Origin of the sequence: Streptomyces fructofermentans (assembly GCF_014651055.1) — a bacterium.
GTDB classification, from domain to species: domain Bacteria; phylum Actinomycetota; class Actinomycetes; order Streptomycetales; family Streptomycetaceae; genus Streptomyces; species Streptomyces fructofermentans.
The window spans coordinates 204,716-319,703 of sequence record NZ_BMWD01000005.1 but is presented as its reverse complement, the minus strand read 5'-3'; the positions used below and the strand labels follow the sequence as shown (position 1 = coordinate 319,703).

The window sequence follows — 114,988 nt, the reverse complement described above, 5'->3', positions numbered from 1 at the left end:
GGCCCGCGACGCCGGCTTCGAGGTGGTCTACCAGGGCATCCGGCTCACGCCCGAGCAGATCGTGGACGCGGCCGTGGCCGAGGACGTGCACGCCGTCGGCCTGTCCATCCTGTCCGGCTCGCACGCGCAACTGGTGCCGGACGTGCTGGTGCGGCTGCGCGAGGCCGGTGCGCCCGACATCCCGGTGATCGCCGGCGGGATCATCCCGAACGCCGACGCCGAACAGCTGCGGGCCGCGGGAGTGGCCGCGGTCTTCACCCCGAAGGACTTCGACATCACCGGAATCATCGGCCGTATCGTCGACGAGATCCGGAAAGCGAACAAGCTCGACCCCCTGGAGGTCCCCGCATGACCAGCCCTGTTCCCCAGGTCAACCGCCTTCGTCCGCGGCGCTCCTGCCTGGCCGTCCCGGGAAGCAACCCCCGGTTCCTGGAGAAGGCCCAGGGCCTCCCCGCGGACCAGGTCTTCCTGGACCTGGAGGACGCCTGCGCCCCGCTGGCCAAGCCGGACGCACGGCACACCATCGTCAAGTTCCTCAACGAGGGCGACTGGACCGGCAAGACGCGGGTCGTGCGCGTCAACGACTGGACGACCGAGTGGACGTACCGCGACGTCGTCACCGTCGTCGAGGGCGCGGGGCAGAACCTCGACTGCATCATGCTGCCGAAGGTCCAGGACGCCCAGCAGGTGGTGGCGCTCGACCTGCTGCTGACGCAGATCGAGAAGACGATGGGCTTCGAGGTCGGCAAGATCGGCATCGAGGCGCAGATCGAGAACGCCCAGGGCCTGAACAACGTCAACGAGATCGCCACGGCGTCCCAGCGCGTCGAGACGATCATCTTCGGCCCGGCCGACTTCATGGCGTCGATCAACATGAAGTCGCTGGTCGTGGGCGAGCAGCCGCCCGGCTACCCGGCGGACGCCTACCACTACATCCTGATGAAGATCCTGATGGCCGCCCGCGCCAACAACCTCCAGGCGATCGACGGCCCGTACCTCCAGATCCGCAACATCGACGGCTACCGCGCGGTCGCGCAGCGCGCCGCGGCCCTCGGCTTCGACGGCAAGTGGGTGCTCCACCCGGGCCAGGTCGAGGCGTCCAACGAGATCTTCTCGCCCTCCCAGGAGGACTACGACCACGCCGAGCTGATCCTGGACGCGTACGACTACTACACGTCCGAGGCGGGCGGCAAGAAGGGCTCGGCGATGCTCGGCGACGAGATGATCGACGAGGCCAGCCGCAAGATGGCGCTCGTCATCTCGGGCAAGGGCCGGGCCGCCGGCATGCAGCGCACCAGCTCGTTCGAAGCCCCGGAGGCCTGAGCACCATGCAGTTCGGACGCACCTACGAGGAGTTCGAGGTCGGCGCTGTCTACAAGCACTGGCCCGGCAAGACCGTCACGGAGTACGACGACCACCTGTTCTGTCTCCTGACGATGAACCACCACCCCCTCCACATGGACACCAACTATGCGGAGAACACGACGGACTTCGGCAAGAACGTCGTCGTGGGCAACTACATCTACTCGCTGCTCCTCGGCATGTCGGTGCCGGACGTCTCCGGCAAGGCCATCGCCAACCTGGAGATCGAGTCGCTGCGGCACGTGGCGCCGACCTTCCACGGCGACACGATCTACGGCGAGACCACGGTCCTCGACAAGACGCCCTCCCGGTCGAAGAACGACCGCGGCATCGTGTACGTCGAGACCAAGGGGTACAAGCAGGACGGCACGCTGGTCTGCGTGTTCCGCCGCAAGGTGATGGTCCCCACCGAGACGTACATCAAGGAGCGCGGCGGCGAGCAGCCCGGCCGCCCCCGGCTCAAGGAGCAGGAGAAGTAGCCATGGCGCGACTCGCCCAGACCGCCGGTCTCACCGACATCCAGCGGGAGATCCTGTCCACCGTGCGGGACTTCGTGGACAAGGAGATCATTCCGGTCGCCACCGAGCTGGAGCACCGCGACGAGTACCCGCAGGCGATCGTCGACGGTCTCAAGGAGTTGGGCCTCTTCGGCCTGATGATCCCCGAGGAGTACGGGGGTCTGGGCGAGTCCCTCCTCACCTACGCGCTGTGCGTGGAGGAGATCGCCCGCGGCTGGATGTCCGTCTCGGGCATCATCAACACCCACTTCATCGTGGCGTACATGCTCAAGCAGCACGGCACGCAGGAGCAGAAGGACCACTTCCTGCCGCGCATGGCGGCCGGCGAGGTCCGCGGCGCGTTCTCGATGTCCGAGCCCGGACTCGGCTCGGACGTGTCGGCCATCACGTCGAAGGCGGTGAAGGACGGCGACGAGTACGTCCTCAACGGCCAGAAGATGTGGCTGACGAACGGCGGCACGTCGACCCTGGTGGCCGTTCTCGTCCGAAGTGACGAAGGACACCCCGAGGGCACGGCCCCCCACAAGTCGATGACGACCTTCCTGGTCGAGAAGGAGCCCGGCTTCGGCGAGGTCCGCCCGGGCCTGACGATCCCCGGGAAGATCGACAAGATGGGCTACAAGGGCGTCGACACGACCGAGCTCATCATGGACGGACTGCGCATTCCGGCCAATCGTGTCCTCGGCGGGGTCACCGGCCGAGGGTTTTACCAAATGATGGACGGCGTCGAGGTCGGGCGCGTGAATGTGGCGGCGCGTGGTTGCGGCGTCGCTCAGCGTGCGTTCGAACTGGGTGTCTCGTATGCCCAGCAGCGTCACACTTTCGGCAAGGCCATCGCTCAGCACCAGGCGATTCAGTTCAAGCTGGCCGAGATGGCTACCAAGGTCGAGGCCGCTCATGCGATGATGGTGAACGCAGCACGCAAAAAGGACTCCGGGGAGCGAAACGACCTCGAAGCAGGGATGGCGAAGTACCTCGCCTCCGAGTACTGCAAGGAGGTCGTCGAGGACGCCTTCCGGATCCACGGCGGCTACGGCTTCTCCAAGGAGTACGAGATCGAGCGCCTCTACCGCGAGGCTCCGATGCTGCTGATCGGCGAGGGTACCGCCGAGATCCAGAAAATGATCATCGGACGCAGGTTGCTCGAAGAGTATCGGTTCCAGGGCTAGATGTTCTGATTCGGGGTGTTTTCATCGAGAAGAAGATCACACCCCGTCAACACTCTTCGGCAGTCGACTCGGCTTCCTGGCTTGCCCAGTTGTGGCCCGCGACCGGTACCATCCCGGGAAAGCCGCCGTCCCCCGTTACAGCGCGGCATCATCCGCTACGAAGGTCATCCATGCCCCACAGCCAAACCTCTGCACCACGCGACAGCCTGGTCGGCGTACGTATTGCGCGCGGAGCATCGCCGTGGCTCCTCCCGACCGTCGCCACCGCAGCCCTCAGCCTGGTACGCGCGCGCCACTCCGGCGCGGCCAAGGCCGTGGCCGTGCCTGCCACCGCTCTGGCGGCGGGCATGCTGTGGTTCTTCCGCGACCCCGAGCGCGAGATCGCCCAGGGCCGGGTCATCTCCCCGGCCGACGGCGTGGTGCAGAGCATCATGCCGTGGAAGGACGGGCGCACCCGCGTCGCGATCTTCATGAGCCCGCTGAACGTCCACGTCAACCGCGCGCCCCTTTCCGGCACGGTGACGTCGGTCGAGCACATCCCCGGCGGGTTCGTACCGGCGTTCAACAAGGAGAGCGAGAACAACGAGCGCGTTGTCTGGCACTTCGACACAGAACTCGGCGACATCGAGATGATCCAGATCGCCGGAGCCGTGGCGCGGCGCATCGTCCCCTACATCCCTCAGGGCACGAAGGTCGAGCAGGGTGACCGGATCGGACTGATCCGCTTCGGGTCGCGCGTCGACATCTACCTCCCCGAGGGTGTCGAGGTCGACGTGGAGGTGGGTCAGAAGACCGTGGCTGGGGTGACTCGAATTGACCGTGATTGATCCCGAGACCCAGGCCGGCTGGGTGCCGGAGGCCGACGAGGCGGACGAAGAGGAGGAGATGCCCCTCTCGCTCCGCCTCTCGATAGCGGACACCCTCACCCTCGGCAACGCGACGTGCGGCTTCATGGCGGTGTACTTCACCACCACGGGCATTCTGATCCCGCACCTCACGGGCAGCCAGGAGACGGGCATGGCGCGCCACAGCGCCGCCACCGCCGTGATCCTGATGCTGTGCGCCGCGGTCTTCGACCTGTTCGACGGACTGGTGGCCCGCAAGCTGCGCTCCTCCCCGATGGGCGCGGAGCTGGACAACCTGTCCGACCTGATCAGCTTCGGTCTGGCACCCGCCTACTTCGTGCTGGTCTACGGCATGGTCGCGGACGACGCGCACCAGCGGGTCGCCGCGGTCGGGGCGATCGTGGTCCTGCTCGCCGTGGTCCTCCGGCTCGCCAGATTCTCGTGCGTGACGGTGAAGGACGGCACGTTCCAGGGCATGCCGTCGCCGTTCGGGGCGCTGACCGTGGTCTCGATCGTCCTGCTGGAGCTGCCGTTCGTCGCCACGCTCATGGCGATCCTCGGCACCGCCTGGCTGATGGTGAGCCGGGTCGAGTACCCGAAGCCCCGGGGCCGCCTCGCGGTCGCGATGCTCTCCTGGATCGTGCTCAGCATGGCCCTGCTGGCGGCCTGGGCGTTCGACGCCCCCGGCGGTCAGCTGCTGCTCCAGACCGGCTGCGCGCTGCAGCTCGTGATGGGCGCGGTGATCCCGTTGTTCGCCACGGCCCGCCGGGTGAACAACTTCCGCGACAACCGCCGTGAGGCGCGGGCGGCGCAGCTTCCGTAGCGTCCGCCGTACGACCTGTGAAGGGCCCCGAACCAGCCGGTTCGGGGCCCTTCCCGTTTCCGGGGACGCCACGCGGTGGGACCGCTGACGGGTTCGGCTCGGGCGCGCCGCTCCCCGGGGCCGCGTCCCCCGGGGAGCGGCGGAGGACCGCCGTCCCCCGGGGAGCGGCGGAGGACCGCGGAAGGGCGTGTTCGCGCCACGGACGTCCAGCCGGGCGGACGAACGGGGAAAAGCGGGTGCCGGACGGCCACAGGGCGCCCACAGGGGCCCCACAGGGCCGCCACGGGGGTCCGGGCGTCCACGGCGGGGCCCCGGACTCCGCGACGGGCCCCCTGTGCGGGGTCCGGGGCGGGGCGCCGGGCCTGTGAGCGGGGTCCGCGGCGGCCGGCCGAGGCCGTGAGCGCGGTGGCCGGTGACCCGTGGCCGGTGACCCGTGACCCGTGACCCGTGACCCGTGGCCGGTGGCCGGTGGCCCGTGGCCCGTGGCCCGTGGCCCGTGGCCCGTGGCCCGTGGCCCGTGGCCCGTGGCCGGGTGATCGCGGAGGGGGCCGGCGCTGTGGAAGGTGGCCGGTGGTCGTCCGGTCGGGGGCGGACAACCACGCCGGCGGGCGGGCGGTCCGGGTGGCGGGCGCGCGGGGCCGGATGGCGGGCGGGCGGACGCGGGGCCGAGGGCGGGCGGGTCCGGTCGCGGGCGTACGGACCCCGGGGGGGCGGGCGTACACGGACGCGGGGCCCGCGGCGGGCGGGCTGGGCGCGGGCACAGCACCAGGGCGCCCCGGCCGGAGTGTCCGGCCGGGGCGCCCTGTGGTGGTGGCGACGGCTCCGCGGATCGCGCGGGACCGTCGCTTACCGGGCCGTCCACTACTTGGTGTACGCCTCCGCCACCTCCGAGGCCTCGGGCTCGCGCACGACCTTCATGCCTCCGGTGACCGACTTGTCGGGCTGGAGGATGACGCTCTCCTTGGAGGACGCGGCGTTCGGGTCCGTGAAGTCCTGCGCGATGCCGAAGCCCGTGTCCAGGGCGTCGAGGGTGAGCAGGGCCTTGTCGACGCCCTCACGGGTCAGGTCCTTGCTCTCGCAGGCCTTCTTCAGTGCCTGGCCGAACGCGGAGGCCGCGGTCCAGCCCGCGACGATGCCGTTGTCGAGGGAGTCCTTCGGATAGGCCTTCTTGTACTCGGCCACCAGCTTCTTGGCCTCCGGGGTGTCCGCGCCGATGGGCAGGGACGGGGACGCCACGTAGTAGTTCGCCATGAGGGCCGGGCCCGCCTGGGTGCCGAGGAGCTGCGGGGCGAACGCCGAGTTGTTGCCGATGACCGGGACGTTGAACTTGCCGGCCGCCGCGACGCCGACCAGGGAGGCCGCCTGGCGCGGGCCCGCGCTGAGCACGATCGCCTTGACGCCGGCCTTCTTCAGGGCGGCGACCTGCGCGGTCATGTCGTTGTCGGTCGGCTTGATCTTCTGCTCGACGACCGTGAGGCCGGCCTCCTCGGCGATGTGCTTGGAGCCGACCAGGGCGCTCTCGCCGTAGTCGCCCTCGAAGTACACGTGACCGATCTTGTCGCCCTTCTTGACGCCCTTCTCCTTCATCAGGAAGTCGACCGCGTTCATCGTCTCGATGTCGTACGTGGAGCCGATGACCCGGATGTACGGGCTGCCGAGCAGCGAGTCCGACCAGGCCTGCGGGAGCACCAGGCCCTTGTCCTGACCGTCGATGCGCTTCTTGACGGCGGCGACGAACGGCGAACCGATGAACTGGGCGAAGCCGAGCACCTTCGGCTCCAGCTCCGTGTAGCCGGCGACCGCCTTCTGCGGGTCGTAGCCGTGGTCCCGGACGGTCAGCTCGACCTTGTAGCCGCACACGCCGCCGTCGGCGTTGAACTGCTTCACGTAGAGCTGCTGGGCCTGGGTGACGCTCTTGCCGAGCGTCGCGTAGACACCGGTCATGTCGGTGAGGACGCCGAGCGAGATGGTCTTGCCGGAGATGCCGTCCCCGGTCTTCACCTCGCCCGCGGCCGTGCCCTTGTCGCCGCCCTCGTCGTCCTTGGCCTTCGAACTGCATCCGGCCAGCACGAGCAGCGCGGCCAGCGCACCGGCGGCCGCCTTGGCCGCATACGTCGTACTCATCGTTTCTCCCCTTGATCGGTCCTGACGCGACGCCCGGCGGCCATCCTGACCAGGCCGCCGGGCAGGAAGAGCACCACCGCGACAACGGCGGCGCCGTAGAGGTACCGGGATGCCTCGCCCGGTGCGATCCCGCCCGTACCCGGGGCGGAGACCAGGGGCAGCGCATCGCTGTAGCGGGTCAGCAGCTGAGGCAGGAAGGAGACGAACACGGCTCCGACCACCGCCCCCGAGACCGAACCGAGCCCGCCGATGACGATCATGGCGAGGTATTCGAGCGACAGCGTGATGCCGAAGTAGTCCGGCACGGTCCGCTGGAAGACCAGGGCGAGCAGGACGCCCGCCAGGCCCGCGTACATGGAGGACAGGACGAAGACGGCGGCCCGGTAGCGGGCCACCGGTACTCCGATGACCCCGGCCGCGATGCGGTGGTCGCGGATGGCGTTCATGGCCCGCCCCGGGCGGCTGCGCAGCACACCGCGGGCGAACAGCCCGCAGCCGAGCAGCAGCACGAGGCCCGCGTACCAGAGCTTCTCGGCCGAGCCGAACGGCACCGCCGCGACGACGACCTCGCTGTCGTCGAAGGTGAGTCCGAACAGGCTCAGGGGCGGCACGTCCCGGCCGTTGAAACCACCGGTCAGATCACGGGCGTTGAACAGCACGTGCTGCCCGATGAAGATCAGCGCGAGGGTCGCGATGCCGAGGTACGCCCCGCGCAGCCGGCCCGCGATGGGGCTGAACAGACCGCCGGCCAGGCCGGAGACGAGCACGGCGAGGACCGCCGCCAGCCAGGTCGGCAGGCCGAGGCCCGTCAGCCCGTCGCCGCTCTCCGAGGCGAACACGCAGTAGCCGTAGGCGCCGACCGCGAGGAAGAAGGCGTGGCCCATGGAGAGCTGGCCGGTGGAGCCGGTGAGGAGGTTGATCCCGATGGCCCCGATCGCGGCGGCCATCGCGAACAGCCCGGCCTGGAGCCAGAACCGGTCCAGGTAGAAGGGCACGGCGAGCAGGACGATCCCCCCGGCGGCCCAGACGTACGTACGTGTGCGGAGCAGCCGCAGCGGTCCCACGAGGGCTTCAGACACGGGCCAGCTCCTTCGTGCCGAACAGCCCGGCGGGCCGGATGAGCAGGATCGCGGTCATCACGAGGTAGGGGGCCAGATCGCCCAGCCCCCGTCCCAGGAAGGTCAGCTCGCTCTGGTACCCGGTGGCGAGCGACTCGGTGACGCCCACCAGGAGTCCGCCGACGAGCGCCCCGGTCGTGGAGTCCAGACCGCCGAGGATCGCGGCGGGGAACGCCTTGAGCGCGGCGAGCGAGGTGGCTCGCTCCAGCCCGGGGGTGGGGAAGACCGTCAGGAAGAGGGCCGCCACGGCGGCGAGTCCGCCGGCCACGGCCCAGGCGCCCAGCGAGACCCGGCCGAGCCGTACACCCATCAGGGCCGCCGTCTCGGGGCTCTCGGCGGCCGCCCGCATGGCGACGCCCCAGGAGGTGTACCGGAACGCCAGGAGGAACGCGGTGATCAGCAGGGCCGCCGCGACGAAGGCCGCGATGCGGGTGTGGGCGAGGGAGATCGGGCCGATCGTGAGGACGGAGTCGCCCCACGGGTCGCCGAGCGTCAGCACGTCCGTGCCGATGCGGCGGGTCAGTTCGGTGGTGAGCAGGATGTCCACACCGATCGTGACGATGGCGAGGACGCTGTGGTCGGAGCCCCGGTAGCGGCGCATCACGAGGAACTCGACGGCCGCTCCGACGATCGCGGCGCCCGCGATGCCGACGAGGAGCGCGGGCCAGAACCCGAGGTCGTCGTGGAGCGTCGCGGTGACGTAGCCGCCCGCCAGCAGCAGGGAGGCGTGGGCGAAGTTGACGACCTCGGTGGCCCGGAAGATGACCACGAAGCCCAGCGCGATGAGGGCGTAGACGGATCCCATCGAGATGCCGTTGAGGAAGAGTTCGGCGAAGGTGCTCACGAGGCGGTCTCCTCTCCCCGGGGTTCGTCGGGGCGCTCTCCCAGGTAGGCGCGTACGACCGCCGGGTCGTTCTGTACGTCGGCGGGGGCGCCGTCCGCGATGCGGCGCCCGAAGTCCAGTACGGTCACCGCGTCCGCGAGCCGCATCACCACCCCCATGTCGTGTTCCACCAGGACGATCGAAATGCCGAGGCTGTCGCGGACGCCCGCGATGACGGCCGCGGTCCGCCGCCGTTCGTCGGCGGTCATGCCCGCGACGGGCTCGTCGAGCAGCAGCAGGCGGGGCTCCATGCAGAGCGCCCGGGCGAGTTCGGCGAGCTTCTGCTGCCCGTACGCCAACGAGCCCGCCGGGCGGTCCAGATAGGCCGAGATTCCGACGAACTCGGCTATCTCACGCACCCGTTCGCGGTGCGTGCGCTCCTCCCGGGCCGCCGAGGGCAGACGCAGTCCCGCCGACACGAAGCCGGTCCGGGTGAGCCGGTGGCGTCCGAGCAGCAGGCTGTCCTCGACCGTGGCGAGCGGGGGCAGCGCGAGGTTCTGGAAGATGCGGGCGACGCCCAGGTCGGCGATGCGGTGCGGAGGCATGCCGGTCAGTTCGCGCTCGCCGAAGCGGACATGTCCGGAGGTGGCTCGGTAGACGCCGGACAGCACGTTGAAACAGGTGGACTTCCCGGCGCCGTTGGGCCCGATGAGGGCGTGCACGGTACCGGGGCGCACGGTGAAGCTCACGGAGTCCAGGGCCGTCAGTCCGGCGAAGCGGACGGTGAGGTCCTCGACCTGGAGCGCCGGTACGTCCGGGGCCCCGGGGGTCTCGGGGGTCTCGGGGGCGGTGTTCGGCATGGCGGCGCTCATCCCTTCCAGCGCGTCAGCGCCGGGTGGGCGGCGCGGGCCTGCTCGCCGTCGGCCGCCGCGTCCTCGTCGACGACGCCCAGGTAGCGGCGGCGGACCTCGTCCGAGGCGGCCAGTTCGTCCGCGGGGCCGGACAGGGCGACCTCGCCGACCTCCAGGACGTAGGCGCGGGACGCGAGCCGCAGGGCCAGCGCGGCGTTCTGTTCGACGAGCAGCACCGAGGTGCCCTGGGCGTTGATCTCGCCGACGGTGTCGGCGATCCGCTGGGCCATCAGCGGGGCGAGTCCGAGGGAGGGCTCGTCGAGGAGCAGCATCCCGGGAGCGGCCATCAGGGCGCGGCCGACGGCGAGCATCTGCTGCTCACCTCCTGACAGGAGGCCGGCGCGCTGCTGGGCGCGGTCGGCGAGGACGGGGAACAGTTCGTGGACGCGGCGCAGGGCCGCGGCGCGGTCCGTGCGTCCGCCGGTGGCGCCGAGCGCCCCGGCACGGAGGTTGTCGGCGACGGTCATCCGCGCGAACACCTGCCTGCCTTCGGGGATCTGGGACACCCCGGCTGCGACCACCCGGTCAGGCGTCAGTCCGTCGATACGGCGGCCGCCCAGGCTCACCGTGCCGCCCGTGACCGCGCCGCCGTGGAAGGAGAGGGTCCGGCAGATCGCCCTCAGCAGGGTCGACTTGCCGGCGCCGTTGCCGCCGAGGACGGTGACGACGGCCCCTTCCGGTACCTCCAGAGACACCTGGCGCAGTGCGCGTACGGGGCCGTATCCGACCGACAGGTCGTGTACGACCAGCCCCGAACCACCCATGGCATTCCCCCCTGTCCTTGTGCTGTGACGCCTTGTTCTCGCCCGGTGTGGCGCTCACGACAGCACCGGGCGCGGGCGTCCGTCCACGGGGGGCGGGCGAATCGCTGCGGGTGACCAGCGGGCACGGCCACCCGTTGTGCGCGCGCACAACACCGCGTGTCAGGGGCCTGTGCGGGGTCGTTCGCGGGTGGCATCCTCCGGCCATGGGAGCCCGCAAAAGGCGTACCGGTCATGACTGGAAGCTGCTCGCAGAGTCCTGCACGGGACTGCTGGAGCGGCTTCCGGAACTCGTCGACGAGCACATGCGGCAACTTGCCGAGCATTCCCCCGTGTACGGGCAGTTCCTCCCGTACGACCAGCAGTGGCGGGAGGCGGAGGAGGCGATGCGGATCGGCATCCAGACGATCTCCGCGCCCCGGGACTCGCCGCGCCGCGACCTGGAGCACGCGGAGGAGGCCGGGCGGCGGCGGGCCCAGCAGGGTCTGCCGCTGGAGCTGCTGGTCCACGCGTACCGTGCCGCCGGGTACCTGGTGTGGGACGCGCTGCTGGAGGGGGCGTCCGGGCGCGAACCGGAGCGGCTGGGCGTGCTGATGCGCTCGGCGACCATGGTGTGGTCCGCCGTGGACGCGCAGGCCGCCGTGGCGAGCGACGCGTACCGGGCCACGGAGATGGAGCTGCGGCGGCGCACCGACGAGCGGCTCCAGGCGCTGCTGGACGCGCTGCTCGAGGGGCAGGAGGCGCCCGGGCTCGCGGCGCGGGCGGCAGCCGGGCTCGATCTGCCCGAGCGGGGCCCGTACGCGGTGGTCGTGCTGCGTTCCGAGCGGCGCGAGACCTTCCGGCGGCCCGTGCCCGGGGAGGGGTTCAGGTTCATCTGGCGGATGCGGGCGGACTGCGAGGTCGGGGTGGTGGCCCTGGCCGAGGGGCAGGGTCTCGACGGGGTCGCCCGGGCGCTGGACGGGCGCTGTACGGGGCCGGGCGGCATCAGTCCGATCGTCGGCGGGCTCGGGGAGCTGGGGCGGGCCCGGCGGCTCGCGGAACTGGCCCTGCGCACCTGCGCGCCGGACGCGACGGACGTGGTGCGGCTGGACCAGCGGATGCCGACCGCGCTGGTGGTGAGCCAGCCGGAACTCGCGGCGCGGCTGGTGGCGGACGTGTTCGGTTCGGTGCTGGAGCTCGAACCGGGCGACCGGGCCGTCCTGCTGGAGACGCTGGACGTGTGGCTCTCCTGCGAGGGGTCAGCGGGCCGGGCCGCGGGCCGCCTCTACTGCCACCGGAACACGGTGTTCAACCGCCTGCGGCGGCTGGAGCAGCTGACATCCCGGTCACTGGCCCGGCCCCGGGACCTGATCGAGATGACGTTGGCGCTGGACGCGTACCGGCTGGGCTGAGACCGCCGCCCCCTCGGGCGACGCGGTCTCGTGGGCTTGGCCCGGGGCGGGCCGGAGTCTGCGGCCGGGGCGGCGGCGGGGCCGGGGAGCTGCGGTCGGCGGTGGTGCCGGGGGCCCGTTCCGGCGGCCGGGGCCGGCTCCCCGGCCCGGGTTCCGGCAGGGCTCGTGCGGGACGGGCAGGGGGCCGGCTCCGGCGGCCCCTTCCACGGGCCGGGGCAGGCCCTCGGACCCAGGGCGCAGGGGCTCGTGCAGGGCGGGCGCCGCGTGCCCGCCGGGTGTTGCGGGCGGGGCGCGGCACGGCGACGCCGGGGGCGCGTCACGGCTCCCCCGGCAGCGGGCCGCGCACCGGCCGGCGTCGGTGGACGACGCGCGCGCTCCCGGTGCCGGGGCGGGCCGATGACCCCTGCCATGGGACCGGCCCGCGCGTCGGATGGCGGGGGCCCGCCGGGACGGGTCAGGTCAGGTCAGGTCAGGTCAGGTCAGGAAGTCCTGCCCGATGCGCTCCCCCACGTCCTCCAGGATCGGCCCGGCCTCGGCGATGCACCGGGCCACGTCGGGCTCGACGTCCGTGAGCGGGTAGACGCGCCGGATGCCGGCGCGGCCGAGCGCGTCCGGCGCGAGGGCCAGTCGGCCGCAGACCGCGATGACCTCCTTGCCCGCCGCCCGCGCCGCGGCGGCCACCCCGGCGGGTGCCTTGCCGTGCAGGGTCTGCTCGTCGAGCGAGCCCTCGCCCGTGATGACCAGGGTCGCCCGTTCCAGGGCGGGCCCGAAACCCAGCACGTCGAGCATCACCTCGATGCCGGGCCGGAAACCCGCGCCGAGGCCCACGAGGGCCCCGTACCCGATACCGCCCGCGGCGCCCGCGCCGGGCGCCGCGGCGTGCTCCGCCGCCCTGGGCCCGATCGCCTTCTCCAGGATCGCGGCGAAGTGGGCGAGCCCGGCGTCGAGCACCGCCACGTCTTCGGGAGAGGCCCCCTTCTGTGGTCCGTACACCGCCGCCGCGCCCTTCGGACCGGTCAGCGGGTTGTCCACGTCGCTCGCGAGGACGACGTCGACGGAGGAGAGCCGTTCGTCGAGACCGGACAGGTCCGCCGTGGCGAGGCGGTCCAGGGAGCCGCCCCCGGGCGGCACCGGCTCGCCGTCCTCGTCGAGGAACCGCGCCCCGAGCGCCGCCAGCATGCCCGCTCCGCCGTCCGTGGTGGCGCTGCCGCCGACCCCGAACACGATCGTCCGCGCCCCGGCGTCCAGAGCCGCCCGCAGCAGCTCGCCCGACCCGTACGTGGAGGCCGTGAGCGGTGCGAGGACCCCGGCCGGGAGGCGCTGGAGCCCGCTGGCCTCGGCCATCTCCACGACCGCGGTCCCGTCGCGCAGCGCGAACGCGGCGGCGACCTCGTCGCCGAGCGGCCCGGCGACCCGTACCTCCCTGCGCTCGAAACCGGCGGCCACGGCCGCGTCGACCGTGCCGTCACCGCCGTCGGCGACCGGCAGCGCCTCGACCTCGGTCAGCGGCGCGGCCCGGCGCAGTCCCGCCGTCAGCCGTTCGGCCACCTGCACGGCGGTGAGAGAGCCCTTGAACTTGTCCGCGGCGATGAGCACCCTCTGGGACCCGGTCCGATTCACTTCAGCGTCCGCCACCTTGCATTCCCCTTGCTCTCGGCCTTGCACACGTCAAGGCAGTCGCGCGCCGCTGCGACCCTAACCGGCGGAGCGGGCCGCTGCCCAGGGCCGTTCCCACGTGCCGGACAGCACCTCCCGGACAGCACCTCCCGCACAGCGGCCACTGGACAGCGCGACGGCGGACAGTGCGCCCACGGCTCCGGTGGCGGCCCGGACCCGGCGTGCGCCGCGTGCGCCCGGCGTGCGGATGTACGCGCCTCACCACCCCGGGCCGCGGTGCGCACGAGACCTCACGACGTCCGCACGGGGCGACGCGCCCGGCGCGCGCGGCGGCCGGTCCGGCGGGGATTCCGTACGGCGGGAGTACGGGGGCGAGGGACGCGCGCGCCCCAACCGGCCTGGTGGGAGGGCTTCGTGCCGCTCGCTAGGGTGGCGGGATGACGTCTGCTGACTACGCCGCGTACATCGCGGGACTCCCCCGTGTCCTCGTCGGCGCCGCCGTCCTCCTGCGTGACGCCGAGGGCCGGGTACTGCTGGTCGAGCCCAACTACCGCGAGGGCTGGGCGCTGCCCGGCGGCACCGTCGAGTCGGACGCGGGCGAGACCCCGCGGCAGGGCGCCCACCGGGAGACGCTGGAGGAGATCGGCCTGGACCTGCCGGTCGGGCGGCTGCTCGCGGTGGACTGGGTGCCGGGAACGGGCAGGCCGCCGATCGTGGCGTACCTGTACGACGGCGGTGTGCTGCGGGAGGAGCAGTTCAAGGCGATCCGCCTCCAGGAGGAGGAGCTGCTGTCCTGGCGGCTCGTGCCGCGCGACGAGCTGGGCGAGCTTCTGAACGGCGCGCTGGGCCGCCGGGTGGCCGAGGCGCTCGACGTCGTCGCGCGGGACGCGGGAGCGGTGGAGCTGGAGAGCGGGTACCGGGTCGGCTGACCCGGCGATCAACCGCGGCGTCGGTCGGCCCCGCGCGGCGCCGCGGGCCGGGCTCGCGCGCCCCGATATTCCGTGGCCGGCTCCGGGCGGGCCCTCCTACGCTCGGCCCATGACCAAGCCTCTCGTCGCGCTGCTCAGTGGCGCGGGCGTGTCCACCGACTCCGGCATCCCCGACTACCGTGGCCCCAACGGCCTGTGGCAGCGGGACCCGGAGGCCCAGAAGCTCGTCACGTACGAGTTCTACATGAACGACCCGGAGATCCGGCGGCGCGCGTGGCTGATGCGCCACGAGGTCGGCACTCTCCGGGTCCGGCCGAACGCCGCGCATCTGGCGGTGGCCAAACTGGAGCGCGCCGGGGTGCCGGTACGGGTGATCACGCAGAACGTGGACGGACTGCACCAGCTCGCCGGCCTGCCTGCCCGCAAGGTGCTCGAACTGCACGGCACCGCGAGGCGTTTCGTGTGCACCGGGTGCCACGCGCGCGGGCCGATGGAGGACGCGCTCGCCCGGGTCGAGGCGGGTGAGCCGGATCCGCCGTGCCTGGAGTGCGGCGGGATCCTGAAGCCGGCGACCGTGATGTTCGGGGAACGGCTGGACCCCGTGGTGATGGGTGAGGCCGTCGCCGTCACGAAGGCGTGCCAGGTGTTCGTCGCCGTCGGCACCAGCCTCCAGGTGCAGCCCGCCGCGGACCTGGCCGGGGTCGCCGCCGACCACGGGGCGCGGCTGGTCGTCGTCAACGCCGAACCCACCCCGTACGACGACCGTGCCGACGAGGTGATCCGGGAGCCCATCGGCACCGCGCTGCCCGAACTGCTCCGCCGGCTGGGCACGCCGGGCAACGACTGGGCGGCGAACGGGGGCTGAGAGCCGGCTCCGGGAGCGGGGCCGTCAGAACAGGACCGCTCCCCGGTCGCCCGTGTCCCCCAACCCGCCCGGTTCGCCCCGCTCGAAGGCCAGCAGCCGCTGCTTGCGCTCCAGTCCGCCGCCGTAGCCGGTCAGGCTGCCGTCGGCGCCCACCACGCGGTGGCAGGGCACGATGATGCCCAGCGGGTTGCGGCCGTTGGCGAGTCCCACCGCGCGCGAGGCCTTGGGATTGCCCAGCATGTCGGCGAGTTCACCGTACGTGCGGGTCTCGCCGTACGGGATGGCGCGCAGCCGTTCCCAGACGGAGCGCTGGAACGGGGTTCCCTCCAGGCGGAGTTCGACGGTGAACTCCTTGAGCCCGCCCTCGAAGTAGGCCCGCAGTTCCTCGATCGCGGGACCGAACTGGGTGTCGTCGGGGTCGCCGAAACTCTCCTCCGGCGGGCGGTGGCGCTGGTCGGTCATGTAGAGCCCGGACAGGACGCCGTCCGTGGCGACCAGGGTCAGCGGGCCGTACGGGCTGCCGATGACGGTGTGCTGCTTCAACGGGGTTCTCCCGGCAGGTGGTTGATCGGATGGTTGTCGGTCGCCCAGAGGTACTGGACCGCGTAGGCGCGCCAGGGCCGCCACTGGGCGGCGCGGGCCGTGAGCGCGGCGGGCGTGGACGGCAGGCCCAGTTCCCTGGCCGTGCGTCGGACTCCGAGGTCGGTGGGCAGGAAGGCGTCGGGGTCGCCCAGGGCTCGCATGGCGACGGCCTCGACGGTCCAGGGTCCGAACCCGGGCAGTGCGAGCAGCCGGGCCCGGCTCTCCTCCCAGTCGCTCTCGACGCCCAGGTGCAGGGTTCCGTCGGCGAGCCGGCCCACGAGCGTGGTGAGGGTCGCCCGGCGGGTGGCGGGCATCGCCAGCGCCGCGGGGTCGAGCGCGGCGAGCGCCTCGACCGACGGGAAGAGGTGGGTGAGACCGCCCTCGGGGTCGTCGACCGTCTCACCGTGCGCGGTGACCAGGCGGCCGGCGTGCGTACGGGCCGCTGCGGTGGAGACCTGCTGGCCCAGGACGGCCCGTACGGCGAACTCGGCCTCGTCGACCGTGCGCGGCACCCGGCGTCCCGGCGCCCTGTCGACGAGCGGGGCGAGCAGGGGGTCCGTGCGCAGTTGCCCGTCGACCGCCACGGGGTCGGCGTCCAGGTCGAGCATGCGGCGGCAGCGGCTGATGGCCACGGTCAGGTCGCGCATGTCGCTGAGGGTGAGCCGGCAGCCGATGTGGTCGGGCATGGGGGTGAGGGCGACGACTCCGTGGCCGTACGGCAGCCGCAGGGTGCGCCGGTAGGCGCCGTCCCGCCACTCCTCTACGCCGGGCACAGCCGTGGCGGCGAGGTGACCGAAGAGGTTGTCGGGGTTGAGCGGGGCACGGAACGGGAGCCGCAGGGCCAGCACCCCCGGGGTGGCGGTCGGCGCGGACCCGCCGGGCACCCGCGTGCGCAGTTCGCCCGGAGACAGGGCGAAGACCTCGCGGACCGTGTCGTTGAACGTGCGGATGGAGGAGAAGCCCGCCGCGAAGGCGATCTCGGCCATCGGGAGCCGTGTCGTCTCGATGAGCAGGCGGGCGGTCTGGGCCCGCTGGGCACGGGCGAGGGCGAGCGGGCCGGCGCCCAGTTCGGCCAGCAGCTGGCGTTCGATCTGCCGGGTGCTGTAGCCGAGGCGGGAGGCGAGTCCCGGTACGCCCTCGCGGTCCACCACTCCGTCGGCGATCAGCCGCATCGCGCGGGCCACGAGGTCGGCGCGGCGGTTCCACTCGGGCGATCCGGGGCTGGTGTCGGGGCGGCACCGCTTGCAGGCCCGGAAGCCGGCCTGCTGGCAGGCGGCGGCGCTCGGGTGGAAGGTCATGTTCTGCGGCTTGGGCGGCACGACGGGGCAACTGGGACGGCAGTAGATCCGCGTGGTCAGGACCGCCGTGAAGAACCATCCGTCGAAGCGGCCGTCCTTGGACTGGACGGCGCGCACGCAACGCTCGGTGTCGGTGTGCATCCCGTTCTGCATGCCTTCCAGCATCCGCCATGGTCATGGCCTCGGCTGGCGAGAATGCGACATCTGCCTCGGGGAGTCCCGGGGGCGGCCGGTGGGGTGCCGGTGGGGCGGCGGGTGGGGTGCCGGTGGGCGGCCGCACCGCCCCTCGACGACTCCCGGCACGACAGCGGCCCTCGCCGTTGTGCCGCCGCACTGCCGCGCCCCTGCCGTCGGCTGCCGCCACCTGCCGTCGGCTGCCGTCGGGCTGCCGCCACCTGCCGTCGGGCTGCCGGTGGGGGCGACGTGCTCGGGCGCGCAGCGCCGGGGGCCGGTGCGCCGGGGGCCGGGGGCCGGTGCGCCGGGGACGCCGGTGCGCCGAGGGCCGCCGGTGCGCCGAGGGCGCCGAGGGCCGCCGGGGGCGTGCTCCCGAGGCCACCGGACCGCGAGCCGGAAGTGGCAGGTCCGGGTCCGTGCAGCAGCCGACCGGTACGCAGCCGGTGGCGAGGGGGCCGGAGCGGAGGCCGGCCGGAAGCCGACCGGTACGCAGGCGGTGGCGAGGGGGCCAGAGCGGAGGCCGGAGCGGAGGCCGGCCGGAAGCCGACCGGTGCGCAGGCGGTGGTGGCGGGGCCGGAGCGGAGGCCGGGCGCCCCGGGCTCCGGGGCGGGCCCGAGCTCGCGTACCCGCCGGCATCCTCGCGCGCGGCCGTGTTCTCGGCCGCACCGGCCGGACGGCGGCGGGCCCGCGCTCGCGGCGGCGTCAGCCGGCCTGCGCCGCGAACGCCCCGTACGCCGTCTCGTCGAAGAGCACGAACCGCACCACGTCGATCGCGGCCCCCGCGCTCTCCCGCACGGTCCGCACGGCGATACGGGCCCCGTCGTCGAGTGGCCATCCGTAGATGCCCGTGGAGATCGCGGGGAACGCGACGGTCCGCGCGCCGAGTTCGGCGGCGACCCTCAGGGACTGCTCGTAGCAGGAGGCGAGCAGCCCGGAGCGGTCCTCGGTCGCGGACCACACGGGTCCGACCGTGTGGATCACCCAGCGCGCGTCGAGCCGTCCGGCCGTGGTGGCCACGGCCTGCCCGGTGCGCAGCCCCTTGCCGTAGTGCGAGGCCCGCAGGTCCCTGCAGGCGTCGAGGATCTCGGGGCCGCCGCGCCGGTGGATGGCGCCGTCCACGCCCCCGCCGCCCAGCAGCGAGGAGTTGGCGGCGTTCACGACGGCGTCCACGCTCTGCCGTGTGATGTCGCCCTGGACGAGTTCGATGACTGTCATGTCTGGCGGAGCCTCCTCCACACGGCCTTCGCCGCGTTGTGCCCCGACATGCCGTGCACCCCGGGGCCCGGCGGAGTGGCCGAGGAGCAGATGAACACAGCCGGGTGCGGAGTCGTGTACGGCGACAGCGTCAACCTGGGCCGCAGCAGCAGCTGGAGTCCTCTGGTCGCCCCGCAGGCGATGTCCCCGCCCACGTAGTTGGCGTTGCGGACGGCCAGTTCGGGCGGGCCCGCCGTCGCGCGGGCGAGCACCCGGTCCCGGAAGCCGGGCGCGAACCGCTCCAACTGGCGCTCCACGGCGTCCGTGAGGTCTCCCGTCCAGCCGTTCGGCACATGGCCGTAGACCCAGAACACCTGCTTGCCGTCCGGCGCCCTGGAGGGGTCCACGACACCGGGCTGCACGGTGATCAGGAACGGCCGCTCGGGGGCCCGCCCCTCCCTGGCCACGGCGTTCAGGGCGGCCCCGATCTCCGTGCTGTCCGCCCCGATCTGCACGGTGCCCGCGACGCGGGCCTCCTTCGCGGTCCACGGCACGGGACCGTCCAGCGCGTAATCGATCTTGAAGACGCCCGCCCCGTACCGGTACCGCTCGTAGTACCGGCCGAAGCCCGCGATCCGGCTCAGGGCGGTCGGCGAGGTGTCGAAGACGTAGGCGCGCGCCGGCGGCAGGTCGTCGAGGCGCTTGACCTCGTAGTCGGTGTGGACCGCGCCGCCGAGGTCCTTCAGGTACGCCGTGAGCGCGTCGGAGATCGACTGGGAGCCGCCGCGTGCCACTGGCCAGCCGCGCGCGTGGGCCGCGAGCGCGAAGACGAGGCCGACCGCGCCGCTGGCGAGGCCGTCGAGCGGGGAGATGACATGGGCGACGAGCCCCGCGAACAGGGTTTTCGCCCGCTCGTCCCGGAACCGGCGCATCAGCCACGTGGAGGGCGGCAGACCCACCAGGCCGAAGCGGGCGAGGGTGACCGGGTCCCGGGGCAGCGCGGTGCGCGGCAGCGACATGAAGTCCCGCAGCAGGGTGTCCCAGTTGTGCGTGAAGGGTTCGACGAGCCTGCGGTAGGCGCCCGCGTCGCGCGGTCCGAACGAGGCCGCCGTCTCGGCCACGGACCGCGCCAGGACGGCCGCCGTGCCGTCGGGGAACGGGTGCGCCATGGGCAGTTCCGGCTGCAGCCACTCCAGGCCGTACCGATCGAGGGGCATGGACCGGAACGCGGGCGAGTTGACGCCCAGCGGATGGGCCGCCGCGCAGGGGTCGTGACGGAAGCCGGGCAGGGTCAGCTCCTCGGTGCGGGCGCCTCCCCCGACCGTGTCGCGCGCCTCGAAGACGGCCACGGAGAAGCCCCGGCGGGCCAGCTCCACGGCGGCCGTCAGTCCGTTCGGCCCCGCACCCACCACGACGGCATCGAGCATCGACGGCACCTTCGGACTCCTTCGTCAGCCGGCGGCCACTGGGTTCAGGATATGCCGGGCCTCCGGCGGTCCCGGGGGGAGGGCGGCGACCGGTCCCCCCGCACCGACGCCCGCACGACCCGCACGGCCCGCACGGCCCGCACGGACGATCCGGGCGGACGGCCCGATCGCAGGGTCCGGGCGGACGGCCCGAGCGGACCCCGCGCCCCGCGCCGTGCGCCGTGCGCCCCGCCCCGCCGGTGCCGCCCCGCCCCGCCCCGCCCCATGCCGTGCCGTGCCGGAGGGTGGCGCGGTCCGGGCGGGGGCGGGCCCGTCAGCCGGCTCCGGACAGCAGTCCCACCAGGCGGCGGGCAGTGGCCTCGTCCCGGGCGGCCGTGAAGGGAAGCGTGTTGCCGCCGGTTATGCGGAACGGTTCACCGGTGAGCGTCAGGTGCGCGCCACCCGCCTCCTCGACCAGCAGCAACCCCGCCGCGTGGTCCCACGCCGCCTCCCAGGAGAAGGCGGTCGCCGACAACTCGCCGCGCGCGACGGCCAGATACTCCAGTCCGGCCGATCCGCAGGGGCGCGGGGCGACACCCTGCGTCCACAGGCCCAGCAGGGCGCGCTTCTGCTCGTCCGTCGTGTAGTCCGGGTGGGACGTGGCCACGTCGAGCGCGCGGCCCGGATCGGGCGTGCCGGAGCGCAGGGGCTGTCCGTCGAGGGTGGCGCCCCGCCCGCGCACGGCGACGGCGAACTGGTCGCGGGCCGGTGCGTACGTCCAGGAGGCGCGGACGACTCCGCCCTGCGCGAGCGCGACCAGGGTGCAGAAGCCGGAGTCGCCGTGGACGAACTGGCGGGTGCCGTCGACCGGGTCCACGATCCAGACCGGTGCGTCGCCCTTTATCGCCTCGTAGGTGGCGGGGTCCGCGTGGACCGCCTCCTCGCCCACGACGACCGAGCCCGGCAGCAGCTTGCCGAGGGCCTCGGTGAGATACGCCTCGGCATTGCGGTCGGCGTCCGTGACCAGGTCGTGGGGGCCGGACTTCTCGTCGATCTCGTGTGCCGCGAGCTGCCGGAAGCGCGGCATGATCTCCAGCGCCGCGGCCTCGCGGACCGCTTGTTCCACGTCGGTGGTGCCCCGTGCGAGAAACTCGTCGATGGTTTCGATGTCCTTGATCATGCCTCCATGAGAGCACGCGCCTCTGACAATCCCCGCCCGGCCGGTGCATCCCGGGTGGAATCGCCGTGAACAACCGGTGCGGACACGTTCCGGGCGGCGCCCGGGACCCCGGCCGTTCCGGGGTTCGGCCCGGGCCCCGGGAACGACCGCACCGGGCGACGGCTCCGGGGAGGACAGCTCGGAGACCCCGGTCGGACCCGGCGCAACGGCCCACGGTCCGGAACCCCCGCACGCCTGCACCCCCGCACGGAATCACCGCAAGGATCACGCCGAGGGTCAGCGGCCGACGGCGTACCCCTGCATCCCCCGCGGGTTCGCCGCCGCCGACAGCACTCCGGTGCGCGGGTCCCGGGCGACCGCGCAGAGCCGTCCCTCCGACCAGGCCCCGCCGATCCGCACGTCGTGGCCGCGGCGGCGCAGCTCCTCGACGACCTCCGGGTCCGTCCGGGACTCGACGGTCACGCTGCCCGGACTCATCCCCCGGGGGTGGAAGGACCCGGGAAAGCTGTCGTTGTGCCAGTTCGGCGCGTCGACGGCGCCCTGGAGGTCCGGCCCGCCCCGTACCTCCGCGCGCAGGGCGACGGCCAGGAAGAAGTGCAGCTGCCACTGGTCCTGCTGGTCCCCGCCCGGGGTACCGAAGGCCATGACCGGTACGCCGTCCCGCAGGGCGAGCGAGGGGGTCAGGGTGGTCCGGGGGCGGCGGCCCGGCGTCAGGGAGTTGGGCAGCCCCTCCTCCAGCCAGGCCATCTGGAGCCGTGTGCCGAGCGGGAAGCCCAGCTCGGGCACGACCGGGTTGGACTGGAGCCAGCCGCCGCTCGGCGTGGCCGCGACCATGTTGCCCCACCGGTCGACGATGTCGAGGTGGCAGGTGTCGCCGCGGGTCGCGCCGTCCGGCGAGACCTCGGGCACCCCCGCCCCCGACCGCGCGTGAGCCGCTGCGCCCGCGGCGGCGGACTCCCCCGCGAGGAACTCGGCGGTGTCCGCGCCCGCGGTCCTCGCCACGGTGGGCTCGCCCGCACCGGGCGCCGCGGGCGCGCCGGGTCCGCCCTCCCCGGCGGCCACGGCACGCGCGTGGGCGCTGAGCCGCGGTGTACGCCCGCCGGGGCTCCCGGGCCGCAGCTCGTACGAGGCCTCCTCGCCGATCAGCGCGCGCCGACCGGAGTTGTACTCCGCCGACAGCAACTCCCCCACCGGGACCTCCGCGGCGTCCCCGTACCAGGCCTCCCGGTCGGCCATGGCGAGCTTGCACCCCTCGATCAGCAGGTGCGTGTACTCGGCCGACCCGTGGCGGGGCAGTTCGTCCGGCAGCAGCGCCAACTGCTGGAGGAGCACGGGGCCCTGGCTCCAGGGGCCCGCCTTGCAGAGGGTCCAGCCCCGCCAGTCGTACGTGAGGGGCGCCTCGTAGGAGGCGGACCAGCCGGCCAGGTCGGCGGCCGACAGCGGGCCGGTGTGGCGTTCGCCGCTGGTGTCCCTCGTGGGCCGGCCCGCCTGCCGTACGAGCGCCTCGGCGACGAAGCCGGTCCGCCAGATCCGCCGCGCGGCCTCGATCCGGGCCACCCGGTCGTCGCCCGCGGCGGCGGCCTCGGTGACCAGCCGCTGCCAGGTGGCGGCCAGCGCGGGGTTGCGGAACAGTTCGCCCGGCCGCGGGGAGCGCCCGTCCGAGAGGTACACCTCGGCCGAGGAGGTCCACTCGGTCTCGAAGAGCTCGCGCACCGTCTCGACGGTCGCTCCGACGGCCTCCACGGGCGGGTGCCCGTCCCGCGCGTACCCGATCGCGGGGGCGAGGACCTCGGCCGGCGACATCGTGCCGTAGTCGCGCAGGAGCAGCATCCACGCGTCGAAGGCGCCGGGCACGGCGGCCGCGAGGGGGCCGGTGCCGGGGACGAGGTCCAGGCCCAGGGCCCGGTAGTTCGCGACGGTGGCGCCGGCCGGGGCGACCCCCTGACCGCACAGCACCCGTACCTCGCCGCCGGCGGGGGCGATGATGATCGGCACCTCGCCCGCGGGGCCGTTGAGGTGCGGCTCGACGACGTGCAGGACGAATCCGGCGGCGACCGCGGCGTCGTAGGCGTTGCCCCCGGACTCCAGGACGGCCATCGCCGACTGGGAGGCCAGCCAGTGCGTCGAGGACACCATGCCGAAGGTGCCCTGGAGCGTGGGTCGGGTGGTGAACACGGGTGAACTCCTCACTGCGGGAACGGCGTCCGGCGGCCGCGCGGCGGTCGTACGGGCTCCGGGCGCCCGCTACTCGGCGGGCTGCCAGGCGGTGGTCCCCAGCACGTTGTCCGGGCCGATGTCGAGCGGCTGGGGAGGACGGATGGTCTGGGTGGTTCCGCCCTTGCGGAGGGCGACGTCCAGGTACACCCCGGACTGGGCGTGCATCCGCCAGTACAGGCCGGCGTGCGCGCTCTCGCCGGGGGCGAGGGTGAACGGTTCGGGCCCGGGGTCCTCCGGGGCCATCGAGACGCGGTCCGTGCCCTCGACGGTCCGGACCTCGGGGAAGGGTTCGCCCTCGTCGTCGAGCACGGTGACCATGGGGTGGCCGTTCACCTCGACCGGGTCGCCGGAGCAGTTGGTGACGGTGAGTCCCATCGCGCGCAGTCCCATGGCCGCGTCGCCCTCGTCCGCCGCGAAGCGCAGTCCGGACGGCGGGCAGCCCTGTGCCGACTGGACGGGGACATCGGCGCCGGGAGCCGGTTCGGGCGGAGGGGACGGCACCTCCATCGGGGGCGGTGCGAGGGAGGGCGTGGGGGTGGGTCGGCGCTCGGGGTTGCGCTCCCGGTCCAGTTCCTCGGAGAGCCCGCAGCCGCTCACCGCCAGCAGCAGGAGGCATACGACGGCGGCGGCGCGTGGTCTCGGGCGTATCGCGATCACACGCCGATCATCACACGGGCCTTTCGCGGGGTCGTCACTCCGTGCGCTCCCGGGCCGCGACGAGACCCGACTCGTAGGCGAAGACGACCAGTTGCGCGCGGTCGCGGGCACCGAGCTTGGTCATGGCGCGGCTGACGTGGGTCTTGGCCGTGAAGGGGCTGATGACCATGTGGGCGGCGATCTCCTCGTTGGTGAGGCCGCGGGCCGCGAGCGCGGTGACCTCGCGTTCCCTGCGGGTGAGGTGTTCGAGGCCGGGAGCGTCCGCCCGGTCCGGCGGCCGGGCCACGAACTCTCCGATCAGGGTCCGGGTGACGGACGGCGACAGCAGTGCCTCGCCGCGCGCGACCACCTCGATCGCCTGGAGCAGGTCGGCGGGTTCGGTGTCCTTGAGCAGGAACCCGCAGGCACCGGCCCGCAGCGCCTCGAAGACGTACTCGTCCAGGCCGTAGTTGGTCAGCATCACCACCCGCACCCCGGACAGGGCGGGGTCGGCCGCGATGCGCCGGGTCGCCTCGATGCCCGTCATCACCGGCATCTGGACGTCGATCAGGACGACGTCGGGGACGTGCGCGCGCACGAGTGCGAGGCCCTGTTCGCCGTCGGCCGCCTCACCGACCACCTCGATGCCGTCCTCCGCCTCCAGCAGGGCCCGGAATCCGGCGCGCATCAGGGCCTGGTCGTCGACGAGCGCGACCCTGATCACGCGTGCTCCAGCGGCAGCCGGGCCCGCACGGAGAAGCCGCCCTCGGCACGTGGCGCCGCGTGCAGTGTGCCGCCGAGTGCCGCGACGCGCTCGCGCATGCCCGTGAGCCCGATGCCCTCGGCGGGTGGACGGGACGGTTCGGCCGCGCCGTCGTCGTCGACACGGATCGCCAACTCCCTTTCCTCGTAGTCCAGTCGGACGGCCACGCTGGCGTGTCCCGCATGCCGTACCGCGTTCGTGAGGGCCTCCTGGACTATGCGGTACGCGGCGCGGTCCACGGTCGCCGTCAGCGGACGCTCGCGGCCGGTCACGGTCAGGCCCACGGCGAGGCCCGCCGCCCGGGCCCGCTCGACGAGGAGGGCCGGGGTGCCCGTCGGCTCGTCGGTGCGCAGCACGTCGAGGGTGGCCCGCAGTTCGCGCATCGCCTCGCCGCCCGCCTCCTGGATGGCCAGCAGGGCGGGAGGCACCTCCTCGCCGCGTTTGCGCGCGAGATGGACGGCGACGCCCGCCTGGAGCTTCACGATGGAGATGCTGTGGGTGAGCGAGTCGTGCAACTCGCGCGCGATGCGCAGGCGTTCCTCGCCGGCCCGGCGCAGGGCCGCCTCCTCGCGGGTGCGTTCGGCCTCCAGCGCGCGCTGTTCCGTCTGGCGCAGGTACGCCTGCCAGTTGCGGCCCGCGAGACCGGTGACGACGGCGCACAGGAACCAGCCCGCGAGCAGCGCGGTCCGTTCGACGGTGCCGGGCGTCGCGGGGCCCGCCACGAGTGTCGCCCCGAGGAACACGGCGCCGGCGGCCGCGCCCACGCCGCGATGCCCAGCCTGGGCCGCGGTGTGGACGGCGCCGACCACCGGCAGCGCGGCCACCGGGCCGGGGTCCGCGTGGAGCACGTGTGCGGTGAGGGCCGCGGTGGTGACGGCGAGCACGGCCCGCGGAGCGGTGCGGTACGCGGCCAGCGCGAGGGAGCCGGTCACGATCAGCACATGGTCGGCAGGCTCCGTGCCCGCGTCGAACGCCGCCGCGACCACCACGATCGCGCCGATCACGACAGCGAGCGCGAGGTCGGCGACGCGCCTCGGCACCACCCGGTCCCCGTTCATGTCCGTACGGTAGACCGCCGCGCCGACATCGGCGTCAGCCCTGTGGACGGCCCCGCGACTACTCCCGGGGCAGTAGTCCGGCGCGCGGGCCGCCCGGTGGGGCGCACCCCCGAGTGCCTCCGGCCGTACGACGCGCCGGGGGCCGTCCGGGAGCCAGGGTTCTCGGCATGACCACACCCTTCCGCCACACCGCTCCGCCGCCCGTCAGGTCCGCCACCGGCCGTACGGCCGAGGTCCACCGGCAGATCTCCTCGGACTTCGGCATCGACGGCCCCTCGACGTTCGTCGTGCTGTCCTCCGCTCCCGAACTCCTGCCCGCTGCCTGGGCCCTGACGCGGGAGTCGCTGCTCGCGGGCGACGGCAGCCGCACGGGCAAGGAGTTGGCCGCACTGGGGGTGTCGCGCGCCAACAAGTGCCCCTTCTGCGTCGACGCGCACACCGTGCTGCTGCACGCCACGGGCGACCACCGCCTCGCCGAGCGGCTGGCCCGCGGGGAGTCCCCCGAGCACGAGGAGCACGCCCGGCTGCTCGCGTGGGGCGCGGCGACCCGCGTTCCGGGCGGCCCGGGCCTCACTCCGCTCCCGTTCCCGGCCGAGCACACGCCCGGTTACGTGGGCACCGCGCTGGCCTTCCACTTCATCAACCGGATCGCCTCCGCGCTGCTCACCGAGAACCTGCTGCCGGGCAACGCCCAGCGACTGCGCCCGGTGCGCAGCCTGGTGGGCCGTTCCGTGGCGAGGACCGTGCGCCGGCGTCTCGTGCCGGGCGAGGCCCTGGCCCTCCTGGACGATCCGGGCCCCGGCCCGTCCTGGGCGGCCGGTACGGCGGTCGGCCCCGCCTTCGCCGCCCTGCGTGCGGCGGCAGCGGCGGGCGGCGATCTGCTGAGCGGACCCGACCGGGCGCTGGTGGGCGACGCCGTGCGGGCGTGGGACGGCACGCACCAGCCGCTGCTGTGGGACGCGCTGCCGGACCGCGGGGACCGCCCGGGGGCGCGGTTGGCGATGCTCGCCGCGCTGGCTCCGTACCGCGTCACCGACGAGGACGTGGCGGCCTGGAGGGGGCCGGAGCGCACGGACCGCTGCCTGGTCCGGCTGATCGCCTACGGCGCGTTCGCGGCCGTGGACCGCATCGAGCGGGAGCTTCCGGGGGTCCTTGCGGGCCGCGGGACCACGGCCCGTCAGGAGTGAGTCCCTGTCACCGGACAGGCACGGAGCGAGTTCGCACTACCGTCCGACAGGGACTCATGTGACACTGGCGTCCCGTCCGCCGTGCGGACTACTCCGCACCGTCCCCCACGAGAAGTGCGTCGTGCGTTCACTTCCTCTCGCTCTGACCGCGCGTCTGCTCCCGGTCGCCGTGCTCGCATCGGCAGGCTGGGCGCTGGCGTCCGGGCCGTTCTCCGCGACTCCGACCGCGGAGAAGAAGCCGACCGCCGACGGCGGTGGCGGCGGGACCACGCCGTCCGCGCCGTCCACGGCCGCGGCGACCCGCACCTACCGCAGCTCGCCCGCGCCCTGCGAGGGCGTGTCGAAGAAGACGGTGACCGCGCTGGTGCCGGGCGCCAAGACCGCGGGCAAGGAGATCCCCTCCACCGACGAGTCGCTGCGCCGCACCTGCTCCTGGAACGCGCTCAAGGGGTTCGACTACCGCTGGCTCGACATTTCGTACGAAATCAAGAAATCGGACCAGGCCGCGGTGTCCGCCTACGAGCAGCGCACCAAGGAGAAGAGCGGCGGCGGGGCGGTCCCGGGTCTCGGTGACATCGCCTACTCGGTGGTGAACCTCACCACCGAGGACAAGCAGCAGTCGCGCGAGGGCGAAGTGGTCGTCCGCGCGTCGAACGCCCTCGTGATCGTCACGTACAACGGCAGCGACTTCGAGTCGAAGAAGGCGCCGAGCACCGACGAGATCAACAAGGGCGCCATCAAGGCCGCCAAGGAGGCGATGGCCGTGCTGAAGGCCGCCCAGTAGGGCGACCCCCGGCACGGCCGGCCGTCAGACCGCCGTCTCCGCCTCCTGTGCCCGCTGGGCGCTCTCCGCCCTGTCCGCGCTCTCCGCCTTCGCGAAGGGCGCCATCAGCGCGACGTACAGGACGAGCGACGAGGCGAGTCCGACCGCCCAGCCGTAGTCCGCGAGCGGCTTGAGGAACGGGACGAGTCCGTCGACCGGGAACGGCCCCAGCTTCGCGCCCTCCGGGTCGGTGTTCGAGTACGATCCGCCGACCGCGAGCACGCCGCCGACCGCGAAGGCCAGCACCGCCCGCCAGTTCCAGCCGTTGGTGTACCAGTAGCGTCCGCCGGCCGTGTAGAGGTCGGCGAGGTGCAGGACCGTACGGCGGACGATCCAGTAGTCGGCGATCAGGATGCCCGCGACCGTGCCGAGCAGGCCGCCGACCACCCCGAGCCAGGTGAAGATGTAGAACTCGGGCGTGGAGATCAGCTTCCACGGGAAGATCAGGATGCCGATGACCCCCGTGATCAGCGCGCCCGTACGGAAGTTGATGAACCGGGGGGCCAGGTTGGACAGGTCGTAGGCCGGTGAGACCACATTGGCCGCGATGTTCACGGAGACCGTGGCGATCAGCACGATGAAGAGGGCGAAGAGCAGTCCGAACGCGTTGTCGGTCTTGGCCGCGAGCGCCACCGGGTCCCAGATCGCCTCGCCGTAGACGACCTCGGAGCCCGAGGTGACCAGCACGGCGAGAATCGCGAAGAGCGTCATGGTGGTGGGCAGGCCGAGGGACTGCCCCCAGGTCTGCGCCCGCTGACTGGCGCCGAAGCGGGTGAAGTCGGGGATGTTGAGGGACAGGGTCGCCCAGAAACCGATCATGCCCATCAGGGACGGGAAGAACACCGGCCAGAAGTCGGCGCCCCAGCCGAGCTTCGAGGGCTGGTCGAGCAGCGCGCCGAATCCGTCGGCCTTCACCGCGATCCAGACGAGCAGCACGAACGCGCCGACGATCACGACGGGCGCGGCCCAGTTCTCGAAGTGCCGCAGGAAGTCCATGCCGCGGTGGATGATGGCGATCTGGAGTGCCCAGAAGAGCAGGAAGCAGAGCCACAGCGGCCAGGGGTTGCCGGCGATCTGCCCGGCCTTCTCCCACTCGCCGCCGGTCAGCTTCGAGCCGAGGGCGAAGATGCCGCTGCCGCCGATCCAGGTCTGGATGCCGAACCAGCCGCAGGCCACGGCGGCCCTGATCAGCGCCGGGACGTTGGCGCCGCGGACCCCGAAGGACGCGCGGGCCAGCACGGGGAACGGGATGCCGTACTTGGGCCCCGCGTGACCGGTGGCCAGCATCGGCAGCAGCACGATGACGTTGGCGAGGCCGATCGTGAAGACCGCCTGCTTCCAGTCCATGCCGAGGGCGACGAGGCCCGAGGCCAGGGTCCAGCTGGGGATGCAGTGGGCCATGGAGACCCACAGCGCCGCGAAGTTGTACGTCGTCCACTTGCGTTCGGAGACCGGGACGGGACGCAGGTCCTCGTTGGCGAAGGGACTGTCGGCGGGGAAGGCCCCGGGGCTGAGTTCGATCCGGCCGTCGGCGTCGGCGGACTGGGATATCGGCGGCCCCGTGGGGACGGTTTCGGTCATGGGCAGGCCAATCGATGAGGCGGGACGGGAAAGGCCGTGCGGGTGGCGCCGTGGGGGAGGTGGTGCGGGTGGTGCTCCGTACGGTGGTGCGTCCCGGTGCGTCTGCGCACCGGTGCGGCCGTACGGTCCCCTTCCCCGGGGGATGCGGGAAGGGGACGTCCTGGGGTGGAGGGTGCGGCGGTGGGCGGAGGCGGAGGGTTCGGTCGCCGGACCGGGCCGGGTTCCGTCCGGGTGGGGACGGATCACCGGCCGGACCGCGGGAGGGTAGGACGGTCAGGCGTTGACGGCGGGGATCACCGTCGACCCGTACGCCTCGATGACCGCCTCCTGGGCGTCGTGCATGTCGTACAGGGCGAACTGGTCCACCCCTAGCGCGCGCAGCGCGTTCAGCTTCTCGATGTGCTTCTCGGCCGTCCCGATGAGGCAGAACCTGTCGACGATCTCGTCCGGCACGAACTGTGTGTCGGGGTTGCCGCTGCGCCCGTGGTGCGAGTAGTCGTAGCCCTCACGGGCCTTGATGTAGTCGGTGAGTTCGTCGGGGACGGCCGCGGAGTGCTCGCCGTACTTGGAGACGAGGTCGGCGACGTGGTTGCCGACCATGCCGCCGAACCAGCGGCACTGCTCGCGCGCGTGGGCGATCGCCTCGGGCGAGTCGTCCTCGGTGACGTACGCGGGCGCCGCCACGCAGATCTTGACGTCGGCCGGGTCGCGGCCGGCCGCCGCGGCAGCCTCCTTGACGGACTTGACCATGAACTCGGTCAGATAGAGGTCGGCGAGCTGAAGGATGAAGCCGTCCGCCTCCTCGCCCGTCATCCTCAGGGCCTTGGGGCCGTACGCGGCCATCCACACGGGCAGTTCGGCCCCCGGCTTGATCCACGGGAACCTGATCACCGTGCCGCCGAGGTCCGCCTCCTCGCCCCGGGCGAGCGCGCGGATCACCTTCATGGCCTCGCTGATCCGGGCGAGCGTGTTCGGCTTGCGCCCGGCCACCCGCATCGCGGAGTCGCCGCGCCCGATGCCGCACACCGTGCGGTTGCCGAACATGTCGTTCAGCGTGGCGAACGTCGACGCGGTGACCTCCCAGGTGCGGGTGCCCGGGTTGGTGACCATCGGGCCGACCTTGAGCGTCGTCGTGTTGGAGAGGATCTGGCTGTAGATCACGAAGGGTTCCTGCCACAGCACGGCGGAGTCGAACGTCCAGCCGTACGTGAAGCCGTTGCGCTCGGCCCTCTTCATCAGGCTGATGACACGGGATGCCGGGGGGTCTGTCTGCAGGACGAGTCCGAAGTCCATGTGCGCCACTCCTAGTTCAGGTACTGACAGGTGGAGCGGGGGGTGTAGACGCCGTGCCCGGCGCGGCCCGTGAACTCCCGCTCGGTGATGACGGGTTCGCCCCGCGACAGGACCGACTCGACGCGGCCGGTGGTGCGCCTGCCCTCGTACGCGGAGTAGTCGACGTTCATGTGGTGGGTCTCGGCGGACATGATCTGCTCGGCGTGCGGGTCGTAGACGACGACGTCCGCGTCGGCGCCCGGCGCGATCGTCCCCTTCTTCGGATACAGGCCGAACATCCGGGCCGGGGTGGCACAGGCGATCTCGATCCAGCGGCGGCGCGAGATGTGCCCGTCGACGACGGCCTGGTGCAGCAGGTCCATCCGGTTCTCGACGCCCGGCAGCCCGTTGGGGATCTTCGAGAAGTCGCCCCGGCCCAGCTCCTTCTGGCCCACGAAGCAGAAGGGGCAGTGGTCCGTGGACACCACCTGGAGGTCGTTGGTGCGCAGTCCCCGCCACAGTGCCGCCTGGTGCTCCTTGGGCCGCAGCGGGGTCGAGCAGACGTACTTGGCGCCCTCGAAGTCGGGCTCGGCGAGGTTGTCCGTCGACAGGAACAGGTACTGCGGGCAGGTCTCGCCGAAGACGTTCAGTCCCTCGTCGCGCGCCCGCGCCAGCTCGGCGACCGCCTCCTGCGCCGAGACGTGCACGACGTAGAGCGGGGCGCCCGCCACCTGGGCGAGCTTGATGGCGCGGTGGGTGGCCTCGGCCTCCAGGAGCGCCTTGCGCACCTCGCCGTGGTAGCGGGGGTCGGTCTCGCCGCGGGCCAGCGCCTGCTCGACGAGGACGTCGATCGCGATGCCGTTCTCCGCGTGCATCATGATCAGGCCGCCGTTCTCGGCGGAGCGCTGCATGGCGCGCAGGATCTGGCCGTCGTCGCTGTAGAAGACGCCCGGGTAGGCCATGAACTGCTTGAAGGAGGTGACGCCCTCCTCGACCAGCAGGTCCATCTCCTTGAGCGTCTCCTGGTTCACGTCGGAGACGATCATGTGGAAGCCGTAGTCGATCGCGCACTTGCCGTCGGCCTTGGCGTTCCAGGCGTCCAGTCCCTCGCGCAGGGAACGGCCGACGCTCTGCACGGCGAAGTCGATGATCGTCGTGGTGCCGCCCCAGGCGGCGGCCCGGGTGCCCGTCTCGAAGGAGTCGGAGGCGAAGGTGCCGCCGAACGGCAGCTCCATGTGGGTGTGGGCGTCGACACCGCCCGGGATCACGTACTTGCCGGTGGCGTCGATGGTCCGTTCGGCCGTCCAGGCCTCCGCGGCGGGTGTGCCGCTCGCGGCGAGGGCGGCGATCCGGCCGTCCTCGATCAGGACGTCCGCGTGCATCTCGTCGGACGCGGTGATGACGAGGCCACCCCGGATGACGGTTCGGCTCATGCCCGTACTCCTTCCGCTCGCGCGTACGCCGAGCTGCTGCCGCTGCTGCTGGGAACTGGGGTCAACGCTGTTTCCTCACAGGGGAAGACGAAGCCGCGGGCCCGGGCCCTCGCCGCCGGGCCCGCGGGCTCCCGGGCGGTCAGGGAGCGGTCAGCGGCGTGTACGCGCCGGGGGCCCGGTCGCGGTAGAACTGCCAGCGGTCGCGGACCTCGCGGAGCTTGGCCGTGTCGAGGTCGCGGACGACGAGTTCGGTCTCCTTGTCGCTCGCCGGCTCCCCGACGAACTGCGCCTCCGGGTCCACGAAGTAGGAGGTCCCGTAGAAGTCGTTGGAGCCCAGCTCCTCGACGCCGACACGGTTGATGGCACCCACGAAGTACTCGTTGGCGACAGCCGCCGCCGGCTGCTCCAACTGCCAGATGTAGCTGGACAGTCCGCGCGAGGTGGCGGACGGGTTGAAGACGATCTCGGCCCCGGCGAGGCCGAGTGCGCGCCAGCCCTCGGGGAAGTGGCGGTCGTAGCAGATGTAGACGCCGATCCTGCCCACCGCGGTGTCGAAGACCGGCCACCCGCTGTTGCCGGGCCGGAAGTAGAACTTCTCCCAGAAGCCCTCGACCTGGGGGATGTGGGTCTTGCGGTACTTGCCGAGGTACGAGCCGTCGGCGTCGATCACCGCGGCGGTGTTGTAGAGGACTCCGGGCTGTTCCTCCTCGTACATCGGCAGCACCAGGACGAGGCCCAACTCCTTCGCCAGCGCCTGGAAACGCCGCACGATCGGGCCCTCGGGGATCTGTTCGGCGTACTCGTAGAACGCCTTGTCCTGGACCTGGCAGAAGTAGGGCCCGTAGAACAGCTCCTGGAAGCACAGGACCTGAGCACCCTGCGCGGCCGCGTCGCGGGCCGCCTGCTCGTGGACCTGGATCATCGATTCCTTGTCGCCCGTCCACGCGGTCTGGAAGACGGCGGCGCGGATCACTCTGCTCATCGGGACCTCCGGTCGCTCGGTGTGCGGCGAGCCTAGGAAGTCCGGACGGCGGCTTTGAGTTGCACCGTGTCACGTCTGCGGGTGTGCGGCGTTCCACGGTGTCACCCCTGCGCGGGACCATGTTCCACCACCGTGCTCGCGGCCGATCCCCTGTTCCGGCCCTGCTGCGCGTCGTGCGCGAGCAGGGCGATGTGCACGGAGGCGGCCTGCTCGAAGTCGTCGAGGTCGACCCCGAGCCGTGCCTCTATGGCCTCCAGCCGCCGGTACAGCGCGGGCCGCGACACGTGCCGGAGCTGCGCGGTACGCGACTTGTTGCGTCCGGTGGCGAGGTACGTCCGCAACACCGGCAGCAGGTCGGGCTCGGCGGCCGTACCGCACAGCAGGCCGTCCAATTCGCGCTCCGCGAAGGACTGCACGTGCGGATCGTCGCGCAACAGCCGTACGAGCCCCCGCAGATGCACGTCCCGCAGCCGTACGACGGGCGGCAGGTCGAGGCCCGCGGGGCTCTCCGCGACCGCCTCCGCCACGTGCCGCGCCTCGCGCAGCCCGGCGGGCACGTCGTCCCACCCGGTGCGCGCGTCCGCGGCCGCGACGACCGCGGCGCCGTCCCCCGACCCGGCCCGCAGCCGGGTGGCGAAGTGCGTGGCGAGGGCCTCCGGGTCCTGGTCCCGGGCGAGGCTGAGCAGCACGGCGGTCGCCCCGTCGGCCAGTTCGGCGACGATCCCGGGCAGCCCGAGCAGCCGCAGCACCCGGTCGAGCCGGGTCGCGGACGCGTCCCGGACCACCAGCGGCACGAACGTGCGGCGGTTGACGGGCAGTCCGGCGGCCCGGGCCCTGGGCAGCAGTTGCCTGGCCGGTACGACGCCGGAGACCAGGTCGGTGAGCAGGCCCTGCGCGGACTGCTCCTCCCACGAGTGCGCCGCGCCGACGAGCATGCGGTGCAGCACGAGGGCCTCGGCGGCCCGGTCGGCGAGCAGCCGTCCGGTGCCCGCGTCGCCCCGGTAGCCGCACAGCACGATGCGGCCCCAGCGTTCACCGCGCCCGCCCAGCTCCGCGCGGACCCAGCCGTCGCCCTCGATGCCGCCCGCCTGGCGTGCGATGCGCTCCCAGTCGCGCAGGACGTCGTCGACGGCGGACCGCTCGCCCGCCGTCGCGAGGACCCGGTGGGCGAGGTTGGTGACGACGACGGGGCAGGCGCTGTGGACCGCGATCTCGTCGAGCATCCGCTGCAGCGGGGCTCCGGCGGTGATGAGTCCGGTGAGTGCCGTCCGTACGGACTCGGAGAGGCTGACCGCCGCGAACTTCCGCCGTACGAGCCGGGACTGGACCTCCTCGGTCAGCTCGGCGAACGGGAACGGCCGGTGCAGGACCACCATCGGCAGTCCGCACCGCTCGGCGGCGCGGCGCATCACCTCGGGCGGTGCGGGGAAGGCGCGGCCCAGTCCGAGGACGACGGCCGCCGCCTCGGCCCGGTGCAGGGAGCGGATGTACTCGGCCTGCGCCTCCGGGTCGCCCGCGAGCAGTACGCCCGTGGTGAGGACCATCTCGCCGCCGCTGAGCATCACTCCGACGTCGGCGGCCTCGGCGACGTGCACCCAGCGCACGGGCCGGTCGAGGTGGCCGGCGCCGGCCACCACCTCCGGCTCCCCGGCGAGCACCCTTTCCAGGCCGAGCACCTGACGGACCGACAGGGCGGGTTCCAGGGCGGTGGTCATGGGGTGGTTCCTTCGGTCGGGCGTTACCGAATGCTCCTCAGGGCGCGTTCGAGGATCGCGGCGCCCTCCTCGGCCTCGGCGACGGTCAGTGTCATCGGCGGCGCGACGCGCAGGGCGCTGGTGCTGTGACCGCCGCCCTTGCCGAGCAGCAGGCCGTCCGCGCGGGCGGCCTCCAGCACCGCGGCGGCGGCCTCCGGGTCGGCCGAGTCGGTACCGGGCCTGACGAGTTCGACGCCGATCATGAGCCCGCGCCCGCGGACCTCCCGTACGGCCGGGACCTGTGCGGCCGCCGCCCGCAGCCGCTCGATGAGCAGGCCCCCGACCCGGCGGGCGTTGCCCTGGAGGTCGTGCTCCAGGAGGTACGTGAGGTTGGCCAGGCCCGCGGCCATGGTGATCTGGGTGCCGCCGAACGTGGAGATCGAGTTGGAGTCGAGGCAGTTCATGATCTCGGCGCGGGCGACGACACCGCCGATGGACATGCCGTTGCCGATGCCCTTGGCGAAGGTGAGGATGTCCGGCGGGCCGTCCGCCCCGTGCGCCTGCCAGCCCCAGAAGGTCTCGCCGGTCCTGCCCCAGCCGGTCTGCACCTCGTCGGCGATCCACAGGACGCCGCGCTCGCGCAGGACCTTCCGGAACGCCGCGTAGAGGCCGTCCGGGGGCGAGGTGAAGCCGCCGACGCCCTGGATGGGCTCGGCGATCAGCGCGGCGGGCGGGCGGACGTGGCCGAGCAGGTCCTCCAGGTCGGCGACGCAGGCCGCGATGAAGCCGGCGTCGTCGAGGTCCGCGTACGGGCCGCGGGTCCGGACGCCGCCGTGCACGTACAGCGTCTGGAGCGGGGACAGGCTCGTGGGTGACCAGCCCTTGTTGCCGGTGATGCCGACCGTGCTGAACGACCGGCCGTGGTAGCTGTTGCGCATCGCCAGGATCTGGTTGCTGCGCCGGTGGGTCGTGGCGAGGAGCAGCGCGGTGTCGTTGGCCTCGGTGCCGGAGGTGGTGAAGAACACCCGCGCGTCGGGGATGCCGGACAGCTTGGCGATCCGCTCGGCGAGGTCCACCATCGGCCGGTTGAGGTAGAGCGTGGACGAGTGGACGATCCGGCCGGCCTGCTCGGTGACCGCCTTGGTCACCTCGGGCAGCGCGTGCGCGGTCATCGTGGTGAGGATGCCGCCGAAGAAGTCGAGGTACTTGTTGCCGTCGGCGTCCCAGACGTGGCGGCCCTCGCCGTGGGTGATCTCGATCGGGTCGTCGTAGTAGAGGGCGAGCCAGTCGGGCAGCACGGCGCGGTGGCGCTGGAACAGGTGCCTGCTCGCGTCCTGGGTCACGGCCGCACCAGCCCCTCGTACGCGTCGGGGCGGCGGTCCCGGTAGAAGGCCCACTGCTGCCTGACCTCCTCGACCAGGTCGAAGTCCAGGTCGCGGACGAGCAGTTCCTCGGTCTTGTCGCTCGCGGTCCCGCCGACGAACTGCCCTCGCGGGTCGACGAAGTACGAGGTGCCGTAGAAGTCGTTGTCGCCGTACTCCTCCTGGCCGACGCGGTTGATCGCGGCGACGTAGTACTCGTTGGCCACGGCGGCGGCGGGCTGTTCGAGCTGCCAGAGGTGGGCGGACAGGCCGCGGGAGGTCGCGGACGGGTTGTAGACGAGCTGGGCGCCGTTCAGGCCGAGCTGGCGCCAGCCCTCCGGGAAGTGCCGGTCGTAGCAGATGTAGACGCCGACCTTGCCGACGGCGGTGTCGAAGACGGGCCAGCCGAGGTTGCCCGGCTTGAAGTAGTACTTCTCCCAGAAGCCCTTGACCTGGGGGATGTGGTGCTTGCGGTACTTGCCGAGGTAGGTGCCGTCGGCGTCGATCACCGCCGCGGTGTTGAAGTAGAAGCCGGACTGCTCGACCTCGAAGACGGGGACGACGATCACCATGCCGGTCTCGCGCGCGAGTTCCCGCATCCGGGTGACCGTCGGGCCGTCCGGTACGGGTTCGGCCCAGCGGTAGTGCTCCGGCTCCTGGACCTGGCAGAAGTAGGGGGCGTTGAAGACTTCCTGGAATCCGATGACCCGGGCGCCCTGACGGGCCGCCTCGCGGGCGTGCTCCTCGTGCTTGGCGACCATGGATTCGGTGTCGCCGGTCCAGGTGGCCTGGACCAGAGCGGCGCGTACGACGTTGGCCATGAGCTGCTCCTTCGACGGGACGTCAGAGAGCTTCTACGCCCGTAGACACGGGGCGTAGAGCCCCGAAAGTAGGCCTCACCGGCGGGCTGGGCAAGACCATCGTCGTTAACCGGCGGAGTCGATCACGTTTCACACCCCACTGGGTGAGTGCGCGGGGTTCCGCGGCGGCCCGCGGGCCGCCGGGGCGGACGGTCCGGGAGGCGCCGCCCGGACGCGCCGCCGGTCGCTCCGGGGCGCCCGGCGCGGCTCGGGCGTACCGGGTCGGCCGGAGGGCCTCAGGCCGTGTAGCCCGCCACACGCAGGGCGTGGACCAGGTCCCAGTGGCGTTCCTCCGAGACGTGGTGGGCCGCTTCGAGGAGGAGCGGGGCGAGGAGGCCCGGTTCGGCCTCCACGCTCCGGGCGGCCTCCTCCGGGGTGCGGGTGCGGACGTACGCGTCCAGGAGCGCCCGGATCTCGCGGTGGCGGCCCTCCTCCAGGAGGCCGAGGACCGCCCGGCCGATCTCCTCGGCCGGGCGTGCGACCCCCTGGCGCAGCATCTGGCTGCCGTCGGCGGTGCGGCCGGCGGCCACCAGAGCGTCGGCCGCGGCGACCAGCCTGGCGGGCGGCAGGGACACCGCCTCCCACAGGAGGGTGGCCCAGTCGGCGCCCAGCCCGGCGCGGTGCAGTTCGGCGGCGAGGAGGGGGAAGCGGGCGGCGGGCCAGTACGCGGCCTCCACCAGTTCGGCGTGCGCCTCTCCGGTGCGGCCCTCGGCGCGCAGCCGGACGAGTTTCCTGACGGTCTCGACGGTGGCCCGGCGCGCCTCCTCGTCCAGGGGCTCGCGGCGCGGCCCGGGCCGCTCGGGTTCGTCCGCGACGCCCGCGAAACGCGCCCCGCGCGGGGCGGGTTCGGCGGTGGTGGGTATCGGCACGGCAGGTGCCGCGGTGTGCCCGTCGTCCGTCATTCCGGCGAACCGCGCGCCGCCCCGGGGCCGGCGCCTGCCCCGCTGCCGCGGCACGGTGGCGGGGCGTTCGGGCGCTGCGGCGGGCTCAGGCGCGGTCGGGGTCGCGCCCTCCGCCGGGTCGGCCGCCGGTGCCTCGGTCGCGCCGCCCGGGGCGCCGCGGGGCTCCCCGTGCCCGCCTGCGGTGCCCGGGTCCGGCCCCGGTCCGCCCTCGCGGACCCGCTCCGGCCCCGGGTAGCCCCCGTCGGCCGGCTCCGCCCGCGTGCGGCGCCGGAGGTCGTCCCGCCGGTCGCCGCCCGGCGCTTCCACGGGTCCGGCGGCCGACTCCGCCCCGTCCTCGCCGGCACCGCTGTCGGCCTCGCCCCACTGCTCCTCGGGCCAGAACACCCCGTCGTCCTCGCCCGGCGGGATCGGCAGCGCGTCCCGGGCGTGTCCGGCGCCCGAGCGGCGGTCCAACCCGTCCATCCGCTCCAGGAGTTCCGCACAGCGGGCGGTCGCGCGGTCGTGGTCGTCGCGGGCCCAGGCGAGGTCGACGCGGATCGCCTCGGCCTCCTCCCGCGACCCGGCCGAGCGCAGCGACTCGCCGAGCCCCAGGAGCCGTTCGGCGGCATACCGCTGCTCGCGCAGCATGACGTCCAGGCGGTCCCCCAGGGCGTCCCGGCCGCCCGGCCGTGCGTCGTACGCGGTCAGGGAGGCGCCGTGCAGCCCCCGGGCGCGCCCGGACTCCTGGGCGGCGGCCTCCTCGCCGTGCTCCGCGGCGAGGTCGTGCAGCAGTGCCTCGACGACGTCCCAGGGAGGCACCTCCCAGCCTTCGAGGCAGGCCTGCATCCCCTCGGGGTCGCGCTGCCAGAACACCCCGCACCAACCGCCGCCCTGATCGATCCGGGACAGCAGTTCGTTGAGGTACCGAGCGAACTCCCTGACCTGGCCCGGGAGTTGTTCCACCGTCATACGTTCACCCCATGCCGGACTGGAGTACTTCGATCCGGTAGAAAACACCATTCGTGTTACGGAACGGCTACGAGGAGTTTTCGACCGGGACGCAGAGTGCGGTCACCCACCCGGAACGTGACGTGGGCGACGCCCGATCGACATGGCGCCGCCTCCGTCACACCCCTGCAAGGGCGCACCGCCCCGCGATCTCGTCCATGGAGAGCCCGAGCACCCGCGCCAGGGCCGCGACCGTGAAGAAGGCCGGGGTGGGCGCGCGACCGGTCTCGATCTTGCGGAGCGTCTCGGCGGAGAGGCCCGCGTGCGCGGCGATCTCCGCCATGCTGCGGCCGCCGCGCGCCTCGCGGAGCAGCCTTCCCAGCCGCTCGCCGCGTTCTCGCTCTTCCGGGGTCAGCGGGGTTCGCACCATCCACCCACCCTAGTCCCGCCGACCGGTGCGGGAACAGGCGGAGCGAGACCGCTTCGGCCGCCGGGCCGTGGCTCGTCGGCGGCGGCACGGGCGGCTCGCGCGCCGACCCGCAGGGCCGGACCGTCCGCACGAGCGTCGGGCGCCGCGCGGAAGCCGGGCGTCACGCGTCCCTCCCGGACGGACCGGCGGCCCGTCACGGATACGGGCCCGCGCCTTCGTACCGTCCGCCGAGCCCGCGGTCCGTGCCAGGATTCGGCATGCACCTCACCATCGGCACCCCCGCCGACGCCGACGCGGTCGCGGCCCTGCACACGGCGAGTTGGCGCAGCGCCTACGCGGCCCTGATGCCCTCCGCGTACCTGGACGGACCGCTGAGCGACGACCATCTCGCCAAGTGGCGTACACGCACGGCCGATCCGTCCCCCGACCGGATCCTGCTGCTGGCCCGGGAGGCCGGCGGGCTGCTCGGGTTCATCCATCTCGCGGTCGCGCCGGACGGCCGGGTCCACGTGGACAACCTGCACGTCCGCCCGCGGCGTGTCGGCACCGGAGTGGGCCGCGCCCTGCTGCGGCGGGGCTTCGCCTGGGCGGCGGCCCACCGGCCGGGGCACGACGTCTTCCTGGAGGTCCTCGTCGGGAACGACCGCGCGATCGCGTTCTACGAGCGCGCGGGCGGCGTCCGTACGGCCGAGCGCGCGGTCCGGCCGGCGGAGGGCCTGGAACTGGACGAGTTGGAGTACACGTGGTCGGGGGCGGCGGTCGGTGCTCTCGCGCGGCACTGAGCCGCCGCCCACGGGTCGCTCAGGGTGCGGGCCGCACCACCATCGCCGAGCCGCCGCCCCGGCGCACGGTCTCCGCCGCCGCCAGCCACCGGCCGTCCGGGAGGCGCTGGACCCCGGTGGCCGCGCCGATCTCCGGGTTCTGCCGGAAGCCGTGCCCGATGGCTTCGAGTTCCGCCCTCGTCGGGCTGTTCCAGAGGCCCGGTTCGAGTTCGGTGGTCGTCTGGTTGCGCTGGCTCGCGCGCGGGGCGGCGATCGCGTCGACGAGGGGCAGACCCCGGTCGACGAAGCCCGTCAGCGTCTGGAGCACGGTCGTGATGATCGTGGCGCCACCGGGCGAACCCAGCGCCAGGAGGGGCCGGTCGTGCCGGTCGAGCACGATCGTCGGGGACATCGACGAGCGCGGGCGCTTGCCGGGCCCGGGCAGGTTCGGGTCGGGGACGGACGGGCTCGCGGGCGCGAAGGAGAAGTCCGTCAGCTCGTTGTTGAGCAGGAAGCCGCGGTCCGGGACGGTGATGCCGCTGCCGCCGGTCTGCTCGATGGTGAGGGTGTACGAGACGACGTTGCCCCACTTGTCGGCGGTCGTCAGATGGGTGGTGTCCTCGCCCTCGTAGGTGGTGGGGGCGGCCGGGCCCGCGGCGGGGCACGCCGCAGGGTCGCGCGGGTCGCCGGGCGCCAGCGGACTCGTGAGCACCGCGTCGTCCTTGATCAGGCACTCGCGCGCGTCCGCGTACCGCTGCGAAAGGAGTTCGCGGGTCGGGACGTCCTCGAAGGCCGGGTCGCCCACCCAGCGCCCGCGGTCGGCGAACGCGATCCGGCTCGCCTCGATGAAGCGGTGCAGGTACCGCGCCTCGGTGCTGCCGGCGAGATCGGTGCTCTCCAGGATGTTGAGGGCCTCCCCGACCGTCGTGCCGCCGGAGGAGGAAGGGGCCATGGAGTGGACGGCCAGGCCCCGGTACGAGGTCCTGGTCGGGGCCTGCCGCTTCGCCGTGTACCTCGCCAGGTCCCTCAGCGTCAGGTCGCCGGGCCGGGCCCGGTAGCCCGAACCCGGGTCCACCGGGGGCTTGTTGACCGTCGCGACGATCTCCTCGGCCAATCGCCCGCGGTACAGGGCGCCGGTACCCTTGCGGCCCAGTTCCCCGTAGGTGCGGGCCAGGTCGGGGTTCTTGAACGTGGAGCCGACCACGGGGAGTTCGCCGCCCGGCAGGAACAGCTCCGCGGTGTCGGGGAAGTTCCTGAAGCGCGCCTCGTTGGCCTGGGTCTGCGAGCGGAACGTCGCGTCGACGGTGAACCCGTCGCGCGCGAGCCGTTCGGCGGGCTTCAGCAGTGTCCCGAGCGGCTTGCTGCCCCAACTGTCGAGCGCGGCACGCCAGGTGGCGGGTGTCCCGGGGGTGCCCACGGCCAGACCGCTGGTGACGGCGTCCGCGAAGGGGATCGGCTGCCCGTTCTCCAGGAAGAGCCCGGGGCCCGCCGTCAGGGGTGCCGTCTCGCGCCCGTCGATCGTGCGCACGGTACGGGACCGGGCGTCGTAGTGGACGAAGTAGCCGCCCCCGCCGATGCCGGCGGAGTAGGGCTCGGTGACTCCGAGCGCGGCGGCGGTGGCCACGGCCGCGTCGACCGCGTTGCCGCCCTTGCGGAGGATCTCGACACCGGCGGCCGACGCGTCCGCGTCGACGCTCGCCACGGCCCCGCCGTAGCCGACGGCGACGGGCGTCTTCGCCACCGGGCCCGGACCCGCGCCGGGACCCGATCCGGCTCCGGGCGGAGGCGCCGCGGCCCCCACCGACACCACCGCGGCCGCCACCGCGGCCGCGGTCAGACTCCGTGCGAACGAGCGCCTCATCCGTACCTCCAGTCAACGGCCGTCAGCGCAGCGTAACTTCCGCATCCCGGTCACGTCAGGCCCCTCTCGAACACGGGTGCGCGCGCCCGATAGCATGCGCGCCCATGAATGACGACGTGCGCAACATCGTCCTCGGCATGCTCGCCGCCGCCCTCAGCGGCGCCCTCGGCTGGCTCGCCCGTACATACCTGTGGAGGCGCAAACTGCGCCGCAAGCAGGCCTTCTTCGGGCTGCCCGCCAACTCCGAGTCCCTCCTGGTGGTCAATCGCGAGGCGGGCGGCCCCGAGTTGACGGTGATGCGCCACGACGTCTTCGCGCTGCTCGAACTCTCCGCCCTGATCAAGGACTGCGGCGCCCACGCCCAGGTCGTCGCCCACGACACGACCCAGCAGGGCTTCGGGGAGCGCACGGAGTTCTGCGTCGGCGGCCCGGCCTCGAACCGTCGCATGGCCGCGCACCTGCAGTCGCTGCTGCCCGGCGTCCGCGTCAACGTCGACGCCGAACCGGGCCCGGACCGGGGCGCCTTCCAGATAGGCAGCGAGCGCTACCGGCTGGAGTCCGGGCAGGGCGAGTACGTGATCCTCGCCCGGCTGACCGCGGGCAGCGCGGCCAGACCCGTCTTCCTCTTCTGCGGCCAGCGCGCGATAACCAACCAGGCCGCCACCCGCTACCTGGCCCGCAACCACGAACGGCTGGCCCGCAAGCACGGCAGGAACACCTTCGTCCTGCTGCTGAAGGTCGTGAACTCGCAGGCCTACGGGCCGGACGTGGTGGAACTGGTCGCGGAGGTCACCCGCGTCGCGCAGACCCCGCTGCCCACCCCGCCGGCCAAGAAGTCGTCCTCGCGCGCCTCCTGAGGTCCACCAGCATTCAACAATCGTTACTCCCGCGTAACTTACCGACGGGTTACCTACGGTAAGAAGCCGCGGTTACCGTCGGGTCACTTCTGCATTTCCACGAAGGAGTGACCGTGGGACACCCGCGCAAGGCCCTGCGCACGACCACCGCGGGCGCCGTCTCGGCGACCCTGATGGCCGGCTGCGCGCTCGGGCTCGCCCCCGCCGCCCATGCCACGAGCGGAGGCATCCGCTTCGTCGACATCACGGGCGACGGCGGCACCGTCCTCAAGGCCAACGTCGTCACACCCGCCGGCGACTCCCGCACCACCCACCCGCTTCTCGTGCTCCCCACGAGTTGGGCCACACCCCAGGCCCAGTACCTCGCCCAGGCACGCAGGCTCGCCGACTCGGGGTACGTCGTGGTGACGTACAACGTCCGCGGCTTCTGGCAGTCGGGCGGGGAGATCGAGGTGGCGGGACCGCCCGACATCGCCGACGCCTCCCGGGTCATCGACTGGGCGCTCGCCAACACCCCGGCCGACCCGGAGCACATCGGGATGGCCGGCATGTCGTACGGCGCGGGGATCAGCCTGCTGACCGCCGCCCACGACAGGCGCGTCCGCGCGGTCGCCGCACTGAGCGGCTGGGGCGACCTGATCGACTCCATCTACTCCGGCCGCACCCAGCACGTCCAGGCCGGCGCGCTCCTCAACGGCACGGGCCTGCTCACTGGCCGCCCCGGCCCCGAGATCCAGGCCATCTTCAAGGACTTCTTCGCCTCCGACCTGTCCAGGGAGGAGGAGTTGATCGCCTGGGGGAAGAAACGTTCCCCCTCGATGTACGTGGACCAGCTCAACAGCAACGGCACGGCGGTCATGCTCGCCAACGCCTGGGGCGACACGATCTTCCCGCCGAACCAGTACACCCGGTTCTACGAGCGCCTGACCGGCCCGAAGCGGCTCGCGTACCGGCCCGGCGACCACGCCACGGCCGAGATCACCGGACTGCTGGGGGTCCCCAACGACGTGTGGACGGACACGCACCGCTGGTTCGACCACCATCTGCGGGGCGAGGACAACGGCGTCGACCGCGAGCAGCCGGTCCGGATCAAGTCCCGTTCCACGGGCGACTACGAGGCGTACCCGGACTGGAAGTCGGTCGGGGCGACCCGCACCAAGATCTCCCTCGACGGCTCCCCCACGATCCGGGCGAACGTCAACTCGGGGGCGGACGGCGGGATCGTCGTACTGTCCAGCCTCCTCGACCAGTTCACCCGGGTGCCGCCCATGGCGTCGATACCGCTGCTGCCGCGCCGGTACGCCGCCGTGTGGCGGTCGGAGAAATACCCCGGCGTCCGGCGGGTGCGCGGTACGGCGGAGATGCACACGACGGTCACCGCGACCAAGGAGAGCGGCACCCTCGTCGCGTATCTCTACGACGTGGGTCCGCTCGGCCTCGGCAAGCTGGTCAGCCACGCGCCGTACACCTTCCACGGGCAGACGCCCGGAAAGCCGTTCGGCGTCGACCTGGAACTGTTCTCCACGGCCTACGACGTACCGGCGGGCCACCGTCTGGCCCTGGTCGTCGACACGGTCGACCCGCTCTACATCGAGCACAACCCGACCGGCGCGCAGCTGACCTTCTCCTCGCCCGCGGCCGACCCGTCGTACGTGTCGGTACCGCTGCGCGAGCAGTGATCACCGGCTGCTGCCGGGCGGGCCATAGCCCCTCGCCGCCGCGTGCCCGGCAGCAGCGTCCCTGGTCCGGCCGGGACGGTGTCCACGACCCTCGTCACCACGAGAACGAACGACACATCGTAGTCGAGGTTCCCCGCGGCCCCGCTCCCGGTCCGGCGGATGCCTGCCCGCCCGGGCGCCGGGCCGGGCGCGGACACACACGTGCCGTGCGCATCGTCGCGGCGCTCCCCCGCTCAGTGCTTCAGGATCTTCGACAGGAAGTCCTTGGCCCGGTCGCTGCGGGGGTTGGTGAAGAACTCGTCCGGGGAACGGTCCTCGACGATCCGGCCGTCCGCCATGAACACCACCCGGTTGGCGGCCGAGCGCGCGAAGCCCATCTCGTGGGTGACGACGACCATCGTCATCCCGTCGCGCGCGAGCTGCCGCATGACCTCGAGAACCTCGTTGATCATCTCCGGGTCGAGAGCCGACGTCGGCTCGTCGAAGAGCATGACCTTGGGGTCCATCGCGAGAGCCCGGGCGATCGCCACACGCTGCTGCTGGCCGCCCGAGAGCTGGGCGGGGTACTTGTCCGCCTGCGAGGCGACACCCACGCGGTCGAGGAGTTCGTGCGCGCGCTTCTCGGCCTGGTCGCGCTTGCGGCCGCGGACCTTGACCTGCCCGAGGGAGACGTTCTGCAGGACCGTCTTGTGCGCGAAGAGGTTGAAGGACTGGAAGACCATGCCCACTTCGGAGCGCAGCCTCGCGAGGTCCCTGCCCTCGTCCGGCAGGGGCTGACCGTCGAGTCTGATCTCGCCGGACTGGATCGGCTCCAGGCGGTTGATGGCCCTGCACAGGGTGGACTTCCCGGACCCCGAGGGGCCGATGACCACGACCACCTCCCCCCGGCCGACGGTGAGGTCGATGTCCCGCAGGACATGCAGTTCCCCGAAGTACTTGTTGACGTCACGCAGCTCGATCAACGGATCGACGGCCATGCCCAGCCCTACCCACTCTCAGCCGTGTCGCGGTTCCCGAAAGCTATCCGTGGGCAGGGGCGACGGGCATCCGACACGCACTTTTCGGGCATAAGCCGTATTTAACGTGCCGGCTCGGGCCACGGCCTCACGATTCGGCGACTTCCGCGTACAACTGGGAGAGTTCGGGGGCACCGCTGGAGGCCCAGGCCTGGCCCGAGGCCACCACGTCGATCTCCCGGCCCGACACGAGCCGGACGACCGGCTGGCCGTTGGGCCACAGCTCCCACAACGCGCCGGGCACCGTGCGCACGATGACCGAACCGAGGTAGAGACCGGCGTCGTTGCCCAGCCAGGGCAGACTCTCCTCGTCGTCGCGCCAGCGCGGCAGCAGTTGGTCGAGCTCCTCCAACGAGGCCGGGGAGTCGTCGAGTTCGAGTCCGGCCAGTTGCGCCTGGGAGCGCAGGAGTTCGCACTCGGAGAGAAGTTCGGCCACCCCCGCCTGATCGCTCTCGCTGTCCGTGAACACGGCGACTCCCCTGGCGGAGCCCCGCTTCTTGCGCCAGTTGGCCAGGAAAGGGATGTTCATACACCCAGCCTGTCATCCATATCGCCCGGTGCACCACAGGGCACGCGGAAGCCTGTTCCCGCCACGTTCGTACGGAGTTCGCGCGCGGCTCATTGACGAGTCCCTGCCGTCTCCTTAGCTTCACGGTGCAACTGTCACCTCGTCCGTGAGTGTCCGTGAGCTGTTCCGAAGTGGTGGGGAGGAGTCGGTGGTGCGCCGACGTGCATGGGGTACTGCTGTCGCTCTCGCGCTGCTCTCGGTGGCGGTCCCCGCGACCGCCGCCCGGGCCGCCCCCGGGGCACGGCCCGGGCCGCCGCCCCTGGAGCGGCTCTTCGACAACACGGCCGTGAGCGACGACGCACGGCCCGGCGAGGCGGACTTCGACGGATCGGGCGGCTCCCTCTCGGCGCAGGACCTGGCCGCCGCGGGCTGGACACCCGGGGCCACGCCGACCGTCCAGGGCGCCCGGCTGGCCTGGCCCCGCCGGGCCGCGGGCACCCCCGACAACGTCCGCGCCGACGGCCAGTCCGTCCGGGTGCGCGGACGCGGCGACGCGCTGGCCTTCCTCGTGGCCGCCACGGGCGGCGCCGAGGCCAGCGGATCGGGCACGGTCCGGTACGCCGACGGCTCGCGCTCCGCCTACCGGCTGGCCGCGCCCGACTGGCGCGGGGGTCCGCTCGCCACGAAGGCGGTGGCACTCCCGCACATCAACACCCCCGCCGGCCAACTCACCGAGAAGGCACGGCTGTACGTGGTGACCGTGCCGCTCCGAAAGAGCCGCGAGGTGGCCTCCGTGGAGCTGCCGCGCGACGGCGACCTGCATGTGTTCGCCCTCTCGGTACGCGCCGACTCCGCGGGCTGGACCGGGAGTTGGGCGGCCTCGACCTCGGGGTACACGGCGGTCGGGCCGTGGCGCGACCAGACACTGCGCCTGGTGGTGCACACCTCGGCGGGCGGGCCGAGGGTGCGGATCAGGCTCGACAACACCTTCGCGGCGGCGCCCGTACGCGTCGGCGCGGCCACGGTGGCCGTGCAGGCGTCCGGGGCGAGCCCGCGGAGCGCTCCCGTGCCGCTGTCCTTCCGCGGTCGGAAAGGCACCGAAATCCCCGCGGGGGCACAGGCGTTCAGCGATCCGCTGCGCTTCGACGTCCCCCCGGACACCAACCTGCTCGTGAGCGTCCATCTGCCGGGGACGGTGACGGCGGCGCCCGTGCACAGCCTGGCCCTCCAGCAGTCGTACGTCAGCGTGGCGGGAGACCACACCGCGGACGGCACCCCGGACGCGTACACCTCGACCATCACCTCCTGGCCGCTGCTGACCGGTGTGGACGTGAGGGGCGGACCCGGCTCCGTCGTCCTGCTCGGCGACTCGATCACCGACGGGGAGAAGTCGGGACGCGACGCGAACCGGCGCTGGCCCGACCTCCTCGCCGACCGGCTCGCGCACCAGGACACCGTCCCGCGCTACGGCGTCCTCAACCACGGCATCTCGGCGAACCGCGTGGTCACCGACCGCTACCCGGGCGACGGCGTGTCCACCGACACGGGAGGTGTGAGCGCGCTGCACCGCCTCGACCGGGACGTCCTCGCCCAGACCTCGGCGCGTACCGCCGTCGTCTTCGAGGGGGTCAACGACGTCCGCTGGGGCGCGGACGCCGATCAGGTCGTGGCGGGGCTGCGGGAGATCGCCGACCGGGCGCGCGCCCGCGGACTGCGGGTCCTCGTGGCGACGATCGCGCCCTGCGAGGGCGAGGCAAGGTGCACGGCCGCGGCGGACGCGCAGCGCTCCGAGGTCAACGCGTGGATCCGCTCCGGCGCCGCGTTCGACGGCGTGCTCGACTTCGATGCCGTGCTCCGGGACCCCGCGCATCCGGCGCGGATGCTTCCCGCGTACGACAGCGGGGACCATCTGCACCCCTCGGAGGCGGGGCTCGCCGCGCTGGCCGAGTCCGTCGACCTCGGCCTGCTGTAGCGCCTACACGTCCAGGTCCACCACGACCGGCGCGTGGTCGGACGCGCCCTTGCCCTTGCGCTCCTCACGGTCCACGTAGGCGTCGGAGACGGCCTTCGCGAACGGCTCGTTGCCGTAGACGAGGTCGATGCGCATCCCGCGGTTCTTGGGGAAGCCGAGCTGGCGGTAGTCCCAGTACGTGTACGGGCGGTCGTACTTGAGGGGGCGCGGGACCACGTCCTGGAGGCCGGTCCCGCGCAGCGAGGCCAGCGCGGCCCGCTCGGCCGGCGTCACGTGCGTGTGGCCCTCGAAGGCGGCCACGTCGTAGACGTCCTCGTCGGTCGGGGCCACGTTGTAGTCGCCGAGCACCGCGAACGGACGGCCGCCGCCCGCGTCGCCCGCGACCGCCGCCTTCAGCGCCTCGAACCACTGGAGCTTGTACGCGTAGTGGGCGTGCTCCACCTCGCGGCCGTTCGGCACGTACACCGACCAGACGCGGACCGGGCCGCAGGTCGCGGAGACGGCCCGGGGCTCCTCCACGCCCTCGTACCCGGGGTCGCCGGGCAGGCCCTTGACCACGTCCTCCAGGCCGACACGGGAGACCACCGCCACGCCGTTCCACCGTCCCGTGGCGTGCACGGCCGCCTCGTAGCCCAGCTCGCGCAGCTGCTCCGTCGGGAACTGCTCGGCTGCGACCTTCGCCTCCTGGAGGCACAGCACGTCCGTGCCGCTGCTCTCCAGCCAGGCCAGCAGCCTGGGGAGGCGGGCGGTGATCGAGTTCACGTTCCAGGTGGCGATGCGCATGCACCACAACTTACCGGGCGGGTCCGACAATGCTCACCGGACGCCGCTCACCTGCGGGAACTCACAGGACGGCGCTCTCGCCCGGGGCGAGCCGCAGATGCTCCGCACCGCCCAGCGCGCCGATCTGCCGGTCGTAGATCGGCCGCGCGAGATCGGTCAGCAGCGCGTCGTGGACGTCGTACGCGCGCTGCGGCCGCACCTCGCGGACGTAGTCGATGACCTCGGAGATCTTGTTCCACGGGGCCATCACGGGAAGCATCAGCGTCTCGACGGGCACGCCGGGGACCGTGAGGGCGTCACCGGGGTGGAAGACCCTGCCGCCGTCCACGAGGTAACCGACGTTCGTGACCCTGGGGATGTCGGGGTGGATGACGGCGTGCAGCTCGCCGTGGACCTGGACGTCGAAGCCCGCCGCAGTGAAGGTGTCGCCGTGGCCGACGGTGTGCACGCGGCCGGGGAAGGCCGCGGAGATCTGGTCGGCGACGGACTTCAGCGTCCAGATCTCCGCACCCGGCTCCGCCGCGAGAGCGGCCCTCAGGTGCTCCTCGTCGAAGTGGTCGGCGTGCTCGTGCGTGATCAGGACGGCGTCCGCGCCGACTGCGGCGTCGCCCTCACTGAACGCCCCGGGATCGATGACCAGAGTGCGGCCGTCCTTCTCCAGGCGGACGCAGGCGTGCGACTTCTTCGTGAGCTTCATGCCTTCCATCCTGCCTCCGCGCCCCCGTGCGGGCTCGCGCGGGGGCGCGGAGGCAGGCTCGCGCGCGGGGGCGCCCGGACGGGCTCCCGCGAGGGGTGCGAGGCCGGGCTCGGCGCGCGGGGTGCGGGGCGCTGCGGGGCGGGCCTCCGCGGGCTCGGCGGGCTGGCTGGCTCGGCGGGCTGGCTGGCTGGCTGGCTGGCTGGCTGGCTGCCGCGGCCGTGCCGGGTCCGGTGCCGGTCACTCGTGAGGCGTGGTCTCCTCGCGGATCACCTGCTGGGCCACCCGGAAGGCGCTGTTCGCCGCCGGTACGCCGCAGTAGACGGCCGCCTGGAGGAGCACCTCCTTGATCTCGACCGGCGTGAGCCCGTTGCGCAGGGCCGCCCGTACGTGGAAGGCGAGTTCCTCCAAGTGCCCGCCCGCGACGAGGGCGGTGAGCGTGACACAGCTGCGCGAGCGCCGGTCGAGGCCGGGCCGGTCCCAGATCTCGCCCCACGCGTAGCGGGTGACGAACTCCTGGAAGTCCCCGGAGAACTCGTCCGCCTGGGACAGCGCCCGGTCCACGTGCGCGTCGCCGAGCACCTCGCGCCTGACCTTGATGCCCACGTCGTACGCGTCGGGCCTGCCGGCCAGCGCCTCCGGCTGCGGGGCGGGGGCGATCTCGGCGAGGGGCGACATCTGCGGGGGCACGGTCGAGGCGCGGTGGGCCGCGGGTGCCACGACCGCCATCCGCCCGCTGGTCGTGTCGAAGGAGGGCTGCGACCAGGCTGTCGAGAAGTGCCGTACCAGCAGGTCGGTGACCGCGGCGGGCTGCTCCACGGGGACCAGGTGCGAGGCGCCCGGCACCACCGCGAGACGCGCGTCCGGTATGCCGGCGACCAGGGTCCGGGCCTCGGCGGGACCGGTGACCTCGTCGTCGGAGCCGACCAGGACCAGCGTCGGTACGCCGATCCGGCCCAGCTCCGCCCGGATGTCGAACGAGGCGAGCGCCTCGCAGGCCGCGATGTAGCAGCCCGGGTCCGTGGTGCGCACCATCTGCACGGCCCACTCGGTGATCGCGGGCTGCGCGGCGGCGAAGCCGCCCGTGAACCAGCGCTCGGGGGACGTGCGCGCGATGGGGTCCAGTCCGTTCGTACGGACGACGACACCGCGCCTGCGGAACTCGTCGGCCGAGCCGAAGCGCGGCGAGGCGGCGATCAGTGTCAGCGAGGCGAGGCGGTCGGGGCGGCGCAGTGCGAGTTCGGCGCCGATCGCGCCGCCGAGGGCGCAGCCCGCGTACCCGAACCGCTGGACACCGAGCCCGTCCAGCGTGGCGAGCAGCCGCTCGGCGAGGTCGGCCACGGAACCGGCCGGATGCGCGGGCGCGCCGCCGTGGCCCGGCAGGTCGAATCGGAACACCCGCCACTGCTCCGCCAGCTCCGGAACCTGCCGGTCCCACATGTGCCAGGTCGTCCCGAGCGACGGTCCGAGGATCAGCACGGGAGCGTCTTCCGGGCCGTCGAAGCGGAATTGCAGGGTGTTCGGTGGTGTCTCACTCACCCGTCCGACCCTCTCACGCATCGCGGCGTCCCACACAGCCGGGGCGAACCCGGCGGCACGCGTCCCGGCCGTCACGGCAGGTCCGGCACGGCACGGCCCCGGGGTCCGGACATCTGTTCCCCGGATGCGCCGGCGTGCGCGCCGGTCCAAGTCCCGCCGGGCGGCCTCCCGTCGGGACACCGCCCGGACCCTCGGGACACCGCCCGGACCCCGGCGGCAGCGAAGACCCCACGTGGTGGTGGCAGGTCACACGACGCGCACCGGGTGCCGCACCACCGCGTCGAAGAGGTAGCCCTGCGTGTTGTGGACGGTGGTCTCCGGCTGGACGCGACCCGTCGTGTCGGTGGCCCGCGCGAGCAGTGTGTACGCCCCCGGTGCCGCCGGGCGCCAAGGGGCCGACCAGCGCACCCAGTCGGCGCGGCGCGGGGTGTCGTGCAGTCGCGCGCGGTGCCAGGTGCCGCCGCCGTCGGTGCTGACCTCGACCCGCGCGACGGTACCCGCGCCCGACCAGGAGCGACCGGTGAGGCGGTGCTCGGCGGCGGCCTCCAGGCTCGCGTTCCAGGGGAGTTCGAAGGCGCTCTTCAGCGTCTGGCGGGTCAGCGGGGCGCCGCCGCCCTCGGGGTGCGCGGGGCCGAACAGACGGTAGAAGTCGGTGTTCCACGGCGAGAACAGCGGCTCGGCCGACACCTCGATGTCGCCGACCCACTTGACCGATGCGATGCCGATCCACGACGGCACGAGGACGCGGACGGGGGCGCCGTGGTCCGGCGGGAGGGGTTCGCCGTTCATCCCGTACGCGAGGAGCACGTCGTCCAGCGCCTTCGACAGGGGCAGGGGGCGGCGGACGCGGCCGAGGTTCGTGCCGTCCGCGGTGACGTAGTCGGCGTCCAGGCCCCTCGGCATGACGTCCACGGCACCGCGGCCCAGACCGGCGCGGCGCAGTACGTCGCCGAGCCGTACACCGTGCCAGCGCGCCGAACCGATCGCGCCCAGCGTCCACGCCGTGCCGGACACGGTCTGCCCCTGCTGCGTCGTGAAGAAGCTGCGGCCGTTGCCCGCGCATTCGACGACGGCGCTGCGCGTGACGGCGGGGAGCCGTTTGAGGTCGTCGAGCGTCAACTCGACGCTGCGCCCGCCCCTGAGGCCGTCGCCCCAGATGGTGAGGCTCCAGTCGCTCGCGTCCAGGACGGGGGTGGAGGTGTGGTTCCGCACGAAGAAGCGGTCCACGGGTGTGTGGTGCCCGGTGCCCGCCAGCGCCTCGAACCTCGTCTCCGCGTTGGTCCCGCGTGCGGTGAACCAGGCGTCGGGCAGCGGCTTGACGATGCCCGGGACCACCGCGGCCGCCTGCGCGGACGCGCCGGTCGGTGCGACGGCCGGAGCGGCTGCCGGGACGCCTCCCGCCGAGGACGCGAGTGCCGGGCCCGCGGTGGCGGCCAGGCCCGCCGTGGACAGTCCCGCCGCGGCGAGCAGGCGCAGCAGGTCACGGCGGTCGACCCCGTCGGCCCTGGCCTCACCCGCGAGCCACTGCCGCAGTCTGCGACGGTCGTACGCGGCTTCACCGGCATCGGCACCGGCATCGGCACCGCTGCGGGAAGTGGTGGGGGACGCGGTGGGAGAGATGGTGGGGACAGCTCGACGAGGCATGGGCGGACTCCTGCTTCCGGGGAGGCGCACGGGCGGTGCGCGGGAGGGCGCGACCCGGCGACCCGGGGCGCGGAGCGGGGAAGGCGCGAACGTACGCGTGGTCACAGCCGTGAAACGGTCACCGACGGCGCGTACGGCGTATGCCGTGCACCGCGACGGAAGCCGTGTGTGCGGGAAGGATCAACAACAGCCGTGCGGCGTACGCACGCGGAACCGCGGGACCGGGCGGCACAGGCTGAGGACCATGGAGGTCATCGTACGAGCCGACCGCCCGACGCGCCGGGAAATCAACGCAGTCAAGGCAGTTGGGGCCGGCGTCTCCCGGCCGGCGGAACCCGCGCGGCCGGCCGGCCGCGACCTCGGACGCCCGACCCGGGTGGACCTGGGCGCCCGGACCTGGGGGTCCGGACCTCGGGGCCCGGACCTGGGGGCTCATGCACCCGACCCGGGTGGACCCGGCCGGCACTCCCTGGCGTGGGCGCCGCGGCGGGTGTGGGAACGGGTCGCGGACGCGGTGCGGACACAGGTACGGACACGGGTGCGGGCGTCGACGGCCGACCGGCCGTCGGCGGGCCCGAACGCGCCGGGCAGACAGCCACGCGCCGGGGCGGCAGCCGGTGTTCAGAAGTCCGTGGGCGAGCCCAGACCCGTGAGCGCGCCGACCGGGTCGAGGTCGGGCGTGCCCCGGGGCCACCAGTCGTCATGGCCGGGCTCCGACTCGTACGCGTACCAGAGGCCGTCCTGGCCCAGCCGGATCTGCAGGTGCCCGCGGGGGTGGGTGAGGTGGTTGTGCCAGGGCCTGAAGGCGGGCAGGTCCGCGGCCAGCAGGAGCGGCCTTGCCCGGTCGAAACGGCCCGCGGGCGGGTCCCACGGCTCTTCGAGGACGGCGAGCCCTTCGAGGCCGCCCTGGCGCCAGGCGGCGACCGCGCGCGCGAGGTCCGCCGGAGTGCGGCCCGCGGCGGCGGCGAGTGACGCGTAGAGCGCGCGGGTGGCGGCGGTGAGGCCGGAGCCCGGACGGCCGGCCGCGAGTCGGACGGCGTCCTGCCACACGGTGAGTTCGGCGACCGGGTCGCGTCCTGTCGTGAGCAGCGCGTGCGCCCGGGCCGCCGCGTCGGTGGCCAACTGGTCCAGGGCGAAGGGGTCGGGGCCGCCCGGGGCCGCCGGATAGGCCGGAGGCTGCTCCGGGTGCGCGGGCGGCGGCAGGGGTGCCGGAAGGGGTGGCAGGGTGCGGGGGGCGAGGGCGTGGCGGGCCCATACACCGGGGAGCGCCGACTCCTCGGCGGTACGCGCCGAACGCGCGGCCAGTGTCGCGTTGCGCCGGGACAGCGCGTCGAGGAGCTCGCGCTCGCCGCGCCCGCGCAGCAGCAGGAGGACGAAGGGGTCCTCGTCCAGCAGGCGTGCCGTCTGGTAGCACAGGGCCGCGGCGTGCTTGCAGGGGTGTCCGGAGTCGGGGCAGCTGCACTGCGGGACGAGGTCGCCCGGCCCGGGCAGCAGGCCCACTCCGCTGTCCGCGAGCGACTGCGGGAGATTCCTGTCGAGCAACGCGGCGATGTTCGCGGGCCGTTCGGCGGCGGCGTCGAGGAAGCGGTCCCAGTCCCCGTCCGTGAGGGTCCTCGTCCGGATCTGCACCCGGTAGGGCCGCGGTCGGCTCCCGTGCACATAGGCGAGTACGAGCCCGGGCGTGACGGTGATGGCGTCCACGTGCCCCGTGCCCGCGTACACCTTGCCGCGCTCCAGACGGGCCGCGTCCAGTGCCGTCTCCTCCAGCGCGGCCACCCAGGCGTTCCCCCACCAGGTCTCGGCGAAGGCGTCCGTCCCGTGCGGCCGTGCCGGCAACGCCGGGAACGTACGCCGCAGTTCGCCGTCCCGGGTCGGCGCCGCCATGGAACGGGCGGGCGCCCCGACGGCCCGCCGCGCGGCACCTGGGCCGGAGGCGGGGTCGAGATCGAAGCCAGGGTCGGGGCCGGGGTCTGCTTCGGCGCCCGCACGGGGCTCGGAGCCGGCTCCGGAGCGGACGGGCGGGAAAGGGTCCGGGCCCGGCGCCGAGCCCGCCGCACGCGTGGCGACGGACTCGGGCCCTGACTCGGACACGGGCTCGGACACGGCCGGGGCCTGGGGCGCGGCCGGGGACTCGGAAGATCCGGACTCGGAGGCGGGCTCCTGGCCCCGTATCGACTTCGGCGCCGTCTGCGGTGCGGTCCGCGATGGTGCGTGTGTCGCGTCCGGGCGGACCCGGCGGGCTGCCTCCTCGATACGGACCTCGTCGTCCGCACGGACCTCGTCGTCCGCGCGGATCGCGTCGCCCGCACGGATCGCGTCCCCGAGGCGGATCGCCTCCCCGGCGCGGGCCGTGTCTCCGGTGCGGGCCCCGACCCCGGGGCCGGACGACGGCTCGAAGGCTCCGCCCAGGCGGTCGGCAAGGTCCCTGACCTGTGCCGCCGCGCGGCGGTTCGCGGTCGCCGCCGGGCTGTCGGACTCCGGACCGCCGGAACGGCTGCGGCGCCCGGCTTCCCGGCCCCGGGCGGCCGACCGCTCCTCCGCGGCACGGGTCCGCGCGATGCGCAGGGCCTCGCGGGCCGCGTCGCCGGGCCGCGGGCCTCCGGGAACCTGCCGGGCTCCGGCGGCCGACGGGACCTCTTCCCGTTCCCCTTCCCCGCGCGGGGCGGAAAAGCGCGGATCCGACGGGTCGGTCGAGGGCGCCCCGTGGCCAGGCCCGGAACCACGGGTCCCCTCGGCGCGCTCCCCCGCACCCGCACTCGTACCTGCTGCTGCTCCCGCTGCTGCGGGGCCGTCGTTCGAGGGCCCGTCCGCGCGCCCGGCCGCCTCCGGCTCGCCAGGCATCCCCGGCGCACCCGGTGTGTGCGGGGCAGCCGACGAGTGCGGGGCTGTGCGGGAGGCCGCGCGCCGCAGCGCCTCGCGTGCCCGGTCGCCCGGCCGGGACGCGTGCGGCCCGGCCGACCTGGCCGGGGCAGGCTCGGTGCCCCCCGGCTTCCGCCGGGGAGTGGCCGTCCGCTGATCGGAGGGGTCGGCGTCCGCGCTCCGCGGTCCGTCCGCCGACGCCCCCGCCGGATCGCCGCGCCGCGCCGCGCGCAGGGCGCGCCGGGCAACGTCGGCCGGGCGGGGAGCACCGGTGTCCGTGGCACCGCCAGTGACCCCGTCCGCGTCACCGGCTGCCCCGGCGTCGGCGGGGTCGCCCACGCCGCCGGGGTCGCCCTCGAAACCGGCGGCCGGTGGGTCCTCGGTGGACGCGTCCGCGGCCGGCGGGCCGTCCCGGCCCTCCCGACCGGGCTCGCGGGGCGGGAGCGAGCTTCGGTCAGGAACGGTTGCGTCGCCGCCCGGGGTCCGCGCGGGCCGGTCGGGCGTGCTCCCTGGGGCGGACGGATGCTCGTCGGCTCCCTCCGCCGTGTCCGGGCGATCCGTCGGCGACGTCACGTGGACCTCCGCAGTGCCACCAGGTCGGACAGGTCGCGGTCGGACAGCTCGGTCAGGGCGGCCTCTCCGGAGCCCAGGACGGCGTCCGCCAGGGCCCGCTTGGAGGCGAGCATCTCGGCGATGCGGTCCTCGACGGTGCCCTCGGTGATGAGGCGGTGGACCTGGACGGGCTGCGTCTGCCCGATGCGGTACGCGCGGTCGGTGGCCTGCTCCTCGACCGCCGGGTTCCACCAGCGGTCGAAGTGGACGACATGGCCCGCGCGCGTGAGGTTCAGGCCGGTGCCGGCCGCCTTGAGCGACAGGACCAGGACAGGTGTCTCCCCGCTCTGGAAGCGGTCCACCATGCGTTCGCGCTCCAGGATCGGCGTTCCGCCGTGGAGCATCTCCACCGGGACCGCCCGGGTCGTGAGGTGCTCCGTGATCAGCCGGGCCATCCCGACGTACTGCGTGAAGACGAGCGCCGAGCCGTCCTCGGCCAGCAGGGTGTCCAGCAGCTCGTCGAGCAGGGCGAGCTTCCCGGAGCGGGCGGCCTGCCTGGCGGCGTCGGCGCCGCGCGGACCGGCCCCCGCCTCCTCCTTCAGATACAGCGCGGGGTGGTCGCAGATCTGCTTGAGCGCCGTCAGGAGCTTCAGCACGAGGCCCCGTCTGGCGATGCCGCCCGCCGTCTCGATGGCGAGCATCGACTCGCGCACCACCGCCTCGTACAGCGAGGCCTGCTCACGGGTGAGGGGGACGGGACGGTCCGTCTCCGTCTTCGGCGGGAGTTCGGGGACGATGCCCGGGTCGGACTTCTTGCGGCGGAGCAGGAAGGGGCGGACCAGCCGGGCCAGGCGGGCCGCCGCCTCCTCGTCCTCGCCGTTCTCAACGGCGCGCGCGTGGCGGGCGCGGAAGGACTTCAGCGGGCCGAGCAGCCCGGGGGTGGTCCAGTCGAGCAGGGCCCACAGCTCGGAGAGGTTGTTCTCCACGGGCGTGCCGCTCAGGGCGACCCTGGCCGGTGCCGGGATCGTCCGCAGCGCCTTGGCCGTCGCCGAGTACGGGTTCTTGACGTGCTGGGCCTCGTCCGCGACGACCATGCCCCAGTGCTGCTGCGCCAGCCGCGGGGCCGTCGACCGCATGGTGCCGTACGTGGTGAGGACGAAGCCGCCTGCCACGTCGTCCAGCGTGCGGTCCGGGCCGTGGAAGCGGCGGACGGGCACCCCGGGGGCGAAGCGCTCGATCTCCCGCTGCCAGTTGCCGAGGAGCGAGGCGGGGCAGACCACGAGGGTCGGCTCGGTGCGGGCCCGCTTCAGGTGGAGGGCGATGAGGGTGACGGTCTTGCCGAGGCCCATGTCGTCGGCGAGGCAGCCGCCGAGGCCCAGCGACGTCATCAGGTCGAGCCAGGCCAGTCCCCGGAGCTGGTAGTCGCGCAGGGTCGCGCGCAGCCCTGGCGGGGGCTCGGCGGGCCGGGGTCCCGCGGTCAGCCGGTCCCGCAGGGCGGCGAGCGCTCCGACGGGCACGGTCTCGACCGTCTCGCCGTCCACCTCGGCGGTGCCGGTGAGCGCCGCGGAGAGCGCGTCGACCGGGTCGAGCAGGCCCAGCTCGCGCTTGCGCGCCTTGCGGACGAGGGCGGGGTCGACGAGCACCCACTGGTCCCGCAGCCGCACGACGGGGCGGTGGGCCTCGGCGAGCGTGTCCATCTCGGCCTCGCTGAGGGGGTCGCCGCCGAGCGCGAGCTGCCAGCGGAACTGGAGCAGCGCCTCGCTCTCGAAGAACCCGGTGCCGTCGGTGGCGGATCCCGGGGCGGGCCGCACGACCGCTGCCGCGCTCAGGTCCTGGGCGAGGTCGCGCGGCCAGTGCACGGCGACCCCGGCGGCGCCGAGGCGGGTGGCGGCGACGCCGAGGAGGTCCGACAGCTCGTCCTGGGAGAGCGCGAGCACGTCCGGCGTGTCCTGTGCGGACAGCCGGTCGAGGGGCGGCCAGACGCGGGCCGCGCGCCGCACGGCCAGAGCGGCGTCCACGCGGGCGCGGGGGCCGAACGTCGCGTCGGCCTCGCCGGACCACAGGGCCGCCGCGTCGACGACGAGGGTGGGGTCGGCGAGGCTGTGCACCTGGACGACGGCCGCGCCCGCCCGGCGGGCCTGCTCGCTGTCGTCGAAGAGGTCGAAGCCGGACAGGTCCAGGCGCAGCGAGATCCGCACGCCGGCGTCCATCCCCGCGGCCACCTCGGCGGCCCAGCCGCGGGCGCCGGGCAGCCGGGTGGGACCGCTCGCCGCGAACGGGTTCCCCGCGGCGTAGGGCGCGGCGGCCGTGCGGGGCAGGGCGTCGGCCACGGCGTCCAGGAAGGCGCGCATCAGCGCTTCCGGTTCGGGCAGCCGCAGCGGGCCCCGGCCGGGGAGCGGCACCGCGTGCCCCTCGTGCGGAAGGGCCGCGGCCACCGCCCGCAGGTGGGCGATGTCGTCCGGGTCCAGGGGGCCGGCCCGCCACGCGTCGTGCCCCTCGGGTGTCAGGCCGGGCAGCATCCGACCGCGCGCGACCAGGCGCAGCGCGTGCAGCGCGGCCGCGCCCCAGCAGGCGGTGGCGGGGTGCGCGGCGGGGTCGCGGCGGGCCCGGACGAGCAACGGCAGGGCCGCCGTGAGCGGCAGGGTCAGCGCGGGCACCGAGGCCCGTCGCACGCCCGCACCGTGCCGCCGTACGACCGTGATCCCGGTGCAGGTGTCCGGGTCGGTGCCGGAGGCAGCGGTGCCCGCGTCCGGATCGGCCCGCTCCGGCCGGTCGGCGTCGTCGGCCGCTCCGGTGGTCCCGGTCGCTCCCGCCGGGCCGGGCGCGGCGGGCGGGCCGGCCGCGTCGAGGGGCGGGTGCGCGGCTTCCGGGTCCCAGAAGGCGATCCGGCCGTCGCGGGGCAGCGCGGACGGCAGGAAGACCGCGGCCAGGCGGACGGACACCTCGGGTCCGGCGTCCGGCACGTCACGCGTCCGTCCCTCGCCCATGCTCCCGGCCACCTCCCTCGCCCTGGTCCGACCACTGGTCTTCGACTCTACGGGCAGGGTCCGACAACGCGGTCCGGCGGCGGGTCCTGGCAGGTCAGGGGGTCGTTCTGGAGACCACGTGGACCATCGGACGACCGGGCCGCGGCCAGTTCACGACGATGTCCAGGGTGGGGGTCGGGTTCTTCTGCGCGTGGGTGACGCCGGCCCAGACTCCGGGGCCGCCGAACTCCCAGCCGACCACCCTCCGGTCCCGTGCGCTGATCGCGATGTCGTTCCTCGTCAGCTCGTCGCGGTCGGTCCCGACGTTCTTCAGGAACTTGTCGAGTCCCTTCTCGTCGGTGAGGAACTGGACGTACAGGCGGCTGGTCTTCCAGTTGTTCGTCTCGTAGTACGCGACCTCGGTCGAGCCGCCCGGGACGGGCACCTGGTACAGCCTGCGCTGGACACGCGAGGGCCAGCCCGGGGTGAGGCCGGTGGCCGAGTACTTCGCCGCCTTGTCCTTGCCGCTGTCGCGGCTCTGGTTGGCGGAGATCACCAGGTAGCCGGCCGGGACGCCGATCAGCAGCACGATGATGATGAGCGTCAGCGCGCGGCGGCGGATCCGGTGGCCCCGGTCCTCCGGGGGCCGGGGCTCGTCCGGGGGCGCGGCCTGGCGGGGCAGTGAAGCGGTCACAGCGAGGACTCCCGGGCGGCGCGGCGCGACTCGGCGTAGCGCTCGTAGCGCTCGTACCGCTCCACTCTGCGCCGGTTGGCACGGCGGAAGCGGCGGGCGACGAGCCGGGCCAGGTCCGCGGCGCCGACCATGCCGGCCTCGGGACCGAGCTGGGCGCGGGCGATGCGGGCCTCGGGGCGGTAGCCGCGTCCGGTCAGGTGGCGCCGGAAGGCGTCCCGCGCGGGGCCGATCAGCAGGTCGTCGGCGGCGCTGACGCCGCCGCCGATGACGAAGCACGAGGGGTCGAGCGCGGCGGCCAGGTTCGCGATGCCGACGCCGAGCCACTGGCCGATGTCCTGGAGCAGCTCGACGCACATGGCGTCGCCGTCGCGGGCCAGCTCGGTGATCATGGGGCCGGTGATCTCGGAGACGTTGCCCTTGACGTGCTCGATGATCCCGTACGCCACCGGGGAGTCGGCGGCGGCGAGTTCCCGGGCCTCGCGGACCAGGGCGTTTCCGGAGCTGTACTGCTCCCAGCAGCCGCGGTTGCCGCACGGGCAGCGGTGGCCGCCGGGCACGACCTGCATGTGACCGAACTCGCCCGCGACGCCGAACTTGCCGCGCTTGACCTGGCCGTCCTCCAGGATGGCGCCGCCGATGCCGGTGCCGAGGGTGATCATGACGAGGTGGTCCTCGCCGCGGCCGGCGCCGAAGCGCCACTCGGCCCAGGCGGCGGAGTTCGCGTCGTTGTCCACCAGGACGGGGACCGCGAGCCGCCCGGCGAGGCGGTCCCGGAGGGGCTCGTTGCGCCACGACAGGTGGGGCGCGAACAGGACGCGGCTGCGTTCGGCGTCGACCCAGCCCGCCGCGCCGATGCCCACCGCGTGGACGTCGTGCCGGTCGGAGAGGTCCAGTACCAGTTCGACGATGGTGTCCTCGACGACCTTGGGGCTCTTGGACTTGTCGGGCGTCTCCGTCCGGAGCTTCTCCAGGATGTTGCCGTCCGCGTCGACGACGCCCGCCATCACCTTCGTGCCGCCGATGTCGATGCCGACGGTCGGGACACGGGGAGCGGTCAGGTGCGAACGCCTCTCGCGCGTGCCCACGGTGCGCAGGACGGTGGCCCGGCGGGAGCCGATCGGGGCGCCCGCTGCTCGGGCGGAGCCGAGAGCCCGGGGCAGTGCGAGGTCGCGGTAGGTGCTCATCGCGCCGATTCTGCCTCACGCCGTCGCCGTTCGCTGCGCTGGGGAGCGCCCCGGCGGAGCGGGTCGGGCGTGAGCTGCGGGTCCGTCGCGGCGGGGCGCGCGGTCGGCCCCGCCCCGCCCGGGAACGTCCTACGGAGTGGTGCCTTCCAGTTCGTGCCGGAGGTCGTCCAGCTCGCTGCCGCCCGCCATTTGGCGGGTGAGTTCGTCCAGTGTGATCCCGTCGCGCGCGTGGCTGCCGACCATCGTGCCGCGCTTGAGGAGCACGAAGCGGTTGCCCACGAGGTACGCGTGGTGCGGGTTGTGGGTGATCAGAACCACACCGAGGCCGGCGTCACGCGCGGCAGCCACGTACTTGAGGACCACGCCCGACTGCTTCACCCCGAGTGCGGCGGTCGGTTCGTCGAGGACGAGGACCTTGGCGCCGAAGTGGACGGCGCGCGCGATGGCCACGCACTGGCGTTCGCCGCCGGAGAGCGTGCCGATCGGCTGGTCGACGTCCCTCAGGTCGATGCCCATGCGCAGCAGTTCGGCGTGGGTCGTGCGGCGCATCAGGTCGACGTCCAGCCGCTTGAAGGGGCCGGAGCCCTTGCGCGGTTCGGAGCCGAGGAAGAAGTTCCGCCAGACCGGCATCAGGGGGACCACGGCGAGGTCCTGGTAGACCGTGGCGATGCCGTGGTCGAGGGCCTCGCGCGGGGAGGCGGGCCTGACCTCCTCGCCCTCGATGCGGAAGGTGCCCGCGTCGTGCTGGTGCAGCCCTGCGATGATCTTGATGAGCGTCGACTTGCCGGCGCCGTTGTCGCCGAGCACACAGGTGATCTCGCCCGCGTGGACGGTGAGCGAGACCCCTTCGAGCGCGCGGATGTTGCCGTAGTGCTTGCTGACGCCGTCGAGCTCGACCAGGGCGGTGGGCGCGGCGGACCGCGTCGTGTCGGACCGTGTCATGCCGTCGCCTCCGCGCGCTTGCGGACCCAGGCGTTGAGCAGGGTCGCGAGGAGCAGCATCGCTCCCAGGAAGAACTTGAACCAGTCGGGGTTCCACTCCGCGAACACGATGCCCTTGTCGGTCATGCCGAAGATCAGGGCGCCGATCGCCGAGCCGACGGCCGATCCGTAGCCGCCGGTGATCAGGCAGCCGCCGATGACGGCCGCGATGATGTACGTCAGCTCCTTGCCGACGCCCTCGCCCGACTGGACGACGTCGAACGAGAACAGCAGGTGCTGTCCGGCGATCCAGGCGGCGAGGGCGACGCCCATGTAGAGGCCGATCTTGGTCCTCTCCACGGGCACGCCGACCGCGCGGGCCGCGTCCTTCCCGCCACCGACGGCGAAGATCCAGTTGCCGACGCGGGTGCGCAGCAGGATCCAGGAGGCGACAGCCACCAGACCGAACCACCACAGGATGGTGATCTTGAAGTCGACCCCGCCGACGGTGAGCACGGAGGCGAAGACGTCCTGCGCGGAGGAGTAGCCCTCCATGTCGGCGATGGACTTGGTGGAGACCGTGCCGCTGATGAGCTTGGTGAAGCCGAGGTTCAGGCCGGTCAGCATCAGGAAGGTGCCGAGCGTGATGATGAAGCTCGGCAGCTTGGTGCGGGTCAGCATGAAGCCGTTGAAGAAGCCGATCGCGAGGGTCGCGAGGAGCGAGACGCCGACCCCGACCCAGACGTTCGCGGTCATCTGGTAGCTGAACATCGAGGAGATCAGCGCGGACGAGGTGACCATCACGCCCGCGGACAGGTCGAACTCGCCGCCGATCATCAGCAGCGCGACGGGCACCGCCATGATGCCGATCGTCGAGGCCGCGTAGAGCACGGTGCTCAGCCCGGCCGCCCGGAGGAAACCGTCGGCGACCAGCGCGAAGAACAGGAAGACGGCGAGCGCGCCGACCACGGAGCCGAGTTCGGGGCGGCCCAGGAGCCGGCGCAGCGGCGAGGTCCTCAGCAGGCGCTCGTCCGCCGCGGGGGCGGTGGCGGTCACCGGGTCCCCCGATCCGTGTACTCCTCCAGCTCGGCGGCCTGGTCCCGGGTGACGATCTGCGGTCCGGTGAGCACGGGCCTGCCCCCGCCGAGCGTGTCGGCGTTGTACCGGTGGAGCCAGAGGAGGTCCACGGCCTCGTACCCCTGGAGGTACGGCTGCTGGTCGACGGCGAAGCCGAGGGTGCCGTCCTTCAGCTTCGCGACCACCTTGGAGTTGAGGTCGAAGGTGTCGACCTCGGCCTTGCTGCCCGCGTCCTGCCGGGCCTTCACGGCGGTGTCCGCGTAGGGGGCGCCGAGCGTGACGACGGCGTCGACGGAGGGGTCGGCCTGGAGCTTGGCGCCGATGGAGGCCTGCACGGAGGACATGTCGGTGCCCTCGACGTACAGGTTCTGCACGGTCCCGTCGAAGGTCTCGCGAACGCCGTCGCAGCGCTGCTCGTGGCCGACATTGCCCTGCTCGTGCAGCACGCACAGGACCTTCTTGCGGCCACGGCCGTTCAGCTCGTCGCCGACCGCCTCGCCGGCGACGGCCTCGTCCTGGCCGATGTGCGTGAGCGCGCCGAACGCCTTGGACTGCTCCGACCCGGAGTTCACCGTGACGACGGGGATGCCGGCCTTCACGGCCCGGGCGACCGCGGCCTTCATCGCGTCCGGCTTGGCGAGCGTGACGATGATGCCGTCGACGCCCTTGTCCACGGCGGCGTCCACGAGCTGCGCCTGCTGCTGGGCCTCGTCGTCGTGCGAGTACAGGAACTTGATGTTGTCCTTGCGCGCGGCCTGCTCGGCGCCCTCCTGGACGATGTCCCAGAACGTGTCCCCGTCACCGGAGTGCGTGATCATCGCGAAGGTCCAGCGGGGCGTGTCCACCGCCGCCCTGCCCTGGGCCGACGCCGCCTTGCGGGCGTCCTCGGCTCGTTTGCCGCCGGTGCTGCTGCACCCGGCGAGGGACGCGCAGAGCGCCCCCGCCACCGCGATGCCCACCCAGGTCCGAAAGCGTGCCACGAGGCCGTGCCTTTCCTGCTGCCGATGCTTGGTCGGACCAAGTATCGGCCACCGCACGTACATATTCGGACAGCGGGGTGGCGCGCGGCCCACGGGGCTCCCGCGCGGACCGGCTCCCGGGCATGCCGGAGCAGCCCCGGGGCGGGCGGTGTCGTACGAGGTCAGGGGCTTGCGTGCGGTCCGGTGCGGGCCAGGTCGGCCGGGGGTCCCTCGCGGACGGCGGGAAGGCCGAGGAAGGCGGAGGAAGGCCGAGCCGGACGGGTGGCCGGAATTCGTCAGGGCCGGACGAGCAGCTGGAACTCGAAGGAGTAGCGCGAGGCGCGGTACGTGTGGGAGCCGAACTCGACCGCACGACCGTGGTCGTCGAAGGTGGTGCGCTGCATGGTGAGCAGGGGCGCGCCCTCGGGCTCGTCGAGGCGCTCGGCCTCCCGCGCGCCGGCGGAGCGCGCGCCGACCGACTGGCGGGCGCTGTGCAGGGTGATGCCCGCGGCGCGCATCATCCGGTAGAGGCCGGTGGCCTCCAGCTGGGCGTCGTCCAGGTCGAGGAGGCCGGGGGGCAGGTGGTTGCAGAGGTACGCCATGGGCTCGCCGTGGGCCAGGCGCAGCCGTTCCACCCGGTGCACGTCGCTGCCCTCGGCGACGGCGAGCGCCCCGGCGACCTCGGCCGACGCGGGCACGACGCTGTTGACCAGGACGCGGGTGGCGGGGCGCTGGCCGGCCGCCTCCAGGTCGTCGTAGAGGCTGCTGAGCTCCAGGGGGCGCTTGACCTGGCTGTGCACGACCTGGGTGCCGACCCCCCGGCGGCGTACGAGGAGGCCCTTGTCCACGAGGGACTGGATGGCCTGGCGGACGGTGGGGCGGGACAGGCCGAGACGTCCCGCGAGCTCGATCTCGTTGCCCAGAAGGCTGCCGGGGGTGAGGGCGCCCTGCTCGATCGCCGCTTCGAGCTGCTGGGACAGCTGGAAGTACAGCGGCACCGGACTGTTCCGGTCGACGCTGAGCTGGAGTGGCACAGTCGGATCCCCATCTGCTTTGGACACGGGCCGAGCGTAGCTCCGGTGAATGATGACGGGAAGTTGTGAAGTTCGATTGTCCGGACAAAGCGTTGACAGGGCGGAGGGTGGCCCCTCACTTTGGTCCCATGCGCATCGGACTCATCGGGACGGGTCGTATCGGTACATTTCACGCGACCGCCCTCAGTCGTCACCGCGAGGTGGGCGGCTCACTCATCGTCACGGACGCGGACCCCGCGAGGGCCCGCAGGCTCGCGGACCGGCTGGGCGCCACGGCCGCGCCCGGCGTGGACCAGATCTTCACCTGGGGCGTGGACGCCGTGGTCATCACCGCGGCCACGTCGGCACACAGCGAACTGATCGGTCGGGCAGCACGGGCCGGGCTCCCGGTCTTCTGCGAGAAGCCCATAGCGCTCGACCTGCCGGGGACACTCACCACGATCGCGGAGGTGGAGGACGCCGGAACCATTCTGCAGATGGGTTTCCAGCGGCGTTTCGACGTCGGCTACACGGCCGCGCGCGAGGCGGTGCGCTCGGGCCGGCTCGGGCGGCTGCACACCGTGCGCGCGATGACGTCCGACCAGTCGCCGCCGCCGGCCGCGTACCTCCCCCAGTCGGGAGGGCTGTACAGGGACACGCTGGTGCACGACTTCGACATGTTGCGCTGGGTGACCGGACGGGAGATCACCGACGTGTACGCGATGGGCTCGGACGCCGGGCCCTCGATGTTCCGCGAGTCGGGTGACATCGACACCGCGGCGGCCGTCCTCACACTGGACGACGGCACGCTCGCCGCGGCGACCGCGACCCGGCTGAACGGCGCCGGGTACGACGTCCGCATGGAACTCGCGGGCGAGCTGGACCAGATCGGGGTCGGGCTGGACGACCGTACGCCGATCGCCTCCACGGAACCCGCCGGGCCGCCGGCCGCGACCAAGCCGTGGACCGGGTTCCTGGAAAGGTTCGGACCCGCGTACGAGGCGGAGCTGCACGCGTTCGTCGAGGTGGTGCGCGGCGAGCGGGCCAATCCCTGCGACGGGCGCGAGGCACTGCACGCGCTGCGGATCGCCGAGGCCTGCGAACGCTCGCGGCGCGAGCGCCGGGCCGTGCCCATGGGCGAGATCCCGGGCGGCAGGGACTGAGGGCTGCCGTCCTCCGCGGGGGCGACCGGCGACGGCCGCCCCCGCGCGGCGGCGCGAGCCGGGACCGGCGCCCCGCCCGGCCAACGGGGAGCGGGCACCGCGGAGCCGCCGTACGGTCCGCCGGGAACGCGCGACACTCCCCCGGACCCGCCCGGACACGCCCGGGAACGCGCGACACTCCCCCGGACACGCCCGCCGGGCGGGGCGGACACCCCGGCGGGACGCGCCCTACCGCTCCTCCTCCAGCAGCCCCGCGTCGTACACCAGCAAGGCGATCTGCACGCGGTTGTTCAGGCCGAGCCTGGCGAGGATGCGCGAGACGTGCGTCTTGACCGTGGCGACGCTCATGAACAGCGCGGCCGCGATCTCGGCGTTCGAGCCGCCCCGGCCGACCGCCACCGCGACCTCGCGCTCCCGGTCGTTGAGGGACCCGACCCGCGTACGGGCGGCCGAGCGGCGGGTGTCCGCGCTGCCGCCCGCGGCATGCGCCATCAGCTGACGGGTGACGGCGGGCGAGAGCACCGGGTCACCGGCGGCCACCCGGCGGACCGCGTCGATGATCTCGGCCGGCGGGGTGTCCTTCAGCACGAAGCCGGCCGCGCCCGCCCTCAGCGCCCGCAGCACCTGCTCGTCGGCGTGGAACGTGGTGAGGACGACGACCTGGGGCGCGTCCTCGCGGGTGCGGAGCCGCTCGGTCGCCGCGAGGCCGTCCACGGTCGGCATCCTGATGTCCATGAGCACGACGTCGGGACGCGTGCGGTCGACGAGCTCCTCGACCTCGCCGCCGTCGGCGGCCTCGCCCACGATCTCCAGGTCGTCGGCGCCGCCCATCATGAAGGAGAGGCCGGCCCGGACCAGCGGGTCGTCGTCGACGAGGAGCAGACGGATCGGAGTCATGCGCCCACCGTAGTGATCCCGCGCCGCCGGACCGCCGGGTTCGCCGGGACCGGTGACGGGGACACCGGACGACGTGGGGCGGTGCCGTGTGCCGGGCGCGCGCTCATCCCCACGGCAGCCACGCGCGCACGCGGAAACCGCCGTTGCCGTCGGGTCCGTGGTCCAGGCGCCCGCCCGCGAGCATGGCCCGCTCGGTCAGGCCGATGAGCCCCTGTCCGGAGCCGGGGACGTGCGGGACGTCGCCGGGCGGCGCCGGATTGCCCACGGTGACCGTGAGCCCGTCACCGGGAGCGCCGGACACGGCGACCGCAACCTCCGCTCCCGGCGCGTGCTTGCGTGCGTTGGTCAGGCACTCCTGGACGATGCGGTAGGCGGTGCGGCCCACGGACGCGGGGGCGGCCGAGACGTCGGACACCCGGTTGTCGAGCGTGACCTTCGTCCCGGCCTCCCGGCTCTCGGACACCAGGCCGTCCAGTGCGGCGAGCGTCGGCTGAGGGCGGCCCGACTCGTCGCCGCCGTCCGAGGCCCTCAGCACCCCGATGATCTCCCGCAGGTCCTGGAGCGCCTCGTGCGCGCTCTCCCGGATGACGCCGGCGGCCCGTGCCACCTCCGCCCGGGGTGCGTCCGGGCGGATCTCCAGCGCCCCGGCGTGCACGCTGAGCAGGGTCAGCCGGTGGGCGAGGACGTCGTGCATCTCTCGCGCGATCGCCTCCCTGGCCAGCCGCTGCGCCTGCTCGGCCCGCAGCGCCGCCTCCGTCTCGGCCCGCCGCCACCTGTCGCGCAGGCTCACCATGAGCTGGCGCTTGGAGCGCACGAACATGCCCCAGCCGACCAGCGCGGCGGTCAGCAGGACGGCGAGGGCGACGGCGACGAGGTAGGGCACCTCGGAGTCGGGGCGCAGCCAGAAGAAGACGGCCGACAGCGCGGCGGAGGCGCCGGCGGTCCAGGCGACGTACTTGAAGGGCCGGTGCACGGCGAGCGTGAAGAGGGCGACCAGGCCCGCGCCGCCCGCGCTGTTCGAGACGAAGGCGACCGGCACCATGGCCACGGCGAGGCCGACCGGCCAGCGTCTGCGCAGCCAGACGGCCGCGCACGCCAGGGCGCCGATCCACTGGTCGGCGACCTCCAGGCCGTACGGGATGTTGGGGTCCTTCGTCGTCTCCTCGGCGCCGAGGAGACCCACTCCCACGGCGATCAGGAAGAGGGCGAAGTCCACGGCCCAGTCGCGCGCGGTGCGTCTCGGCCGCCCGTTCCGGGTGGCGTGGTCCGGGTCGAGCTCCGCCGCGAGGGCCGACGGCAGATGCCACCGGCGCCCTGGCAGGGGCGGGGGCTTCGGCATCGGCTCGGTGCTGCTCACGGTCGACAAATCTACGCATCGCCGGGCCCCGGCACCGCCCCGCGGAACCGACGGGAGACCAAAGTCGGGACACCGGCGACTTCGGTCGCGCGCGCACCCGGCGATCGGCGACTTCCGTCGGGCCCGCCCCGCCCCGCGGCCGATGGGCACGGCGGGCCCGCGGGGCGACGATCCCGGCATGAAGCAGCTTCTTGAGTTCCTCGGCGTGGTCGCCCTCCTCCAGGGCGGCGCCGGCCTGGTCTACGAGGTCACCGGCTGGCTTCGCTGGAGCCTCGTGCACCGGCTCGGCCTGCTCGACGGCAACGAGGTCTACGCGAGCGTCGCGCTGGTGGTGCTGGCGTTCGCGCTGTTCGCGGCCGCCGAGAGCCGGAAGCCCGGGTGAGCCACGGCCCCGGGCCTCCGGCGGCCGGTCCGTACGGCGCGGGACGGAACACACTGTGGGGAGCGGTCCCGTCCCGCGCCGCGCTCGGTGACGCGGTGACGCGGTGGTGCGGTGCGCCTTTCCTCGGCTCGTGCGGGCCGGTCAGCAGGTGTGGTCGATCAGCCTGAACGAGACGTAGTGATCCGCCGTGTAGTAGTCCTCCCGGTACTCCTCGCCGGTGACGATGCGCCGCGCACCGCGCGTGGAGGAGCCGGGAGTCCTCACCGTGTACTCGTGGTAGTACCCGCTTCCCTGCGACGGCAGGACGCCCTCCCGGTTCCGGAAGACGGACCCGTCCTGGGTGTAGGGGTAGGGACCGCCCGACTCGATCAGCCGGAGCGTGTCCCACGCCTGGGACGGGAGCGCGTCGTGACAGACGCTGCCGACGGCGGCCGCCGCGGCGTTCGCGGGGACGGCGCCGGCGCCGCCGACGAGCAGGGCGGACACCAGCGCGACCGTCGCGCCGATGCGGGTGGTGCGTGGGGGGAATCTCATGGCTCCTAGCATGACGCGCGTAGACCATGACATGTCAATGTCAAGAACAGCCTTTTCACCCCTTCCGCCGGATGAGTTTTCCAGGAGTTGACATTCGTCACCACCCAGGTGCGAGCTCTTCACAGGATCGCGACGCCACCCGTCCTGGCCTGGACCAATGCCCTCGCGCGGCCCGGGCCTGCGGCTTCACGCGGGCCGGCCGCGCACTCGCACGGGGCGGGCGGAACGGCCTGTTCGGCTCTTGCGCGGGCCCGCGACGTCGGGCATCGGACAACGGCCATCGGAGGGCCTCGGGCAACGGAGGGCCTCGGGGACTCGACGTCCGTTCACCGCCGGTGCTCCGGCACTCCGGACGCTGGGATGGGGACATGACCTCACGAACGGATCTGAACGGAACAGTGGCCCTGGTGACCGGCGGCAGCCGCGGGATCGGCGCGGCGACCGCCGTGCGCCTCGCCGGCCGAGGTGCTGACGTCGCCTTCACCTACGTACGGGACAAGGACGCGGCGGACGACGTCGTGCGGCGCGTCGAGGCCCTGGGGCGGCGGGCCCTGGCGCTGCGCGCGGACTCCGCCGACGAGCGGGAGACCGTCGCGGCGGTGGAGCGCACCGCGGAGCGACTCGGCAGTCCGGACATCCTGGTGAACAACGCGGCCGTCGGACTGCTCGGCCCGCTGGACGGCTTCTCCCCCGCCGACGTCGACCGGGTCCTCGCCGTCGGCGTGCGGGGCGCCTTCCTCGCCTCCCAGGCGGCGGCCCGCCGGATGGGCCCCGGCGGCCGGATCATCACCATCGGTACGTGCATGACGCAGCGCGTGCCCGGCCCCGGCGGCACGCTGTACGCGACCGCCAAGTCCGCGCTGGTGGGGCTGACGAAGGCGCTCGCACGGGAGTTGGGCGGGCGCGGCATCACCGCGAACCTCGTCCATCCCGGACCGATCGACACCGACATGAATCCGGCCGACGGCCCGTTCGCCGAGGGGCAGACCGCCCTGACCGCGCTGGGCCGGTTCGGCACCGCGGACGAAGTGGCCTCGATGGTCGCGTACTTGGCGGGCCCCGAGGCCTCGTACGTCACCGGGGCCGAGTTCTCGGTCGACGGGGGTCACGCGGCCTGAACCGGGCCGGCGACCGGGGGCACGACCGGGCATGGCTCGCGCGCCCGGTCGCCGGGGTCGTGCGGGCGGGTGGCCGGGACGGTCGTCGCGGCCGGGGCGGTGGTGCCCTCGGAACGGTCGTCGCGGCCGGGGCGATGGTGCCCTCGGGGCGGTGGTGCGGCCGGAACGGTCGTCGCGGCCGGGGCGGTGGTGCGGTCGGGCCCCGGACGGCGAGTCTCCGTGCGGGGCCCTGAGACCAGGCAGCCGTGCGACCAGGCAGCCGTGCGGGCGGGTTCCCGGGCTCAGTCGGTCAGTTCCCGGTGCCGCGCCGTCAGCCGGGCCGCTCCCTTCTCCGTCAGGGAGCCGAAGAGGCGCAGGCGGGAGATGCCCCCGTCCGGGAAGATGTCCACGCGCGCGTGCGTACCGGCGACCGGGGCGGCCAGGACGAAGCGGTGGTTCGTGTCGGGCTGGAGGCGGGTCCGCGGCACCGCCTCCGTCCACGCGCCGTCCTCGCCGTCGCGGACCGAGACCGACGCCCAGCCCGCCGAGTTGCCCTTGAGGTACGCCGTGTCGATCTCGACGGCACGGATCTCGGAGTGCTCCACGAGCGCGTAGCGGATCCAGTCGTGCCCCTGGTCGCGGCGGCGCCGGGTCTCCCAGCCGTCGTCCATCTTGCGCGAACGGCCGGGCTGGATCGTGTTGGTGGCGGGCGAGTAGAAGCGGTCGGACGCGTCCTCGACCCGGCCCCCGTTCTCCAGCGCGACGACGTCGAACGTGCCGAGGACCGACAGCCAGGCGGGGTCCGGCACGACCTCGCCGTACACCCGCAGCCGCGCGATGCCGCCGTCGGGGTGCTGCTTGACGCGCAGGTGCGTGAGGCGCCGCTCCACGTCGACGGCGAACCCGTTGGCCGCGTGGCCGCCGACCGCCGTGCGGGGCACGAGGGTGGTCCACTCGACGTCGTGGGCGAGGAGTTCCCCGGGGGACGGGGAGCCGGGCAGCGAGACCCCCTCGACCGACACCGCCTGCGGGTAGTTGCCGCGGAAGTGCGCGGTGTCCACGACGATGCCGCGGACGACCCCGGGGGCGCCCAGACGGACCAGGGCCCAGTCGTGGTCGTCGTCGGTGGGCCACGGGTGCTCGGCGGAGGCACCGCGCCTTCGCCGCGTCTCCCAGCCGTCCATGATCTTGCCCTTGTGCCCGAAGTGCTCGGGGTCGAACTCGGCCCGGGAGGGCAGGAGGAGGTTCTCGCGCTGGGCGAAGAACTCGTCGTTGGCCGCGACGACCCCGGCGCCGAGCTGCCGGTCGGCGAGGTTCGCGTACCGGGTGAAGGGGAGGTCGGCGCCGCGGTGGTCCGCGTACGGATCGCCGCCTCCATAGGGGTCGGCGTCTCCGGTGAAGCGGGGCACGGAGGTTGGCTGCTGCGCCGTCACGGTGATCAGTTCTTCCTTTCGGGGGTCGGCCGCCGGGGTCGCGGGGTGGGCAGCGGACGGGACAGGGGAATGCGCGGGCGCGGGAACTACCCGCGCCGGGTGAGGAGTCGCCCGGCCGGTGCGGCGAAATCGCCGTCGGCCGCGATGCGTTCGCCGCGCAGCCAGGTGGACTTCACGACGCCGTACAGCGTCCGGCCGGCGTACGCGGTGACCCGGTTGCGGTGCTGGAGGGCGGCGGGGTCGACGGTGAAGGCCTCGTCGGGTGCGAGGACCGCGAAGTCCGCGTCGAGGCCCGGCGCGATGGCGCCCTTGCGGTCGTCGAGTCCGACCAGCCGGGCGGTGTTCGAGGACATCCAGCGCACCACGTCCTCCAGGCTGTGGCCGCGCCGCCCGGCCTCGGTCCAGACGGCGGACAGGGAGAGCTGGAGCCCGGAGATGCCGCCCCAGGCGGTCGCGAAGTCGTCGGTCTTCAGGTCGGCCGTCGAGGGCGAGTGGTCGGTGACCACGCAGTCGATGGTGCCGTCCGCCAGCGCCCGCCACAGCAGGTCCTGGTTGGCCGCCTCGCGGATCGGCGGGCAGCACTTGAACTCGCTGGCCCCGTCCGGGACTTCCTCGGCGGTCAGGGTGAGGTAGTGCGGGCAGGTCTCCACGCTGACCCGGACGCCGTCCCGCCTGGCGTCGGCGATCAGCGGGAGCGCGTCGCTCGACGACAGGTGCAGCACGTGGACCCGGGCGTCGGCGCGCCGCGCCTGCGCGAGGAGGTTCCCGATGGCGGTGTCCTCGGCGTCACGCGGGCGCGAGGCGAGGAAGTCGGCGTACTTGCGGCCGCCGCGCTGCGGGGCCGCCGCGAGGTGGTGCGGGTCCTCGGCGTGCACGATCAGCAGGCCGCCGAACCCGGCGATCTCCGCGAGGGACCGGGCGAGCCCGTCCTGGTCCAGTTCAGGGAACTCGTCGACCCCGGAGGGCGACAGGAAGGCCTTGAACCCGAAGACGCCGGCGTCGTGCAGGGGCCGCAGGTCCTCGACGTTGTCCGGGAGCGCGCCGCCCCAGAAGCCGACGTCGACGTGCGCCTTGGTTCGGGCCACCTCCTGCTTGGTCCGCAGGTGCGCGACGGTCGTCGTGGGCGGCAGGGAGTTGAGGGGCATGTCGACGAGTGTCGTGATGCCGCCGGCCGCGGCGGCCCGCGTCGCGGTCCAGAAGCCCTCCCACTCCGTCCGGCCCGGATCGTTGACGTGTACGTGGGTGTCGACGAGACCGGGCAGCAGGACGTCGTCCCCGAAGTCCTGGAGCACGGCACCGGCGGGCACCTCGGCGTCGTGCGCGAGCACCGCCGCGATCCTTCCCCCGGCGACGGCGACCGAGGCGGCGCGCGTCCCCTCGGGAGTGATGACGCGCGTCGAACGCAGGATCAGCTCGACCGGTCGGTGGTCGGACACCCGGACCCCTCTCTCCGTGCCGCACGCCTTGTCCCGGCCGCTCATCCACAGGGGCCGGAATTCAACGTTCTGTTGAAGAAGTCTTCACTCCCGACCCCTCGCCGTCAAGGGCCGCCCCGCCACCGTCCACCACACGGAGGCACCTCACGGCATTTCTGTATTGCGGAAATGTGCTTCCACGCAGCAGAAAACAAGCGTGCGCCGCCGTGCGGTCGACCGACTGCCGGGTAGGCTGCGTCATCGCCTGCCCGCACGAAAGGACCGCGCCCGTGCCGACGTCCAGCGCCAGCACCACCGACGCCGCCAAGCCCTCCTCCGCCGGGGGCGGCGTCCAGTCCCTGGAGCGCGCCTTCGACCTGCTGGAGAGGATGGCGGACGCGGGCGGCGAGGTCGGGCTGAGCGAGCTGTCCGTCAGCAGCGGCCTGCCGCTGCCCACCATCCACCGGCTCATGCGCACCCTCGTGGCCTGCGGCTACGTGCGCCAGCAGACCAACCGGCGGTACGCGCTCGGCCCCCGCCTGATCCGGCTCGGGGAGTCCGCGTCGCGACTGCTCGGCACCTGGGCGCGCCCGTATCTGGCGCGACTGGTCGAGGAGACGGGCGAGACGGCGAACATGGCCCTGCTCGACGGCGACGAGATCGTGTACGTGGCCCAGGTGCCGTCCAAGCACTCGATGCGCATGTTCACCGAGGTGGGCCGCCGGGTGCTGCCGCACTCCACGGGCGTCGGCAAGGCCCTGCTCGCGCACATCCCGGCCGACGAGGTCCGCGCGCTCCTGGCCCGCACCGGGATGCCCGCGGCGACCGAGAAGACGATCACCACCCCGGACGCCTTCCTCGCCGCGCTCGACGAGGTGCGGCGAAGCGGCTACGCGGTGGACGACAACGAGCAGGAGATCGGGGTCCGGTGCCTCGCCGTCCCCGTGCCCGACGCGCCGACCGCCGCCGCGATCTCGATCTCGGGTCCGGCGGGGCGGGTCACGGAGGAGGCGACGGAGCGGATCGTGCCCGTGCTCCAGCAGGTCGCCGCGGAGCTGTCCCAGGCGCTGGCCAGCTCGGGCCCCGCGGCCTGACCGGACCGGTCGGCCGTCGCGCGCCCGCCGGTGGACCGCGTCGCGCTCAGTGGCGCGGCGGCTCCCCGAACAGCTCCACCGCGCTGCGCACGTCCGCGAGCCCGGTGGCCAGCGCGCTCACCGAGCCGATGGAGCCCGCGATCAGGAGCAGCGAGCGGCGCAGCCGGGGGGCCTCCGGGGCTCCGCCGACGGCCATCGCGGCGAGGGCGGCCAGTTCGTCCTCGGCGATCCCGCGGTCCGGGAACTCCGCCGGGTGCACGGCGAGTTCGCGGCGCAGCCGGGACACCGCAGTCCGCAACTCCGCCACTCTCGGGTCCTCGTCGCTGCCGGTCACCGGTCTCTGCCCCAAGCTCCGCAACACAGCTCTTCCCCCCTCGCACGCCGTTGTGCGCACGACGTCACCACTCGCGCCGAACACCCCTGGCACTGGTCGGGCGCCGGGGGACGCGGGTCAGTAAACGCCACGCGGTGCGGTGGGCGCCACAGCGCGGACCGAAATTCAGCCCCGCGCACGGCACGCCCGCCCGCGCGTCGGGTATCCAGGAGGGATGACGCACACCCGAGACCGGATCGCCGGACTGCTGCTCGCCGCCGGCGGGGGCCGCCGGCTGGGCGGACGCCCCAAGGCACTCCTGCCGTACCGGGGGCGCCCCCTCGTCGAGTACGCGGCCGGTGTCCTGCGCGCGGCGGGCTGCGCACGGGTCCACGTGGTGCTCGGGGCGAGTGCCGAGGAGGTGCGGACGCGGGCCGTGCTGCCCGGCTGCGAGCTGGTCGACAACCCCGGCTGGGAGGAGGGCATGGGGTCGTCCCTGCGGGCCGGCCTCGCCTCGCTGCGCGGCACCGGGGCACGGGCCGCGCTCGTCCAGCTCGTCGACCAGCCGGGCATCGGCCCGGCGGCGGTGGCCCGGGTGCTCGCCGCGTACGAGTCGCCCGCCTCGATCGCGGCGGCCGCGTACGACGGCGTGCGGGGCCATCCGGTGCTGTTCGGCGCGGACCACTGGGAGGGCGTCGGCGCCGCCGCCACCGGGGACCGGGGAGCGCGCGCCTACCTCGCCGCGCACCGGGACGCGATCACACTCGTCGAGTGCGCGGACGTGGCCGAGGGGTACGACATCGACACGGAGGAGGACCTCGTCCACCTGGAGTGAGCGGCGTGGCACCGCGGGCCACCCTGCCTCGGCGCAGAGACTCTCGACATCAACAAACCATTGAACTTCCACCATGAGGAAACTAGTATCCACTGATCAGAAGCGTCGGACCGCTCCGTGGACGCGGTCGGACCCGTTCGGTGCCGTCGGCACCCAGTGCCGTTCGTACGCAGCTCCCTGAAGGAAGTGACGTCCATGTCCGCACCAGCGCCGTCCCCGCTGGCCATCGTCGGCGCCGAGCCCCTGCCCCGGCAGGAGGAGGTCCTCACGGAGGCGGCCCTCGCCTTCGTGGCCGAGCTGCACCGGCGGTTCACGCCCCGGCGCGACGAGTTGCTCGCCCGCCGCACCGAGCGCCGCGCTGAGATCGCCCGCACCTCCACGCTCGACTTCCTCCCGGAGACCGCGGCCGTGCGCGCGGACGACTCCTGGCGGGTGGCTCCCTCGCCCGAGGCCCTCGACGACCGCCGCGTCGAGATCACCGGTCCCACCGACCGCAGGATGACCGTCAACGCCCTCAACTCGGGTGCGAAGGTCTGGCTCGCGGACTTCGAGGACGCCTCGGCCCCCACCTGGGAGAACGTGGTCACCGGTCAGCTCAACCTGATCGCCGCCTACACGCGGACCATCGACTTCACGGACGCGCGCACCGGCAAGTCGTACGCCCTGAAGGCCCCGGAGGAACTGGCCACCGTCGTGATGCGGCCGCGCGGCTGGCATCTCGCCGAGCGCCACCTCGTGGACGAGCGGGGCGTCCCGGTCCCCGGCGCGCTGGTCGACTTCGGCCTGTACTTCTTCCACAACGCCCGGCGTCTGCTGGACCTCGGCAAGGGCCCGTACTTCTACCTCCCGAAGACGGAGTCGCACCTGGAGGCCCGCCTCTGGAACGACGTCTTCGTCTTCGCGCAGGACCACCTCGGCATCCCGCAGGGCTCCGTCCGCGCCACCGTCCTGATCGAGACGATCACGGCGGCGTACGAGATGGACGAGATCCTGTACGAACTCCGCGACCACGCCTCGGGGTTGAACGCGGGCCGCTGGGACTACCTGTTCTCCATCGTGAAGAACTTCCGTGACGGCGGGCAGAAGTTCGTGCTTCCCGACCGCAACGCGGTCACGATGACGGCCCCCTTCATGCGCGCGTACACCGAACTGCTCGTGCGCACCTGCCACAGGCGCGGCGCGCACGCGATCGGCGGCATGGCGGCGTTCATCCCCTCGCGGCGCGACGAGGAGGTCAACAGGATCGCGTTCGAGAAGGTGAAGGCGGACAAGGACCGCGAGGCGGGCGACGGCTTCGACGGCTCGTGGGTGGCCCACCCGGACCTGGTGCCGATCGCGATGGCCTCCTTCGACGCCGTGCTCGGCGACCGGCCGAACCAGAAGGACCGGCTGCGCGAGGACGTGTCCGTCGCCGCGGGCGACCTGATCGCCGTCGACTCCCTGGACGCCCGCCCGACCTACGACGGCCTGGTCAACGCCGTGCAGGTCGGCATCCGCTACATCGAGGCGTGGCTGCGCGGCCTCGGCGCGGTCGCCATCTTCAACCTGATGGAGGACGCGGCGACCGCCGAGATCTCCCGCTCCCAGATCTGGCAGTGGATCAACGCGGGCGTCGAGTTCGAGCACGACGGGACCTCGGTGAGGGCCACGCCCGAGCTGACCCGTGAGATCGCCGCTCGCGAACTCGCCGACATCCGCGCCGAGATCGGCGAGGAGGCCTTCGCGTCCGGCACCTGGCAGCAGGCCCACGACCTGCTGCTCCAGGTGGCGCTGGACGAGGACTACGCGGACTTCCTGACCCTGCCCGCGTACGAGCGGCTCACCGGCTGACCGTCCGACCCGCGCGCGGCCCCGGCCCCGCGCGGCTCACCGCTCCGAGTGGCCCAGGGACTTCCCCGGGGCCACTCGGTCGCGTACGAGGCGCTTGACCGCGGTCGGCTCGGGGAAGCCCTGCTCGCGCCGGTCCCAGACCACCTCGTCGTCGACGCGTACGACGAACACGCCGCCGGTGCCGGGGGTCAGCGCCAGCTCGGTCAGCTCCTGCTCGAAGGTGGTGAGCAGTTCCTGGGCGAGCCAGGCGGCGCGCGGGAGCCAGCGGCACTGGGTGCAGTACTCGATCTGGACGCGGTGCGGTGCGGTCACGGGTCAGGGGTTCCCTTCGAGGTGCACGGACCAGTCCTGCTCAGCCGCGGGCCGGCCGTGCAGATCCGGGACGCGCTTGAGCCAGTCCGGCCGGCCCTGCCGGGTCCGTGCCGCGCGGTGGGCGTCCTCGGAGGCGAGCTGCGCACGGCCGGGGAAGTCCGTCGGGAGCCAGGCGGCGGAGGCCCGCACCCTGGCCAGCAGGTAGCCCACATAGGCTTCGCGGGCCTCGTCGGGCGTGGCGAACCCGGGCTCGTCGGCGAGCCAGGCGTCGGGCACCCGGGCGGTCACCTCGCGCAGCAGCTCCTCCGTCACCCGCGGCGCGAGTTCCGCGTCCGCCGCCCGGGTGTCGGGTCCGTACACGCCGAGCGCGTGCCGCCGGAAGTCGTACGCCTTCTCGGGCCGCGAGGTGTCCCAGCGGTGGTGGAAGACCAGGGCGGCGCCGTGGTCGATCAGCCACAGCCGCGGGGGCGCGACCCCGAGGGTGGGCCAGACCATCAGGTTCGAGCTGTGCGTCGTCCGGTCGACGTTCACCGTGAGGGCGTCCAGCCAGACGACGCGTCCGGCCTCCAGCGGGTCGACGGCGAAGGTCTCGGCGGTCTGCGGGGTGAAGTCGGCGGCGCCCGGCAGGTAGTCCATGCCGAGGTTGAGCCCCGCGCTGGCCCGCAGCAGGTCCTGGACCTCCTGGTGCGGCTCGTGCCCGGCGACCGCGGGGTCGAAGTGGACGAGCACCAGCTCGGGGAAGCGCAGGCCGAGGGCGCGCGCCAGTTCGCCCACGACGATCTCGGCGACCAGGGCCTTGCGCCCCTGCGCCGCCCCCGTGAACTTCACGACGTACGTCCCCAGGTCGTCGGCCTCGACGACTCCGGGCACGGAGCCGCCCGCCGTCAGCGGGGTCACGTATCGTTCGGCGGTCACTTCGCGCAGCACACCAGCCACTGTAATTCAGCCGGTCGCGCGCGCGATCGGGAGAAGGGTCCGGCCGCGGGGGCGCGCTCCCCGGCGCTGCCGCGGCGGCCGTGCCGCCGGTCGTCACGCGCGGTCGGCCCCCCGGGCGCGCAGCGGGTTCGGAACGGGCAGGTAGCGCGCCGCCGCCCCGTCCGCCCCGGTCCAGCGCAGCAGCAGATTCGTCTTGCCCGGCAGGGTCGGGGCCGCCAGCAGCCCGGCCACCTCGGGCAGCCCGTCGGCGCACCGGCTGAACTCCCGCCGGGCGCTCTCCCACAGCGCGTGCTCCGGGCAGCGCTCGCCGAGGACCGCCGCGATCTCCAGCAGGTTGTTGACCACCAGGCAGTAGACGAGCCGCTCCCAGCCCGCCGCCCGTGAGACGTCCGGCAGCAGTTTCAGCCCCTCCGCGTCGCGGAACAGCGCCTGCACCGGCGTCCCGTCGGCGTCCACGGCGATCACGGTGTTCTGCAGATGCGCCTCCAGGACGACCCCGTGCCGGGCGAACGCGTCGAGGGCGGGTGGGACGACCTGGCGCAAGTACGCCTCCCACCAGGCCGGCGGATCGACAGGGCCGGTCCAGGGGAAGAGGAGGGGCACGCCGTCGCCCCGGTCCGCGCCGACGGTGGCGGCTGCCCCTCCGCCGCCGACCGCGCACTCCGTCAGCGCGGCGGCCAGCAGGGGGGTCGCACCCGGCGCGACATGGCCGTGCAGCCCGTCGCGCACCAGGACGGCCAGTTCCTCGAAGGCGAAGTCCGCCGTGCGGTAGCCGCGGTCGCTCAGCCAGGCGGCGTCCAGGTCCGCGAACGCGGCGACGGCCGCGGCGTCCGAGCGCCGCAGCCCGAGCAGGTCGTGCCGCCACAGGCGGCGGACGTCGTTGGTGATCCGCACGTCCAGGCTGAACTTCAGGAACAGGTCACCGCCCGCCGGGTGCCGGGGCAGGTGCAGCGTGCGGATCGCCGCCGTCGGCGCCGCCTCGCACTCCGTGCGGCCCAGACGGATGAGCCGCCCGTCCTCGAACGCCTCGGCCAACCCGGCGCCGACCAGGTCGAGTTGCCAGGGGTGGGCGGGCAGGAGCCGGTAGCCGGGCGGGGCCGTGCCCAGGGCGTCGAGGGCCGCCGTGTCCCCCTCCTCCACCACCGCGTCGGCGCGCACCCCGAGCAGCACCAGCGGGAAGCGGGCGTACGCCTCGGGCGCGTACGGCAGCCAGCCGCCCACCGGACCGCCGCCGCGGGCCTTGGGGGCCGGGTGGTACGGATGCCCGGTGATCAGGGACTGCTCGGAGCGCAGGTACGGGTCGCCGGGCGGGACCGCGCCCGCCCGGGCCGTGAGGATCGCGGCCACCGCGTCCCGGCTGTCGGTCATCTCGGCGGGCAGTTCGGAGTTGGACACGCCGGTGTGCTGCCGCAGCACCTCGGCGGTGAGCTTGACCAGCTCGTCGTGGCCGGCGCGCCGCCAGGACCCGGCGGCGTACACCTCGGGCTCGGAGGGGCGGCGTCCCGCCCGCACCCGCAGCAGCCTCCCGCCGGGCGGCAGCCGGTACACGCGCCTCCCGCCCGCCACCGGCGGCACGGGCTCGCCGACCTCCCTCAGCAGACAGTTGAGCAGTGGCGCGGACGCGTACGCGTCCGCGGCGCCCCCGTGGTCCGCGGCTGACAAGGAGTGCATGAGATCCACGCGATCCATTCGTTGCATACGGTGCACTGACGCTCAGTATGTCCGGCGTCGTATCCCGCCGACAGGCCGTCCACACCCGAGGAGCCAGCCGTGCCCCCTCCCCGCACCCCGGCCGACATCGAGGCCGCCCTCGCCGCCGAGCTGCGCACCGTACGACCCGCTCTGCTGCCCCGGTACACGGCCGAGCTCCCCGGGGCCCGGGCGGCCGTGCTGTCCCGGCTGTGGCGCGGGCTCGCCCACGAGCCGCTGCCCTGGGTGACGCGCCGCGAGGCCCGGCGCGGCGGGCTGACGCTCCGGCTGTCCGGCGGAGGGCGGCTCGACGGACCGGCCCCGGACCCCTTCGGGACGGCCGCCGGCATCACCCGGGTGGAGCTCGACGGGCGGGCTCACGACCGTCCGGCGGCGCTCGTGGCGGCGCTCGGCCTGCCGCACGGAGCGGGCTTCGCCGCCGAACTCGCGCACAGCACGGCCTCGTTGGCCCTGTCCCGCGCGAACCGGGTGCCGGACGGGACGCCCGGCGCCTCCTGGGAGTGGGAGCAGCGGGTCGTGGACGGGCACCCGTTCCACCCCAACTGCCGTTCCCGCCCCGGCTTCTCGGTGGCGGAGCAGCTCGCGTACGCGCCCGAGCACCGGGCGGTGGTCGGGCTCGCCCTGCTCGCCGTGCCCGAGGACGGCTGCCTGGTGACCGGCGAGTGGCCGTACCGGGAGCGGGGCCGGGTGCTGGTCCCGGTGCATCCGTGGCAGGCCCGGCACGTGCTGAAGGACGACGGCGCCACCGGCCGGGACCTGGCGGCCCATCCCCTGATGTCGCTGCGCACCCTGGCCCTGCCCGGCGGGCCGCACGTCAAGACCGCGCTCAGCGCCCGGCTCACCTCCTCCGTGCGGGACATCTCGGTGTACTCGATCGAGTCCGCGGCAACCGTCTCGGCGTTCATGGCGGCGACGGCGGCGCGGCTCGACGGGCTGCTGCACGTCACCCGCACGCTGGGCGCCGTCTCCGCGCGCACGCCCGACCTGGCGGCGGTGCTGCGGGAGCCCCCGGACGTGTACGCGCGGACCGGTGAGCGGGTGGTGCCCGTCGCGGCGCTCGCCGCGGACGTGCTGCCCCGGTCGGCGTCCTGGCTCGCCCGGTTCACCCGCCTCGCGCTGACCGTCGGCCTGCGGCTGCTCGACCTGGGCGTCGCCCTGGAGGCGCATGGCCAGAACCTGCTCGTGGTGCTGTCGCCCGACGGGGAGCCGCTGCGGCTGGTCTACCGCGACCTGGCCGACATCCGGATCAGTCCCGCCCGGCTGGCACGACACGGCATCCCTGCCCCCGAACTGACGGGCCGTATCGTCACGGACGACGAATCCGTGCTGCGCGGCAAGCTGTTCGGCTCCCTCGTCGCGGGAACGCTGGCGGCGACGGCGGGCTCGACGGCCGCGCTGCGCGAGGCGCTGTCGACGGCGGCACCGGACCTGCCGCGCACCGCCGACCTCGTCGCGCTGCTCGAAGAGCCGCTGCCGGCCAAGGCGTTGACGGCGATGCGGCTGTCGCCCGAACGACCGGGGGACCTCTGGGCGCGGCTGCCCAACCCGCTCTCCGCGCCGGACTCCGTACCCCCCGCCGACCACCCGCTTTGAAGCGCGGCGCGTTCGGTCAATAGGATCCGGCGATGATCACAAGACAACGGCTGGCGGCGGGCGCCTGCGTCCTGCTCGCCGCCCTGACGGCCGGGATCGCTCTCCCGACCGGAGCCGCCGCCGGTGAACCCACCGGCGACGACGCGCCCAAGGTCAACCTCGTGCTCGACGTCAGCGGTTCCATGCGGGCCCGGGACATCGACGGCCAGACGCGGATGGCTGCGGCGAAACAGGCCTTCAACGAGGTGCTCGACGCGACCCCCGAGGAGGTTCAGCTCGGCATACGGACGCTCGGCGCCGACTATCCCGGCGACAACCGGAAGACGGGCTGCAAGGACACCGCCCAGCTGTACCCGGTGGGTCCGCTGGACCGCACCGAGGCGAAGACCGCGGTGGCGACCCTGTCGCCCACCGGCTGGACGCCCATCGGGCCCGCGCTGCTCGCCGCGGCCGACGACCTGGAGGGCGGCGAGGGCTCCCGCCGTATCGTCCTCATCAGTGACGGCGAGGACACCTGCGCGCCGCTCGACCCGTGCGAGGTGGCCCGGGAGATCGCCGCGAAGGGGATCGGCCTCACCATCGACACGCTCGGCCTGGTGCCGAACACCAAGATGCGCCAGCAGCTGAGTTGCATCGCCGAGGCCACCGGCGGCACGTACACCTCGGTGGAGCACACCGAGGAACTCACCGACAAGGTCAACCAGTTGGTCGACCGGGCGGCCGACCCGGTGGTGACGCCCGTCGCCGTCGAGGGCGCCGGGGCCTGCGCGCAGGCTCCCACTCTCAAGTCCGGCCTCTACACGGACCGCGAGGAGTTCGGGCAGCACCGCTGGTACCGCGTGGACGTGGCGCCCGGAAAGGAACTGCGCGCCTCGGTCAGCGTCGCCGCGGACCGCCGGGTGAACCAGGACTACGGTGTGTCACTGAGGGCGGTGACCGCGAGCGGCCGCGAGATCGTGCGCGGCGAGTCCACGGGCAGCGGCCGGACCGACGTCATGTCGGCCGGACTGCGCTACCCCAAGGCCGAGAGCGACGACGACTCCGACGAGGACACGGCCGAGGTCGTGTGCCTCCAGGTCGCCAACTCCTTCTCGGCCGCGTCCGGGGTCAAGACGACACCCGGGCTGCCCCTCGAACTGACCGTCGACGTCGTCGACGGCCCCGGCTCGTCCGACGACGTGGCCTCGTTCGGTCTCGGACGCGGCTGGTGGCTGCTCGGCGCCCTGGTCATCACCGGCTTCCTCGCGGGTGTGCTGTGGGGCTGGATCTCGCGCTGGCGGATCGCGGTCTGGAGGACCAACTGATGCGTATCACCCGTGTGTCGAGTGCCGTCCGGGCGGTGGGCGCGGCCGCGCTCGTCGTGCTGGCCGCCGCGTCCCCCGCGGCCGCCGACGCCTCGCCCTCCGCCGGCCCGTCGGACGGCGCCGACGCGCCCACCTCGGCCGGCACGTCCTTCCGTACGGCCGCCGAGGTCGACCAGGGGCAGACGGCCACCGCGACCGCGTCCACCGGTGACTACCTCTACTGGTCGTTCCCCGCCGACGCCGGCCAACGGCCCACCGTGCGCGCGACGGTGAAGCTGCCGAAGGCGCACGCCTCGGCCACCTGGCAGGTCGACGTGTACGACGGTCTGCGCAACCGCCAGGCGTGCCAGTACGGGGCGCAGACGCGGACGGCGGCCCAGGACGCGCCCGAGGTGACGCTATCCTGCACGCTGCGCACGGTCCGCGCGTGGTCCGAGCCGTGGGCCGACGACCCGCTGCCCGGCACGTACTACGTCCGGCTGACCACCGTCGGACTGCGGTCGGCCGACCTCGGCCTGCCGGTGTCCGCCGAACTGCGCGTCGAGTCCAAGGACATCGGCGGAGCGGCGGCGGTGGACGGCTCGCTGGCGGAGCCGCTGGTCCCCGGCATCGCCGTCACCGGTGCGGACGAGGCCGGGGACGACGAGGAGTCGGACACGTCCGTCGCCGTGCTGTCCAGCATCGAGCCGGACGACGGCTGGTCCTCGGGCTGGTGGTCCGACCGCTGGGTGTGGACCGGCGTGGGCGGGGTGCTGGCGGCTCTCGCGGGTGTCGCCGGGTACTCGCTGACACGGGGTCCCGGCCGCCCCTCTCGGGTTCCGCCGGGCGCCTGAGCCCCGGGCTCCGCGTGGCCCGTCGCGCCGTTCACCGGCGCGGCGGGCCGCGCGGCGCTCACCCCGGGCCCGGCGGCCCGGCCGGCCCCGGGCTCGCGGCTCGCGGCTCGCGGCTCGCGATTCCCCGACGCCCGGCTCCCGTCCGCCGGAACCGAACGCCCACGCACTCGCGTTGCCCTGCGTCCGACCCCCGACTCCCGACTCCCGGCCCGCGGCCGGAGATTGCCGGAGCCGGAGCCGACCGCGGACCCGGCTGCGGCATGACGTGCCGGTGCGGCCGATCCCGCTGTCGCGGGAGGTCAGCTCTCGCGCAGGGTCTTGGCGAGCGTCCCCTCCCCCGTCACCGTGACGCGTCCGTCGCGTACGGCCTCCCGCAGGGTCAGTTCGCCCCTGCCGAGTGCCGCGCACACCTCGGCGTCGAGCGTGAGCAGCGCGTCGGGCTCCTCGGGCGCGGGCCCCTCGCCGTAGGCCGGCCCGTCCTGCGCGCCGCGGCGGACGTGGAACTCCCCTTCGTCCAGGCGCACCTGGACGGTTCCGTCGCCCGGCCCCGCGAGGGACCGCAGCAGCGGCAGCGCGAACCAGTGGGCGCGCACCGCGTCCGTCGGCCGCCGCTCCGCCAGCAGGGGCGCCCCCCACTCGCCGAGGGCCTGCAGCACGGGCAGCAACTCCCTTCCGCGCCCCGTCAGTTCGTAGACGTACGCGGCGCCGGGCGGCGGCAGCCTGCGCCGCGTCGCGAGGCCGTCCCGCTCCATGTCCTTGAGCCGGGAGGCCAGTACGTCCGTGCTCACACCGGGCAGGTCCGCGTGCAGGTCGGTGTAGCGGCGTGGCCCGGCGAACAGCTCGCGCACGATCAGCAGGGTCCAGCGGTCACCGAGGGCGTCGAGGGCCCGGGCGGCGGAACAGTACTGGTCGTAGCTTCGGCGAGGTGACATGCGACGCAGTCTAGACATGTTGTTGGACTTTCCAAGCGCCCACTTGGTAAAACCAAGCAACACCACAACCTGGAGGTGCGCACCGCATGGAGTTCCGGCAGTCGAGCAAGCTCAGCGAGGTCTGTTACGAGATCCGGGGCCCGGTCATCGAGCACGCGAACGCGCTCGAGGAGGCAGGCCACAGCGTGCTGCGCCTCAACACCGGCAACCCAGCGCTCTTCGGCTTCGAGGCACCGGAGGAGATCCTCCAGGACATGATCCGGATGCTCCCCCAGGCACACGGCTACACGGACTCGCGCGGCATCCTGTCCGCCCGGCGTGCCGTCGCGCAGCGCTACCAGGAGCGCGGGCTCGACGTGGACGTCGACGACGTCTTCCTGGGCAACGGCGTGTCCGAACTCGTCTCGATGGCCGTCCAGGCGCTCGTCGAGGACGGCGACGAGATCCTGATCCCCGCACCGGACTTCCCGCTCTGGACCGCCGTGACGACCCTCGCGGGCGGCCGGGCCGTGCACTACCTGTGCGACGAGCAGGCCGAGTGGTACCCCGACCTGGACGACATGGCCGCGAAGATCACGGACCGCACCAAGGCCGTCGTCATCATCAACCCGAACAACCCGACGGGCGCCGTCTATCCGAAGGAGGTCATCGAGGGCATCCTCGAACTCGCCCGCCGGCACGGCCTCATGGTCTTCGCCGACGAGATCTACGACCAGATCCTCTACGACGACGCCGTGCACCACTCGGCCGCCGCGCTCGCCCCCGACCTGGTGGTCCTCACCTTCTGCGGGCTCTCGAAGACCCACCGGGTGGCCGGCTTCCGCTCCGGCTGGCTCGTCGTCACGGGACCCCGGGAGCGGGCGAGGAACTACCTGGAGGGCCTCACCATGCTGGCCTCCATGCGGCTGTGCGCCAACGCGCCCGCGCAGTACGCCATCCAGGCGGCACTCGGCGGCCGCCAGTCGATCCACGAACTCACCGCCCCCGGCGGCAGGTTGCGGGAGCAGCGGGACCGGGCCTGGGAGAAGCTGAACGAGATCCCCGGGGTGTCCTGCGTGAAGCCGAAGGGCGCGCTGTACGCGTTCCCCCGCATCGACCCGGACGTGCACAAGATCCACGACGACGAGAGGTTCGTCCTGGACCTGCTGCTCCGCGAGAAGATCCAGGTCGTCCAGGGCACCGGCTTCAACTGGCCGCGCCCCGACCACTTCCGCATCCTCATCCTGCCGCACGCCGACGACCTCGACGCGGCCATCAGCCGCATAGGGCGATTCCTGAGCGGCTACCGGCAGTAGCCGAACCCGGGCGTCGCGCCCGGAGCCGGGCCCTCGTGCGCGGAGCCGGGCCGTCGTGCGCGGGCGCCGATTCGTGCGCGGGCGCCGATTCGTGCGCGGGGCCCTGTTCTCGCCCGGCCGGAGGGCAGGGGCGGGGCAGGGGCCGATTGTCGGACCCGGGTCGTAGCCTTCCAGGAGGCCCGCGGGTCCGCCGGACGGTCCGGACCCGGCGGACGGGCCCGCCGCCGACCACGCCCGGAAGGAGCCTGCCGTGACACGACCGCCGACCGCCGCGCAGCGGCGCGTCATCGACGCCGCCGACCCCGTCACCGGGCGGCTCAGGGGCACGGAGAGCCAGCTCGCGGCACTCGTGCGGCACGGTCTCGCATTCCGCCACCCCCGGCCGCCGCGCGACCACTTCCTGACCCCCGCGGGGCACCGCGTACGGGAGGAGCGCGAGGCCGCGGCCCGCCCGGAGACCGCGGCTGCCGCGGGCGCCACCGCGCCGCCGCCCGCCGCTTCGGGCGTGTTCGCCGCACGTGTCGGCGGCGAGGAGGACGCCGGCACCGGTCCGGCCCGCGTCCGCGAGGTGCACAGCGCCTGGCAGGGGCTGCTGGAGCTGCGCAGGATGACGAACCGGGACGGCGGCACCGACCGCCCCTGCGCCTGGGAGCGCACGCACCTGGTGCAGGCCGCGGCGCTCGCCCTGGAGGCCGCGGGGCACCGGCCCGCCGGCGCCGGCCCCGAGGGGTACCGGGTCCGCGCCACGCCGCAGCCCGAGGCCGTCGCGGTCCGCGACCCCGACCCCGTGGCCCTGCGGGCGTGCGCGGCGACCCTGGAGGCGGCAGGATGGCAGGTCGGAGAGCACGCCGAGCCCCGCACGGGCGCGCGCTGCCTGCTGGCGTCGCCCCGGCGGGTCTGACCGTGGTCCCGGGCGGCAGCGAGGGCGCGGGTCTGCACGCGGCCACCCGGCGTCGAGCCGGGTGAGCAACCGCTCAGTACGCTGGCGTCGATCCTGTTCGCCGTAGAAGGGGAAGTCGTGGCCGAACCGTTTTCCGTCCCGGTGACCGTGCGCGGGTACGAGACAGATGTCCAGGGGCACGTCAACCAGGCCGTGTACGTGAACTACGCGGAGCACGCGCGCTGGTCGCTGCTGCGGGCCGGCGGAATCACCCAGGCCGGCCTGGCCGCCAAGGGGGTGGGCCCGGTGTCGCTGGAGATGACCATCCGCTACCTCAGGGAGCTGCGGGCCGGTGACGAGGTGGAGGTGACCTGCGCCTTCGACTGGGGCGGCGGAAAGGGCAGGACGTTCCGGATCGAGCAGACGATCCGCAGGACCGACGGCACCGTGGCGGCCGAACTGACGGCCGTCGGCGGCGTGATGGACCTCTCCGAACGGCGGCTGGTCGCGGACCCCCGGGAGCACTTCCGCGCACTCGCCTCCGACCCGCACGTCCTCGGCCTCTGAGAGCACGCCGGGCGGTCCGTCCCACCGCGGGACGGACCGGCCGGCCCACTCCCGCGCCCGCCGGCGTGGCGTCAGGAGTCCAGCAGCTCCGGCCGGTGCTTGGCGTCATAGGCGGCGCGCGACTCGGCGATCGTGACCCGGTGCCGCTCCGCCCAGTCGGTGAGTCCCAGCAGCGTCGCGTGCAACTCCGCCGCCACCGGCGTCAGTTCGTACTCCACCTTCGGCGGGACCGTCGGGTGGACCGTGCGGGTGAGCAGCCCGTCCCGCTCCAGGTTGCGCAGTGTCAGCGTGAGCATGCGGCGGCTGATGCCCTCGATGCTCCGCTCCAACTCCGTGAACCGGATGGGCCCGTGGGCGGCCGCGACGATGATCAGCACACTCCACTTGCCCGCGACCCTGTCAAGAACCTCGCGGACAGGACACGCCTGCGCGTTCACGACCTGCGAGGTAACACCGGTGTTCCCCTGGGACATCGAGGTGCCTCCTTATGCCGGCCTCCATGGTCACTCACGATGTTCCCCGTTACAAGTCGTGCACCAATGGAACATCCAGCAGTGTTGTGGAGGCTGTGGCCATGTCGTCAAGGATCCCACCCCGGAGCGGGACACCCTCGGAGCGGACCGCGGAGCGAACGCACTCCCGTCGGGCGTCCCTCGTCGTCCTGTGCGCCGGAGCGCTGATGACGATCCTCGACGGCAACATCGTGACCGTGGCGATGCCCGCGATCCAGAACGACCTCGGCTTCTCGGGCCCGGGGCTCGCGTGGGTCGTCAACGCGTACCTGATCCCCTTCGGAGGACTGCTGCTGCTCGCGGGGCGACTGGGCGACCTGGTCGGCCGCAGGCGGATGTTCACCTCCGGGCTCGTCGTGTTCACCGTGGCGTCCGCCCTCTGCGGGGTCGCCACCGGCCAGGGCGCCCTCGTCGCGGCGCGGGCGCTCCAGGGGGTGGGCGGCGCGATGACGTCGGCGGTGGTGCTTGGCATGCTGGTCCGCCTCTTCCCCGAGCCGCGTGAACTCGCCCGGGCCATCGCGGTGTTCAGCGCGGTCGGCGCGGCGGGCGGTGCGCTCGGCACGTTCCTCGGCGGCGCCCTCACCCAGGCCCTGGGATGGCACTGGATCTTCCTCATCAACGTGCCGATCGGCGCGGTGGCCTGGATCTCGGCCCTGCGCGTCATCGAGCCCGACCGGGGAGCGGGACTGCGCGCCGGCGCCGACTATCCGGGGTCCGCGCTGGTCACCGGCGCGCTGATGCTGACGGTGTACACGATCGTCGGCGCGGGGGAACGCTCCGCCGGGTCCACCCTCGTGCTGGCCGCGGCCCCGGTCACCCTGTTCGCCGCGTTCGCCCTGCGGCAGACCCGGGCCGAACGCCCGCTGATCCGGCCCGGGTTGCTCCACTCCCGCCTGCTCACCGGCGCCAACGCAGTGCAGATGCTGATGGTCGCGGCCATGTTCGGCTTCCAGTACATCGGCGCGCTCTACATCCAACGGGTACTGGGTTTCGGTGAGTTGCTGACCGGTACGGCCTTCCTCCCCGCACCCGTGCTCATCGGGGTGCTGATGCTGGGGCTGTCCGCGCGGACGATCGGACGCTTCGGCGCCCACCGCGTCCTGCTCGCCGGGCTCTCGCTGATCACAGCGGGTATGGCGCTGCTGAGCCGCCTGCCTGCCGACGGGTCCTACGCCGTGGACGTGCTGCCCGCGATGCTGCTGCTCTCCGCGGGGTTCGCGGCGGCGATGCCCGCGGTGACCGGGCTCGCCATGTCGGGGGCCCGCGAGGAGGACGCCGGGCTGGCCTCCGGTCTCTTCAACACGACGCAGGTCGTGGGCGGTTCGCTGGGACTGGCCGTGCTCACCACCCTCGCCGCCGACCGTACGGACGGCCTGCTGGCCGCGGGCGTGCGACTCGTCCCGGCGACCACCGACGGATACCGCCTGGCGTTCACCGTCGGTACCGGGATCGCCGCGGCGGCCCTGCTGCTCGCGGTGCCGGCCCTCCGTCCCGGGCCCGCCGCACCGGCCGGGCCGGGCACGGACGGGGAGTCCGCGCAGGACCGCGCCGGGACACGCGCCTGACACGGTCGCCGGAGCGCGCGGTACGGCCGTCGCACCGGCGGCCCGGGGCCGCGCGGTGGAGCCGCGCGGGCAGGGCGCCGGCCCGACCGCGCGGCCGACCCATGGGGGCGACCGAGACCGGACCGTGAGAGCCGACCGTGAAGTCGGGGCGCGTGCCGGGGCATTCGGGGTGCCTGCCGGGTCATTGGGACGAGGGCACGGGCCGCCGTACACTCCCTGGCCCGACCTGGCCCGAGACGGTCCAACCCCCATCGCCACCCGCTCCGGCCCGGCTCGACCTGGCCGCCCACCCGTCGCCACCCGGCCGGGCCGACCCGACCCGCGTCGACACAGCCGACCCGCCCCGACCCGCCCCGACCCGACCCGGACGCCCTCCCCCGGCGTCGTCCGGCGTCCCCTGGGGTGACCCGGGTCAACCGGGCTCGCCCCCGGTCACCCGTCCGCGAAGGCCTCGCGATGGTCCCGCGCCCACTCCCGGTAGCTGCGCGGCGCCCGGCCGAGCACCTGCCGCACCTCCTCCGTCACGACGTCGTTGCCGCCCCGGCGGACGAACGCGTTGCCCGCGCTCACCCCCTCCACGTACTCCGCGTCCATGCCCCACTCGGACATCCGGGTCCGCGCCCTGTCCGGTGCGAGGTCCTCGGTGCCGACCGGTCGGCCGAGCACCTCGGCGAGGACCGCGGCCTGGTCGGGGACGCTGAGCGTCTCCGGTCCCGTGAGCGTGTACGTCCGGCCCGCGTGCCGCGCCGAGAGCAGTGCTTCGGCGGCGACCGCGGACACGTCGCGCGGATCGACCACACCCTGGCGGCCGTCGCCGGTCATGTTCGGTACCGGTTCGCCCGCGCGGACGGCCCCGGCCCAGCTCAGGGTGTTCGACGCGAAGGACGAGGGACGCAGGACGGTCCACTGCACACCGCTGTCCCGGACCGCCCGCTCACCCGGGAGGTGCCAGGTGCCGACCCTCCCGAGCCCGGACTCGCCGGTCCCGATCGCGGACAGCTTCACGATGCGGCCCACACCCGCGGCCAGGGCCCGCGCGACCAGGGCGCGGTCCCGCTCGGCGTCGTCGGGGCCGAGCACGCCGACCAGGAAGACCGCCTCGACTCCGCCGAGGGCCGCGTCCACGGACGCGAGGTCGAGGTAGTCCCCTCGCGCCACCTCCACCGCCGCCCCCTCCGGCGCCCTCATCCGGGACGGGTCGCGGGTGAGGGCGCGGACCTTCCCGCCGCGCTCCGCGAGCAGGCGGACGACTCCACTGCCGATGGTGCCCGTGGCACCGGTGACCAGGATCATGGGAACCACCGTGCCCGTGGGCCGCCCGGGGCTCTAGGAGATTCCGGCACGGTTCGGCGGGCCCCGCGACCGACCGGCGCGTCTACCGTGGTCGGGTGACGAGCCCTCTTCCCGAACAGGCCCTGGCCACCCCCGAGTCCCTGCGGTCCTGGGTCGCCGGGATAGAGGCCGGTTCGTCGGACGGGTCGGCCCGCGAGCCGTTCACCCGTCTCCCGGACGCGGCGACGAAGCTGGTCGTCCGGGTGGAGGGCGACGGCACGAGCGATGCCCTGGTCGTCGGGCCCCGCACCCGCGCCTCGTACCACGCGAGCGAGCGGGTCGTATCGTGCGTGCAGGTCCGGCTCGGCCCGGGCACGGCACGCCCTCTGCTCGGCGTGCCCGCGCTCGAACTCGTCGGACGGATCGTGCGCCTCGGGACCTTGCCCGACGCGTCGGCCCGTCAACTCGCCCAGGAGCTCAAGGGGTTGAAGCCCGCCGAGGTCGTGGGCCACCTGGCCGAGGTGCTGCCGGAGCGGCTTCCGGCCCGTACGGACCAGGGCCGCCGCGAGGTGCTGCGGGCCGCCGTCGAGGCGCTGTCGACCACGGCCGGCCGCACTCCGGCCCCGATACACGACCTGGCACGCCGACTCGCCGTCAGTGAGCGGCAGTTGCGCAATCTGTTCGCCGAGGGCGTGGGCGTCTCGCCGAAGCACTTCGCCCGCATCGACCGGGTGCGGCACGTGCTCGCCCATGCCGCGGAGGGCTCCTGGGCGGGACTCGCGGCCTCCACCGGGTACTACGACCAGTCCCACATGACCGCCGACTTCCGCACGCTCATGGGTGTGCCGCCCACGTCGTACTTCAACGGGCGCCTCCCGGACGCCGGGCCCTGTCAGGCGCTCACCCGGATCTGAGCGTCCGCCGGGCCCACCCGCGGGAGGCCTCCCCCACCCCACTCGCCGGAGCCCCGCGCCGCCCGCGCCTGCCCCGGCCGTGTGGGGCCCCGGTCCCCCACGCACGGGCCGAGGGGGCGGTCCGACACCCCGCACCACTTTCCCCTTGACGGGTATACGTCACTCGGAATCTCTGGTAGGAAACTTTCCTAACAGTACGGATCGAAGACTCCCACCCCCACTGGAGGTCCCGTGCACACCCCCCACATCACCTCGTCCCGGCGTACGTTCCTCGCCGTGGCCGGAGCGGCCCTGGTGGCCGGCCCGCTCGTCGCCGCCCGGTCCGCGAGCGCCGCGCCCGCCGGCCTCGACGACCCGGCGAAGAAGGAGATCGCCATGAAGCTGGTGTCCAGCGCGGAGAACTCCTCGCTGGACTGGAAGGCGCAGTACAAGTACATCGAGGACATCGGCGACGGCCGCGGCTACACCGCGGGGATCATCGGATTCTGCTCAGGCACGGGCGACATGCTGGACCTCGTCGAGCTGTACACGCGCCGCCGTCCCGGCAACGCGCTGTCCGGCTACCTGCCCGCGCTGCGCCGCGTCGACGGGACCGACTCCCACGAGGGCCTCGACCCCGGATATCCGGACGCCTGGCGCCGGGCGGCCCAGGACGGCGCGTTCCGGCAGGCCCAGGACGACGAGCGGGACCGCGTCTACTTCAACCCTGCCGTCCGGCAGGCCAAGGCGGACGGAGTCGGTGTGCTCGGGCAGTTCGCGTACTACGACGCCATCGTCATGCACGGCGACGGCGGCGACAGCGCGAGCTTCGGCAGCATCCGCCGGCGGGCCCTCGGCCGGGCCAGGCCGCCCGCCCAGGGCGGCGACGAGGTGACGTACCTGCACGCGTTCCTCGACGCCCGGGTGTGGGCGATGAAGCAGGAGGCGGCCCACGAGGACACCAGCCGGGTGGACACCGCCCAGCGCGTCTTCCTCAGGAACCGGAACCTGAATCTGGATCCGCCCCTGGACTGGCAGGTGTACGGGGACAGCTTCCACATCGGCTGAGCCCCGCCGCCGCCCCCTCGCGGGCGGCACGGTCACCCCGCCGGAGTCCGGCGGGGTGACCGTGCGGGACGGACCGGAGTCCCGTGTCCCGTGTCCCAGGCCCCGATCCGTCACCCCGATCCGTCACCCGGGGGGGCGTGCCCCGGACCGCGGGCTCACGAGAGCCCTTGCCCCTGGGCCCGGGGGCGCGTAGGCCCGAAATCCCGGAGTCCCGTACCGCCGGAGTCGGTCGGCGGGCCCCCGTACCGCCGGAGTCGGTCGGCGGGCTCCCGTACCGCCGGAGTCCCGGCCGTCGGCCGCCCTCGGGCCCCGGACCTCAGCGCGCCGTCGCCGCCGACTGCCCCGGTACGGCGCCGGGGGCGGTGTCCTCACGGGGGCCCGCGATCCGCTCGCCCGGCTCCATGGGGTGGGTCACGTCGTCCGCGTCCTGTCCCTGGCCGATGTGGTTGAAGACGAGGTTGAGGGCCACGGCGGCGAGGCATCCCGTGGAGATTCCGGAGTCCAGGATGATCCTCGCGGTCTCCGGGAACGCGTGGTAGAACTCCGGCGCCGTGATCGGGACGATGCCGACGGCCAGTGAGACCGCCACGATCAGGACGTTGTTGTCCCGGTCGAGTCCGGCCCCGACCAGCGTCCGGATGCCGCTCGCGGCCACCGAGCCGAAGAGGACCACGCCCGCGCCGCCGAGCACGGGGCGCGGCACCACGGCGATGAGCGACGCGGCCATGGGGCACAGCCCCATCAGGACCAGGAAGCCTCCGCCGGCCGCGACGACGTACCGGCTGCGGACGCGGGTCATCGCGACCAGGCCGATGTTCTGGGCGAAGGCACTGCACATGAACCCGTTGAAGAGCGGGCTGAGGGCGGAGCCGAGGGCGTCGGCGCGCAGGCCCGCGGCGATGGTCCGCTCGTCGGCCGGCCGGTCGACGATCTCGCCCAGCGCCAGCATGTCCGCGGTCGACTCCGTCATCGAGACGACCATCACCACGCACAGCGAGACGATGGCGGCGAGCTGGAACTGCGGGGCGCCGAAATGGAACGGGGTGGGGAAGCCGACGACGGCGGCGTCCGCCACCGGGGCGAAGTCGGCGGCGCCGAGGGGGACGGCGACGAGTGTCCCCGCGACCAGACCGAGCAGGACGGCGATCTGCTTGACGAATCCGCGGGTGAAGCGGCGCAGGAGCAGCACGATGACCAGCGTCGCGCCCGCGAGGCCCAGGTTGGTCGTCGAGCCGAAGTCGCCGGCCGTGGGATCCGGCCCCTGTGCCCAGCCGAAGGCGACCGGCATCAGCGAGATGCCGATGAGGGTGATCACGGTGCCGGTGACGACGGGCGGGAAGAAGCGCACCGCCTTGCTGAAGAAGGGTGCGGCCAGGAAGCCGAGCGCGCCCGCCACGATCACCGCTCCGAAGATGACGGGCAGCGCGTCGTGCTTGTCCTCCGTGGAGTCGACGATCGCGATCATCGGGGCGACCCCGGCGAAGGTGACGCCGTTGACGAACGGCAGCCGTGCGCCGATCCGCCATACGCCGAGGGTCTGCAGGAAGGTGGCGAGGCCGGCGGTGAACAGGCAGGCGCCGGTGAGGAAGGTCAGGTCGGCCGGGGACAGGCCCACGGCGGCGCCGACTATCAGCGGCGGGGCGACCACACCCGCGTACATGGCGGCCACGTGCTGCAGACCGCTGGTCGCCGTCCTGAGGGCGGGCAGTCTCTCGTCGACCGGATGCCGGGTGGTGCCGGTCGGGTGTACGTCCGTGCTGCTGGGCGTGGTCTGGTCGGCCACGGCGGCTCCTCCGGTCGGTGGCACGTCTGCGGTGACGTGGGTGTCAGGGAGGTGGGGCTCGGTCGTGCGGGACCGGGACGATGCCCGTCACGGGGAGGCGTGGCGGGGTGACCGTCCCGGGGCGCGGGCACATCGGTGCGCGCACCCCGGGGGCGGCCGCCGCGGACCCCGCTCGGGTCCACGGCCACCGGCCGGGGTCCGTCCCCCTCGGCCGGAGTTCCGGTGGCTGCAGCGCCGGTTCAGTCCTGCGCGGCGATGCGTGCCAGGCGCCGGGCCTCGTCGCGTGTGGACCGGGCGACGGCGTCCTCGTCGACGTGCAGCAGCCTGCCGTTCCCGACGATCTGCACGCCGTTCACGAAGGAGGCCGTGACGGGGGCGGCCGCGCCGAGGACCAGGGCGGTGACGGGGTCGGCGATCGACGCGTGCGCCAGGGTGTCCATCCTCCACAGCACGAGGTCGGCCAGCTTGCCCGGTTCGAGCGAGCCGATCTCGGCGGCCCTGCCCAGTACGCGGGCACCGCCCTGCGTGCCGAGCCGCAGTGCCTGACGGGCGGTCAGCGCGGCTTCCCGGTGGGCGCCGAGGCGGTTGATGAGCAGGGCGTTGCGCAGCTCCGTGTGCAGTTCGCCCGACTCGTTCGAGGCGGTGCCGTCGACGCCGAGGCCGACCGGGACGCCGGCGGCGAGCATGTCGGGGACGCGGGCGATCCCGGCCGCCAGACGGGCGTTGGAGGACGGGCAGTGGGCGACACCCGTCCCGGTCCGCGCGAAGGCGGCGATGTCGGAGTCGTCCATGTGGACGCAGTGCGCCATCCACACGTCCTCGCCGAGCCAGCCTGTCGACTCGAAGTAGTCGGTGGGGCCCATGCCGAACAGTTCCTTGCAGAACTTCTCCTCCTCCACGGTCTCCGAGCCGTGCGTATGCAGCCGTACACCTTTGCGGCGGGCCAACTCGGCGCCCTGCTTGAGGAGTTCGGTCGACACGGAGAAGGGCGAGCAGGGGGCCACGGCCACCTGGGTCATGGCTCCGAACGACGCGTCGTGGTGCTCGTCCACGGTCGCCTCGGTGGCGGCGAGGGCGCCTTCGAGTGTCTCGACGGCGAAGTCCGGGGGCAGCCCGCCGTCCTTCTCGCTGCGGTCCATGGAGCCCCGGGCGAGGGTGAAGCGCACGCCCGTCTCGCGCGCGGCGCGGATGATCGAGCCCGACAGGTCGCCGGAGCCCCTGGGGAACACGTAGTGGTGGTCCATGGCGGTGGTGACGCCGCCGCGGGCCATCATGCCGATGGAGCCCTGGGCCGCCGCGTAGGTCATGCGCTCGTCGATGCGCGCCCAGGTCGGGTACAGGGCGACGAGCCAGTCGAAGAGGTTGTGGTCCGTGGCCAGGCCGCGGGTGATCCACTGGTAGAAGTGGTGGTGGGTGTTGACCAGGCCGGGAGTGACGAGATGGCCGGTGGCGTCGATGCGCCGGACCACGTTCTCCAGGTTCCCGGGGGCGGCGCCCTCGCCCAGTGACTCGATGACGTTCCCGGCCAGGACGACGTGCCCCGAGGCGTATTCGGTGTCGTGCGGGTCCACGGTCGCGATGGCGCAGTTCTCGATGACGATGCGCTCGGCTGCCACGGCGGTTCCTCGTTCTTCCCATTGGTGGACGGGCCCGGGGGTCGAGCGGGGTGACGACCGGGTCCGCGGTGCTGTCGGTGCGCAGATGCCCCCGCTCTCCCCCGGAACTCGACGCCGGCGCACGCGTCGGGGGCGGAGCGGTCCTACAGGTTGGTGAGGTCCACCGGGATGCGGGCCTCGGACCCGTCCCGCAGGATCGTGGCCTCGATCAGTCCGTACGGGCGGTCGGCGGCGAAGTACACGGCTCCCTCGGGGGTGTCGTTCTTGAGGCCGAACGGCTCCAGGTCGACGAGGAAGTGGTGCTTGTTCGGCAGGGAGAAGCGGACCTCGTCGATCTCCTCGCGGTGGTCGATGATCCGCGCGCCCATCTGGTAGAGGGTCTGCTGGAGCGAGAGCGAGTACGTCTCGGCGAAGGCCCGGAGCATGTGTTCGCGCACCCGCCGGTAGGACTCCTCCCAGTCGGGCATCGGCTGGTCGTCGCCGGTCCAGTTGAAGCGCCAGCGGCCGGACACCTCGGTGGCCAGGACGCGGTCGTACGCCTCCTTGAGCGTCGTGTACTCGTCCTTGACGTAGCCCCAGAACTCCGAGTTGGTCGTGTTCATCACGACGAGGTCCTTGAGGCCGGAGACGACCTCCCAGGACGAGCCGTCGTAGGTGATCTGCGTGACGCGGGTCTCCTGGCCCCTGCGGACGAAGGAGTGCCGGCCCCCCGCGGTGTCGGCGGACGGTGAACCGCCGCCGGTGGACGCGGTGTCGGCGGACGGTGAACCGCCGCCGGTGGACGCGGTGTCGGCGCCGGAGTCCGCGCCGGGGTCCGCGATGCGCTCCCAGGCGTACTCCTCGATGCGGACACGGGCCGTCCGGATCGGCTCCTGCGAGGTGACGAAGTGCCGGGCCAGGTGGATGCCGAACTGCTCGGCGGACTCGATGCCGTGCTTCTTGGCGAAGGCGTACACCGTGTTCTTGGTGGTGTCCGTGGGCAGGACGTTCGCGTTGGAGCCCGAGTAGTGGACCTCGTCCATGGCGCCGCTCAGCGCCACGGAGACGTTCAGGTCCTTGATGTGGTGCGTGGTGCCGTCCCGCGTGATCCTGACGACGCGGTTCTCCGCCTTGCCGTACTGGTTCTGGCTGAGGACCGCCGGGCGGGCAGGTCGGGAAGGGGTCATGGTCTGCTAGCTCCCTCGGTAAACGGAGTAGCCGAACGGGTTGAGCAGCAGCGGTACGTGGTAGTGCTCGCCCGGCCCGACGGCGAAGGTGATCGCCACCTCGGGGAAGAACACTCCAGCGGCACCGCTGTCCCGATTCGCGGGGGCGTCCTGCTGCGCATCGGCTTGCTTCTTCTCGAAGTACGCCTCCACCTCGAAGTCGAGGCGTACGTGGGTGGTGCCCTCCGGCAGGTCCGGGAGGTCCTTGCACCGCCCGTCCGCGTCGGTCGCGGAGCCGCCGAGCGCGCGCCACCCGGCGTCGCGGGCCGGTCGGGCCGCGAGCCGCACGGCGACGCCCCCGGCGGGGCGGCCGGCGCTGGTGTCCAGGATGTGCGTGGACACGGATGCGGTGGTCTCGGTGCTCATGCGGGTTCCTCTTCGAGCAGGCGGGCGAGCCGGATGCGGTTGATCATGCCCAGTTCGGTGCGGACGACCTCGCGTTCCCGTTCGGGCGCGTTGCCGATCCGCTCCCTGGCCGCGTCCCGCATCTCCTCGCCGGTGCGTCCGGTCGCGCAGACGAGGAAGACGTGCCCGAACCTCTCCTGGTAGGCCAGGTTCAGTTCGAGCATCTCCGCCCTGAGGTCCCGCGACGCGTCGGACATGCCGCGCTGCTCGCGGGAGGAGGTCGGGTCGCCCGGCGCGGGACGCCCGATCGGCGGGTGCCCCGCCATCGCCTCCGCCAGGTCCGCCGGGGTGAGGGCGGCCGTGGCGGTGTCGCTGCGCGAGAGGAGGTCGTCCGCGGTGGCGTACGGCCGCCGGGCGAGCAGTTCGCGCACCCAGGCCGCCGAGGCGCACACCTCGTGGAGTGCGGTGCGGGCCGCGTGCTCCTCCAGGGCGTTGAACCGGGCGAGGCCGCCGGGTGTCGTACTCGAAGTCACGGGAAGCCTCCGTGGCCTTGTGCTGGAAGGACTGCGGCCAGCTAACGCCCTCCGAAACACCACGTCAACACTTTGTTGAAAACTCGGGGTTGCGAACGCCGCGGCGCCAAGGGCCCGGACGACACCGGACCCGACCCCCGCGAACGACCGGCCCGCCGCCGCGTCCCGCCTGGTCAGAGGCCCTGACCGGGCGGCCGGACACCCTTCTCGCGATTGAGGTAGTTGTAGACGGTGAACCGGCTGACGCCCAGCGCGCCGGCCACGGTCTCCACGCCGTGCCGCACGGCGAACGCCCCCCGCACCTCCAGCATCCGCACGATCTCCTGCTTGGCCCTGCGGTCCAGCTCGGCCAGGGGTCGGCCGTGCTTGCGCTCCAGGGCGGCCAGGATGTGGTCCAGCGAGTCGGCGAGCTGGGGCAGGCGCACGGCGACCACGTCGGCACCCTCCCAGGAGAGCACGACGTCGTCCGGTCCCGCCTGACCGGGCGGCAGCAGCTCCCCGCCCATGGCGTCGACCAGCGGCTTGACCGCGGCGACGAAGGACTCGCCCCCGGAAGCGGTCACCTGTCCCCCTCCGCGACCACGTTGACCTGGAACGAGACTCGGGTGGCGCCGGCCTCCAGGGCCTTGCGCAGCAGCGCGTCGACGGCGGTGAGCACCTCGTCCGCGCCACCTTCCGCGGTGTTCCCGAACGGGCCCACGTCCACGGCGTCCAGCGAGGCAGCCTCGACGACCTCGCGGGCGACCAGCGCGTGCGGCGGCGCCTCGTCGAGGTCGAAGGGCTCCGTCGTGAACTCCACTCTCAATCGCACTGCGCCCCCATGGCGTCGGCTTCCGTGCCGCGCGCGCCGCGGCCCACCGGACCCGGCCGGCCCGGACGTCCAGGCGACCCTAGCCCAACGGAACCGGACCCCGCGACGACCGGCCGGACCGGCCTGCGCACCCCTCGCCGAGGCCCGGGGCCGCCTCGCGGGGCCGCCGGGACGCCGCCACCGCGACGCCGACCGGAACCGCCCGCACCGCCGCCGATCCGCGGCCGAAGCACTGTCGGCACACCGCCGTACGAAGCCCCGGATCGGGCGCGACGCGGGGCCACCCCCTTGACAAGGGCCCACCCGCAAAGGCAGCCTTTCCATCAAGCAGAAAGAAACTTCCACAATATGGAATCAATGAACGGGTCGGGTGTTCCGGCAGGGAGCCCCGCCGGTACGGACCCCGACACGCGCCGCCGCACCTGGCGTACGGCGTTCGTACGCGGGTCGTTCCGGGACCGGCACACGTGCCCGCGCCGCGGCCCGTACAGGCATCACGTACACGCACCCCCTACACCCCTCTCGACACGGAAGGGAGCGCCGACGCCCATGCAGGGTTTCCCGATGGACGCAGCCGCGGACCAGCGCTTCGACGTCAACCTGTCGATCCTCTTCACCGAGCTGCCGCTCCTGGAGCGCCCGGCGGCCGCCGCCGCTGCGGGCTTCACCGCGGTCGAGCTCTGGTGGCCCTGGGTCGACTCCCCCACGCCCGGGGCCTCCGCGCTCGACGGCCTGCGGAAGGCGATCGAGGACGCCGGCGTCGACCTCGTCGGCCTGAACCTGTACGCCGGGCGGCTGCCGGGCCCTGACCGGGGCGCGCTGTCCGTCCCGGGCGAGGAGTCCGCGCGGTTCCGCGCGAACATCGACGTGGCCGCCGACTTCGCCCGCTCGCTCGGCTGCACGGCCCTCAACGCCCTGTACGGCAACCGCGTCGACGGCGTGGACCCGGCCGAGCAGGACGAACTCGCCCTGGAGAACCTGGTGTCGGCGGCCCGCACGGCCCATCGCGTCGGCGCGGCGCTCCTCGTCGAGACCCTCAACCGGGCCGAGTCGCCGCACTACCCGCTGGTGAGCGCGCCCGCCGGGATCGCCGTCGTCGACCGGGTCAACGAGGCGACCGGACTGGGCAACGCCAAGTTCCTGATGGACCTCTACCACCTGTCCATGAACGGCGAGGACCTGCCGTCGGTGATCGACCGGTACGCGGCGAGGACCGGCCACGTGCAGATCGCCGACAACCCCGGGCGCGGAGCACCGGGCACCGGCTCGCTCCCGCTCGCCGACCTCCTCGGCCGGCTCCGCAAGCAGGGCTACGAGGGCTGGGTCGGCCTGGAGTACAAGCCGGGCGACCGGCCGAGCGCCGAGGCCTTCGGATGGCTGCCCGCCGAGGCCCGCGCGGCGCGCTGAGCGCCGCCCCACCGACGTACCAGAGCTTTCAGAGAGGCACCCTCATGAGCAACCCCGCAGACTCCTCCCGCCCGGCGCGCCCGTCGGTCGCCTGGATCGGTCTCGGCATCATGGGCTCACCCATGTCGGAGAACCTGGTCAAGGCCGGTTACCACGTCACCGGGTTCACCCTGGAGAAGGACAAGCTGGACCGGCTCGCCGAAGCCGGCGGCACCGCGGCGGGCTCGATCGCCGAGGCCGTACGGGACGCCGATGTCGTGATCACGATGGTCCCGGCCTCCCCGCAGGTCGAGGCCGTCGCGTACGGTCCGGACGGCATCCTGGAGAACGCGCGCCCCGGCACCCTGCTGATCGACATGTCCTCCATCACCCCGCGGACGTCCGTGGACCTCGCCCGGGCGGCCGGGGACAAGGGCATCCGCGTCCTGGACGCCCCGGTGTCCGGCGGCGAGGCCGGGGCGATCGAGGCCGTGCTCTCGATCATGGTCGGCGGCGACCGGGCAGACTTCGACGAGGCGGCGCCCGTCTTCGAGGCCCTCGGCAGGACCGTCGTACTGTGCGGGCCGCACGGCTCCGGTCAGACGGTCAAGGCCGCCAACCAGCTCATCGTCGCCGTGAACATCCAGGCGTGCGCCGAGGCCGTGGTCTTCCTGGAGAAGTCGGGCGTCGACCTGCGGGCCGCCCTCGACGTACTGAACGGCGGCCTCGCCGCCTCCACCGTGCTGACGCGCAAGAAGGACAACTTCCTCGACCGCGACTTCGAGCCCGGCTTCCGGATCGACCTGCACCACAAGGACATGGGCATCGTGACGGACGCCGCGCGCGCCGTCGGCGCCGCGCTGCCCGTCGGTGCCGTGGTCGCCCAGCTCGTCGCCTCCCTGCGCGCCCAGGGCGACGGCGGCCTGGACCACTCCGCCCTGCTGCGGGCCGTGGAGCGCCTCTCCGGCGAACGGGTCTGACCCCACGGTCGGCCCACCAGATCCCCGGGCGGCGCCGGCGCCGACACTGTCCTGTCGCGCCCAGGCGGCGGCGCCGCCCGGAACCCACGCCGACGCCTGTCGGCGTCCAGCCAGACCCGCGCCCCGGTCCGACGGGAGGTCCGACCACCGGGCGCGTCGCCCGCCGAACCCGGGACCCGGATGAGGGGTCTCCCCGGGGCCGGCGGGCACAGCACGGCACCGGCCGGCAGGCCGGTGCCGGACGGGGCCCGCGGTGGTGCGCGAGCCAGTGCGGTGGTGAAGGACGATCCCCCTTCCCGACCAGAGGGAAGGACGGTTTCGGACCGTCGCGACCGCCGCGGTCCCCCGGACCGGGAGCGCCGGGCACGGAAGGTTCGTGCCCGGCGCTCCCGCGCTGCCCGCCCGGCGCCACCGGCCCGCGATCCCCCGGGTGCGGATTCCCCCGCGGCGCAGCAGCCTGGAGCCATGGACCTTCCCAGCATCGTCGTGCACCCTCCGGCGCTGGACGGATCGCGCCGGGTCACCACGGGCAGCGAGACCCTCGGCATCGCCTACCACCTCGACGACGTCGTCGAGATCCTGCGGCTGGCCGACCTGGACGGGATCGAGGTGGAGGAGAGCGACATCGTCGACTGGCAGGGCGGCGGACCCGACGACTGGCCCGGGCTGTCGGAGCACCACGAGGTCGGACGACCGACCCCGCCCCCGGCCGGCGCCCCCTGAGCGCGGGTCCGCGTCCCCGCCGGGTACCTCGGCGGACGTAGAGCGACTACGGAACCCTCAAATCAACCTCTGAACATGGTCCCAGGGCTTCAACTGTCCGCCCCGGAGGGCGCATCCTCCTCTCACACGGGGCCCGCCGGCACGGGGGCGGCGGGCCCCGCGCACGGGGGAACGCACAGGCACGGCCCAGGGACCGCCGCTCGCCGCGCGACCGGCGGCTCCTGACGGGTTCCGGTCCGGGCGACGGGGGTGGTCCCGACCGCGAACGCGAGGCCCCCCGCCCTGGATCCCCAGGGCGGGGGGCCTCGGTTCCTCCCGGCGGTCCGCGCGAGTGGTCAGACCTTCAGGGTCCTGACGGAGGTGGGCGCGTGCCCCGGCTCCGTCGCGATCTCCTCGAACTCCACGACCGCGCCGATGTCGTTCGTGGTCGACATCGCGATGTTGGTGACGCGTTCCAGGATCGCCTCCACCACGACGGGGACCCGGAACTCGGCGGCCAGCTTCTTCGCCTGCTCGAAGGCGGCGCCCAGCCCACCCGGATCGGTGACGCGGATCGCCTTGCAGCCCAGCCCCTCGACGACCTTGACGTGGTCGACCCCGTAGACGCCGAGTTCGGGCGAGTTGATGTTCTCGAACTCCAGGTTCACCTGGAAGTCGATGTCGAACGCCCGCTGGGCCTGCCGGATGAGGCCCAGGTAGGAGTTGTTCACCAGGACGTGCACGTACGGGATCCGGTGCTGGGCCCCGACGGCCAGCTCCTCGATCATGAACTGGAAGTCGTAGTCGCCGGACAGCGCGACGACCTGTGCCTCGGGGTCGGCCTTGGCCACGCCGAGCGCGGCCGGCACGGTCCAGCCCAGCGGGCCCGCCTGTCCGCAGTTGATCCAGTGGCGCGGCCGGTAGACGTGCAGCATCTGGGCGCCGGCGATCTGCGAGAGGCCGATCGTGGTCACGTACCGGGTCTCGGGGCCGAAGGCCTTGTTCATCTCCTCGTACACGCGCTGCGGCTTGATGGGGACGTCGTCGAAGTGCGTACGTCGCTGGAGGCGCGCCCTCCTCTCCTGGGCGGCCCCCGCCCAGGCGGACCGGTCGGGCAGCCGCCCCGCGGCGGCGAGTTCGCGGGCCACCTCGACGAACAGCTCCAGCGCGGCGCGCGCGTCCGAGGCGATCCCGTAGTCCGGGGCGAAGATCCTCCCGAGCTGGGTGGGCTCGATGTCGACGTGGACGAACGTACGGCCCGCCGTGTAGACGTCGAGGCGCCCGGTGTGGCGGTTGGCCCAGCGGTTGCCGATGCCGAGGACGAAGTCGGACTCCAGGAAGGTCGCGTTGCCGTAGCGGTGCGAGGTCTGGAGGCCGACCATGCCGGCGTTCAGCTCGTGGTCGTCCGGCAGGATGCCCCAGCCCATCAGGGTCGGCACCACCGGAGTGCCCGTCAGTTCGGCAAATTCCACCAGGAGTTCGCACGCGTCGGCGTTGATGATCCCGCCGCCGGCGACGATCAGCGGCCGCTCCGAAGCGCACAGCATCGCGACGGCCTTCTCGACCTGGGCGCGGGTCGCCGACGGCTTGTAGACCGGCAGCGGCTCGTACGTCTCCGGGTCGAACTCGATCTCCGTGAGCTGGACGTCGACGGGGAGGTCGATGAGGACGGGGCCGGGGCGCGCGGAACGCATCAGGTGGAAGGCCTGCTGGAAGACGCCCGGGACCTGGGCCGCCTCCAGCACCGTGACCGCCATCTTGGCGACGGGCCCGGCGATGGAGGCGATGTCGACGGCCTGGAAGTCCTCCTTGTGGATCACCGCGGTCGGCGCCTGGCCGGTGACGCAGAGAATCGGGATCGAGTCACCGGTCGCCGAGTACAGGCCGGTGATCATGTCGGTGCCCGCGGGGCCGGACGTCCCGATGCAGACGCCGATGTTGCCCGGCCCGGTGCGCGTGTACCCCTCGGCCATGTGGGACGCGCCCTCCACGTGCCGGGCGAGGGTGTGGCTGATTCCGCCCGCCGCCCGCAGGGCCGCGTAGAACGGGTTGATCGCCGCGCCCGGGACACCGAACGCGTCGGTGACGCCCTCGCGCTTGAGGATCTCAACTGCCGCGCGGGCAGCGGTCATACGAGCCATGGCGTACTCCTGCTTCGGCCGTCGGATTCGGGCTCCCGTCGCGCCCCGCGGAGAGCTGCGAATTCCGTATTGCGGAAACTAACTTCTACTATCTGGAAGCAATGTAGGTGGGGCCCCGGAGCGCGTCAAGGGCGGGCCGGCGGACGGCGGGGGTGTGAATCCCGGCATGTCCGACCGTTCCGCTGCCAAAGGCCCCGGTTCCGGAGGACGATGGACGGGCTTGTCCCGACGCGGTGTTCTGGAGAGGTCCATGACCGAGAGCGTGCCGGTGCGCTGTCCGGCCTGCCGGCGCGAGCACGCCTACGCGGCGCCGGCCTACCCGTGCGCGTGCGGCGCGCCCGTCACTCCCGTCCTCGACCGGTACGGACACGCGGAGCCGATCACGCACCACACCTGGGACGAGGGCTGGGTGACGGTCCTGTGCGGGGCCTGCGGCCGCGAGGACCAGTGGCCCAGCCCCGAGGTGGGCTGCCCGTGCGGAGTCGTACTGCGCGTGCCCGTCGCCGGGTCGACGGCGGCCCGGCGGCCGGACCCGTACGACGAAGCGGAACCCGGCCCCGACGCGGGGACGCCGGGCGCCGACGGGGCCTCCGCGGACGGCGACACCGACCGTGACGCCGGCACCGGACCCGGCCGTGACACCGAACTCGGCCTCGACGACTGCGACTTCGGGGGCGACGACGACTTCGGGAGCGAGGGCGACTTCGGGAGCGAGGGCGACGGGGGAACGGCCGACGGGGAGGGGGCGGCCGAAGGCACGGCCGACGGGAAGGGCCGCCGACCGCCACCGGAGACCCCGCCCGGACACCGCCCCGCCGCCATCCCCCTTCCGCGCGCGGCCGAACCGCCGCCCTCCGGGCCGCCCGCGCCCCCGGCCTCGGGCGGACCTGCTTCCCCCACCCCGCGCACGCCTCCCTCTACGCCCCGCACGCCTCCTCCCACCTCCGGCACCCCCTCCTCTCCCGTGCCCCGCCGCGCGTTCCAGCCCATCACCATCCGCACCGCCCAGGACGCCGTCACCGCCGCCGCGCTGTATCTGCGCTGGCTCGGGTACCGGGACATCCGCCGGGCCGACCGGCGTCCGCCCTCCGGCACGGGGCTGGCGGCCCGCGGCATGGTCGCCCAGGTCGACCCGACCGTGCACCCCGCCTCACGGCGCGACGTGGAGTGCCTGTGGCTCGCGGCGATGACGGAGTCGGCGGCCTGCGTGTACTTCTCCCTGGCCGGCTACGAGGAGGACGCCCGGGTGTGCGCGGACGCCCTCGGCATCCCCCTGTTCGTCCTCGACCTCACCGGCACGCCCCAGCCGGCGAACGCCCTCGCCGACGACCTCCTCGCCGCCGGCGCCTGACCCGTTCCGGCCCCCGGCACACCCGCATACATTGGCCTCATGCGCATCGGACCCGCCGCTCCCGCCGACCTGCCGCTGCTCCGGGACATCGAACGCGCCGCGGGTGAGCCGTTCCGCGTCCTCGGCATGGCCGAGATCGCCGACGACGAGCCGCCCCCGCTCGACCTGCTGGAGCGCTTCCGCGAGGCGGGGCACGCCTGGGTCGTCCGGGCGGCGGGCGGTGGCGTCCGGCACCGCCGCGGCACCGAGGGGGACGAGGGAGACGAGGGGGACGCGGAACCCGGCGTGGAGGACGGGCCGGCCCGGCGGGTCGTCGCGTACCTGGTGGGCGAACCGGTGGACGGCGCCTTCCACATCGAGCAGGTCTCCGTGCACCCGGACGCCGCCCGCCGCGGGGTCGGCCGGACCCTGATCGCGTACGCCGCCGAACGCGCACGCGACCGGGGCCTGAGCGGTCTCACGCTGACCACCTTCACGGAGGTCCCCTGGAACGCGCCCTACTACGAGCGCATCGGCTTCCGCGTGCTGGCCGAGGCCGAACTCACCCCGGGGCTGCGGAGGATCAGGGCCGCGGAGGCCGGGCACGGTCTCGACCGCTGGCCCAGGGTGTGCATGTACAGGGCGACGGGGGCGGCCCCCGCGACACACCGCCCTCCGGCGGCCGACCCGGGCCCGGGCGCCGGCCCCGGGCCCGTCGCGTGACGCCCGTTCACACGGCCTGGTCCGTGCTTCCCGCCCCGACCGCCCCGTCCCGCCGCAGCTCGATCTTGCGCACCTTCCCCGACACCGTCATCGGGAAGGACTCCATCACCCGCGGCCTGCTGGGCACCTTGTAGTGCGCCAACCGGCCCTCGCAGAAGGCCCGTACCTCTGCCAACGACGGCGGGTCGGCGGGGTCGAGCGGGACGACGCAGGCGAGTACCTCCTCGCCGTAGCGCTCGTGGGGGACGCCGACCACCTGCACGTCGGCGATCCGCGGATGCGCGTGGAGGAACTCCTCGATCTCGCGCGGGTAGATGTTCTCCCCGCCCCGGATGATCATGTCCTTGATCCGGCCGACGATCTCGGCGTAGCCGTCCTCCCGCATCACCGCCAGGTCCCCGGTGTGCATCCAGCGGCCCGCGTCGATCGCCTCGGCCGTCCGGGCGGGCTCCTCCCAGTAGCCGAGCATCACGCTGTAGCCGCGGGTGCACAGCTCGCCCGCCGTGCCGCGCGGCCGCGTCACCCCCGTCACCGGGTCCACGACCTTGACCTCGATGTGCGGCAGCACCCGTCCCACGGTGCCCGTGCGGTGCTCCAGGTCGTCGTCCCGGCGGGTCTGGAGGGACACCGGGGACGTCTCCGTCATGCCGTAGCAGATGGACACCTCCGCCATGTGCATCTCCGCGACGACCCGCTTCATCACCTCGACCGGGCAGGGCGAGCCCGCCATGATCCCGGTGCGCAGGGAGGACAGGTCGTACTCGGCGAAGTCGGGGAGGTTCAACTCCGCGATGAACATGGTGGGTACGCCGTAGAGCGAGGTGCAGCGCTCCTGCTGCACGGCCCTCAGCGTCGCCGCCGGTTCGAACGAGGGGGCGGGGATCACCATGCACGCCCCGTGCGAGGTGGCCGCCAGGTTCCCCATCACCATGCCGAAGCAGTGGTTCAGCTTGGGGGTACCATGCGCAGTATGCGCAACAACGGAGGGCCTGTGATCCGGGCCGACATCTACGTTCGGATCAGCCAGGATCTCACGGGCGAAGAAGAGGGCGTCGCCCGGCAGGAGGAGTCATGCCGCAAGCTCGCGGCCGACCTCGGCATGGAGGTCCGTCACGTGTGGACGGACAACGATCTGAGCGCCACGAAGAAGAGCGTCGTGCGCCCCGACTTCGAGGCCATGATCGCGAGCAAGCCGGAGGCGATCATCTGCTGGCACACGGACCGGCTCATCCGTGTGACCAAGGATCTGGAGCGGGTGATCGAGCTCGGCGTCAACGTCCACGCGGTGATGGCCGGACACCTCGACCTGTCCACTCCGGCCGGTCGGGCTGTCGCCCGCACGGTGACGGCCTGGGCCACGTACGAGGGTGAGCAGAAGGCCGAGCGCCAGAAGCTGGCCAACGCACAGCAGGCACGAGCCGGCCGTCCGTACACCGCAGGTATCCGCCCCTTCGGGTACGGCGATGACCACATGTCGATCGTCACCGAAGAGGCTGCGGCCATCCGCGACGGCGCCCAGAAGATCCTCGAAGGCTGGTCGCTGTCCGCCGTGGCCCGCGACTGGGTCGAGCGGGGGCTCCAGTCCCCTCGCAGTGTCGCCGGGGGCGGTAAGGGCTGGTCTCTGCGTGGCGTGAAGAAGGTGCTGACCTCCCCGCGCTACGTCGGGCGGTCCACCTACCTGGGCGAGGTCGTGGGCAAGGCGCTGTGGCCTCCGATCCTCGACCCGGACGTCTTCTACGGTGTCGTCGCGATCCTCGGCAACCCCGAGCGATTCAGCGGGGGTAAGCGGACGGGCCGGACGCCCGGAACTCTGCTCGCGGGCATCGCTTTGTGCGGTGTGTGCGGCGAGACGGTCAACGGACGTGGCTACCGGGGTGTCCTCGTCTACGGGTGCAAGGCGACGCACACGCGGACGCCTCGGCTCATCGCCGACGACCGTGCGAGCAACGCGACGCTCGCCCGGTTCATGTTCCCCGACTTCCTGGGCCAGCTCCTGAGCGCCGAGCAGGCGGAGGACGGCTCTTCGGCTGCGTCCAAGCACGCGGAGGCGCAGGTGCTGCGTGAGCGCCTTGACGGGCTGGCTACGGCCTTCGCCGAGGGTGCGATCAGCCTGTCTCAGATGACTGCGGGTTCGGCTGCGCTGCGGACCAAGCTCGAAGTCGTCGAGGCGGACCTGGTGGGGTCGGCCGGCCTTCCTCCGTTCGATCCGGTGACAGGGGTGGCCGGCCTGATCAAGGGCTGGCCCGACAGTCCGCTCCCGACGCGTCGAGCGTGGGTGGACTTCACCCTGGTGGTCACGCTGAACCCTCAGCGGGGCAAGCACGTGTCGAGCATGACCGTGGACGACCACGTCACCGTCGAGTGGCGTGACGTAGCGGAGTAGGCATCACCCCCGAACGGGGGTGGGTACGACGAAGCCCCGGCTACCCCCATTGGGGGGGTACCGGGGCCTTGTCTTGTCTCACTCCCCCCGAACGGGGGTCGTCCGGGGGGAGTGACGCCGTCGGGCTCGAAGTCGGCGGAGGCTCCGTACGCGTCCTCGTACCGCTGCCAGCCGTCCGGCCGGGGGCCGGTCCCGTGCCGTCCGGGCCCCGTCCCTTCACCGCCGGTGCCGCTGCCCACCGCGATCCGGGTGTAGTCGCCGGGCACCTCGTCGAACTTGGCGGTGTCCTCCGCCCTGACCAGGACATGGCGCACCTGACCGCGGTCGACTCGGTCGCGCAGGTCGGCGGGACCGAGCAGGGGTGTGGCCGGGATGACGACGGCCCGCAGCTTCATCGCGGCGAGGGCGGTCTCCCACAGTTCGACCTGGTTGCCGAGCATGACGAGGATCCGGTCGCCCGCGGCCACGCCCCGCGAGCGGAGCCAGTTGGCCGTCCGCGCGGAGCGCTCGGCCATGGCGGCGAACGAGACCTCGGTGCGGGTGCCGTCCTCCTCGACGATGTGCAGGGCGGTGCGGTCGTTGCCGCGGGCGATGACGTCGAACCAGTCGAGCGCCCAGTTGAAGGGGTCGGGGCGCGGCCAGCGGAAGCCCTCGTAGGCCGTGGCGTAGTCCTCGCGGTGTGCCAGCAGGAAGTCCCGCGCGCTGCGGAAGCTCTCCGCGGGCGGTGTCGGCGGCGGCGTCGTCATCTGTTCCTCCTCGGACCCGGGCCATTGCGGGGCGGCTCACTGCCATCGTGTAATCCGTGATGCGGGTCCCACTACCCCCGGACGGGGGGTGTGCCGTGGCGAAGGGACGGGCACGTGGCAACGGACGCGGCCGAGGCGGTGGAACTGCGCGGCGCGCTGATGCGGCTGCGGCGGGCGACGGGGCTGCCCGTCGCCTTCGGCGGCCTGGTCGAGGCGGGCCGCCGGCAGGTGCGCATCAGCGAACTCAGCGGTACGGCGACGGCCGCCCTCAGCGCGCTGGCGGTGTCGTCGGGCAGCGGCCTGGGCGGCAAGGCGGTCGCCCTCGCCCGGCCGTGCGCCGTGGCGGACTACTCGTCCTCCCGGCGGATCAGCCACGAGTACGACGCGGCGGTGGCCGCGGAGGGGCTGAGGTCGGTGCTCGCGGTCCCGGTCGTCGTGCGCCGCCGGGTCCGGGGCGTCCTGTACGGGGCCCTGCGGACGGCGCAGCCGCTCGGCGACCGGACGCTCGCGGCGGCGCTGGACGCGGCGCGGGACGTGGAGCAGTCCCTGGTCGTACGGGACGAGGCGCGGGACCTGCTCGCCTCGGCGTGCGAGCCGGCGGCGGCCGGGGGCCCGGGGCGTGAGCGGGTCCGGGAGGCGCACGGGGCGCTGCGGGCGCTGGCCCCGCGCGTCACGGACCCTGAGCTGCGGGCCGAGCTGCTGGCCGTCTGCGCGGCCCTGGCCGGCCCGCCGGCCCCGGCACCGACCGGCCGCCGGGTCGGGCTCACCCCGCGTGAGCTGGACGTCCTGGCCTGCGTGGCGTCGGGCTCGACCAACGCGGCCGCGGGCCACCGTTTGGGGCTGCGGCCGGAGACGGTGAAGGCCTATCTGCGCTCGGCGATGCGCAAGCTCGGCGCGCACACCCGGCTGGAGGCGGTGGTGGCGGCGCGCAGGGCCGGGCTGCTGCCCTGAAGGTCCGTACCTCCCCGGCGGTGCCATACACGGCCGGGCGCCCTGAAATCCCGTATACCGAATCTCTGTTATTTCCCTCACTACGCAACCCTCAGATATTCAGAGCCTCTTTGCTTAATATTGAGACGAACACGACCTGAGGGGAGCGGTGCGCGTGCGACGGGATTTCGAGGAGCCTGTCAGACCCCGTTCCGAGCAGGTCGTGGGGCGGGAGGACCTGCTCGGAAGGGCTCGTGAGCAGCTCTCCCGCGGAGGCAGCCTCCTCCTGCACGGTCCGCCCGGAATCGGAAAGTCGACCGTCCTGCGCGCAATGGCTGCGGAATACGCCGAATCGGCCAGGACCGTCTTGCGCTGTTCGGCCACCGAGTCCGAATCACATCTGCCGTTCCTCGCCCTGGTCGATCTGCTGGGGCTCGTCGCCGACGAGGTCGCGGACACGCTGCCCGCGCCGCAGCAGGCCGCACTGGAGGCGGCGCTCACCGGGCGCGCCGAATCGTCACTGCACCAGGACGGGCTGGCGCTGCGGCTCGCGGTGCTCTCGGTGCTGCGCGCGCTGGCCGCCAGGGGGCCGGTGCTGCTCGTCGCCGACGACCTCCAGTGGCTGGACGCGCCGAGCGCCGAGCTGCTCGGGTTCGCGGCCCGCCGCCTCGGCGGGATGCCGGTACGGATGATCGGCGCGGTGCGTACGGGGACCGAGCCCAAGGAACAGGAACACGACCCGTATCTACGCGCGTTTCCGCCGGAGACCCTGCCCCTGCGGCTGACCCCCCTGTCCCGGCCGCACGTCTCCGACCTGCTCGTCTCGCGCGGCTACACCGGGCTGGGCCGCTCGACCCTGCGGGACATCCACCACACGAGCGGCGGCAATCCGCTGTTCGCCCTGGAGCTCGCCCGCGCGCTGGCCGAGAGCCCGACCCCGCACCGACCGGGTGAGCCGCTGCCGGTGCCGACCTCGCTGCGCGCGCTCGTCCTGAGCCGGCTGGAGCTGCTCTCCGCCGACGCCCGGCGGACCCTGCTGGTCGCGAGCGCCGGCGCCCGGCCGACCCAGGCCCTGCTGCTGGCCGCGGGCCGCGGGAACGCCGAGTCGGAGATCGCGCTCGCGGCCTCGCTCGGGCTCGCGGCGGCGCACGACCCCGACCCCTCGGGGCCGGACGGCCAGGAGGGAGCCGTACGGTTCGCGCACCCCTTGGTCTCGGCCGCGCTGTACGCGCAAGCCACGCCCCAGGAGCGGCGGGCCGCCCACGCCGCGCTGTCCACGGCGGCCTCCGACCCGATCGAGCGGGCCCGGCATCTGGCCCTGGCCACCTCGGGCACGGACGAGCGGGTCGCCGCGCGGCTCTCCGAGGCGGCGGCGCTGGCCCGGGACCGCGGGGCTCCCTCGGTCGCCGCCCAGCTCGGGCTGCTCGCCGCCCGCCACACCCCGCCCGACGGCGGACCCGGCGCTGACGAGCGGCGGCTCAGGTCCGCCGAGGACGCGCTGACCTCCGGGGAGATCGACCTCGCCCGCGAAGTGGCCAGGGACGTCCTCGACCGGGCGACGGACGCGGCCGTGCGGGTGCGCGCCTGGATGGTCGTGATCGACTCCGCGGGCCAGGCCATGGCGGACGTCGAGTCCGTGTTCCCGAGAGCACTCGCCGACGCGGGCGAGGACCCCCGGCTGCTCGCCCTGGTCCGCTACCAACTGGCCTGGCGCGCGCTGCTCGTGGAGGGCGAGATGGCCAAGGGCCGCGAGGAGGCCGCCCATGCCGCCCGGCTCGCCGCCACCGCCGGGGACCGGAGCACCGAGCTGCTCGCGCTGTCCTTCCAGGCCCAGATGGAGACCATGATGGGCCACCCCGACGCCCCGGCGACCCTGGAGCGGGCCCTCGCGGAACCGCAGGACCTGCGGGTGGCGTGCGACCACAACGGGGCGGGCGCCACCCGGTTCCGCTGGCAGCTCATGAGCGACCAGCTCACCGAGGCCCGTACGACGATCACCCGGCTGCTGGGCGAGGTGCGCCGACGCGGGATGGTCGAGAGCGAGGTGCACTTCCTGCGCGGGCTGGCCGAGACCGAACTGCGCTCCGGGCACTGCGCCCGCGCGCTCGACCTCGGCCACGAGAGCCTGCGGCTGGCCCGGGACACCGGTATCGGCGAGGCCGCGGGCAACATGTTCACCTCGCTCGCCGAGGCCGCGGGCGGCGATGTGCACCGGGCCCTCGTGCTGGCCGGCGACGCGGTGCGCCGCGCCGAGGACGACGGCGACCTGATCTACCTGTCCCGGGCACTGGGCGCCCTCGGTCACGCCCGGCTGGTGGCGGGGGACGCCGCCGGGACCGTCAAGTCGCTGCGCAGGGCGTGGGAGTTGGAGCAGGGACTCGGCATATTCGACCCCGCGCGCGGCCGCTGGCACGGCGATCTGGCCGAGGCCCTGGTGCTGATCGGCGAACCGGGCGAGGCGCAGGAGGTCATCACCGCCACCCGCGAGCACGCGGTACGGCTCCGCCGGGCGAGCGTCCTTGCCGTACTGGACCGGGCCGAGGCCCTGGTGAAGGCGGCCGGCGGGCAGCACGAGGCGGCTGTACGGCAGTTGGTCTCGGCGCAGGACAGGCTGGCGCACCTCGGGTACGGGCTGGAGGAGGCGCGGGCGGCCCTCGCGCTGGCCCGGTTGCGCGCCGAGGAGTCGGGGCGGGGCTCGTACGACGAGGCGGCGCGGCTGTTCCGGCGCTGCCGGGCCGTGCCGTGGCTGCGGCAGCTCGACACCGTCTCCGCGGCCGGTCCCGCTCCCGTGGCGCCCGCGTCCGCCGCGCCCGAGTCGGTCCTCCCGCACCTGGACCGGCTGGCCTCGACGGAGCGTCAGGTCGCGGGGCTCGTCCTGGAGGGCGCCACGAACCGCGAGATCGCCGCACGGCTGTTCATCAGCGTGAAGACGGTGGAGGCGACGCTGACCCGGGTGTACCGCAAGCTGGGCATCCGGTCACGGGTGGACATCGTGCGGTTGGCCGCGCGGCAGCAGCGGGGGCAGTGAGGCGGGGGCTGCCCCAGCGACTTCACCTGACGGGGCGTCACCTGGCGGGACGTCACCTGGTCGGTCCTCACGCGGCGGGCCGTGATCTGGCGGGACGCCACCTGGTCGGCCCTCACGCGGCGGGCCGTGATTTGGCGGGACGTCACCTGGTCGGCCCTCGCGCGGCGGGCCGTCACCTGGGCGGTCTCTCAACCGGCGGGCCTTCTTGAGCTGTTCGGGTCCCGGGGAGCCGGGGTCTCGGGTGCTCCTCGAGGCTTCGGCGTCTGTGAAGTCCCGGGCTCGCCACTGCCGTCGGGGCTTCCGAGTTCCCGCGCACCCCAGTAGTCGGCGTCACGCGAGTCGGCGTCACGCGCGCTCGGGTCGCACACGCCTGATGCGCGCTCGGGTCGCACACGCCTGCTGCGGGCTCGGGTCGCACACGCCTGCTGCGCGCTCAGGTCGCGCACTCATGGTGCGCGCTCACGGCGTGGCCCGGTGGCGCGCAGGGCCCGTTGCGCCGCGGCAGGCACGGGACGGCCGAAGCCGCTCCAGCCGCAGCGGCAGCGGCAGCGGCAGCGGCAGCGGCAGCCGAGGGTTATCCCTCGTCAACTCCCGCAGGGAGTTCCCTCATTGGGGATGCGGCGGGCCGACTCCTAGCGTGGGTCCCGCCCCCGCAGGCTGTCGCACCACCCCCACAGTGACCCCCCACCGGCACCCCTGAGGAGATCCATGTCCGGGCTCACCTTCGCCAAGAAGGCCGCCGCCGTCGGCGTGGCCGTCGCCGCCGCAGCGACCACCTGCCTGCTCGGCGCGACCACCGCCGGAGCGGCTCCCCAGCCCATCGTCGGCGGCTCGACGACCACGGCCGCCGCGTACCCGTACGTCATGCAGATCACCAACGCCTCGCAGAGCCAGTTCTGCGGCGGCACACTGGTGTCGGCCACGAAGGTCGTGACGGCCGCCCACTGCATGGTCGGCAGAACCACGAGCAACACCCGTGTGGTCGGCGGCCGTACCTACCGCAACGGCACCAACGGCACGGTCGCCCAGGTCAGCAGGATATGGATCCACCCGGGCTACACGGACGCCGAGGAGGGCGACGACGTCGCCGTCCTGACGTTGTCGGCGTCCATGCCGTACACGCCCATCGGCTACGTCTCCTCGTCCGAGACCAGCGTGTACACGGCCGGGACCACGGCCCGCATCCTCGGCTGGGGCACGACCAGTTCGGGCGGCTCGTCCTCCAACCAGCTGCGCACGGCCACCGTTCCGACCGTCTCCAACTCCACCTGCTCGTCGGCGTACGGCTCGTCCTACATCTCCACCGACATGGTGTGCGCGGGCTACACCTCCGGCGGCGTGGACACCTGCCAGGGCGACAGCGGCGGCCCGCTCGTCATCGGCGGCAAGCTCGCGGGCATCACCTCCTGGGGCTACGGCTGCGCGGACGCCGGCTACCCCGGCGTGTACACCCGGCTGACGACCTTCTCCAGCCTGGTGGCGGCGCAGGTCTCCTCGTAACGGGCACCGCCCCGACAACTCCCTGAGCCCGACTCAGGTAGAGCCAGGGGGCGTTGCGGGCCTCCACGAG

Annotated in this window: 97 protein-coding genes and 3 pseudogenes (1 of these 100 only partly in view); 39 read left to right on the top strand and 61 right to left on the bottom strand. The window is 73.4% G+C overall.

What is annotated here, in order from left to right; all coding sequences use genetic code 11:
• From IE265_RS10030 to pssA, 6 genes are all read left to right on the top strand, one after another.
• Positions 1-352, top strand: partial view of an ethylmalonyl-CoA mutase gene (locus IE265_RS10030; RefSeq protein ID WP_190035069.1) — the final stretch only. Its footprint begins 1,676 nt before the window's first position; the window shows 352 of its 2,028 coding nt (coding positions 1,677-2,028); the start codon falls outside the window, past its left edge; the stop codon is at positions 350-352.
• Complete coding sequence (locus IE265_RS10025; protein WP_190035068.1) at positions 349-1,323, top strand: HpcH/HpaI aldolase/citrate lyase family protein; 975 nt, start codon at positions 349-351, stop codon at positions 1,321-1,323. Before IE265_RS10030 ends, IE265_RS10025 begins: the two co-directional genes overlap by 4 nt.
• A gap of 5 nt (positions 1,324-1,328) precedes the next feature.
• On the top strand, positions 1,329-1,841 hold the full coding sequence (locus IE265_RS10020) for a MaoC family dehydratase (RefSeq protein ID WP_190035067.1): 513 nt from the start codon (positions 1,329-1,331) through the stop codon (positions 1,839-1,841).
• Positions 1,842-1,843: 2 nt separating this feature from the next.
• Positions 1,844-3,049, top strand: coding sequence for an acyl-CoA dehydrogenase family protein (locus IE265_RS10015; RefSeq protein ID WP_190035066.1), 1,206 nt, complete (start codon positions 1,844-1,846; stop codon positions 3,047-3,049).
• A gap of 170 nt (positions 3,050-3,219) precedes the next feature.
• Positions 3,220-3,876, top strand: a complete 657-nt coding sequence (locus IE265_RS10010) for a phosphatidylserine decarboxylase (protein WP_190035065.1) — start codon at positions 3,220-3,222, stop codon at positions 3,874-3,876.
• Between the two features lie 22 nt (positions 3,877-3,898).
• Positions 3,899-4,717, top strand: a complete 819-nt coding sequence (gene pssA / locus IE265_RS10005; protein ID WP_190035141.1) for a CDP-diacylglycerol--serine O-phosphatidyltransferase — start codon at positions 3,899-3,901, stop codon at positions 4,715-4,717.
• A gap of 861 nt (positions 4,718-5,578) precedes the next feature.
• Here pssA and IE265_RS10000 read toward each other — a convergent pair.
• Genes IE265_RS10000 through IE265_RS09980 form a run of 5 tightly spaced genes read right to left on the bottom strand, consistent with a single transcriptional unit; the run spans position 5,579 to position 10,457 of the window.
• Entirely contained in the window at positions 5,579-6,841 is a 1,263-nt protein-coding gene (locus IE265_RS10000; RefSeq protein ID WP_190035064.1) for an ABC transporter substrate-binding protein, read from the bottom strand.
• The gene (locus tag IE265_RS09995) at positions 6,838-7,920 is read right to left on the bottom strand and encodes a branched-chain amino acid ABC transporter permease (protein WP_190035063.1); all 1,083 of its coding nucleotides are present in this window, start codon (positions 7,918-7,920) and stop codon (positions 6,838-6,840) included. Before IE265_RS09995 ends, IE265_RS10000 begins: the two co-directional genes overlap by 4 nt.
• Positions 7,913-8,803: a branched-chain amino acid ABC transporter permease gene (locus IE265_RS09990; RefSeq protein ID WP_190035062.1), complete on the bottom strand. Its 891-nt coding sequence runs from the start codon at positions 8,801-8,803 to the stop codon at positions 7,913-7,915. Before IE265_RS09990 ends, IE265_RS09995 begins: the two co-directional genes overlap by 8 nt.
• Entirely contained in the window at positions 8,800-9,642 is an 843-nt protein-coding gene (locus IE265_RS09985) for an ABC transporter ATP-binding protein (RefSeq protein ID WP_190035061.1), read from the bottom strand. Before IE265_RS09985 ends, IE265_RS09990 begins: the two co-directional genes overlap by 4 nt.
• Positions 9,643-9,650: 8 nt before the next feature.
• Positions 9,651-10,457, bottom strand: coding sequence for an ABC transporter ATP-binding protein (locus IE265_RS09980; RefSeq protein WP_190035060.1), 807 nt, complete (start codon positions 10,455-10,457; stop codon positions 9,651-9,653).
• Positions 10,458-10,660: 203 nt separating this feature from the next.
• Here IE265_RS09980 and IE265_RS09975 point away from each other — a divergent pair, with 203 nt between their 5' ends.
• Positions 10,661-11,845: a PucR family transcriptional regulator gene (locus tag IE265_RS09975; protein ID WP_190035059.1), complete on the top strand. Its 1,185-nt coding sequence runs from the start codon at positions 10,661-10,663 to the stop codon at positions 11,843-11,845.
• Positions 11,846-12,319: 474 nt separating this feature from the next.
• On the opposite strand, the gene IE265_RS09970 is transcribed toward IE265_RS09975, so the two are convergent.
• A complete protein-coding gene (locus IE265_RS09970) occupies positions 12,320-13,480 on the bottom strand; it encodes a glycerate kinase (protein WP_229916109.1) in 1,161 nt (386 codons plus the stop codon).
• Between the two features lie 419 nt (positions 13,481-13,899).
• Between IE265_RS09970 and IE265_RS09965 the strand changes: the two genes are divergently transcribed.
• Both IE265_RS09965 and IE265_RS09960 read left to right on the top strand, forming a co-directional pair.
• The gene (locus tag IE265_RS09965; protein WP_190035058.1) at positions 13,900-14,391 is read left to right on the top strand and encodes an NUDIX domain-containing protein; all 492 of its coding nucleotides are present in this window, start codon (positions 13,900-13,902) and stop codon (positions 14,389-14,391) included.
• Between the two features lie 109 nt (positions 14,392-14,500).
• Positions 14,501-15,256 (top strand): SIR2 family NAD-dependent protein deacylase, encoded by a 756-nt coding sequence (locus IE265_RS09960; protein WP_190035057.1) that lies wholly within the window; start codon positions 14,501-14,503, stop codon positions 15,254-15,256.
• Between the two features lie 24 nt (positions 15,257-15,280).
• Here IE265_RS09960 and IE265_RS09955 read toward each other — a convergent pair whose 3' ends face one another.
• The 9 genes from IE265_RS09955 to IE265_RS09915 all read right to left on the bottom strand — a co-directional run bounded on the left by IE265_RS09955 (position 15,281) and on the right by IE265_RS09915 (position 25,764).
• The gene (locus IE265_RS09955; RefSeq protein ID WP_190035056.1) at positions 15,281-15,799 is read right to left on the bottom strand and encodes a methylated-DNA--[protein]-cysteine S-methyltransferase; all 519 of its coding nucleotides are present in this window, start codon (positions 15,797-15,799) and stop codon (positions 15,281-15,283) included.
• A complete protein-coding gene (locus tag IE265_RS09950; protein WP_308434780.1) occupies positions 15,796-17,289 on the bottom strand; it encodes an AlkA N-terminal domain-containing protein in 1,494 nt (497 codons plus the stop codon). Before IE265_RS09950 ends, IE265_RS09955 begins: the two co-directional genes overlap by 4 nt.
• A 723-nt stretch (positions 17,290-18,012) precedes the next feature.
• Positions 18,013-18,525 carry an O-acetyl-ADP-ribose deacetylase gene (locus tag IE265_RS09945; RefSeq protein WP_190035055.1) on the bottom strand — a complete coding sequence of 171 codons (513 nt, stop codon included), beginning with the start codon at positions 18,523-18,525 and terminating at the stop codon, positions 18,013-18,015.
• A complete protein-coding gene (locus IE265_RS09940; RefSeq protein ID WP_190035138.1) occupies positions 18,522-19,931 on the bottom strand; it encodes a phytoene desaturase family protein in 1,410 nt (469 codons plus the stop codon). Before IE265_RS09940 ends, IE265_RS09945 begins: the two co-directional genes overlap by 4 nt.
• A 313-nt stretch (positions 19,932-20,244) precedes the next feature.
• Complete coding sequence (locus IE265_RS09935) at positions 20,245-21,090, bottom strand: inositol monophosphatase family protein (RefSeq protein WP_190035054.1); 846 nt, start codon at positions 21,088-21,090, stop codon at positions 20,245-20,247.
• 276 nt (positions 21,091-21,366) lie between these two features.
• Positions 21,367-23,265 carry a gamma-glutamyltransferase family protein gene (locus IE265_RS09930; RefSeq protein ID WP_190035053.1) on the bottom strand — a complete coding sequence of 633 codons (1,899 nt, stop codon included), beginning with the start codon at positions 23,263-23,265 and terminating at the stop codon, positions 21,367-21,369.
• A gap of 69 nt (positions 23,266-23,334) precedes the next feature.
• A complete protein-coding gene (locus tag IE265_RS09925) occupies positions 23,335-23,964 on the bottom strand; it encodes a DUF4232 domain-containing protein (protein WP_190035052.1) in 630 nt (209 codons plus the stop codon).
• 34 nt (positions 23,965-23,998) lie between these two features.
• Entirely contained in the window at positions 23,999-24,667 is a 669-nt protein-coding gene (locus IE265_RS09920) for a response regulator (protein ID WP_190035051.1), read from the bottom strand.
• Complete coding sequence (locus tag IE265_RS09915; protein WP_190035050.1) at positions 24,664-25,764, bottom strand: sensor histidine kinase; 1,101 nt, start codon at positions 25,762-25,764, stop codon at positions 24,664-24,666. Before IE265_RS09915 ends, IE265_RS09920 begins: the two co-directional genes overlap by 4 nt.
• A 167-nt stretch (positions 25,765-25,931) precedes the next feature.
• Between IE265_RS09915 and IE265_RS09910 the strand changes: the two genes are divergently transcribed.
• Both IE265_RS09910 and IE265_RS09905 read left to right on the top strand, forming a co-directional pair.
• Positions 25,932-26,951 (top strand): carboxymuconolactone decarboxylase family protein, encoded by a 1,020-nt coding sequence (locus IE265_RS09910; protein ID WP_190035049.1) that lies wholly within the window; start codon positions 25,932-25,934, stop codon positions 26,949-26,951.
• Positions 26,952-27,072: 121 nt separating this feature from the next.
• Positions 27,073-27,735, top strand: a complete 663-nt coding sequence (locus IE265_RS09905; RefSeq protein WP_190035048.1) for a hypothetical protein — start codon at positions 27,073-27,075, stop codon at positions 27,733-27,735.
• Between the two features lie 24 nt (positions 27,736-27,759).
• On the opposite strand, the gene IE265_RS09900 is transcribed toward IE265_RS09905, so the two are convergent.
• The 9 genes from IE265_RS09900 to IE265_RS09860 form a co-directional block, all read right to left on the bottom strand.
• Positions 27,760-29,355: an NCS1 family nucleobase:cation symporter-1 gene (locus tag IE265_RS09900; protein WP_190035047.1), complete on the bottom strand. Its 1,596-nt coding sequence runs from the start codon at positions 29,353-29,355 to the stop codon at positions 27,760-27,762.
• Positions 29,356-29,628: 273 nt separating this feature from the next.
• Positions 29,629-30,648, bottom strand: coding sequence for a TIGR03842 family LLM class F420-dependent oxidoreductase (locus IE265_RS09895; protein ID WP_190035046.1), 1,020 nt, complete (start codon positions 30,646-30,648; stop codon positions 29,629-29,631).
• Positions 30,649-30,659: 11 nt separating this feature from the next.
• Positions 30,660-32,060, bottom strand: a complete 1,401-nt coding sequence (gene hydA / locus IE265_RS09890; RefSeq protein ID WP_190035045.1) for a dihydropyrimidinase — start codon at positions 32,058-32,060, stop codon at positions 30,660-30,662.
• Between the two features lie 139 nt (positions 32,061-32,199).
• Positions 32,200-33,042 (bottom strand): nitrilase-related carbon-nitrogen hydrolase, encoded by an 843-nt coding sequence (locus IE265_RS09885; protein ID WP_190035044.1) that lies wholly within the window; start codon positions 33,040-33,042, stop codon positions 32,200-32,202.
• A 101-nt stretch (positions 33,043-33,143) separates the two neighbouring features.
• On the bottom strand, positions 33,144-34,757 hold the full coding sequence (locus tag IE265_RS09880) for a PucR family transcriptional regulator (RefSeq protein WP_190035043.1): 1,614 nt from the start codon (positions 34,755-34,757) through the stop codon (positions 33,144-33,146).
• Between the two features lie 23 nt (positions 34,758-34,780).
• Positions 34,781-36,079 carry an aspartate aminotransferase family protein gene (locus tag IE265_RS09875; protein WP_229916108.1) on the bottom strand — a complete coding sequence of 433 codons (1,299 nt, stop codon included), beginning with the start codon at positions 36,077-36,079 and terminating at the stop codon, positions 34,781-34,783.
• Entirely contained in the window at positions 36,076-36,918 is an 843-nt protein-coding gene (locus tag IE265_RS09870) for a nitrilase-related carbon-nitrogen hydrolase (RefSeq protein ID WP_190035042.1), read from the bottom strand. Before IE265_RS09870 ends, IE265_RS09875 begins: the two co-directional genes overlap by 4 nt.
• Positions 36,919-37,193: 275 nt before the next feature.
• On the bottom strand, positions 37,194-38,807 hold the full coding sequence (locus IE265_RS09865; RefSeq protein ID WP_190035041.1) for a hypothetical protein: 1,614 nt from the start codon (positions 38,805-38,807) through the stop codon (positions 37,194-37,196).
• A gap of 157 nt (positions 38,808-38,964) precedes the next feature.
• Entirely contained in the window at positions 38,965-39,216 is a 252-nt protein-coding gene (locus IE265_RS09860; protein WP_190035040.1) for a helix-turn-helix domain-containing protein, read from the bottom strand.
• Between the two features lie 257 nt (positions 39,217-39,473).
• On the opposite strand from IE265_RS09860, the gene IE265_RS09855 reads away from it, so the two are divergent.
• Positions 39,474-39,998, top strand: a complete 525-nt coding sequence (locus IE265_RS09855; RefSeq protein WP_190035039.1) for a GNAT family N-acetyltransferase — start codon at positions 39,474-39,476, stop codon at positions 39,996-39,998.
• Between the two features lie 19 nt (positions 39,999-40,017).
• On the opposite strand, the gene ggt is transcribed toward IE265_RS09855, so the two are convergent.
• On the bottom strand, positions 40,018-41,838 hold the full coding sequence (gene ggt / locus IE265_RS09850; RefSeq protein ID WP_190035038.1) for a gamma-glutamyltransferase: 1,821 nt from the start codon (positions 41,836-41,838) through the stop codon (positions 40,018-40,020).
• Positions 41,839-41,942: 104 nt separating this feature from the next.
• Here ggt and IE265_RS09845 point away from each other — a divergent pair, with 104 nt between their 5' ends.
• On the top strand, positions 41,943-42,695 hold the full coding sequence (locus IE265_RS09845; RefSeq protein WP_190035037.1) for a hypothetical protein: 753 nt from the start codon (positions 41,943-41,945) through the stop codon (positions 42,693-42,695).
• Between the two features lie 113 nt (positions 42,696-42,808).
• Positions 42,809-44,374 carry an alpha/beta fold hydrolase gene (locus IE265_RS09840; RefSeq protein WP_190035036.1) on the top strand — a complete coding sequence of 522 codons (1,566 nt, stop codon included), beginning with the start codon at positions 42,809-42,811 and terminating at the stop codon, positions 44,372-44,374.
• Between the two features lie 233 nt (positions 44,375-44,607).
• Here the strand turns inward: IE265_RS09840 and IE265_RS09835 are convergent, their stop codons facing one another.
• Together IE265_RS09835 and IE265_RS09830 are read right to left on the bottom strand one after the other, a co-directional pair.
• Complete coding sequence (locus tag IE265_RS09835; RefSeq protein ID WP_190035035.1) at positions 44,608-45,351, bottom strand: amino acid ABC transporter ATP-binding protein; 744 nt, start codon at positions 45,349-45,351, stop codon at positions 44,608-44,610.
• Positions 45,352-45,478: 127 nt separating this feature from the next.
• A complete protein-coding gene (locus IE265_RS09830; RefSeq protein ID WP_190035034.1) occupies positions 45,479-45,919 on the bottom strand; it encodes a DUF6278 family protein in 441 nt (146 codons plus the stop codon).
• 190 nt (positions 45,920-46,109) lie between these two features.
• Between IE265_RS09830 and IE265_RS09825 the strand changes: the two genes are divergently transcribed.
• Entirely contained in the window at positions 46,110-47,870 is a 1,761-nt protein-coding gene (locus tag IE265_RS09825) for an SGNH/GDSL hydrolase family protein (RefSeq protein ID WP_190035033.1), read from the top strand.
• 3 nt (positions 47,871-47,873) lie between these two features.
• Here IE265_RS09825 and IE265_RS09820 read toward each other — a convergent pair whose 3' ends face one another.
• The 12 genes from IE265_RS09820 to IE265_RS09765 all read right to left on the bottom strand — a co-directional run bounded on the left by IE265_RS09820 (position 47,874) and on the right by IE265_RS09765 (position 64,775).
• The gene (locus tag IE265_RS09820; protein ID WP_190035032.1) at positions 47,874-48,653 is read right to left on the bottom strand and encodes an exodeoxyribonuclease III; all 780 of its coding nucleotides are present in this window, start codon (positions 48,651-48,653) and stop codon (positions 47,874-47,876) included.
• A 61-nt stretch (positions 48,654-48,714) separates the two neighbouring features.
• The gene (locus tag IE265_RS09815; RefSeq protein WP_190035031.1) at positions 48,715-49,350 is read right to left on the bottom strand and encodes an MBL fold metallo-hydrolase; all 636 of its coding nucleotides are present in this window, start codon (positions 49,348-49,350) and stop codon (positions 48,715-48,717) included.
• Positions 49,351-49,587: 237 nt separating this feature from the next.
• Positions 49,588-50,886: a bifunctional 3-oxoadipate enol-lactonase/4-carboxymuconolactone decarboxylase PcaDC gene (gene pcaDC / locus IE265_RS09810; RefSeq protein WP_190035030.1), complete on the bottom strand. Its 1,299-nt coding sequence runs from the start codon at positions 50,884-50,886 to the stop codon at positions 49,588-49,590.
• A 246-nt stretch (positions 50,887-51,132) separates the two neighbouring features.
• The gene (locus tag IE265_RS09805; protein ID WP_190035029.1) at positions 51,133-52,530 is read right to left on the bottom strand and encodes a sulfite oxidase; all 1,398 of its coding nucleotides are present in this window, start codon (positions 52,528-52,530) and stop codon (positions 51,133-51,135) included.
• 621 nt (positions 52,531-53,151) lie between these two features.
• On the bottom strand, positions 53,152-55,371 hold the full coding sequence (locus IE265_RS39465) for an SWIM zinc finger family protein (RefSeq protein WP_190035028.1): 2,220 nt from the start codon (positions 55,369-55,371) through the stop codon (positions 53,152-53,154).
• A 587-nt stretch (positions 55,372-55,958) separates the two neighbouring features.
• Complete coding sequence (locus tag IE265_RS09795; protein ID WP_190035027.1) at positions 55,959-58,928, bottom strand: SCO1167/SCO6262 family helicase; 2,970 nt, start codon at positions 58,926-58,928, stop codon at positions 55,959-55,961.
• Between the two features lie 94 nt (positions 58,929-59,022).
• A complete protein-coding gene (locus tag IE265_RS09790; protein WP_190035026.1) occupies positions 59,023-59,601 on the bottom strand; it encodes a sugar kinase in 579 nt (192 codons plus the stop codon).
• The gene (locus IE265_RS09785; protein ID WP_190035025.1) at positions 59,598-60,785 is read right to left on the bottom strand and encodes an ROK family glucokinase; all 1,188 of its coding nucleotides are present in this window, start codon (positions 60,783-60,785) and stop codon (positions 59,598-59,600) included. The genes IE265_RS09790 and IE265_RS09785 overlap by 4 nt, the downstream gene beginning before the upstream one ends.
• Before the next feature lie 129 nt (positions 60,786-60,914).
• Positions 60,915-61,727, bottom strand: coding sequence for an ATP-binding cassette domain-containing protein (locus IE265_RS09780; protein WP_190035024.1), 813 nt, complete (start codon positions 61,725-61,727; stop codon positions 60,915-60,917).
• Positions 61,724-62,761 (bottom strand): ABC transporter permease, encoded by a 1,038-nt coding sequence (locus IE265_RS09775; protein WP_190035023.1) that lies wholly within the window; start codon positions 62,759-62,761, stop codon positions 61,724-61,726. The genes IE265_RS09780 and IE265_RS09775 overlap by 4 nt, the downstream gene beginning before the upstream one ends.
• The gene (locus IE265_RS09770) at positions 62,758-63,762 is read right to left on the bottom strand and encodes a sugar ABC transporter substrate-binding protein (protein WP_190035022.1); all 1,005 of its coding nucleotides are present in this window, start codon (positions 63,760-63,762) and stop codon (positions 62,758-62,760) included. The genes IE265_RS09775 and IE265_RS09770 overlap by 4 nt, the downstream gene beginning before the upstream one ends.
• Before the next feature lie 275 nt (positions 63,763-64,037).
• A complete protein-coding gene (locus tag IE265_RS09765) occupies positions 64,038-64,775 on the bottom strand; it encodes a GntR family transcriptional regulator (protein ID WP_190035136.1) in 738 nt (245 codons plus the stop codon).
• Positions 64,776-64,903: 128 nt separating this feature from the next.
• On the opposite strand from IE265_RS09765, the gene IE265_RS09760 reads away from it, so the two are divergent.
• Positions 64,904-65,917 carry a Gfo/Idh/MocA family protein gene (locus tag IE265_RS09760; protein ID WP_190035021.1) on the top strand — a complete coding sequence of 338 codons (1,014 nt, stop codon included), beginning with the start codon at positions 64,904-64,906 and terminating at the stop codon, positions 65,915-65,917.
• Between the two features lie 228 nt (positions 65,918-66,145).
• On the opposite strand, the gene IE265_RS09755 is transcribed toward IE265_RS09760, so the two are convergent.
• The gene (locus tag IE265_RS09755) at positions 66,146-66,814 is read right to left on the bottom strand and encodes a response regulator (RefSeq protein WP_190035020.1); all 669 of its coding nucleotides are present in this window, start codon (positions 66,812-66,814) and stop codon (positions 66,146-66,148) included.
• Between the two features lie 103 nt (positions 66,815-66,917).
• Positions 66,918-68,171: a sensor histidine kinase gene (locus tag IE265_RS09750; RefSeq protein ID WP_229916107.1), complete on the bottom strand. Its 1,254-nt coding sequence runs from the start codon at positions 68,169-68,171 to the stop codon at positions 66,918-66,920.
• A gap of 178 nt (positions 68,172-68,349) precedes the next feature.
• Between IE265_RS09750 and IE265_RS09745 the strand changes: the two genes are divergently transcribed.
• Positions 68,350-68,553, top strand: a complete 204-nt coding sequence (locus IE265_RS09745) for a hypothetical protein (RefSeq protein WP_190035019.1) — start codon at positions 68,350-68,352, stop codon at positions 68,551-68,553.
• Between the two features lie 141 nt (positions 68,554-68,694).
• Here the strand turns inward: IE265_RS09745 and IE265_RS09740 are convergent, their stop codons facing one another.
• Positions 68,695-69,087 (bottom strand): guanyl-specific ribonuclease, encoded by a 393-nt coding sequence (locus IE265_RS09740; RefSeq protein WP_190035018.1) that lies wholly within the window; start codon positions 69,085-69,087, stop codon positions 68,695-68,697.
• Positions 69,088-69,455: 368 nt separating this feature from the next.
• Here IE265_RS09740 and IE265_RS09735 point away from each other — a divergent pair, with 368 nt between their 5' ends.
• A complete protein-coding gene (locus tag IE265_RS09735) occupies positions 69,456-70,205 on the top strand; it encodes a 3-oxoacyl-ACP reductase family protein (protein WP_190035017.1) in 750 nt (249 codons plus the stop codon).
• 281 nt (positions 70,206-70,486) lie between these two features.
• Here the strand turns inward: IE265_RS09735 and alc are convergent, their stop codons facing one another.
• Both alc and allB read right to left on the bottom strand, forming a co-directional pair.
• Positions 70,487-71,617 (bottom strand): allantoicase, encoded by a 1,131-nt coding sequence (gene alc, locus IE265_RS09730; protein ID WP_190035016.1) that lies wholly within the window; start codon positions 71,615-71,617, stop codon positions 70,487-70,489.
• An 86-nt stretch (positions 71,618-71,703) separates the two neighbouring features.
• Positions 71,704-73,053 carry an allantoinase AllB gene (gene allB, locus IE265_RS09725; protein WP_229916106.1) on the bottom strand — a complete coding sequence of 450 codons (1,350 nt, stop codon included), beginning with the start codon at positions 73,051-73,053 and terminating at the stop codon, positions 71,704-71,706.
• Positions 73,054-73,322: 269 nt separating this feature from the next.
• Here allB and IE265_RS09720 point away from each other — a divergent pair, with 269 nt between their 5' ends.
• Positions 73,323-74,126 (top strand): IclR family transcriptional regulator, encoded by an 804-nt coding sequence (locus IE265_RS09720; RefSeq protein ID WP_190035014.1) that lies wholly within the window; start codon positions 73,323-73,325, stop codon positions 74,124-74,126.
• A gap of 46 nt (positions 74,127-74,172) precedes the next feature.
• Here the strand turns inward: IE265_RS09720 and IE265_RS09715 are convergent, their stop codons facing one another.
• Entirely contained in the window at positions 74,173-74,487 is a 315-nt protein-coding gene (locus tag IE265_RS09715) for a DUF5955 family protein (protein ID WP_190035013.1), read from the bottom strand.
• Positions 74,488-74,674: 187 nt separating this feature from the next.
• Between IE265_RS09715 and IE265_RS09710 the strand changes: the two genes are divergently transcribed.
• Complete coding sequence (locus IE265_RS09710) at positions 74,675-75,274, top strand: nucleotidyltransferase family protein (protein WP_190035012.1); 600 nt, start codon at positions 74,675-74,677, stop codon at positions 75,272-75,274.
• A 195-nt stretch (positions 75,275-75,469) separates the two neighbouring features.
• Entirely contained in the window at positions 75,470-77,104 is a 1,635-nt protein-coding gene (gene aceB / locus IE265_RS09705) for a malate synthase A (RefSeq protein WP_190035011.1), read from the top strand.
• Positions 77,105-77,140: 36 nt separating this feature from the next.
• Here aceB and IE265_RS09700 read toward each other — a convergent pair whose 3' ends face one another.
• The 3 genes from IE265_RS09700 to IE265_RS09690 form a co-directional block, all read right to left on the bottom strand.
• Complete coding sequence (locus IE265_RS09700) at positions 77,141-77,416, bottom strand: Rdx family protein (RefSeq protein WP_190035010.1); 276 nt, start codon at positions 77,414-77,416, stop codon at positions 77,141-77,143.
• 3 nt (positions 77,417-77,419) lie between these two features.
• On the bottom strand, positions 77,420-78,343 hold the full coding sequence (locus IE265_RS09695; protein ID WP_190035009.1) for a HipA family kinase: 924 nt from the start codon (positions 78,341-78,343) through the stop codon (positions 77,420-77,422).
• 102 nt (positions 78,344-78,445) lie between these two features.
• Positions 78,446-80,041 (bottom strand): IucA/IucC family protein, encoded by a 1,596-nt coding sequence (locus IE265_RS09690; RefSeq protein ID WP_190035134.1) that lies wholly within the window; start codon positions 80,039-80,041, stop codon positions 78,446-78,448.
• A gap of 81 nt (positions 80,042-80,122) precedes the next feature.
• Between IE265_RS09690 and IE265_RS09685 the strand changes: the two genes are divergently transcribed.
• From IE265_RS09685 to IE265_RS09675, 3 genes are read left to right on the top strand one after another with little or no spacing between them, the layout of a single operon-like run.
• Positions 80,123-81,655, top strand: a complete 1,533-nt coding sequence (locus IE265_RS09685; protein WP_190035008.1) for an IucA/IucC family protein — start codon at positions 80,123-80,125, stop codon at positions 81,653-81,655.
• Positions 81,656-81,687: 32 nt separating this feature from the next.
• Positions 81,688-82,959 (top strand): VWA domain-containing protein, encoded by a 1,272-nt coding sequence (locus IE265_RS09680; protein WP_190035007.1) that lies wholly within the window; start codon positions 81,688-81,690, stop codon positions 82,957-82,959.
• Positions 82,959-83,792: a hypothetical protein gene (locus IE265_RS09675; RefSeq protein ID WP_190035006.1), complete on the top strand. Its 834-nt coding sequence runs from the start codon at positions 82,959-82,961 to the stop codon at positions 83,790-83,792. Before IE265_RS09680 ends, IE265_RS09675 begins: the two co-directional genes overlap by 1 nt.
• 299 nt (positions 83,793-84,091) lie before the next feature.
• Here IE265_RS09675 and IE265_RS09670 read toward each other — a convergent pair whose 3' ends face one another.
• On the bottom strand, positions 84,092-84,724 hold the full coding sequence (locus IE265_RS09670; RefSeq protein WP_190035005.1) for a winged helix-turn-helix transcriptional regulator: 633 nt from the start codon (positions 84,722-84,724) through the stop codon (positions 84,092-84,094).
• A gap of 86 nt (positions 84,725-84,810) precedes the next feature.
• Here IE265_RS09670 and IE265_RS09665 point away from each other — a divergent pair, with 86 nt between their 5' ends.
• The 3 genes from IE265_RS09665 to IE265_RS09655 all read left to right on the top strand — a co-directional run bounded on the left by IE265_RS09665 (position 84,811) and on the right by IE265_RS09655 (position 87,466).
• Positions 84,811-86,019, top strand: coding sequence for a pyridoxal phosphate-dependent aminotransferase (locus tag IE265_RS09665; RefSeq protein WP_190035004.1), 1,209 nt, complete (start codon positions 84,811-84,813; stop codon positions 86,017-86,019).
• A 250-nt stretch (positions 86,020-86,269) separates the two neighbouring features.
• The gene (locus IE265_RS09660; RefSeq protein ID WP_190035003.1) at positions 86,270-86,920 is read left to right on the top strand and encodes a hypothetical protein; all 651 of its coding nucleotides are present in this window, start codon (positions 86,270-86,272) and stop codon (positions 86,918-86,920) included.
• A 117-nt stretch (positions 86,921-87,037) separates the two neighbouring features.
• Positions 87,038-87,466, top strand: a complete 429-nt coding sequence (locus IE265_RS09655) for an acyl-CoA thioesterase (protein ID WP_190035002.1) — start codon at positions 87,038-87,040, stop codon at positions 87,464-87,466.
• Positions 87,467-87,537: 71 nt separating this feature from the next.
• Here IE265_RS09655 and IE265_RS09650 read toward each other — a convergent pair whose 3' ends face one another.
• Positions 87,538-87,939: a winged helix-turn-helix transcriptional regulator gene (locus tag IE265_RS09650; protein ID WP_190035001.1), complete on the bottom strand. Its 402-nt coding sequence runs from the start codon at positions 87,937-87,939 to the stop codon at positions 87,538-87,540.
• Between the two features lie 206 nt (positions 87,940-88,145).
• On the opposite strand from IE265_RS09650, the gene IE265_RS09645 reads away from it, so the two are divergent.
• On the top strand, positions 88,146-89,543 hold the full coding sequence (locus IE265_RS09645) for an MFS transporter (RefSeq protein ID WP_229916105.1): 1,398 nt from the start codon (positions 88,146-88,148) through the stop codon (positions 89,541-89,543).
• Between the two features lie 432 nt (positions 89,544-89,975).
• On the opposite strand, the gene IE265_RS09640 is transcribed toward IE265_RS09645, so the two are convergent.
• Positions 89,976-90,836: an NAD(P)H-binding protein gene (locus tag IE265_RS09640; protein ID WP_373302920.1), complete on the bottom strand. Its 861-nt coding sequence runs from the start codon at positions 90,834-90,836 to the stop codon at positions 89,976-89,978.
• Positions 90,837-90,931: 95 nt separating this feature from the next.
• Between IE265_RS09640 and IE265_RS09635 the strand changes: the two genes are divergently transcribed.
• Together IE265_RS09635 and IE265_RS09630 are read left to right on the top strand one after the other, a co-directional pair.
• Positions 90,932-91,729: a helix-turn-helix domain-containing protein gene (locus IE265_RS09635; RefSeq protein ID WP_190034998.1), complete on the top strand. Its 798-nt coding sequence runs from the start codon at positions 90,932-90,934 to the stop codon at positions 91,727-91,729.
• Between the two features lie 231 nt (positions 91,730-91,960).
• The gene (locus IE265_RS09630) at positions 91,961-92,776 is read left to right on the top strand and encodes a chitosanase (RefSeq protein ID WP_190034997.1); all 816 of its coding nucleotides are present in this window, start codon (positions 91,961-91,963) and stop codon (positions 92,774-92,776) included.
• 316 nt (positions 92,777-93,092) lie between these two features.
• Here the strand turns inward: IE265_RS09630 and IE265_RS09625 are convergent, their stop codons facing one another.
• The 7 genes from IE265_RS09625 to IE265_RS09595 all read right to left on the bottom strand — a co-directional run bounded on the left by IE265_RS09625 (position 93,093) and on the right by IE265_RS09595 (position 99,069).
• Positions 93,093-94,559, bottom strand: coding sequence for a nucleobase:cation symporter-2 family protein (locus IE265_RS09625; RefSeq protein ID WP_190034996.1), 1,467 nt, complete (start codon positions 94,557-94,559; stop codon positions 93,093-93,095).
• Between the two features lie 239 nt (positions 94,560-94,798).
• Positions 94,799-96,175 (bottom strand): 8-oxoguanine deaminase, encoded by a 1,377-nt coding sequence (locus IE265_RS09620; RefSeq protein ID WP_190034995.1) that lies wholly within the window; start codon positions 96,173-96,175, stop codon positions 94,799-94,801.
• Positions 96,176-96,318: 143 nt separating this feature from the next.
• Positions 96,319-97,341: a factor-independent urate hydroxylase gene (gene pucL, locus IE265_RS09615; RefSeq protein ID WP_190034994.1), complete on the bottom strand. Its 1,023-nt coding sequence runs from the start codon at positions 97,339-97,341 to the stop codon at positions 96,319-96,321.
• Positions 97,342-97,347: 6 nt separating this feature from the next.
• Complete coding sequence (uraH, locus tag IE265_RS09610; RefSeq protein ID WP_190034993.1) at positions 97,348-97,746, bottom strand: hydroxyisourate hydrolase; 399 nt, start codon at positions 97,744-97,746, stop codon at positions 97,348-97,350.
• A complete protein-coding gene (gene uraD / locus IE265_RS09605) occupies positions 97,743-98,258 on the bottom strand; it encodes a 2-oxo-4-hydroxy-4-carboxy-5-ureidoimidazoline decarboxylase (protein WP_190034992.1) in 516 nt (171 codons plus the stop codon). The genes uraH and uraD overlap by 4 nt, the downstream gene beginning before the upstream one ends.
• A gap of 173 nt (positions 98,259-98,431) precedes the next feature.
• Positions 98,432-98,821, bottom strand: a complete 390-nt coding sequence (locus tag IE265_RS09600) for a helix-turn-helix domain-containing protein (protein ID WP_190034991.1) — start codon at positions 98,819-98,821, stop codon at positions 98,432-98,434.
• A complete protein-coding gene (locus IE265_RS09595) occupies positions 98,818-99,069 on the bottom strand; it encodes a YkoF family thiamine-binding protein (protein ID WP_190034990.1) in 252 nt (83 codons plus the stop codon). Before IE265_RS09595 ends, IE265_RS09600 begins: the two co-directional genes overlap by 4 nt.
• 549 nt (positions 99,070-99,618) lie before the next feature.
• On the opposite strand from IE265_RS09595, the gene IE265_RS09590 reads away from it, so the two are divergent.
• From IE265_RS09590 to IE265_RS09580, 3 genes are all read left to right on the top strand, one after another.
• A complete protein-coding gene (locus tag IE265_RS09590) occupies positions 99,619-100,476 on the top strand; it encodes a TIM barrel protein (RefSeq protein WP_190034989.1) in 858 nt (285 codons plus the stop codon).
• A 44-nt stretch (positions 100,477-100,520) separates the two neighbouring features.
• Positions 100,521-101,435 carry a 2-hydroxy-3-oxopropionate reductase gene (locus IE265_RS09585; RefSeq protein WP_190034988.1) on the top strand — a complete coding sequence of 305 codons (915 nt, stop codon included), beginning with the start codon at positions 100,521-100,523 and terminating at the stop codon, positions 101,433-101,435.
• Between the two features lie 465 nt (positions 101,436-101,900).
• A complete protein-coding gene (locus tag IE265_RS09580; protein WP_190034987.1) occupies positions 101,901-102,158 on the top strand; it encodes a hypothetical protein in 258 nt (85 codons plus the stop codon).
• Between the two features lie 335 nt (positions 102,159-102,493).
• Here the strand turns inward: IE265_RS09580 and gcl are convergent, their stop codons facing one another.
• Positions 102,494-104,278 (bottom strand): glyoxylate carboligase, encoded by a 1,785-nt coding sequence (gene gcl, locus IE265_RS09575; RefSeq protein WP_190034986.1) that lies wholly within the window; start codon positions 104,276-104,278, stop codon positions 102,494-102,496.
• Between the two features lie 967 nt (positions 104,279-105,245).
• On the opposite strand from gcl, the pseudogene IE265_RS38260 reads away from it, so the two are divergent.
• Both IE265_RS38260 and IE265_RS09565 read left to right on the top strand, forming a co-directional pair.
• Positions 105,246-105,629, top strand: a pseudogene (locus IE265_RS38260) (hypothetical protein); the annotation flags it as partial.
• 39 nt (positions 105,630-105,668) lie between these two features.
• The gene (locus tag IE265_RS09565) at positions 105,669-106,331 is read left to right on the top strand and encodes a GNAT family N-acetyltransferase (RefSeq protein ID WP_190034984.1); all 663 of its coding nucleotides are present in this window, start codon (positions 105,669-105,671) and stop codon (positions 106,329-106,331) included.
• Between the two features lie 7 nt (positions 106,332-106,338).
• On the opposite strand, the pseudogene IE265_RS09560 reads toward IE265_RS09565, so the two are convergent.
• Positions 106,339-107,280: pseudogene (locus IE265_RS09560) on the bottom strand (AMP-binding protein); the annotation flags it as partial.
• 21 nt (positions 107,281-107,301) lie between these two features.
• On the opposite strand from IE265_RS09560, the gene IE265_RS09555 reads away from it, so the two are divergent.
• Positions 107,302-108,714, top strand: coding sequence for a recombinase family protein (locus IE265_RS09555; RefSeq protein WP_190034983.1), 1,413 nt, complete (start codon positions 107,302-107,304; stop codon positions 108,712-108,714).
• Between the two features lie 95 nt (positions 108,715-108,809).
• Here the strand turns inward: IE265_RS09555 and IE265_RS09550 are convergent.
• A pseudogene (locus tag IE265_RS09550) lies at positions 108,810-109,460 on the bottom strand (AMP-binding protein); the annotation flags it as partial.
• A 114-nt stretch (positions 109,461-109,574) separates the two neighbouring features.
• Here IE265_RS09550 and IE265_RS09545 point away from each other — a divergent pair.
• From IE265_RS09545 to IE265_RS09535, 3 genes are all read left to right on the top strand, one after another.
• Positions 109,575-110,411, top strand: coding sequence for a helix-turn-helix transcriptional regulator (locus IE265_RS09545; RefSeq protein ID WP_190034982.1), 837 nt, complete (start codon positions 109,575-109,577; stop codon positions 110,409-110,411).
• Positions 110,412-110,565: 154 nt separating this feature from the next.
• The gene (locus IE265_RS09540) at positions 110,566-113,418 is read left to right on the top strand and encodes a helix-turn-helix transcriptional regulator (RefSeq protein ID WP_190034981.1); all 2,853 of its coding nucleotides are present in this window, start codon (positions 110,566-110,568) and stop codon (positions 113,416-113,418) included.
• A gap of 708 nt (positions 113,419-114,126) precedes the next feature.
• Positions 114,127-114,918, top strand: coding sequence for a S1 family serine peptidase (locus IE265_RS09535; protein WP_190034980.1), 792 nt, complete (start codon positions 114,127-114,129; stop codon positions 114,916-114,918).
• Positions 114,919-114,988 lie beyond the last annotated feature (70 nt).

Excerpts from the sequence above, each read along its gene's own strand:
- IE265_RS09935 (WP_190035054.1), bottom strand. The coding sequence starts at position 21,090 with ATGATCAAGGACATCGAAACCATCGACGAGTTTCTCGCACGGGGCACC.
- IE265_RS10000 (WP_190035064.1), bottom strand. The coding sequence starts at position 6,841 with ATGAGTACGACGTATGCGGCCAAGGCGGCCGCCGGTGCGCTGGCCGCG.
- IE265_RS09680 (WP_190035007.1), top strand. The coding sequence starts at position 81,688 with ATGATCACAAGACAACGGCTGGCGGCGGGCGCCTGCGTCCTGCTCGCC.
- IE265_RS09815 (WP_190035031.1), bottom strand. The coding sequence starts at position 49,350 with ATGAAGCTCACGAAGAAGTCGCACGCCTGCGTCCGCCTGGAGAAGGAC.
- IE265_RS09855 (WP_190035039.1), top strand. The coding sequence starts at position 39,474 with ATGCACCTCACCATCGGCACCCCCGCCGACGCCGACGCGGTCGCGGCC.
- IE265_RS09665 (WP_190035004.1), top strand. The coding sequence starts at position 84,811 with ATGGAGTTCCGGCAGTCGAGCAAGCTCAGCGAGGTCTGTTACGAGATC.
- IE265_RS09760 (WP_190035021.1), top strand. The coding sequence starts at position 64,904 with ATGCGCATCGGACTCATCGGGACGGGTCGTATCGGTACATTTCACGCG.
- IE265_RS09585 (WP_190034988.1), top strand. The coding sequence starts at position 100,521 with ATGAGCAACCCCGCAGACTCCTCCCGCCCGGCGCGCCCGTCGGTCGCC.
- gcl (WP_190034986.1), bottom strand. The coding sequence starts at position 104,278 with ATGGCTCGTATGACCGCTGCCCGCGCGGCAGTTGAGATCCTCAAGCGC.
- IE265_RS09940 (WP_190035138.1), bottom strand. The coding sequence starts at position 19,931 with ATGCTCGATGCCGTCGTGGTGGGTGCGGGGCCGAACGGACTGACGGCC.
- IE265_RS09975 (WP_190035059.1), top strand. The coding sequence starts at position 10,661 with ATGGGAGCCCGCAAAAGGCGTACCGGTCATGACTGGAAGCTGCTCGCA.
- IE265_RS09870 (WP_190035042.1), bottom strand. The coding sequence starts at position 36,918 with ATGGCCAACGTCGTACGCGCCGCTCTGGTCCAGGCCACCTGGACCGGC.
- IE265_RS39465 (WP_190035028.1), bottom strand. The coding sequence starts at position 55,371 with ATGCCTGGCGAGCCGGAGGCGGCCGGGCGCGCGGACGGGCCCTCGAAC.
- IE265_RS09645 (WP_229916105.1), top strand. The coding sequence starts at position 88,146 with ATGACGATCCTCGACGGCAACATCGTGACCGTGGCGATGCCCGCGATC.
- IE265_RS09945 (WP_190035055.1), bottom strand. The coding sequence starts at position 18,525 with ATGACAGTCATCGAACTCGTCCAGGGCGACATCACACGGCAGAGCGTG.
- IE265_RS09675 (WP_190035006.1), top strand. The coding sequence starts at position 82,959 with ATGCGTATCACCCGTGTGTCGAGTGCCGTCCGGGCGGTGGGCGCGGCC.
- IE265_RS10015 (WP_190035066.1), top strand. The coding sequence starts at position 1,844 with ATGGCGCGACTCGCCCAGACCGCCGGTCTCACCGACATCCAGCGGGAG.
- IE265_RS09640 (WP_373302920.1), bottom strand. The coding sequence starts at position 90,836 with ATGATCCTGGTCACCGGTGCCACGGGCACCATCGGCAGTGGAGTCGTC.
- IE265_RS09960 (WP_190035057.1), top strand. The coding sequence starts at position 14,501 with ATGACCAAGCCTCTCGTCGCGCTGCTCAGTGGCGCGGGCGTGTCCACC.
- IE265_RS09710 (WP_190035012.1), top strand. The coding sequence starts at position 74,675 with ATGACGCACACCCGAGACCGGATCGCCGGACTGCTGCTCGCCGCCGGC.
- ggt (WP_190035038.1), bottom strand. The coding sequence starts at position 41,838 with ATGAGGCGCTCGTTCGCACGGAGTCTGACCGCGGCCGCGGTGGCGGCC.
- IE265_RS09845 (WP_190035037.1), top strand. The coding sequence starts at position 41,943 with ATGAATGACGACGTGCGCAACATCGTCCTCGGCATGCTCGCCGCCGCC.
- IE265_RS09965 (WP_190035058.1), top strand. The coding sequence starts at position 13,900 with ATGACGTCTGCTGACTACGCCGCGTACATCGCGGGACTCCCCCGTGTC.
- IE265_RS09580 (WP_190034987.1), top strand. The coding sequence starts at position 101,901 with ATGGACCTTCCCAGCATCGTCGTGCACCCTCCGGCGCTGGACGGATCG.
- IE265_RS09820 (WP_190035032.1), bottom strand. The coding sequence starts at position 48,653 with ATGCGCATCGCCACCTGGAACGTGAACTCGATCACCGCCCGCCTCCCC.
- IE265_RS09950 (WP_308434780.1), bottom strand. The coding sequence starts at position 17,289 with ATGCAGAACGGGATGCACACCGACACCGAGCGTTGCGTGCGCGCCGTC.
- IE265_RS09895 (WP_190035046.1), bottom strand. The coding sequence starts at position 30,648 with ATGGACTTCGGACTCGTCCTGCAGACAGACCCCCCGGCATCCCGTGTC.
- pucL (WP_190034994.1), bottom strand. The coding sequence starts at position 97,341 with ATGACCCCTTCCCGACCTGCCCGCCCGGCGGTCCTCAGCCAGAACCAG.
- IE265_RS09910 (WP_190035049.1), top strand. The coding sequence starts at position 25,932 with ATGACCACACCCTTCCGCCACACCGCTCCGCCGCCCGTCAGGTCCGCC.
- IE265_RS09690 (WP_190035134.1), bottom strand. The coding sequence starts at position 80,041 with ATGGATCGCGTGGATCTCATGCACTCCTTGTCAGCCGCGGACCACGGG.
- IE265_RS09740 (WP_190035018.1), bottom strand. The coding sequence starts at position 69,087 with ATGAGATTCCCCCCACGCACCACCCGCATCGGCGCGACGGTCGCGCTG.
- IE265_RS10025 (WP_190035068.1), top strand. The coding sequence starts at position 349 with ATGACCAGCCCTGTTCCCCAGGTCAACCGCCTTCGTCCGCGGCGCTCC.
- IE265_RS09865 (WP_190035041.1), bottom strand. The coding sequence starts at position 38,807 with ATGACGGTGGAACAACTCCCGGGCCAGGTCAGGGAGTTCGCTCGGTAC.
- IE265_RS09590 (WP_190034989.1), top strand. The coding sequence starts at position 99,619 with ATGCAGGGTTTCCCGATGGACGCAGCCGCGGACCAGCGCTTCGACGTC.
- IE265_RS09785 (WP_190035025.1), bottom strand. The coding sequence starts at position 60,785 with ATGAGCACCTACCGCGACCTCGCACTGCCCCGGGCTCTCGGCTCCGCC.
- IE265_RS09885 (WP_190035044.1), bottom strand. The coding sequence starts at position 33,042 with ATGAGCAGAGTGATCCGCGCCGCCGTCTTCCAGACCGCGTGGACGGGC.
- IE265_RS09805 (WP_190035029.1), bottom strand. The coding sequence starts at position 52,530 with ATGCCTCGTCGAGCTGTCCCCACCATCTCTCCCACCGCGTCCCCCACC.
- IE265_RS09670 (WP_190035005.1), bottom strand. The coding sequence starts at position 84,724 with ATGTCACCTCGCCGAAGCTACGACCAGTACTGTTCCGCCGCCCGGGCC.
- hydA (WP_190035045.1), bottom strand. The coding sequence starts at position 32,060 with ATGAGCCGAACCGTCATCCGGGGTGGCCTCGTCATCACCGCGTCCGAC.
- IE265_RS09755 (WP_190035020.1), bottom strand. The coding sequence starts at position 66,814 with ATGACTCCGATCCGTCTGCTCCTCGTCGACGACGACCCGCTGGTCCGG.
- IE265_RS09535 (WP_190034980.1), top strand. The coding sequence starts at position 114,127 with ATGTCCGGGCTCACCTTCGCCAAGAAGGCCGCCGCCGTCGGCGTGGCC.
- IE265_RS09915 (WP_190035050.1), bottom strand. The coding sequence starts at position 25,764 with ATGAACGGGGACCGGGTGGTGCCGAGGCGCGTCGCCGACCTCGCGCTC.
- IE265_RS09780 (WP_190035024.1), bottom strand. The coding sequence starts at position 61,727 with ATGACACGGTCCGACACGACGCGGTCCGCCGCGCCCACCGCCCTGGTC.
- IE265_RS09830 (WP_190035034.1), bottom strand. The coding sequence starts at position 45,919 with ATGAACATCCCTTTCCTGGCCAACTGGCGCAAGAAGCGGGGCTCCGCC.
- IE265_RS09795 (WP_190035027.1), bottom strand. The coding sequence starts at position 58,928 with ATGGGCGAGGGACGGACGCGTGACGTGCCGGACGCCGGACCCGAGGTG.
- IE265_RS09985 (WP_190035061.1), bottom strand. The coding sequence starts at position 9,642 with ATGCCGAACACCGCCCCCGAGACCCCCGAGACCCCCGGGGCCCCGGAC.
- IE265_RS09735 (WP_190035017.1), top strand. The coding sequence starts at position 69,456 with ATGACCTCACGAACGGATCTGAACGGAACAGTGGCCCTGGTGACCGGC.
- uraH (WP_190034993.1), bottom strand. The coding sequence starts at position 97,746 with ATGAGCACCGAGACCACCGCATCCGTGTCCACGCACATCCTGGACACC.
- IE265_RS09880 (WP_190035043.1), bottom strand. The coding sequence starts at position 34,757 with ATGACCACCGCCCTGGAACCCGCCCTGTCGGTCCGTCAGGTGCTCGGC.
- IE265_RS09835 (WP_190035035.1), bottom strand. The coding sequence starts at position 45,351 with ATGGCCGTCGATCCGTTGATCGAGCTGCGTGACGTCAACAAGTACTTC.
- IE265_RS09745 (WP_190035019.1), top strand. The coding sequence starts at position 68,350 with ATGAAGCAGCTTCTTGAGTTCCTCGGCGTGGTCGCCCTCCTCCAGGGC.
- IE265_RS09900 (WP_190035047.1), bottom strand. The coding sequence starts at position 29,355 with ATGACCGAAACCGTCCCCACGGGGCCGCCGATATCCCAGTCCGCCGAC.
- IE265_RS10010 (WP_190035065.1), top strand. The coding sequence starts at position 3,220 with ATGCCCCACAGCCAAACCTCTGCACCACGCGACAGCCTGGTCGGCGTA.
- IE265_RS09980 (WP_190035060.1), bottom strand. The coding sequence starts at position 10,457 with ATGGGTGGTTCGGGGCTGGTCGTACACGACCTGTCGGTCGGATACGGC.
- IE265_RS09860 (WP_190035040.1), bottom strand. The coding sequence starts at position 39,216 with ATGGTGCGAACCCCGCTGACCCCGGAAGAGCGAGAACGCGGCGAGCGG.
- IE265_RS09650 (WP_190035001.1), bottom strand. The coding sequence starts at position 87,939 with ATGTCCCAGGGGAACACCGGTGTTACCTCGCAGGTCGTGAACGCGCAG.
- IE265_RS10020 (WP_190035067.1), top strand. The coding sequence starts at position 1,329 with ATGCAGTTCGGACGCACCTACGAGGAGTTCGAGGTCGGCGCTGTCTAC.
- IE265_RS09565 (WP_190034984.1), top strand. The coding sequence starts at position 105,669 with ATGCGCATCGGACCCGCCGCTCCCGCCGACCTGCCGCTGCTCCGGGAC.
- IE265_RS09555 (WP_190034983.1), top strand. The coding sequence starts at position 107,302 with ATGCGCAACAACGGAGGGCCTGTGATCCGGGCCGACATCTACGTTCGG.
- aceB (WP_190035011.1), top strand. The coding sequence starts at position 75,470 with ATGTCCGCACCAGCGCCGTCCCCGCTGGCCATCGTCGGCGCCGAGCCC.